102 protein-coding genes and 1 tRNA gene (1 of these 103 only partly in view) are annotated in these 113,376 nt (G+C 70.2%); 52 read left to right on the top strand and 51 right to left on the bottom strand.

The features are described 5' to 3' along the window. Positions 1-56, top strand: partial view of an IS66 family transposase gene (locus IEY70_RS21395; protein WP_373290731.1) — the end only. It extends 292 nt beyond the left edge of the window; 56 of the gene's 348 nt are visible here — the last part of the coding sequence; its start codon lies beyond the left edge, outside the window; its stop codon occupies positions 54-56. 216 nt (positions 57-272) lie between these two features. Then, entirely contained in the window at positions 273-1,064 is a 792-nt protein-coding gene (locus IEY70_RS00505) for a hypothetical protein (RefSeq protein ID WP_145999596.1), read from the top strand. Between the two features lie 185 nt (positions 1,065-1,249). Here IEY70_RS00505 and IEY70_RS00500 read toward each other — a convergent pair whose 3' ends face one another. Beyond that, positions 1,250-1,462, bottom strand: coding sequence for a polymorphic toxin-type HINT domain-containing protein (locus IEY70_RS00500; protein ID WP_189063024.1), 213 nt, complete (start codon positions 1,460-1,462; stop codon positions 1,250-1,252). A gap of 24 nt (positions 1,463-1,486) precedes the next feature. Then, entirely contained in the window at positions 1,487-3,703 is a 2,217-nt protein-coding gene (locus IEY70_RS00495; RefSeq protein WP_229777513.1) for an ATP-dependent helicase, read from the bottom strand. A gap of 128 nt (positions 3,704-3,831) precedes the next feature. Between IEY70_RS00495 and mntE the strand changes: the two genes are divergently transcribed. The 6 genes from mntE to IEY70_RS21225 all read left to right on the top strand — a co-directional run bounded on the left by mntE (position 3,832) and on the right by IEY70_RS21225 (position 11,120). Next, positions 3,832-4,761: a manganese efflux transporter MntE gene (gene mntE / locus IEY70_RS00490; protein ID WP_189063022.1), complete on the top strand. Its 930-nt coding sequence runs from the start codon at positions 3,832-3,834 to the stop codon at positions 4,759-4,761. A gap of 149 nt (positions 4,762-4,910) precedes the next feature. Then, positions 4,911-7,991, top strand: coding sequence for a formate dehydrogenase subunit alpha (gene fdhF / locus IEY70_RS00485; protein ID WP_189063021.1), 3,081 nt, complete (start codon positions 4,911-4,913; stop codon positions 7,989-7,991). A 55-nt stretch (positions 7,992-8,046) separates the two neighbouring features. Continuing rightward, entirely contained in the window at positions 8,047-8,550 is a 504-nt protein-coding gene (locus IEY70_RS00480; protein WP_088247804.1) for a helical membrane plugin domain-containing protein, read from the top strand. Positions 8,551-8,582: 32 nt separating this feature from the next. Then, positions 8,583-9,380 carry a formate dehydrogenase accessory sulfurtransferase FdhD gene (locus tag IEY70_RS00475; protein ID WP_189063020.1) on the top strand — a complete coding sequence of 266 codons (798 nt, stop codon included), beginning with the start codon at positions 8,583-8,585 and terminating at the stop codon, positions 9,378-9,380. Positions 9,381-9,547: 167 nt separating this feature from the next. Next, positions 9,548-10,948 (top strand): L-lactate MFS transporter, encoded by a 1,401-nt coding sequence (locus tag IEY70_RS00470; protein WP_189063019.1) that lies wholly within the window; start codon positions 9,548-9,550, stop codon positions 10,946-10,948. Between the two features lie 40 nt (positions 10,949-10,988). Further along, positions 10,989-11,120, top strand: a complete 132-nt coding sequence (locus IEY70_RS21225) for an MFS transporter small subunit (protein WP_268243805.1) — start codon at positions 10,989-10,991, stop codon at positions 11,118-11,120. Positions 11,121-11,186: 66 nt separating this feature from the next. On the opposite strand, the gene IEY70_RS00465 is transcribed toward IEY70_RS21225, so the two are convergent. The 3 genes from IEY70_RS00465 to IEY70_RS00455 form a co-directional block, all read right to left on the bottom strand. After that, entirely contained in the window at positions 11,187-13,775 is a 2,589-nt protein-coding gene (locus IEY70_RS00465) for an ATP-binding cassette domain-containing protein (RefSeq protein WP_189063018.1), read from the bottom strand. 130 nt (positions 13,776-13,905) lie between these two features. Then, complete coding sequence (locus IEY70_RS00460) at positions 13,906-14,721, bottom strand: alpha/beta hydrolase (RefSeq protein ID WP_229777512.1); 816 nt, start codon at positions 14,719-14,721, stop codon at positions 13,906-13,908. A 49-nt stretch (positions 14,722-14,770) separates the two neighbouring features. Beyond that, positions 14,771-16,126, bottom strand: coding sequence for an acyl-CoA dehydrogenase family protein (locus tag IEY70_RS00455; protein ID WP_189063017.1), 1,356 nt, complete (start codon positions 16,124-16,126; stop codon positions 14,771-14,773). A gap of 141 nt (positions 16,127-16,267) precedes the next feature. On the opposite strand from IEY70_RS00455, the gene IEY70_RS00450 reads away from it, so the two are divergent. After that, positions 16,268-16,783 (top strand): hypothetical protein, encoded by a 516-nt coding sequence (locus tag IEY70_RS00450; protein ID WP_189063016.1) that lies wholly within the window; start codon positions 16,268-16,270, stop codon positions 16,781-16,783. Positions 16,784-16,934: 151 nt separating this feature from the next. Here IEY70_RS00450 and IEY70_RS00445 read toward each other — a convergent pair whose 3' ends face one another. Further along, positions 16,935-17,693: a WecB/TagA/CpsF family glycosyltransferase gene (locus tag IEY70_RS00445; RefSeq protein ID WP_189063015.1), complete on the bottom strand. Its 759-nt coding sequence runs from the start codon at positions 17,691-17,693 to the stop codon at positions 16,935-16,937. Positions 17,694-17,790: 97 nt separating this feature from the next. Between IEY70_RS00445 and IEY70_RS00440 the strand changes: the two genes are divergently transcribed. Together IEY70_RS00440 and bshC are read left to right on the top strand one after the other, a co-directional pair. Then, complete coding sequence (locus tag IEY70_RS00440) at positions 17,791-18,465, top strand: Crp/Fnr family transcriptional regulator (RefSeq protein ID WP_189063014.1); 675 nt, start codon at positions 17,791-17,793, stop codon at positions 18,463-18,465. Between the two features lie 192 nt (positions 18,466-18,657). Next, positions 18,658-20,223 carry a bacillithiol biosynthesis cysteine-adding enzyme BshC gene (gene bshC, locus IEY70_RS00435; protein WP_189063013.1) on the top strand — a complete coding sequence of 522 codons (1,566 nt, stop codon included), beginning with the start codon at positions 18,658-18,660 and terminating at the stop codon, positions 20,221-20,223. A gap of 195 nt (positions 20,224-20,418) precedes the next feature. Here bshC and ftsY read toward each other — a convergent pair whose 3' ends face one another. From ftsY to IEY70_RS00420, 3 genes are all read right to left on the bottom strand, one after another. Beyond that, positions 20,419-21,375 (bottom strand): signal recognition particle-docking protein FtsY, encoded by a 957-nt coding sequence (gene ftsY, locus IEY70_RS00430; RefSeq protein WP_189063012.1) that lies wholly within the window; start codon positions 21,373-21,375, stop codon positions 20,419-20,421. A 160-nt stretch (positions 21,376-21,535) separates the two neighbouring features. Further along, positions 21,536-21,817 (bottom strand): glutaredoxin family protein, encoded by a 282-nt coding sequence (locus IEY70_RS00425; RefSeq protein ID WP_189063011.1) that lies wholly within the window; start codon positions 21,815-21,817, stop codon positions 21,536-21,538. A gap of 4 nt (positions 21,818-21,821) precedes the next feature. Then, the gene (locus IEY70_RS00420; RefSeq protein WP_189063010.1) at positions 21,822-23,903 is read right to left on the bottom strand and encodes a protein kinase domain-containing protein; all 2,082 of its coding nucleotides are present in this window, start codon (positions 23,901-23,903) and stop codon (positions 21,822-21,824) included. A gap of 223 nt (positions 23,904-24,126) precedes the next feature. On the opposite strand from IEY70_RS00420, the gene IEY70_RS00415 reads away from it, so the two are divergent. Beyond that, positions 24,127-25,929 carry a hypothetical protein gene (locus IEY70_RS00415; RefSeq protein ID WP_189063009.1) on the top strand — a complete coding sequence of 601 codons (1,803 nt, stop codon included), beginning with the start codon at positions 24,127-24,129 and terminating at the stop codon, positions 25,927-25,929. 92 nt (positions 25,930-26,021) lie between these two features. Beyond that, the gene (locus IEY70_RS00410; RefSeq protein ID WP_189063008.1) at positions 26,022-26,687 is read left to right on the top strand and encodes a glycosyltransferase family 2 protein; all 666 of its coding nucleotides are present in this window, start codon (positions 26,022-26,024) and stop codon (positions 26,685-26,687) included. Between the two features lie 25 nt (positions 26,688-26,712). On the opposite strand, the gene IEY70_RS00405 is transcribed toward IEY70_RS00410, so the two are convergent. The 8 genes from IEY70_RS00405 to IEY70_RS00370 all read right to left on the bottom strand — a co-directional run bounded on the left by IEY70_RS00405 (position 26,713) and on the right by IEY70_RS00370 (position 37,470). Then, positions 26,713-27,288 (bottom strand): hypothetical protein, encoded by a 576-nt coding sequence (locus tag IEY70_RS00405; RefSeq protein WP_189063007.1) that lies wholly within the window; start codon positions 27,286-27,288, stop codon positions 26,713-26,715. A gap of 174 nt (positions 27,289-27,462) precedes the next feature. Next, positions 27,463-28,854 carry a GH1 family beta-glucosidase gene (locus IEY70_RS00400; RefSeq protein ID WP_189063006.1) on the bottom strand — a complete coding sequence of 464 codons (1,392 nt, stop codon included), beginning with the start codon at positions 28,852-28,854 and terminating at the stop codon, positions 27,463-27,465. Positions 28,855-28,955: 101 nt separating this feature from the next. After that, a complete protein-coding gene (locus IEY70_RS00395; RefSeq protein ID WP_189063005.1) occupies positions 28,956-29,834 on the bottom strand; it encodes a carbohydrate ABC transporter permease in 879 nt (292 codons plus the stop codon). 2 nt (positions 29,835-29,836) lie between these two features. Beyond that, the gene (locus IEY70_RS00390; RefSeq protein ID WP_189063004.1) at positions 29,837-30,808 is read right to left on the bottom strand and encodes a carbohydrate ABC transporter permease; all 972 of its coding nucleotides are present in this window, start codon (positions 30,806-30,808) and stop codon (positions 29,837-29,839) included. Between the two features lie 190 nt (positions 30,809-30,998). Beyond that, a complete protein-coding gene (locus tag IEY70_RS00385) occupies positions 30,999-32,261 on the bottom strand; it encodes an ABC transporter substrate-binding protein (protein WP_189063003.1) in 1,263 nt (420 codons plus the stop codon). A gap of 643 nt (positions 32,262-32,904) precedes the next feature. Further along, positions 32,905-33,918, bottom strand: coding sequence for a LacI family DNA-binding transcriptional regulator (locus IEY70_RS00380; RefSeq protein ID WP_189063002.1), 1,014 nt, complete (start codon positions 33,916-33,918; stop codon positions 32,905-32,907). Between the two features lie 198 nt (positions 33,919-34,116). Beyond that, on the bottom strand, positions 34,117-34,908 hold the full coding sequence (gene proC, locus IEY70_RS00375) for a pyrroline-5-carboxylate reductase (RefSeq protein WP_189063001.1): 792 nt from the start codon (positions 34,906-34,908) through the stop codon (positions 34,117-34,119). Positions 34,909-35,100: 192 nt separating this feature from the next. Beyond that, on the bottom strand, positions 35,101-37,470 hold the full coding sequence (locus IEY70_RS00370; protein WP_229777546.1) for an HD-GYP domain-containing protein: 2,370 nt from the start codon (positions 37,468-37,470) through the stop codon (positions 35,101-35,103). 229 nt (positions 37,471-37,699) lie between these two features. Between IEY70_RS00370 and IEY70_RS00365 the strand changes: the two genes are divergently transcribed. After that, entirely contained in the window at positions 37,700-38,509 is an 810-nt protein-coding gene (locus tag IEY70_RS00365; protein ID WP_189062999.1) for a 50S ribosomal protein L11 methyltransferase, read from the top strand. Then, positions 38,506-39,240 carry a 16S rRNA (uracil(1498)-N(3))-methyltransferase gene (locus IEY70_RS00360; protein WP_189062998.1) on the top strand — a complete coding sequence of 245 codons (735 nt, stop codon included), beginning with the start codon at positions 38,506-38,508 and terminating at the stop codon, positions 39,238-39,240. The genes IEY70_RS00365 and IEY70_RS00360 overlap by 4 nt, the downstream gene beginning before the upstream one ends. 39 nt (positions 39,241-39,279) lie before the next feature. Here the strand turns inward: IEY70_RS00360 and recO are convergent, their stop codons facing one another. Beyond that, complete coding sequence (recO, locus tag IEY70_RS00355; RefSeq protein ID WP_189062997.1) at positions 39,280-40,017, bottom strand: DNA repair protein RecO; 738 nt, start codon at positions 40,015-40,017, stop codon at positions 39,280-39,282. A 131-nt stretch (positions 40,018-40,148) separates the two neighbouring features. Here recO and IEY70_RS00350 point away from each other — a divergent pair, with 131 nt between their 5' ends. Both IEY70_RS00350 and IEY70_RS00345 read left to right on the top strand, forming a co-directional pair. Further along, positions 40,149-40,577 carry a hypothetical protein gene (locus IEY70_RS00350; RefSeq protein WP_189062996.1) on the top strand — a complete coding sequence of 143 codons (429 nt, stop codon included), beginning with the start codon at positions 40,149-40,151 and terminating at the stop codon, positions 40,575-40,577. Positions 40,578-40,706: 129 nt separating this feature from the next. Next, complete coding sequence (locus IEY70_RS00345) at positions 40,707-41,717, top strand: GNAT family N-acetyltransferase (protein ID WP_229777511.1); 1,011 nt, start codon at positions 40,707-40,709, stop codon at positions 41,715-41,717. Positions 41,718-41,739: 22 nt separating this feature from the next. Here IEY70_RS00345 and queA read toward each other — a convergent pair whose 3' ends face one another. Together queA and IEY70_RS00335 are read right to left on the bottom strand one after the other, a co-directional pair. Then, the gene (gene queA, locus IEY70_RS00340) at positions 41,740-42,882 is read right to left on the bottom strand and encodes a tRNA preQ1(34) S-adenosylmethionine ribosyltransferase-isomerase QueA (RefSeq protein WP_189063256.1); all 1,143 of its coding nucleotides are present in this window, start codon (positions 42,880-42,882) and stop codon (positions 41,740-41,742) included. A 31-nt stretch (positions 42,883-42,913) separates the two neighbouring features. Continuing rightward, positions 42,914-43,462 carry a LabA-like NYN domain-containing protein gene (locus IEY70_RS00335; RefSeq protein ID WP_189062995.1) on the bottom strand — a complete coding sequence of 183 codons (549 nt, stop codon included), beginning with the start codon at positions 43,460-43,462 and terminating at the stop codon, positions 42,914-42,916. A gap of 213 nt (positions 43,463-43,675) precedes the next feature. Between IEY70_RS00335 and IEY70_RS00330 the strand changes: the two genes are divergently transcribed. From IEY70_RS00330 to IEY70_RS00320, 3 genes are all read left to right on the top strand, one after another. Beyond that, positions 43,676-44,959 (top strand): aspartate aminotransferase type Ic, encoded by a 1,284-nt coding sequence (locus tag IEY70_RS00330; RefSeq protein WP_189062994.1) that lies wholly within the window; start codon positions 43,676-43,678, stop codon positions 44,957-44,959. A gap of 104 nt (positions 44,960-45,063) precedes the next feature. Next, entirely contained in the window at positions 45,064-45,573 is a 510-nt protein-coding gene (locus tag IEY70_RS00325) for a MarR family winged helix-turn-helix transcriptional regulator (RefSeq protein WP_189062993.1), read from the top strand. A 251-nt stretch (positions 45,574-45,824) separates the two neighbouring features. After that, positions 45,825-47,483, top strand: a complete 1,659-nt coding sequence (locus IEY70_RS00320) for a VOC family protein (protein WP_189062992.1) — start codon at positions 45,825-45,827, stop codon at positions 47,481-47,483. A 63-nt stretch (positions 47,484-47,546) separates the two neighbouring features. On the opposite strand, the gene IEY70_RS00315 is transcribed toward IEY70_RS00320, so the two are convergent. The 3 genes from IEY70_RS00315 to lepB form a co-directional block, all read right to left on the bottom strand. Continuing rightward, on the bottom strand, positions 47,547-48,290 hold the full coding sequence (locus IEY70_RS00315; protein ID WP_189062991.1) for a DUF2259 domain-containing protein: 744 nt from the start codon (positions 48,288-48,290) through the stop codon (positions 47,547-47,549). A gap of 64 nt (positions 48,291-48,354) precedes the next feature. Next, positions 48,355-48,918, bottom strand: coding sequence for a hypothetical protein (locus IEY70_RS00310; protein WP_229777510.1), 564 nt, complete (start codon positions 48,916-48,918; stop codon positions 48,355-48,357). Between the two features lie 69 nt (positions 48,919-48,987). Then, positions 48,988-49,593, bottom strand: a complete 606-nt coding sequence (gene lepB, locus IEY70_RS00305; protein WP_229777509.1) for a signal peptidase I — start codon at positions 49,591-49,593, stop codon at positions 48,988-48,990. Positions 49,594-49,740: 147 nt separating this feature from the next. Here lepB and IEY70_RS00300 point away from each other — a divergent pair, with 147 nt between their 5' ends. The 9 genes from IEY70_RS00300 to galK all read left to right on the top strand — a co-directional run bounded on the left by IEY70_RS00300 (position 49,741) and on the right by galK (position 60,385). Next, positions 49,741-50,085, top strand: coding sequence for an FKBP-type peptidyl-prolyl cis-trans isomerase (locus IEY70_RS00300; RefSeq protein ID WP_229777508.1), 345 nt, complete (start codon positions 49,741-49,743; stop codon positions 50,083-50,085). 330 nt (positions 50,086-50,415) lie between these two features. Beyond that, entirely contained in the window at positions 50,416-51,165 is a 750-nt protein-coding gene (locus IEY70_RS00295; RefSeq protein WP_229777545.1) for a DeoR/GlpR family DNA-binding transcription regulator, read from the top strand. Between the two features lie 117 nt (positions 51,166-51,282). Next, the gene (locus tag IEY70_RS00290; RefSeq protein WP_189062989.1) at positions 51,283-52,551 is read left to right on the top strand and encodes an ABC transporter substrate-binding protein; all 1,269 of its coding nucleotides are present in this window, start codon (positions 51,283-51,285) and stop codon (positions 52,549-52,551) included. Between the two features lie 183 nt (positions 52,552-52,734). After that, complete coding sequence (locus IEY70_RS00285) at positions 52,735-53,652, top strand: carbohydrate ABC transporter permease (RefSeq protein WP_189062988.1); 918 nt, start codon at positions 52,735-52,737, stop codon at positions 53,650-53,652. Beyond that, positions 53,649-54,518 (top strand): carbohydrate ABC transporter permease, encoded by an 870-nt coding sequence (locus IEY70_RS00280; RefSeq protein WP_229777507.1) that lies wholly within the window; start codon positions 53,649-53,651, stop codon positions 54,516-54,518. The genes IEY70_RS00285 and IEY70_RS00280 overlap by 4 nt, the downstream gene beginning before the upstream one ends. 141 nt (positions 54,519-54,659) lie before the next feature. Continuing rightward, positions 54,660-56,702, top strand: coding sequence for a beta-galactosidase (locus IEY70_RS00275; protein ID WP_189062987.1), 2,043 nt, complete (start codon positions 54,660-54,662; stop codon positions 56,700-56,702). After that, positions 56,695-58,194 (top strand): glycoside hydrolase family 36 protein, encoded by a 1,500-nt coding sequence (locus tag IEY70_RS00270; protein ID WP_189062986.1) that lies wholly within the window; start codon positions 56,695-56,697, stop codon positions 58,192-58,194. Before IEY70_RS00275 ends, IEY70_RS00270 begins: the two co-directional genes overlap by 8 nt. Then, positions 58,191-59,312, top strand: coding sequence for a galactose-1-phosphate uridylyltransferase (gene galT / locus IEY70_RS00265; protein WP_189062985.1), 1,122 nt, complete (start codon positions 58,191-58,193; stop codon positions 59,310-59,312). The genes IEY70_RS00270 and galT overlap by 4 nt, the downstream gene beginning before the upstream one ends. Then, the gene (gene galK, locus IEY70_RS00260; protein WP_308425492.1) at positions 59,309-60,385 is read left to right on the top strand and encodes a galactokinase; all 1,077 of its coding nucleotides are present in this window, start codon (positions 59,309-59,311) and stop codon (positions 60,383-60,385) included. The genes galT and galK overlap by 4 nt, the downstream gene beginning before the upstream one ends. A 203-nt stretch (positions 60,386-60,588) precedes the next feature. Here galK and IEY70_RS00255 read toward each other — a convergent pair whose 3' ends face one another. Next, the gene (locus IEY70_RS00255; RefSeq protein ID WP_189062984.1) at positions 60,589-60,798 is read right to left on the bottom strand and encodes a hypothetical protein; all 210 of its coding nucleotides are present in this window, start codon (positions 60,796-60,798) and stop codon (positions 60,589-60,591) included. A 135-nt stretch (positions 60,799-60,933) separates the two neighbouring features. Between IEY70_RS00255 and pulA the strand changes: the two genes are divergently transcribed. The 3 genes from pulA (at position 60,934) to IEY70_RS00240 (ending at position 66,044) form a co-directional block, all read left to right on the top strand. Continuing rightward, positions 60,934-64,635, top strand: a complete 3,702-nt coding sequence (pulA, locus tag IEY70_RS00250) for a pullulanase-type alpha-1,6-glucosidase (protein ID WP_189062983.1) — start codon at positions 60,934-60,936, stop codon at positions 64,633-64,635. A 59-nt stretch (positions 64,636-64,694) separates the two neighbouring features. After that, positions 64,695-64,994 (top strand): hypothetical protein, encoded by a 300-nt coding sequence (locus IEY70_RS00245; protein WP_189062982.1) that lies wholly within the window; start codon positions 64,695-64,697, stop codon positions 64,992-64,994. Positions 64,995-65,075: 81 nt separating this feature from the next. After that, the gene (locus IEY70_RS00240; RefSeq protein ID WP_189062981.1) at positions 65,076-66,044 is read left to right on the top strand and encodes a nucleoside hydrolase; all 969 of its coding nucleotides are present in this window, start codon (positions 65,076-65,078) and stop codon (positions 66,042-66,044) included. Here IEY70_RS00240 and IEY70_RS00235 read toward each other — a convergent pair whose 3' ends face one another. Genes IEY70_RS00235 through IEY70_RS00225 form a run of 3 tightly spaced genes read right to left on the bottom strand, consistent with a single transcriptional unit; the run spans position 66,045 to position 68,623 of the window. Continuing rightward, the gene (locus IEY70_RS00235) at positions 66,045-66,533 is read right to left on the bottom strand and encodes a P-loop nucleotide/nucleoside kinase family protein (RefSeq protein WP_189062980.1); all 489 of its coding nucleotides are present in this window, start codon (positions 66,531-66,533) and stop codon (positions 66,045-66,047) included. 11 nt (positions 66,534-66,544) lie between these two features. Beyond that, positions 66,545-68,137: a hypothetical protein gene (locus IEY70_RS00230; RefSeq protein ID WP_189062979.1), complete on the bottom strand. Its 1,593-nt coding sequence runs from the start codon at positions 68,135-68,137 to the stop codon at positions 66,545-66,547. An 18-nt stretch (positions 68,138-68,155) separates the two neighbouring features. Next, on the bottom strand, positions 68,156-68,623 hold the full coding sequence (locus tag IEY70_RS00225; RefSeq protein ID WP_189063250.1) for a M67 family metallopeptidase: 468 nt from the start codon (positions 68,621-68,623) through the stop codon (positions 68,156-68,158). A gap of 123 nt (positions 68,624-68,746) precedes the next feature. Between IEY70_RS00225 and IEY70_RS00220 the strand changes: the two genes are divergently transcribed. Both IEY70_RS00220 and IEY70_RS00215 read left to right on the top strand, forming a co-directional pair. Then, positions 68,747-72,373 (top strand): DNA translocase FtsK, encoded by a 3,627-nt coding sequence (locus IEY70_RS00220; RefSeq protein WP_229777506.1) that lies wholly within the window; start codon positions 68,747-68,749, stop codon positions 72,371-72,373. Between the two features lie 226 nt (positions 72,374-72,599). Then, positions 72,600-74,285 (top strand): fasciclin domain-containing protein, encoded by a 1,686-nt coding sequence (locus IEY70_RS00215; protein WP_189062978.1) that lies wholly within the window; start codon positions 72,600-72,602, stop codon positions 74,283-74,285. 79 nt (positions 74,286-74,364) lie between these two features. Here the strand turns inward: IEY70_RS00215 and IEY70_RS00210 are convergent, their stop codons facing one another. The 3 genes from IEY70_RS00210 to IEY70_RS00200 all read right to left on the bottom strand — a co-directional run bounded on the left by IEY70_RS00210 (position 74,365) and on the right by IEY70_RS00200 (position 77,558). After that, positions 74,365-75,219 carry a metallophosphoesterase family protein gene (locus tag IEY70_RS00210; protein ID WP_189062977.1) on the bottom strand — a complete coding sequence of 285 codons (855 nt, stop codon included), beginning with the start codon at positions 75,217-75,219 and terminating at the stop codon, positions 74,365-74,367. A 319-nt stretch (positions 75,220-75,538) separates the two neighbouring features. Beyond that, a complete protein-coding gene (locus IEY70_RS00205; RefSeq protein WP_189062976.1) occupies positions 75,539-76,834 on the bottom strand; it encodes an ABC transporter permease in 1,296 nt (431 codons plus the stop codon). Continuing rightward, a complete protein-coding gene (locus IEY70_RS00200; RefSeq protein ID WP_189062975.1) occupies positions 76,827-77,558 on the bottom strand; it encodes an ABC transporter ATP-binding protein in 732 nt (243 codons plus the stop codon). Before IEY70_RS00200 ends, IEY70_RS00205 begins: the two co-directional genes overlap by 8 nt. Positions 77,559-78,161: 603 nt before the next feature. Between IEY70_RS00200 and IEY70_RS00195 the strand changes: the two genes are divergently transcribed. Continuing rightward, the gene (locus IEY70_RS00195; RefSeq protein WP_189062974.1) at positions 78,162-78,668 is read left to right on the top strand and encodes a transcription initiation factor IIE subunit alpha family protein; all 507 of its coding nucleotides are present in this window, start codon (positions 78,162-78,164) and stop codon (positions 78,666-78,668) included. Positions 78,669-78,791: 123 nt separating this feature from the next. After that, positions 78,792-79,121, top strand: coding sequence for a cyclic-di-AMP receptor (locus IEY70_RS00190; RefSeq protein ID WP_189062973.1), 330 nt, complete (start codon positions 78,792-78,794; stop codon positions 79,119-79,121). Positions 79,122-79,227: 106 nt separating this feature from the next. Here the strand turns inward: IEY70_RS00190 and IEY70_RS00185 are convergent, their stop codons facing one another. Both IEY70_RS00185 and IEY70_RS00180 read right to left on the bottom strand, forming a co-directional pair. Then, a complete protein-coding gene (locus tag IEY70_RS00185) occupies positions 79,228-80,826 on the bottom strand; it encodes a peptide chain release factor 3 (RefSeq protein WP_189062972.1) in 1,599 nt (532 codons plus the stop codon). A gap of 321 nt (positions 80,827-81,147) precedes the next feature. Then, the gene (locus IEY70_RS00180; protein ID WP_189062971.1) at positions 81,148-82,080 is read right to left on the bottom strand and encodes a histone deacetylase family protein; all 933 of its coding nucleotides are present in this window, start codon (positions 82,078-82,080) and stop codon (positions 81,148-81,150) included. On the opposite strand from IEY70_RS00180, the gene IEY70_RS00175 reads away from it, so the two are divergent. Then, positions 82,070-82,684, top strand: coding sequence for a GNAT family N-acetyltransferase (locus tag IEY70_RS00175; RefSeq protein WP_229777505.1), 615 nt, complete (start codon positions 82,070-82,072; stop codon positions 82,682-82,684). The genes IEY70_RS00180 and IEY70_RS00175 overlap by 11 nt on opposite strands. Before the next feature lie 92 nt (positions 82,685-82,776). Here IEY70_RS00175 and IEY70_RS00170 read toward each other — a convergent pair whose 3' ends face one another. After that, positions 82,777-83,157 carry an ACT domain-containing protein gene (locus IEY70_RS00170; RefSeq protein WP_189062970.1) on the bottom strand — a complete coding sequence of 127 codons (381 nt, stop codon included), beginning with the start codon at positions 83,155-83,157 and terminating at the stop codon, positions 82,777-82,779. A 117-nt stretch (positions 83,158-83,274) separates the two neighbouring features. Between IEY70_RS00170 and IEY70_RS21220 the strand changes: the two genes are divergently transcribed. Together IEY70_RS21220 and IEY70_RS00160 are read left to right on the top strand one after the other, a co-directional pair. Beyond that, positions 83,275-84,357, top strand: coding sequence for a S1C family serine protease (locus IEY70_RS21220; RefSeq protein WP_189062969.1), 1,083 nt, complete (start codon positions 83,275-83,277; stop codon positions 84,355-84,357). A gap of 26 nt (positions 84,358-84,383) precedes the next feature. Further along, positions 84,384-85,007, top strand: a complete 624-nt coding sequence (locus IEY70_RS00160; protein ID WP_189062968.1) for a helix-turn-helix transcriptional regulator — start codon at positions 84,384-84,386, stop codon at positions 85,005-85,007. Between the two features lie 55 nt (positions 85,008-85,062). On the opposite strand, the gene IEY70_RS00155 is transcribed toward IEY70_RS00160, so the two are convergent. The 6 genes from IEY70_RS00155 to IEY70_RS00130 all read right to left on the bottom strand — a co-directional run bounded on the left by IEY70_RS00155 (position 85,063) and on the right by IEY70_RS00130 (position 88,741). Next, positions 85,063-86,058, bottom strand: a complete 996-nt coding sequence (locus IEY70_RS00155; RefSeq protein WP_189062967.1) for an aldo/keto reductase — start codon at positions 86,056-86,058, stop codon at positions 85,063-85,065. Beyond that, positions 86,055-86,543, bottom strand: coding sequence for a hypothetical protein (locus IEY70_RS00150; protein WP_189062966.1), 489 nt, complete (start codon positions 86,541-86,543; stop codon positions 86,055-86,057). Before IEY70_RS00150 ends, IEY70_RS00155 begins: the two co-directional genes overlap by 4 nt. Next, positions 86,540-86,992, bottom strand: a complete 453-nt coding sequence (locus IEY70_RS00145) for a MerR family transcriptional regulator (RefSeq protein WP_189062965.1) — start codon at positions 86,990-86,992, stop codon at positions 86,540-86,542. Before IEY70_RS00145 ends, IEY70_RS00150 begins: the two co-directional genes overlap by 4 nt. Before the next feature lie 111 nt (positions 86,993-87,103). Further along, entirely contained in the window at positions 87,104-87,808 is a 705-nt protein-coding gene (locus IEY70_RS00140; protein ID WP_189062964.1) for a metallophosphoesterase, read from the bottom strand. Positions 87,809-87,936: 128 nt separating this feature from the next. After that, positions 87,937-88,013 (bottom strand) — tRNA-Pro (locus tag IEY70_RS00135). A gap of 113 nt (positions 88,014-88,126) precedes the next feature. Next, positions 88,127-88,741, bottom strand: coding sequence for a regulatory protein RecX (locus IEY70_RS00130; RefSeq protein ID WP_189062963.1), 615 nt, complete (start codon positions 88,739-88,741; stop codon positions 88,127-88,129). Between the two features lie 208 nt (positions 88,742-88,949). Between IEY70_RS00130 and rpsT the strand changes: the two genes are divergently transcribed. Further along, positions 88,950-89,228 (top strand): 30S ribosomal protein S20, encoded by a 279-nt coding sequence (rpsT, locus tag IEY70_RS00125; protein ID WP_189062962.1) that lies wholly within the window; start codon positions 88,950-88,952, stop codon positions 89,226-89,228. 178 nt (positions 89,229-89,406) lie between these two features. Here rpsT and IEY70_RS00120 read toward each other — a convergent pair whose 3' ends face one another. Both IEY70_RS00120 and glmM read right to left on the bottom strand, forming a co-directional pair. Continuing rightward, positions 89,407-89,916, bottom strand: a complete 510-nt coding sequence (locus tag IEY70_RS00120) for a hypothetical protein (protein WP_189062961.1) — start codon at positions 89,914-89,916, stop codon at positions 89,407-89,409. 150 nt (positions 89,917-90,066) lie between these two features. Then, entirely contained in the window at positions 90,067-91,410 is a 1,344-nt protein-coding gene (gene glmM, locus IEY70_RS00115) for a phosphoglucosamine mutase (protein WP_189062960.1), read from the bottom strand. A gap of 144 nt (positions 91,411-91,554) precedes the next feature. On the opposite strand from glmM, the gene IEY70_RS00110 reads away from it, so the two are divergent. Continuing rightward, on the top strand, positions 91,555-91,794 hold the full coding sequence (locus IEY70_RS00110; RefSeq protein ID WP_088247910.1) for a hypothetical protein: 240 nt from the start codon (positions 91,555-91,557) through the stop codon (positions 91,792-91,794). Next, positions 91,794-92,831, top strand: coding sequence for a phosphotransferase family protein (locus tag IEY70_RS00105; protein ID WP_189062959.1), 1,038 nt, complete (start codon positions 91,794-91,796; stop codon positions 92,829-92,831). The genes IEY70_RS00110 and IEY70_RS00105 overlap by 1 nt, the downstream gene beginning before the upstream one ends. Here the strand turns inward: IEY70_RS00105 and IEY70_RS00100 are convergent. Then, positions 92,800-93,951: a DNA glycosylase AlkZ-like family protein gene (locus IEY70_RS00100; protein WP_229777504.1), complete on the bottom strand. Its 1,152-nt coding sequence runs from the start codon at positions 93,949-93,951 to the stop codon at positions 92,800-92,802. The two genes, IEY70_RS00105 and IEY70_RS00100, sit on opposite strands and share 32 nt — an antisense overlap. Before the next feature lie 235 nt (positions 93,952-94,186). Continuing rightward, positions 94,187-95,122: a ferritin-like domain-containing protein gene (locus tag IEY70_RS00095; protein ID WP_189062958.1), complete on the bottom strand. Its 936-nt coding sequence runs from the start codon at positions 95,120-95,122 to the stop codon at positions 94,187-94,189. A 270-nt stretch (positions 95,123-95,392) separates the two neighbouring features. Between IEY70_RS00095 and IEY70_RS00090 the strand changes: the two genes are divergently transcribed. The 6 genes from IEY70_RS00090 (at position 95,393) to IEY70_RS00065 (ending at position 99,169) form a co-directional block, all read left to right on the top strand. Beyond that, the gene (locus IEY70_RS00090) at positions 95,393-95,743 is read left to right on the top strand and encodes a histidine triad nucleotide-binding protein (RefSeq protein ID WP_055362727.1); all 351 of its coding nucleotides are present in this window, start codon (positions 95,393-95,395) and stop codon (positions 95,741-95,743) included. Then, complete coding sequence (locus tag IEY70_RS00085; RefSeq protein WP_229777503.1) at positions 95,740-96,456, top strand: HAD family hydrolase; 717 nt, start codon at positions 95,740-95,742, stop codon at positions 96,454-96,456. Before IEY70_RS00090 ends, IEY70_RS00085 begins: the two co-directional genes overlap by 4 nt. Positions 96,457-96,539: 83 nt before the next feature. Then, a complete protein-coding gene (cax, locus tag IEY70_RS00080; protein WP_189062957.1) occupies positions 96,540-97,742 on the top strand; it encodes a calcium/proton exchanger in 1,203 nt (400 codons plus the stop codon). A 103-nt stretch (positions 97,743-97,845) separates the two neighbouring features. Beyond that, a complete protein-coding gene (locus IEY70_RS00075) occupies positions 97,846-98,151 on the top strand; it encodes a PadR family transcriptional regulator (RefSeq protein ID WP_189062956.1) in 306 nt (101 codons plus the stop codon). Beyond that, positions 98,148-98,705 carry a hypothetical protein gene (locus tag IEY70_RS00070; protein ID WP_189062955.1) on the top strand — a complete coding sequence of 186 codons (558 nt, stop codon included), beginning with the start codon at positions 98,148-98,150 and terminating at the stop codon, positions 98,703-98,705. Before IEY70_RS00075 ends, IEY70_RS00070 begins: the two co-directional genes overlap by 4 nt. Positions 98,706-98,857: 152 nt before the next feature. Beyond that, the gene (locus tag IEY70_RS00065; protein ID WP_189062954.1) at positions 98,858-99,169 is read left to right on the top strand and encodes a hypothetical protein; all 312 of its coding nucleotides are present in this window, start codon (positions 98,858-98,860) and stop codon (positions 99,167-99,169) included. A 54-nt stretch (positions 99,170-99,223) separates the two neighbouring features. Here the strand turns inward: IEY70_RS00065 and sdaAA are convergent, their stop codons facing one another. After that, positions 99,224-100,117 (bottom strand): L-serine ammonia-lyase, iron-sulfur-dependent, subunit alpha, encoded by an 894-nt coding sequence (sdaAA, locus tag IEY70_RS00060; protein ID WP_189062953.1) that lies wholly within the window; start codon positions 100,115-100,117, stop codon positions 99,224-99,226. Between the two features lie 129 nt (positions 100,118-100,246). Between sdaAA and IEY70_RS00055 the strand changes: the two genes are divergently transcribed. Beyond that, entirely contained in the window at positions 100,247-100,879 is a 633-nt protein-coding gene (locus IEY70_RS00055) for a histidine phosphatase family protein (protein WP_189062952.1), read from the top strand. A gap of 92 nt (positions 100,880-100,971) precedes the next feature. Here IEY70_RS00055 and hutH read toward each other — a convergent pair whose 3' ends face one another. The 6 genes from hutH to hutU are packed head-to-tail and all read right to left on the bottom strand — an operon-like array spanning position 100,972 to position 107,768. Then, on the bottom strand, positions 100,972-102,474 hold the full coding sequence (hutH, locus tag IEY70_RS00050; RefSeq protein WP_189062951.1) for a histidine ammonia-lyase: 1,503 nt from the start codon (positions 102,472-102,474) through the stop codon (positions 100,972-100,974). A gap of 54 nt (positions 102,475-102,528) precedes the next feature. Beyond that, the gene (gene hutI / locus IEY70_RS00045) at positions 102,529-103,728 is read right to left on the bottom strand and encodes an imidazolonepropionase (protein ID WP_189062950.1); all 1,200 of its coding nucleotides are present in this window, start codon (positions 103,726-103,728) and stop codon (positions 102,529-102,531) included. Continuing rightward, positions 103,725-104,552, bottom strand: a complete 828-nt coding sequence (locus IEY70_RS00040; protein WP_189062949.1) for a hypothetical protein — start codon at positions 104,550-104,552, stop codon at positions 103,725-103,727. Before IEY70_RS00040 ends, hutI begins: the two co-directional genes overlap by 4 nt. Beyond that, entirely contained in the window at positions 104,549-105,475 is a 927-nt protein-coding gene (locus IEY70_RS00035; protein ID WP_189062948.1) for an arginase family protein, read from the bottom strand. The genes IEY70_RS00040 and IEY70_RS00035 overlap by 4 nt, the downstream gene beginning before the upstream one ends. Further along, a complete protein-coding gene (locus IEY70_RS00030) occupies positions 105,472-106,086 on the bottom strand; it encodes a hypothetical protein (RefSeq protein ID WP_189062947.1) in 615 nt (204 codons plus the stop codon). Before IEY70_RS00030 ends, IEY70_RS00035 begins: the two co-directional genes overlap by 4 nt. Beyond that, on the bottom strand, positions 106,083-107,768 hold the full coding sequence (hutU, locus tag IEY70_RS00025) for a urocanate hydratase (protein ID WP_189062946.1): 1,686 nt from the start codon (positions 107,766-107,768) through the stop codon (positions 106,083-106,085). The genes IEY70_RS00030 and hutU overlap by 4 nt, the downstream gene beginning before the upstream one ends. Positions 107,769-107,994: 226 nt before the next feature. Between hutU and IEY70_RS00020 the strand changes: the two genes are divergently transcribed. From IEY70_RS00020 to IEY70_RS00010, 3 genes are read left to right on the top strand one after another with little or no spacing between them, the layout of a single operon-like run. Beyond that, the gene (locus tag IEY70_RS00020; RefSeq protein ID WP_189062945.1) at positions 107,995-108,627 is read left to right on the top strand and encodes a TetR/AcrR family transcriptional regulator; all 633 of its coding nucleotides are present in this window, start codon (positions 107,995-107,997) and stop codon (positions 108,625-108,627) included. Then, entirely contained in the window at positions 108,624-109,874 is a 1,251-nt protein-coding gene (locus IEY70_RS00015; protein WP_189062944.1) for a glycosyltransferase, read from the top strand. Before IEY70_RS00020 ends, IEY70_RS00015 begins: the two co-directional genes overlap by 4 nt. Before the next feature lie 50 nt (positions 109,875-109,924). Continuing rightward, a complete protein-coding gene (locus IEY70_RS00010) occupies positions 109,925-110,671 on the top strand; it encodes an IclR family transcriptional regulator (protein WP_189062943.1) in 747 nt (248 codons plus the stop codon). Here the strand turns inward: IEY70_RS00010 and IEY70_RS00005 are convergent. Beyond that, a complete protein-coding gene (locus IEY70_RS00005; RefSeq protein WP_189062942.1) occupies positions 110,640-113,165 on the bottom strand; it encodes an EAL domain-containing protein in 2,526 nt (841 codons plus the stop codon). The two genes, IEY70_RS00010 and IEY70_RS00005, sit on opposite strands and share 32 nt — an antisense overlap. Between the last annotated feature and the right edge of the window lie 211 nt (positions 113,166-113,376).

Raw genomic sequence — 113,376 nt, 5'->3', positions numbered from 1 at the left:
CAAGTCCACCGTGGAGACCGCGCGGTTACGCTGTCAGAACCCCGTCGCGGTCCTGACCGGCCTGATGCGCTGACTGGGCGCTTGCCCTTTCGGCCGACCGCTAATCACAGACGGCGAAAGTTGTGATCAGAGGTGGAAGAAGCTCTACAACCGTCCCGAATGACGCACAGACCAGTAATCTTCCGAGCGAATCTTAGAGTACTCTTCTAAAGGAATTGATTTCTCGGCGTGAAAGACAGTTTCACGCCAGGAAATCTCTACAGGAGGTGTTGATGCCTTTTTTCCCAACCATGTTTGGCCTAATGAACATTGACCGACTGGCACGCGGTTTACTCGATTTACAATCCCTGGAGAAGTATGCCCCTGAGGAAGATACACCCGGTCATCATTCTTACCCGGCCGAGTGGCATAGGCATAAACCCCTGCATGAGCTTGCGAAGAGTCTAGCGGATGACCTTGTCTGGCTGAATGAACGCGGCGTTTCTATGGAGGATGGAACAGAGCTACAAGCGGACGACTTTGAACGCGCTATAAAATTCCTGCTCCGTGGCTCAAGCGATTTGGACGACTACATTGCCGTTGAGATCGCTGAGGAAGACCAGCTCCCCTTAACCTTAGAGCAGCGTAGGCACTGGGCTGTTGCCCGTATGACTTTCCATGGCGACGGTTGGAATTGGAAGTTCAATTTAGGAGATACGCATCCGGCTCACCAGACGATGCAGACATTTCTGACTGCTGTGCAGCCAATGCACTGCTCAGTGATTGCAAACGTTGTTGCTCCATCGAACCCTGACCATATCCCTTACTATTTTCCTAGATACTGGACAAGGGTTTCGCGAAACTGTTTTCTTGGTCCAGAACTCACGCGGCGCCTTCCAGCAGCCCTCCTGACCGTTGAGGCTGGGCTAGCATACGTGGCGCGCCTGGGTGAGGGTGTCTGGATTACCCTGCCAGGTGATGACCGCTCCCGGGACGAAGCCGTAGAGGAGCGCCATCGTCAGGCCGTGGAGCGTCTTAATGCTTTTATGCCGCCCGCTTCGCCTTTTGATCCTTCTCGTTGGTAAAAGACGGCCTGAAAGGCGCCCGAAAAGGGCTTGGGCGGGGATTTTGCCAGTTGACGCAACGTCAAGCGGATCATGACTTATCGAAAACGGCGTAAGTTGACATTGCCCAGCATTACCCTGGGCTGTGAGAACGCCGGCTAGAACGCATTGCGTGCCAACACAGGTGATGCGGATTTACGCCGGTATCAATAATACGTGTGGGCTTCGCTGACGGTGAGGTTGAACATCTCGCGCGTCTGCCCAACGGTGGTGACGTTGGCGACGAGGCCGGTGGTGCCGTCGGTCTGCTTGATCGTATCGCCGACCTTCAGGTGCCCCGCGCCCACCCAATTCCTGCTCAGGTCGCTGTGACCTTCCGGCGCGGGCCTGGGCTGAGCGGATTGGGCGGCCGGCTGCACTGGTTTGGCACCCCGGCGCGGCGTTCAGGCGGGTGAGAGGTTCGCGAATTTCACCAGGAGTTTTTTCGTTCCGGCGGTCGGGAAGTGCACCGTGACTTCCTGCCGGTCGCCAGTGCCCGCGACGGCGAGGACCTGTCCCTCGCCGAATTTGGGGTGGCGGACGCGTTCGCCGCCCCGGTACGCCATGCCGGCGGTGAGGGGGCTGGTGTTCTTGACGGCGCTGGTGGTGGGGACGGTGGGGCGGTACGTTTTCCAGGTTTTGGCGCGGTACTCGACGACCTGTCCGTAGGGGTCGACGGTGTCGAAGCCGCCTTCGATTTCTTCGAGGAAGCGGCTGTCCTCGGCGGCGTTGGTTTTGCCGTACTGCATGCGGTTCTCGGCGGCGGTCAGGAACAGGCGGTCCATGGCGCGGGTGATGCCGACGTAGAACAGGCGGCGTTCTTCCTCGATGCCGCCCGCCTCGGCGATGGCTCCTTTGCTGGGCAGCAGGCCTTCCTCGACGCCCACGATGAACACGACGGGGAATTCCAGGCCTTTGGCGTTGTGCATGGTCATGAGGGTCACGGCGTCTTCGGGCGCGCCTTTGTTCTCCTGTTTGGTGCGCATGTCGTCCACGCTGGAGAGCAGGGCGGCGTCGTCGAGGAAGTCGCCGATGGTGCCCTGGTTGTCCTGGGACCATTCCTCGGCGGCGTTCACGAGTTCGTCGAGGTTCTCGGCGCGGACCTGTCCTTCCGGGCCTTCCTGGCGGAGCAGGTCGAGGTACCCGCTGGTTTCGATGACGTAGCGCAGGAACGGGCCGGGTTCGTAGTTGTCGGCGGCTTCGCTCATGGCGTGCATCAGCGCGGCGAAATCCACGGCTTTCTGCGCGCCACGGTCGAGGATGCCGTCCGTGTCGGCGCGGGCGCAGGCTTCGAGCAGGCTGGTGCGGTGCGCGGCGGCCCAGTCGAGGAGTTTCGTGAGGGCCGTGTCGCCGATGCCGCGCCGTGGCCGCCCGATGATGCGGCGCAGCGCCACGTCGTCACTGGGGTTGATGGACAGGCGGGCGTACGCGAGGATGTCGCGGATTTCCCGGCGGTCGTAGAAGCCCACGCCGCCCACGATCTTCGTGGGAATCTGCACGCGGCGCAGGCTCTCCTCGATCACGCGGGACTGCGCGTTCGTGCGGTACAGCACGGCCATGTCCGTCAGCGGAAGGCCTTCCCGGGCGTGCAGGCGCGTGATCCACTCGGACACGAAGTCCCCCTCGGCGCGGTGGTCGGTGGCGCGGTGGAACACGACGGGCGGCCCGTCCTCCTTGACGGCCTTCAGGGTCTTGTCGAGGCGTTCGGCGTTGTTCTCGATCAGCCGGTTGGCAATGCCGAGCACGCGGGCGCTGGAGCGGTAGTTGTGCTCCAGCATGTATACTTTAGAATCAGGATAATCTTTCTGGAAATCAAGGATATTTTGTATGTCCGCACCCCTAAATTTATAGATCGACTGGTCGGGGTCTCCGACGACGAGCAGGTTGCGGTCCCTGGAGGCGAGCAGGCGGGTCAGTTCGTACTGGGCTTTGTTGGTGTCCTGGTACTCGTCGACGTGAATGAAGCGGGCGCGGTTCTGGACGGCGTTCAGGACGGCGGGGACGTCGCGGAACAGGCGGACGGTTTCGGTGATGAGGTCGCCGAAGTCGATGGCGTTCTGGGCTTTCTTGCGTGTTTCGTAGCGGCGGTAGGCTTCGGCGGCGGCTTCTTTTGGGATGCCGCTGAGGTAGGGTTCGTGGGCGCGGTCGAGGTCGCCGGGAGTCTGGAGGTTGCTCTTGGCGCGGTCGAGGATGCCGCGCAGGACGCGGGGGTTGGTGTCGGGGCCGATGCCGGGGAGGCTGCCCATGATGTCCTTGAGGACGTCGAGCTGGTCGTCGTCGTCGTAGATGACGAAGCCGCGTTTCAGGCCGATGTGTTCGCCGTAGGCGCGCAGGATGCGCACGCCGGCGGAGTGGAAGGTGCTCATCCAGAGTTTGTCGGCGCCGGGGACGAGGTGGCTGGCGCGTTCGCGCATCTCGGCGGCGGCCTTGTTGGTGAAGGTCACGGCGAGGATCTCGCCGGGGGCGACGCCGTAGTGCCCGATCAGGTGGGCGATGCGGTAGATGAGGGTGCGGGTTTTGCCGCTGCCGGCGCCGGCGATGACGAGGGCGGGGCCTTCGTGGTGGTCGGCGGCCTGTGCCTGGGTGGGGTTCAGTTGGGCGAGCAGGTCGGGCGGGTTCACCTGGGAATTGTACCAGCCTGCGTTCTGCCCTGGGCGTAATGGGCGGCGCTGGGTGTGTGGGGCGGGACCGGCCGTGTTCCCGGGCAGGGCACGGTTTTCGGGTTGCCTAACCCTGCTACGCTCCACGGGTGACGGCTTCATCGACCTCCGTGCAGACCTCCTCCCGCGCGTCCAGGCTGGCGCTGGGCAGCATTCTCGTGGCGGTCGTGGTGCTGGCCCTGAAGTACGTGGCGTACCTGATGACGGGCAGCGTGGCGCTGTACTCGGACGCGCTGGAGAGCATCATCAACGTGGCGGCGGCAGTCGCGGCGCTGATCGCGTTGCGGGTCGCGGCGCGCCCGGCGGACGCCAACCACCCGTACGGGCACACGAAGGCCGAGTACTTCAGCGCGGTGGCCGAGGGCGTGCTGATCGTGCTGGCAGCGGCCGCGATCGTGCGCGAGGCGCTCCCGGCGCTGCTGAACCCGGCCACCCTGCCGGAGCAGGAGGGGCTGGGGCTGGCGGGGCTGGGCGTGAACCTGGGGGCGGGCCTGCTGAACGCCGTATGGGCGTCGGTGCTGCTGCGCCAGGGGCGGGCGCTGCGCTCGCCGGCGTTGCTGGCGGACGGGCGGCACATTTTCAGTGACGTGGTGACCAGCGTGGGGGTGCTGCTGGGCGTGCTGGCGGCGCGTCTGACGGGGCTGGCGTGGCTGGACCCGCTGCTGGCGATTCTGGTGGCGCTGAACATCCTCTGGAGCGGGTGGCTGCTGGTGCGGGAGAGCGTGGGCGGCCTGATGGACGCGGCGGTGGATCCGGGAACCGAGGCGCGGATCCGGCAGGCGATGAGTCTGCACGGGCAGGGCGCGCTGGAGATGCATGACCTGCGGACCCGGCATGCAGGGAGCGTGACGTTCATCGAGTTTCACATGGTGGTGCCGGGCGACATGACGGTGCAGGAGGCGCACAGCATCTGCGACCGCCTGGAGGATGCCATCCGGGCCGAGACGCCGCAGTCGTCGATCAGCATTCATGTGGAGCCGCAGGAGAAGGCCAAGCATCACGGCGTGCTGGTGCTGTGACGCGGCCGGGCGGCGCCGCACAGGGGTTCCGTGATGCGGGACGTTCCGGGGGGCCGGCGGGGAATTCATGAAGCACGGCTTCATCTGACAGTTCCTTCATGTCGAACGACCGTGCCTATACTCGCCCTTGAAAGCTTCAGGGAGGAAGTATGGGCGAGATTGACGTGCCGAACGACGTGCACATCCGTTCCACGGTGGGGCCGACCCGGCCGCCGCGTGGCGAGCAGGTTCAGGTGACGGTGGACGGCGCGCCGCAGGTGGCGTGGGTGGGCGAGCCGCTGGTGGACGTGATCAACCGCGCGCAGATCGAACTGGCGCAGGTGTGTTACCACCCGCAACTGGGGCCGATCCAGACCTGCGATACCTGCGCGGTCGAGATCGACGGCTCGGTGGGCCGCGCCTGCGGGACGAAGGTGGCAGCCGGGATGACGGTTCGCACGCAGACGATCGCCGCCCGCGCCGCGCAGCGGGACGCATACGACCGCATCGTGGCAAACCACGACCTGTACTGCACGGTGTGCGACAACAACAACGGGAACTGCACGGTTCACAACACGCTGGGCGTGCTGGGCATCGATCATCAGACCCGTCCGTTCCAGCCCAAGGGCTACGAGAAGGACATGAGCAACCCCTTCTACCGGTACGACCCGGACCAGTGCATCCTGTGCGGGCGCTGCGTGGAGGCCTGCCAGAACGTGCAGGTGAACGAGACCCTGACCATCGGCTGGGAGATGGAGCAGCCGCGAGTGCTGTGGGATGGCGGGAAACCCATCGGCGAGAGCAGTTGCGTCAGCTGCGGGCACTGCATCACGGTGTGCCCCTGCAACGCGCTTCAGGAGAAATCCATGCTGGGGCAGGCGGGCCTGTTCACGGGCATTCCGCTGCCCGTCTGGGACGCCGCCATCGACGTGGTCAAGGGCGTGGAGGCCAGCGCGGGTCTCAAACCGATCATGAACGTGTCAGAGATCGAGTCGGCGGCCCGTGACCGGTACATCAAGAAGACCAAGACGGTCTGCACGTACTGCGGGGTGGGCTGCTCGTTCGACGTGTGGACCGACGAGCGGCACATCCTGAAGGTCGAGCCCGGCCTGGGGCACGCGAACGGCATCAGCACCTGCGTGAAGGGCAAGTTCGGCTGGGATTACGTGAACAGCGAGGACCGCCTGACCGCCCCGCTGATCCGCGACGGGGACCGCTTCCGCGAGGCGACCTGGGACGAGGCGCTGGACCTCGTGGCGCGGCGCTTCATGGAGATCCGCGCCAAGGACGGCCCGGACGCCCTGGCGTTCGTGGCGAGCAGCAAGGCCAGCAACGAGGAAGCGTTCATGGTGCAGAAGTTCGCCCGTCAGGTGATCGGGACGAACAACGTGGACAACTGCTCGCGGTACTGCCAGTCCCCCGCCAGCAAGGGGCTGTCCCTGACGACCGGGATCGGCGCGGACAGCGGCACCATCAAGGACATCGAGAACGCTTCTCTGGTGATCACGGTGGGCAGCAACGCCGCCGAGAGCCACCCGGTCCTGGCGACCCGCGTGAAGCGCGCGCAGAAGCTGGGGAACACGAAGGTCATCGTGTTCGACATCCGCGAGCATGAACTCGCCACCCGCGCCGACCAGTTCATCCGCCCGAAACCCGGCACGGACTTCGTGTGGCTGGCCGCCGTCAGCAAGTTCATCCTGGACAACGGCCTGGAGGACAGGGCGTTCCTGGCGGAGCGCGTGAACGGCCTGGAGGAATTCCGGCAGTCCATCAGCACCTACACCCTGGAGTACGCCGAGCGCGAGACCGGCATCGACGCCGGGACGCTGGAGGCCCTGGCCCGCCAGATTGCCGCCGAGGAGCGCGTGGCGGTCCTGTGGGCGATGGGCGTCACGCAGCAGTGCGGCGGCAGCGATACCAGCGCCGCCATCAGCAACCTGCTGCTGATCACCGGGAACTTCGGCAAGCTGGGCGCCGGGGGCTTCCCGCTGCGCGGTCACAACAACGTGCAGGGCGCCAGCGACATGGGCGCCATGCCCGATCAGGTCAGCGGGTACCAACCGGTCGGTGACCCGCTGGTCGTGCAGCGCCACGAGCGCGAGTGGGGCGTCACGCTGCGCCCGGAACGCGGCCTGGACAACACCCAGATGCTCGACGCGGCCATCGAGGGCAAGTTGAAGGCCATGTGGATCACGGGTGAGGAGATGAGCCTGACCGACGCGAACGCCAACCACCTCGCGCAGGGCTTCGAGGCGCTGGAATTCCTGGTGGTGCAGGACCTGTACTTCACGAACACCGCCCGCTACGCGGACGTGGTGTTCCCGGCCGCCGCGTCACTGGAGAAGGAAGGCACGTTCACGAACACCGAGCGCCGCATGCAGCGCCTGTACGAGGTCATGCCGCCCCTGAAGGGCACGAAACCCGACTGGCAGATCTACCAGGGGGTCGCGCAGCGCATGGGCGCCGACTGGAAGTACAGCCACCCGGGCGAGGTCATGGACGAGATCGCGCGCCTCACGCCGTTCTTCGCGGGCGTCAGTTACGACCGCCTGCAGGGGTACGACACGCTGTGCTGGCCGGTCGCGGAGGACGGCACGGACTCGCCGCTGCTGCACCAGGAGCGCTTCAACTTCCCGGACGGCAAGGCCCGCCTGTACCCGGCGACGTACAAACCCCGCCAGGAAGCCCCGAACGACGAATTCGACCTGCACCTGAACAGCGGGCGCATGCTGGAGCACTTCCACGAGGGCAACATGACCTTCCGCGTGGAGGGCATTGCCGAAAAGACCCCGGACTCGTTCGTGGAGGTCAGCCCGGAACTCGCGGCGGACCGGCAGCTTCAGAGCGGTCAGTGGGTGCGGCTGATCAGCGAGCACGGCGCCGTTCGCCTGCGTGCGCTGGTCACGGCCCGCGTGAGCGGGAACGAGGTGTTCGTGCCCATGAACGCCCGAAAGGCCGAGGACGCCGTGAACTTCCTGACCGGCAGCCGCGGCGACAGCATCACGAACACCCCCGCGTACAAGGACACCCGCGTGCGCATGGAAGTCCTGCACGACGTGGGTGAGAACCCGCTGCCCGCCAAGAACCACCGCTGGGGCCACCCCACCCCGCAGACGGGCGTGGAAGTCGAGCGCAAGTGGTCACGGCCGGACTACGTGTTCCCCGGCGGGCTGCTGCCCATGCACGGCGACAGCCTGAACGCCCGCGCCGACGCACTGGCCGGCCCAGTCATGGGCGGCGCTGACGACTGACATTCAGTGGAAGCGGGGCAGGCAGCCGCCTCTCCGCTTCCGCGCAGGAGACACCATGGCGAAACCACTTGAATTCACGCCCCGCATCCCGACCGCGCAGGAGAAACTGCGTTCCGAGGTCGAGGATTCCACCGACGCGCTGCTGGAGGGCCTGTACCTGCTGCGGCAACTGCATGAGCACGGCGTGCTGGACGTGGCAGGCAAGACCGTGCGGGGCGGCGAGGGCCTGATCGCGTCGCTGCTGCACATCACGGGCGGCGAGAGCGGCACGACCCTGCTGCGCAACGCCACCGAACTGGGCAAGACCCTGGCGGCGCTGGACCCACGCGAGGTCGGCATTCTGGGTAGCGCCATCACGACCGGTGTGAATGAGGGCGCGCGGCACGTCGCGGCCGGGAAGGGCGTGGGCCTGGGTGAACTGATGGGCCTGCTCAAGGACCGGGACGTGCAGGTGGCGCTGGGCGCCCTGTTCGCGGTCCTGAAGGGGGCAGGGCGGGCGCTGCGCGAAGCGAACGGCGACGTGCCGACCACCGCCAATCAGTCCGAGGTGGGCCGCTGAGCACGGCTGGCGGCCGTGACGGGGAGGCGAGTGTGAGCCTCCCCGTCACGCTGTTCCGGGACGGCGAGGGAACAGGGCGCCTGGACGCCGTGGCGGTCGAGGAACCGCTGGAACTGCGCCTGCACGCGCCCGGCGGGCCGCTGCCGCTGGGGGTGCTGATGCGCACGCCGGGGCACGACCGCGACCTGCTGCTGGGCTGGCTGATCTCGGAGGGGCTGCTGCCCGCCGCGTTCACGCTGGACCCGGACCCGGAGAACACGAACGTGTGGCACCTGCGCACGCCGGAGTACGCGCGACTGGCGGCGGGCGCGCGGCTGGCGGTGTCGTCGAGTGCCTGCGGGGTGTGCGGGTCGGGCAGTATCGAGGCACTGGCGGTACGCGCCGCCGCACCAGACTGGAGGGCGGGGCCACTGGACGCCGCGTTCCTGGCGGGCCTGCCCGAGCGGTTGCGGGCGGCCCAGTCGGGCTTTGAGGCGACCGGGGGTCTGCACGGCGCGGCGCTGTTCACGGCAGAAGGCGCGCTGCGCTGCGCCCGTGAGGACGTGGGGCGGCACAACGCCGTGGACAAGGTGGTCGGCTGGGCACACATACAGCAGCCCGGGGCGCTGGGGGATCAGGTGCTGGTGGTCAGCAGCCGCGCGGGCTTCGAGATCGCGCAGAAGGCCGTGACGGCCGGGATCGGCGTGGTGGTGGCCGTGGGCGCGGCGACCAGTCTGGCGGTCGATACGGCGTCCGTGTTCGGTGTGACCCTGTGCGGCTTTACCCGCGAGGGCCGCCTGACGGTGTACGCCGGGGCGGAGCGGGTGAGCGGCGCGGCCCGCCTGCCCTGAGCGGATGGGCCGGGCGCGTGGTGGCTGGCGGAACCGACCGAACCTTCATGAGAAATGTGTCCTGGCCTTCTTGATGAGCGTTCAGAGGCGGAACGATGAAGTGCCCGCCGACTAACGCCCGTTAGACTCCTTGACGTCAAACAAACTGATGGGCCTCAGGAGGGCGTATGGGATTTCTGGATCGTGAGCATTCTGTCGCAGGATCGAACTGGACCCGCTGGCTGGTCCCGCCCGCCGCGCTGGCCGTTCACCTGAGCATCGGGCAGATCTACGGGTACTCGGTGTTCAACAAGCCCCTCTCCCGCCTGATCAGCGGCGACCTGACCGCCGAGACCGGCGCGCCCGGCGACTGGTCCCTGTTCCAGGTGGGCCTGATCTTCAGCGTGGCCCTGTTCTTCCTGGGGGCCAGCAGCGCCATCTTCGGCAAGTGGGTGGAACGCGAAGGGCCACGCAAGACCATGTTCGCCAGCGCCCTGCTGTTCTGCGGCGGGTTCTTCGTGGCGGCGCTGGGCGTGAAACTGCACTCGCTGCCACTCGTGATCTTCGGGAACGGCGTACTGGGCGGCATCGGGCTGGGCCTGGGGTACATCAGCCCGGTCAGCACGCTGATCAAGTGGTTCCCGGACCGCCCCGGACTGGCGACCGGCATGGCCATCATGGGCTTCGGCGGCGGCGCCCTGATCGGCAGTCCGCTGGGCACCGCGCTGATGGCCCGCTTTGCCGGGGACGGCACGCTGGGCGTCGGCTCGACCTTCCTGGTCATGGGGGCCGTGTACCTGCTGTTCATGCTGTTCGGCGCGTTCCTGATCCGCGTGCCCGCCGACGACTGGAAACCCGCCGGGTGGACCCCGAAACCGCAGGCGGCGGGCGGCATGATCAGCACGCACAACGTACTGGTCGATCAGGCGTTCCGCACGCCACAGTTCTGGCTGCTGTTCGCCGTGCTGTTCCTGAACGTCACCGCCGGGATCGGCGTGCTCGGACAGGCCAGCGTCATGATTCAGGAGATGTTCAGTGACCGCGTCCTGGGCGCCGGGAACGGCGTGACGGCCGCCGCCGCCGCCGGCTTCGTGGGCCTGCTGAGCATCTTCAACATGGCCGGGCGGTTCATCTGGTCCTCGACCAGCGACCGCATCGGGCGCAAGCCCACGTACATGATCTTCTTCGCGCTGGGCGCCGTGCTGTACTTCCTGATTCCCATGTTCGGCAACATGGGCAGCCTGGTGCTGTTCGTGGCGGGCTTCTGCGTGATCATGAGCATGTACGGCGGCGGATTCGCCACCATTCCCGCGTACCTGCGGGACATGTTCGGCACCGCGAACGTCGGCGCGATCCACGGCCGCCTGCTGCTCGCCTGGAGTGCCGCCGCCATCGTCGGCCCCAGCCTCGTGAACGGCTTCCGCGACAGTCAGATCAAGGCCGGGATTCCCGCCGCGCAGGCGTACAGCACCACCATGTACATCATGGCCGCGCTGCTGGTCGTGGGGTTTGTGGCCAACCTGATGGTCCGCCCCGTCGCCGAGAAGTTCTGGGCGCAGAACCGCGCGCCCGCCGCCAGCCACGACTGACGCAGTCACGACTGATACGCATTCCAGCCAGGAGGCCCGCATGACCCGTTCCACCCCCGAACCCACCGAACAGCTCTCCCCCGTGATCTACCTGACGTGGCTGGTCCCCGGCATTCCCCTGGTCTGGGGCGTGTGGCAGACGCTGATCAAGGTCGCGCAACTGTTCCAGTAATCCGGCCTGATGGCAGATGGCGGCCTCCCCCACTTTCGGGGGAGGTTTGCTCTTGCGGCCCGCCGTTCAGGTCAGGGCGGGCTGGGCGTGTTCGTCGAGTTCTCGCCGCAGGTACGGTGAGGTGCGGCTGCCGCTCGCCCTGGCGACCTGTTCGGGCGTGCCCTGCGCCACGACCTGCCCGCCGTCCTCGCCCGCGCCGGGGCCGAGGTCCACGACCCAGTCGCTCGCGGCGATCACGCCCAGGTCATGCTCGACGACCATGACGCTGTGCCCGGCGTCCACGAGGCGGCTCAGCTGGGCGTGCAGGCGTTCCACGTCGCTGGGGTGCAGGCCGGTGGTGGGTTCGTCCAGCAGGTACACGGTGTGGCCGCGCACGGCCTTCTGGAGTTCGGCAGCCAGTTTCACGCGCTGGGCCTCGCCGCCCGAGAGTTCCGTGGCGGGCTGCCCGAGACGCAGGTAGCCCAGGCCGACCTCCTGCAAGGTGCTCAGGGCGCGGTGGACGGGGGCCTCGTCTGCGAACACCGGCGCGGCGGCGTCCACGGTCAGGTCCAGCACCTGCGCGATGTTCAGGCCTTTCCAGGTGACCTCCAGCGTGGCGGCATTGAAGCGGGTGCCGTGGCAGACGGGGCAGGGCGCGTACACGGACGGCAGGAACAGCAGTTCCACGGTCACGAAGCCCTCGCCCTGGCAGTGTTCGCAGCGGCCGCCCTTCACGTTGAATGAGAAACGGCCCGCGCTGTAACGGCGCTGCCGGGCCAGTGGTGTCGCGGCGAACAGGCGGCGCACGTGGTCGAACAGACCGGTGTACGTGGCGAGGTTGCTGCGCGGCGTGCGCCCGATGGGTGCCTGCGTGACCTGCACCAGCCGCCGCACGCGCTCCACGTCGCCGCCCAGGGTGCCCTGCGTGGGGGCGGGCGCGTCGTCTGCGGTCAGCAGATCGGCCGGATCGGCGCCAGCTTCGGCAGGCGCGGCTTCCCGGCCCAGGTGGACGCCCAGCAGGTCCGAGAGGGCCTGGGTGAGCAGGCTGGACTTCCCGGACCCGCTGACGCCCGTCACGGCCGTCAGGACGCCCAGCGGCAGGCGCACGTCCACGCCGCGCAGGTTGTTGCGGGTCACGCCGCGCAGGTCCAGCCAGCCGGTCGGGTCGCGGCGCACCTCGGGCAGTGGTGCGGGCGGCCCGAACAGGTGCCGGGCGGTCAGCGAGTCCGGCACGTCCCGCAGGCCCGCCGGGGGGCCGCTGTACAGCACCTGCCCGCCGCGCTGCCCGGCGTGCGGGCCGACATCCACGATCCAGTCGGCGTGGCGGATCACGCCCGGCTCGTGCTCGACCACGAACAGCGAATTCCCCCCGGCTTTCAGGCGGTCCAGGGCGGTCAGCAGCGCCTCGGTGTCGGCGGGGTGCAGCCCGGCAGAGGGTTCGTCCAGCACGTACACCACCCCGAACAGGTTCGAGTACAGCTGCGTGGCCAGCCGCAGGCGTTGCAGTTCGCCGGGCGACAGGGTAGGCGTGCCGCGTTCCAGGGTCAGGTAACCCAGGCCCAGGCGTTCCAGCACATCCACGCGGGCGCACAGGTCGGCGGCCAGCCGGGTCAGGGCCAGCGCCTCCTCGGGCGGGCGGGGAGTGCCGTCCGGGCGGGCCGTCTGCCCGGCGGCGGCGGGGGCGAGCAGTTCGGCAGCGCGGCGCAGCGGCAGGCGCGAGAAATCCATGATGTCCAGCCCGGCAAACGTCACGCCCAGGGCCGCGCGGGTCAGGCGCTTGCCGTGGCAGACCGGGCACTCGCGGATCACCATGAACGACGCCGCCCGCCGCTTCATGCTCTCGCTGCCGCTGTTCGCGAAGGTGTGCAGCACATGCCGCCGCGCGGAGGTGAACGTGCCCAGGTACGACGGCTCGGCGCGGCGTTTCACGGCCCGGCGCGTCTCCTCGGGCGTCAGGCCCGGATACACCGGCACCTGCGGCTGCTCGTCCGTGAACAGGATCCAGTCGCGCGCCTCGCGCGGCAGGTCACGCCAGGGGGTGTCCACGTCGTAGCCCAGCGTGACCAGAATGTCGCGCTGGTTCTGCCCGGCCCACGCGGTCGGCCACGCCGCCACCGCCCGCTCGCGGATGGTCAGGGACGGGTCCGGAACCATGCTCTCCTCGGTCACAGCGAACACGCGGCCCAACCCGTGACATTCCGGGCAGGCTCCCTCGGGCGTGTTCGGCGAGAACCCCTCGGCGTAGATGATGCCCTGACCGGGCGGGTAATCCCCCGCGCGGGAGTACAGCAGGCGCAGCACGTTGTTCAGGGTGGTCAGGCTGCCCACGCTGCTGCGCGCCGACGTGACGCCCCGCCCCTGTTGCAGGGCCACGGCGGGCGGCAGGCCGTCGATGCGGTCCACGTCCGGCGTGCCCAGCTGATTGAACAGCCGCCGCGCGTACGGCGACACGGAATCCAGGTAACGGCGCTGCGCCTCGGCGTACAGCGTCCCGAACGCCAGCGAGGACTTCCCGGACCCCGACACGCCCGTGAACACCACCAGCGCGCCTCTGGGCAGGTCCACGTCCACGTTCTTCAGGTTGTGTTCCCGCGCGCCGCGCACCTGCACGAACCCGTCACGCGGCCGGTCGTCGCGCAGGGAGCTGTCACGGGAGGAGGATGGAAGGTCGTTCATCCCGGCATGATTCCCGCCCGCCCACCGGGATGGGTGCGGGCCGCCTTCAGCGCTTGCCCATGCTCGGGCGCCATACGGACTGCTGCCTGTTTCGCTGACCACCCGGCAAGGCACCGGGTGGTCAGCGAAATCATTTCAGTCCGGTCAGGAAGTCCTGCACGGCGTTCAGAATCTCCTCTTCCGCCTGCGCGTGCGTGACGGTGGGCAGGCCGTCGCCCTTCTGCGGGCCGTACCGTCCGAAGAACGAGTGGACGGCGCCGGGAATGACGGTCAGGGTCGTGCCCTCGGGCAGGCGTTCCAGGCCGCCGCGCACGTCGTCGGGGGCGGCCACCCCGTCCCGTTCGGCCAGCAGCGACAGCACGGGCAGCGTCCGGTCTTTCAGGCTGACGTTCCCGGCGGGGTACGCGGCCATCAGGATCAGGCCCGCCAGGGCGTCGGCGTTGCTGGCGGCGTACTGCGCGGCCATCGCGCCCCCCAGCGAGTGCCCGGCGATCACCACCCGCTTGCCCTGGCCGTACTGCGCGATCAGACCGTCCGCACGCCCTATTCCGGTCACGGCCAGATCCAGCGGGAAGGCAGGGATGACCGTCTGCACGCCACGAGCGGCCAGCGCGCGGCCCAGCCACTCGTACGCCTGGGGGCGCACCAGCCCGCCGGGGTAGAACACCAGCAGTGTGTCCGCCTCGCCCTGCGCGGGCCGGATGTCGATGACGGGGCCACCCACGTTCTCCAGCGTCACGCGCGCCGTGTCCTGACCGGAGGGAGGCACGGCGTCCTGCCCGACCACCAGGGGGGGCCGCACGACCGCCTGCCGCGCCGTCGAGATCAGGTACCCTCCCAGCAGAGAGACGCCCGCGATCACCCACGCACGCACGCGCGGCGAGAGAAGCGGGCGACGACGGGGACGGGCGGGGGCCGGGGTGGTCAGGGCAGGTTCGGTGCTCACGCCCCCAGCATAGGCCCGGCCCTCCCCCACTCCCTACCCCCACCCTGCCTTACACGAAGGCGCTGAGGCCGGTGATGGCCCGCCCGACGACCAGGGTGTTGATCTCGTTGGTGCCCTCATAGGAGTAGATGGCCTCGGTGTCCGCGAAGTGCTTGGCGACCCCGTACTCGAGCAGGATGCCGTTCCCGCCGAAGGTCTCGCGGGCCAGGGCGACCGTCTCGCGGCAGCGGGCGGCGGTGACGACCTTGGCGAGCGCGGCGTGCTCGTCGCGCATGTCGCCCGCGTCGGCCATGTGGCTCAGGCGCAGGCACAGCGCGAACAGGCTGGTGACGTTGCCCAGCATGTGCACGAGGTGATTCTGGATCAGCTGGAATTCCCCGATGCGCTTCCCGAACTGCTCGCGGGTCTGGGCGTACGCGGCGGCCAGTTCGTAGGCACCCATGGCGCACCCGACGCCCTGCCACGCCACACCGGCGCGGGTGAGTTTCAGGACCTCGGCGGTAGTGCGCCAGCCGCGCACGTTCTGCAGGCGGTCGGTGTCGGGCACGCGGCAGTCGCTCAGGGTGATCAGGCCGTTCTCGACGATGCGCAGGGCGGTCTTGCCCTGGATCTTCTCGACGCTGTAACCGGGCGTTCCGGCGCGGACGATGAAGCCGCGCACCTCCTGGGTGTCCACATCGCGGGCCCAGATGACCGTGAAGTCGCTGAAGGGGCTGTTCCCGATCCATTTCTTCTGGCCGCGCAGGGTCCAGCTGTCGCCGTCGCGTTTGCAGGTGGTGCGCATGCCCTGGCTGACCTGCGAGCCGCCCTCGGGTTCGGTCAGGCCGAACGCGCCGATCACGTCCATGTCCAGCATCCTGGGCAGCCACTCGGCCTTCTGCTCGTCGCTGCCGCCCAGCGCGATGGACGCGAAGGCCAGTCCGGCGTGCACGCCGAAGAACACGGCGGTACTGACATCCACCTTGCAGGCTTCCATGGTGAACAGGCCTTCCATGATGGTGGCGTCTGGGGTGCGGCTGCCATCCTCGTTCCAGATACGGCGCATGAAATCATGTTTTTTCAGTTCCGGGATCAGGTGGCGGGGGAACTCGTCACGGTTCCAGTACTCGTTCATGATGGGCGAGACGTGCGTGTGCATGAAGCCGCGCACCTCGCCGGCAAAGTCCCGCTGCGCCTGGGTCAGGGTATCCATCTGCCCGAAGAAGTCGGCATTCGGGGTGGGCAGGTGGGGGGCCTTCTCGGGCGCGGCCCCCAGCATGCTGGTCAGGCTCTTGAGCTGCGAGTCGCTCATGCCGGCGGCGGCCCTGACCAGGGCGCCCAGGTCCAGTCGTTCGTTCAGGCGGGCCAGGGCGTCCATGTCCATTCCGGCCAGGAGCGCCTGCGCGTCCACGGTTGATCTGTTCATGGTTCCGGTTGTACCGCGTTCAGGGAAGTCGGAACTGCGTTGAGTATCGCGCTTTGGCTGCCGGTTCGTTCATGGGTGCTTCATGGTCGGCGCGGCGCGGCTCCCGGCACGCAGGTCCGCGCGGGGCGGTAGCATCCGGGTATGCCTCTCAACACGGACCGCCCGTCGCGGCCCCTGCCGACCCGTCCGGCCGGGTACGCGGAACTGGCCCGCTACTCCAGCCTGGGCCGCCTGTGGGCCATGCTGGGCGGCGCGGCGCGGGCCGGGCGGCAGGTGACGCTGGTGCGCGGCGACGCGCCGGACGTGTGCCGCCGCCGCGTCAGCGGGTACGTGCTGGGCAACGCCAGCATCTTCCTGGACGAGGGACGCACCGCCCGCGACCTGGAGGACGGGTTCGCGCCGCACCCGGCGCTGCTGGCCCTGCTGAGCGGCGACCCGTACCCGCTGCGCGCGGAACTGAACGCGCACTTCGAACTGCGGGTGGATTTCGTGCTGGCCTTCACGGCCCGCCGTGACCTGATCGCCCGGCCGGAACTGCGGTTCGCGCCGCTGGTGCCGGGCCTGAGCAGCCTGCCGGACGACCTGACACTCGACGCCCGCCGCCTGGGCCGCGACGAACTGCACCTGCTGGTGCAGCGCGCCTGCGGCCTCGCCTGATCCGGACTCCGATTGAATGGGCTGCAAGGCCCGCTGGGTCCGAGCGAAGCGAGTAGGGGCTGGGCGGGTTCCGGACATGGAGCCGGCAGGGGCAGTGAAGTCCCGGATTGTTGGCGAAACAAACGGAAATGAGCCGGACTTCGCGGGTGGGTCAGCCGGTGCGGGCAGCGCGGCGTTTCTCGGCGCGGACCATCTGCACGAACTTCGCGAGGCGCGGCGCGCGGTTCCAGCGTTTCCGGTCGCCCGCGACCCGCCAGATCCACTCGACGCCCATGCGGCGCGTCCAGGCCGGGGCGAGGTCGGCGGTGCCGGCCAGCACGTCGATCACGCCGCCGCAGCCGATCATGACGGGCACGTTCATCACCTGCCGCCAGTACTGGTTGAAGGTCTCCTGCCGCCCGGCGCCCATGGCGGTCAGCAGCAGGTCCGCGCCGCTGTCGCGCACGAGTTCCGCCACGCGCTGATCCTCGGGCAGGTCGAAGTACCCGTGGTGGATGCCTGCGACCTGAATGCCGTAGTCGCGCGCGGCGTTCTGCGCGGCGACCTCGGCCACGCCGGGCTTTGCGCCCAGGAAGAACACGCGCAGGTCCGCGCCGTGGCGTTTCATGAGGCCCTGCACGAGGTCGAAGCCCGGCGCGCGCGGTACCTCCTGGTCCCGCAGTTGCCGCGCGGCCCACACGATGCCCACGCCGTCGGCGGTGACGAGGTCGGCGACCTGCATCGCGGTCACGAAGTCCGGCTGGGTGCGTGACTGCACGATGAATTCCGGGTTCAGGGTCACGACGGTGTGCGGGGCGCGGGGCGCGCGGTAGATCCAGTCGCCCAGGCGGTTCAGGGCGCCGTCCAGCGTGATGTTGTCCAGCGGCAGGTCGAACAGGGTCAGTCGCTGGGTCTGGTCTGGGTTGCTCATGCTGTCGCGGATTGTAAAGCAGTCGGGCGGGCCTCCGGCGCTGGCCCCGGTGGGTGTGCTTGCGCGCGGGGCGTGCCGGTGGGGCATACTGCTACGCATGTTGCCCGGTGCTTTCGGTGCTTTACCTGCGGACGCTCAGGCGCAGGTGGTCGCGGCGGGACGGCTGGGACGCTGGACCCGCGCCGAACTGCTGTACCACCCGGAGGACCCCGCAGAGACGCTGTACGTCATCACGCGGGGGTCCGTGCGGCTGTACCGGCTGGGGTCCGGCGCGCGTGAGGTGACGCTGGACGTGCACGGTCCCGGCTCGCTGCTGGGCGTGATGTCCCTGATTCCCGGTGAACGCTGCGGCGTGTACGCCGAGGCGATGGACGACACCGAGGCGCTGATGCTGGGTCAGGACACCCTGCACCGCGTCACGCAGGCGCACCCGGCGGTGGGTGTGGCGCTGACCGAGCAGATCACCCGGCAGACGCGCGGCGTGCAGGAGCGGCTCTCGGGGCTGGTGTTCCTGGAGGTGTCGCAGCGGCTGGCGCTGGCGCTGCTGAACCTCGCCGAGCGTGAGGGGCCGTGGCCGGAGGGCGGGTCGCACGCGCTGCGTGACCGGGTGTCGCATCAGGACCTGGCGCACGTGGTGGGCAGTACGCGCGAGACGATCACGAAGTTGCTGGGGGATTTCCGCACGCGCGGGCTGCTGGACCTCGGGTACCGCCGGATCATCCTGACGGACCGTGAGGGCCTGCAACGCGCGACGCGCGAGCCGCTGCGCTGAGGGCCGCGCACGCCTGGGGTGCCGCGCCGTCCGTCGGCTTTACTTCACAGTGTGCTGTGACAGTCCGTGTAGTGTGAGTCCCGTTGCCTTGTGAACCGGTTCAACCGGAGAGAACGGGCACCGCACGCGCCCCGGCGGACGCCGGGGACGGCCCGCGCCGCGAACACGCGGCGCCGGGCGGAAGGAAGAACAATGGCGCGGAACGCAGGAGCGGAATTCAGGAAGGGTGGCATGCAGGCGTACTTCCGCCTGAGCGCAGGGGCGCTGGCACAGGCGCGCGCAGAGACTCGCGGTGACGTGGACCGCGCCGCGCTGGCAGAGGCGCTGCGCGCGTACCACCGCGACCTGGGCACGCTGGACGCGCACGCGCAGGCAGCCCTGGAACGGCTGGCGCACCCGGCGTCCCGCGTGGTCGTGACCGGGCAGCAGGCGGGCGCCCTGACCGGCCCGGCGTACTCGGTGCACAAGGCCGCCGACGCGGCGCTGCTGGCCCGCCAGGAGGACCGCGAGGACGCCCCGGTGGTCGCCGTGTACTGGATCGCCAGTCAGGATCACGACGCGGCCGAGGTGGCCAGTACCACCCTGCTGGACCTCGCCGGGCGCCTGCACCGCCTGACGCTGGACGTGCCGCAGGGCGTGCCGGTCGGGCGCATGCCGTGGCGCGCGGAGTGGACGGCGCAGGTCCACGCGCTGCTGGACGCCTTCGACGCGCCCGCCGCGCACGTGGCGGCTGTCCGCGCCCGCTTCGACCGGGCCGTGGGTGGGCCAGCGGGCGCGGGCAGTTACGCCGACGTGTTCGCCCGCCTGATTCACGGCCTGCTGGCCCCGGCGGGGCTGCTGGTCCTGGACCCGCTGCACCCCGCCCTGGCCGCGCTGATGGCCCCCACCCTGGCCCGCGAACTGGAACGCCCCCTGGCGTCCAGCGAGGCCATCGAGGCGGCCGCCGCCCGCCTGGAAGCCGACGGGTTCGTGCCGCAACTGCGCCGCCCGGCCGGAGCGACCAACCTGTTCATCGAGGAAGACGACGGGCAGCGCCGCCTGCTGCGCTTCGACGGCCGCACCTTCAGCACCGATCACGCCGCGTACTCGCGCGCGGACCTGCTGGCGGTCCTGGCAGGCGACCCCAGCCGGATCACGCCCGCCGCTGGCCTGCGCCCCGCCGTGCAGGACGCGCTGCTGCCCACCCTGGCCTTCGTGGTCGGGCCGGGCGAGATCGCGTACGGCGCGCAGTTACGGGACGTGTACGCGCTGCACGGGCTGGGGCAGCCGCTCCTGTGGCCGCGCCTGAGCGTCACCTGGATCGAACCGAACGTACGCCGCCTCCTGACGCGCCTGAACGCCACGGCCGCGCAGGTGCAGGCCGACCCGGAAGGCGTGCTGGGCCGCGCGCTGGCCGCCGAGCAGGGCGCCGCCGCCGCCAGCGCCGAGCGACTGGCCGCGCTGGACGCTGACCTGCGCGCCCTGACCGACGAACTGGGCGCGCTGGACCCCACCCTGCACAGCGCGGCGCAGCGCACCCGCACCCGCACCACGGCGCGCGTCGCGCACCTGCAACACCTCGCCACGCGCGCCCTGGCCCGCGCCGAGAACGACCGCAGCGGCCAGCTGACCCGCCTGAAAGCCCACCTGCTCCCGAACGGCGTACCCCAGGAACGCGAGATGAACTTCCTGACCTTCCTGCTCAAGCACGGCGACACGCCCCTGCGCCAGCTGCTGGACCTCCCGGCAGGCTGGCAGGGCGAACTCGACATTCCCTGATACGGACTCCGATTGAATGGCTTATAAAGCCGTTCAATCCGAGCGAAGCGAGTGGGAGCTTGGCGGGTTCCGGACGTGGAGTTGGCAACCCGGTGCCCTCCCGGGTTGTCAACGAAATAAACGGAATCCGCATGAGTCCAGACGCAACGCGGGCGGCCCCATCCAACCGGGCCGCCCGCCTGCCGTTCCAGTTCGCTACTCGCGCGGGATGTTCACGTCGAACAGGGCGCGCACGAATTCCTGGCTGTCGAAGGGTTGCAAGTCGTCGGCCTGTTCGCCCACGCCGATGAACTTGATGGGCACGCCGAGTTCCCGGACGATGGCGACCAGGATGCCGCCCTTGGCGGTGCCGTCGAGTTTCGTGACGATCACGCCGGTCAGGGGGGTGGCCTCGTGGAATTTCTTGGCCTGTTGCAGGCCGTTCTGGCCGGTGACGGCGTCCAGGACCAGCCACGTCTCGGAGGGTTCGGCCGGGTCGGCCTTCTCGACGACGCGGCGGACCTTCTTGAGTTCCTCCATCAGGTTGTGCTTGTTGTGCAGGCGGCCGGCGGTGTCGATGAACAGCAGGTCGGTGCCGCGCGCGGCGCGGGCGCTGGCTCCGTCGAAGGCGACGGCGGCGGGGTCGCCTCCGTCGGTGCCCTGCACGACGGGAATGCCGAGGCGTTCGCCCCACTCGCCGAGTTGCGCGCCGGCGGCGGCGCGGAAGGTGTCCCCGGCGGCGAACATGACGCTCTTGCCGCGGTTCATGTAGTACTGGCCGAGTTTGGCGATGGTGGTGGTCTTGCCGACGCCGTTCACGCCGATGACCATGACCACGTGCCCTTTGGGGTCGACGCTGGTGCGCCGGGCGTCGGGCGCGAAGCCGAGCTTGCGGAATTCGGCGCGGCGGGCGTCGGGTTCGAGTTGCAGGGTCAGGGCGTCCATCAGGGCCTGCTGGAGGTTCTTGCCCTCGGCGCGGCGGATGTCCTCGAGGATGTCCTCGGTGGCGGCGCGGCCCACGTCGGCGGCGATCAGGGCGTACTCGAGGTCCTCGATGGTGTCGAGTCGGTTGGTGACGACGTCCCGGACGTCCTGTCCGAGGAACCCGGCGGTGGAGTTGATCTGCTGGCGGGTCTTGCTGAGCCCGTCGCGCAGGCGTTCGAGCCAGCTCACGCGCGCGCTCCGGCGGGGGGGGTGACGTTCATGCGTTTACCATAGCGTCCCGGACCCGCGCTGAACCGTTCGGATCGCTGCCATCCGACGCTGCCATTCGACTGGGCCAGCGAAAACCCCTCCGGGCGGGAGGGGTCTGCGGGCAGGGCGGTCAGGCGGGTCAGCCGGACAGGGCCTCGCGGATCAGGGCGAGTTTCAGGGTGCTCAGGCGCGCGCGGCTGAACGCGCCGCGCCCCAGAATGCGCTCCCCGAGGGCCAGGACCGGCACGTGGTCGCCGTGCCGTTCGCGCAGCTGCGGGTCGAGGTCCACGTTCACGGTCTGCACGTTGAATTCCAGCTGGGCGAGGTGCGCGGCGGCCTGTTCGCACAGGTGGCAGCCGGGGCGGGCGTAGAGGGTCAGGGTGGGCAGGGTCAGGCGGGGTGGCCCGTCGGGTCGGGTCATGGGGTCAGGTGGTCTGGAGGACTTTCGGGCGGCCCAGGATACTCATGGCCTGCACCGGGGCGTACATGTCGCTGGAGGTCAGCAGGTCACCCACGGCCGAGAAGGTCCGCAGCACCTGCCCGCCCTGACGCACGGCGAAGATCTGGCCTTCCGGTCCGACCTGGATCAGCCAGGGGGCCTCGGTGGGTTCCCCGACCAGGGTTTCCATGGCGAAGGTCAGGCCCGGCGTGCCGTCCGCCTCGATCTTGCGGACCTTGCGGGCCACGCTGTCCACGATGTACACCGCGCCGAACTGGTCCACGCCCAGGCCTTCCAGGGGGCGCAGGCTGTCGCTGTTGCGGTCCAGGCGGAAGGCGTAGCGGCTGATGTAGTCGCCCTGCGAACTGAAGCGCTGCACCTCATGGTTGCCGGTGTCCAGGACGTAGATGTGCCCGTCGGGCGCGGCGACGATCCCGGTGGGTTTCTCGAAGCGACCCAGGCCCTGGCCGCGCCCGCCGAAACGGCGGATGAAGCGGCCCTGCGAGTCGAACACGACCACGTGGTGCGCCTCGGCGTCCAGCACGAACACCTGTCCCTGCGCGGCGGCAATCCCGACGGGTTGCAGCAGTTCGCCCTCGTTCAGGCCGTACGGGCCGAAGCTCAGGAGTTCGTTGCCTTCCGCGTCGAGTTTGCGGACCAGCGCCCCGGCCTTGCCCTGGCGGTAGTCGAGCAACGTGACGTACAGGTTCCCTTCCGGGTCGCCGGTCATGGCGTTGGGCGTGCCGGGCAGGCCCTGCGCGCCGCCGGTCTGGTCGCGCAGGCTGGCGCGCAGTTTGCCTTTCAGGTCCAGCAGGCGCAGCGTGCCGCGTTTCTCCTGCACGCTCATGGCGAGGGCGATGGGGTCGTTGAAGATCTCGTCGGTCAGCACGCCGGCGTCGATGCGGGCGATCACGTCGTCCAGGGTGGGGCGCTGGGCGGGGTCCTTCTCGATCATGTTCAGGATCAGGTCGTTCAGTTTGCCCGGCACTTCCAGCCTCACCTGCTTGGGCGGTTTGGGCGTCTCGAACACCTGCTGGTGCACCACGGCCTCGTAACTGCCCTTGAAGGCGGTGTGCCCGGTGACCATCTCGTAGGCGAGCAGGCCCAGCGAGTACACGTCGCTGCGGGCGTCCACGCGGTTGCCCTTGGCCTGTTCCGGGGCCATGTAGATGGGCGTCCCGACGCGCGCGCCGGTCATGGTCAGGCGGGTCAGGACCTTCCCGACGGCAATCCCGAAGTCCATGAGTTTCACGCCGCCCTCGCGCAGCACGCCGTCCGTGAAGGCGTTCTTGAGGACCATCACGTTGGCGGGCTTGATGTCGCGGTGCACGACGTTCTGCATGTGAATGTGGCGCAGCGCGTCGGCCAGCGCGCGGATCAGTTGCGCGCCCTCGTGGAAGCTCAGGGTGCGGCTTTCCAGCAGGGCCTCGAGGCTGTCGCCTTCCAGGAATTCCATGGCGATGTAATGTTCGGGGTCCTGCATGCGGTAGTCGTACACGCGCACGATGTTCGGGTGGTTGAAGCGCTTGAGCACTTCCGCCTCGCGGTAGAAGCGTTTGACGAACTTGGCGTCCGCGAGGTACTTGTCCTGCGGGACCTTCAGGGCGACCACGCGGCCGTCCTGGCGGCGGCGGGCGCGGTACACGCTGCCCATCCCGCCGATCCCGACCCGGTCGAGGACCTCGTACTCCTGGAAGCGCAGGTCCGAGACGGTCTGCGTGGTCGTCGGACGGCGCGAGGGTGGCACGGGCGTGGCGGTGCGCTGCACGCGCACGGGTTTCTGCGGTCTGGGCTGACGGCCGGGCCGGTCCAGGCTGGGCATCACGACCCGGCCCAGGCGGAACGCGGCGGTGACCAGCACGAACGCCGCGGCCGTCAGGACGCCCTGGGTGCGGTTCAGGTTCTCCAGTTGCGCGGGGCCGCCACCGGCGGTCAGGGACAGGTAGGCGACCAGCAGGGTCAGCAGGGCGGCGGCGGCGGCGCCCACGAGGCCCAGCACCCGTTCGGGCGCGCGGACGGTCAGCAGGACCCCCACGATGAACAGCGGGACCAGCAGCAGCGCGATCATGCGGGCCTGGCCGGGCGGGAAGAGGGAGGCAACGGCTTCATTACACACAGTTATACAGAGCCGCGCCTTGCGCTGCACTTACAGGTGCCTGCCTGGCCTGCGTGCGGCGGGGCCTGTGCGGCATACTGTGGGCGATGGTCACTGCACAGCTATGTCCGGTCACGCGGCGCCTTCCCGGCGTGCCACGCGCCCTCCCGGCGCGGCCTGAACGGCGGGGCGGCGCGTGAACTACTGGACGGAACTGACCGAACTGTTCGAGTACAAGGTCGCGGACGCCCTGGCGGGCCGGGTGCCGCGCGGCGGGCGGCGGTCGCTGGGGTTGCTGCGTGAGGAACTGCTGCAGGCGTCGCTGGAGCCCACGCTGCTGCGCCGCCTGATCGAGGCGGACCGGCAGTACCGCGCGTACCAGAAAGACAGCCGTCCGCCCGAGGTGGACCCCCGCGCCGCGTTCAGCGGGCCGAGCACCTGGGCGGCCCCCGCCACCACCGAGACGGATGAGTCGCGCGCCTGGGAGGAACTGCAACTGCTGGCGTGGCACCACCAGACCACGCGGCTGGTGCGCGAGCAGGCGCTGCGCTGGCAGCGGGAACCGACGCTGGCGCAACTGCGGGTGCTGTTCACCGTGACCGAGAACGCCGAGCGGGCCGCCACGACCGGGTCGCAACCCGTGGCCGTGCCGCCCGTGAACGATCCCCTGATGGACCTGCACGACCAGGAAGTGGTGCAGAACCTCGCCGGGGCGCTGTCGAACCTGCTGCTGACCGAGCTGGGTCGCGCGCGGGTCCGCACGGCCCTGTCCGGCGCGCAGAGCGAACCGTTCCCGCGCCACCCGGACGAGGACGTACTGGCCGCGCGCATCATGGCCGCCGAGCGTGAACCGCTGGGCGCCGAGGCCCGCGAGCAGCTGATCCGCGCCCTGAAAGCCGAGTACCCGCGCGCACGTGACCCGCGCGAACGGCCCGCGATCCGCGAGGCGGCGCGGCTGGTCGCCAGTTTCCTGGACCCCCTCATGGCGGCCGCGCCCGCCCCGACGCTGGGGGCCGTGCCGCACGGCAGCGTGCTGTACGCCCGGCACCCCGCGACCGCCATGCGCGCCCCGGACGACGGCGCGGACGTGCTGATCGTGAACCTGCGTGGCGGGCAGGCGGCCCGCTGGCGCGGCCTGGACCTGATGTGGCAACCCATCGGGAAGAACTGGCAGATGCAGGTGGCGGGGCAGGTGGCGCTGCTGCGGCCCTCGCGGGACACCGGGGACGGCCCGCAGAGCATCACGCTGCCCGACACGCAACTGCGGGCGTTCGTGAGCGGCGATTACCTGATGCTGCGCCTGGAAAGCCAGGCGGCGCTGGAACTGGGGCGGCGGGCGTCGCTGGGCCGGGCGGTGTCGCTGCTGTTGGATCCGGGCGGCGAGTACCTGTTCCTGCGCATGGCGCGCGCGGCGGCGCAACTGCTGCGCGGCTCGCCGCTGGACCTGCCGTCCCTGCAGGGCGCGTCGGCCCGCAAGTACCGCGAGGCCACCCCGGACGCCCTGATGGCGTTCGCGCGTAAGGGCGTGGAGTCCCTGATGGTCCGGCTGGGCCGCGCGGACACCACGCAGGCCGCGCAGGTGTTCCGCGCGGCGGCCGACGCGCTGGGCGTGCACCCGGTGCTGGGCCGCCGCCTGCACGAGGCGCTGCACGTGGCGCTGCGCAGTCCCGAGACGCTGTCCGAACCGGTGTCCGGCGACAGTTTCGACCTGCCGGACACCGGGGGGTTCCTGAGCGTCCTGCTGAGCGACGACCCGCTGACCCTGCAGGCCGGGACGCGCTCGGTGACGCTGCGACTGGATTACAAGTCGGAGCTGGCCGTCGTGATTCCCGGTCACGCGCCCATGATCCTGCAGGACCTGCTGGTGGTGCGCGTGCCGGACCTGAACGTGATTCTCGTCCGGCACGGGCAGTGGCTGGCCGCCGCCGCCGGGCACGACGAGAGCGGCGACGTGATCAGCCCGGACCTGCTGGACGACCCGCCGCCCGCGCCGCACTGAACGGCCCCCGGACGACACCCCGCAGTTCATGGGTGCGTTAGTTCATGGGTGCATAAGGGCCGCCTGTGTGTGTTTCGCTTACCATGGGCAGCATGTCTGCGGCGATCCGTTCACCTCTGCCTCCGTCGGCCCGTGTGGCGGTCCTGATTCCTGCGTTCAACGAGCAGGACACCGTGGCGGCGGTGGTGGAGGTGGCCCGGCAGTTCACGGACGAGGTGATCGTCGCCTCGGACGGCAGCAGTGACGGGACGGCGCAGGTGGCGCGGCAGGCAGGCGCGGCCGTGGTGGAACTCCCCGAGAACGGCGGGAAGGGCGCGGCCCTGCGCGCGGCGCTGGACGCCACGCAGGCCGAGTTCGTGGTGATGCTGGACGCCGACCTGACCGGCCTGAGCGCCGCGCACCTCCAGACGCTGCTGAACCCGGTGCAGGCCGGCACGCTGGACATGAGTATCGGCGTGTTCGAGGGCGGCGGGTTCGTGACCGACTGGGGGAACAAACTCACGCCGCACCTGAGCGGGCAGCGGGCCTGCCGCCGCGACTGGCTGCTGGGCGTGCCCGGCCTGGGTGAGGAACGCTGGCCGGAACCGGCCATCACGCAGCACCTGAAAGTCACCGGGGCGCGCTGGGCGTACGTGGACCTGCCGAACGTGGCGCAGGTGGTCAAGGAGAAGAAACGTGGCTTCTGGCGCGGCGCGACCGCCCGCACCCGCATGTACGTGTCTCTGCTGACGTACGGCGTGCGCCGCCGCAAATCCTGACGCGCCCCGACCTCCGGCGGGTGCCTCAGCGCAGCAGGTCGATGCGGCTGCCGTCCGCCGTCTCGTAGCGCACGACGCCCACGGTCGGCACGAAGTACGTTTTCTGCACGCTGATCTTCCCGGCGGCGGTCGTCTCGGTCTGGATGGTCAGGGCGTTGAAGGTGCCACCCGCCGTTTTCAGGGGGGTCACGCCGGTCACGGTGGACACGGTGCGCACGCTGCCGTTGCTGCCTTTCCAGGTCATGCCGGGGCTGAGCGGGCCGGGCGGGTACACGTTCAGCGGCGCCGCGTACCAGCTCAGGCGCCCGCCGATGTTCACGCCGCGCAGCCACACGCTGCCGTCCGTGCGGAATTCCAGCAGGTCCTGGGTGTAGGTGGTGCTGCCGTACTGGTGGCTGACCGGCACGACCTGCACGCCCCGGTACGTGACGGGTGCGCCCATGACCTGCGTCTCGCCGCTGGAGTACGTCCAGCGGGTTCCGGCCTTGCGGGGGTAGTAGTTGCTGTCCAGCGCCTGGACGTTCAGGAGCGCCGAGCCGAGCAGGCCCAGCAGCGGGAGCAGAAGGGCGCGGCGGACGGTGGGGCGGGCAGGGGCGGGCATCGCCTCCCAGCTTAGTGCCTGCCTCTCACGCGCGCCTGACAGGATGCCCGGCCCTCCCCCACCCGGCCGCCCGGACCACAGCCGTGCGGGCCGCGCGGCACCCCGGATGGGAGCACCTGCGCGGCCCGCCGTTCACCGCTACCGGGTTACTGTCGCCGGGTTACTGTCGCCGGGTTACTTCACGAGCGCCTGGTACCACAGGGCGCTGTCTTTCAGGATGCGTTCCTGGGTGTCGTAGTCCACGTACACCAGCCCGAAGCGTTTCTCGTACCCGAAGGCCCACTCGAAGTTGTCCATCAGGGACCACGCGAAGTACCCGCGCACGTCCACTCCGGCGCGGCTGGCGTCCAGCAGGGCGTTCAGGTGGGTGCTGAGGAACTCGGTGCGGCGCGGGTCGTGCACGCGGTCGCCGCTGCGTTCGTCGGGGAACGCGGCGCCGTTCTCGGTGATGTAGATGGGCGGCAGGCCGGGGTAGTCGGTGTTCAGGCGCAGCAGGAGGTCGGTCAGGCCCTGCGGGTGGATTTCCCAGCCCATGTCGGTGACGCTGGCCCCGTCGGGCAGCACGCCGCCCTGCGCGCCGATCACGCCGCGCGTGTAGTAGTTGACACCCAGGAAGTCGTTGGGGGCGCTGATGAGCTTCAGGTCGCCGGGCTGCACGGGGGGCGTGTCGGGGCCGACTTCTGCCCAGGTGTCGGCGGGGTACTCGCCGCGCAGGATGGGGTCCAGGAACCAGCGGTTGAAGCGGCCGTCGGCGTGCCGGGCGGCGCTGATGTCCTCGGGGCGGTCGCTGGCGCTTTCCTGCGGGCCGAGGTTCAGGACGATGCCCGCCTGGGACTGCGGCGCGTGGCGGCGGATTTCGGGCAGGGCGAGGCCGTGACCCAGCATCAGGTGGTGCGCGGCGCTCAGGGCGGCGGCGCGGTCGCGGGTGCCGGGCGCGTGCTCCCCGAGTTCGTAACTGAGGATCGACGAGCACCACGGTTCGTTCAGGGTGGCGTAACTCGCCACGCGGTTCCCGAGGCGCTGCGCGACGGCCGCCGAGTACTCGGCGAAGGCGTGGGCGGTGTCGCGGTTGGTCCAGCCGCCCTGGTCCTGCAACACGGCGGGCAGGTCCCAGTGGTACAGCGTGACGTGGGGCTGCACGCCGCGCGCGAGCAGGCCGTCGGTCAGGCGTTCGTAGAAGTCCAGTCCGGCGGCGTTCACGGCGCCCCGTCCGGTGGGGATCACGCGGGGCCACGCGACGCTGAAGCGGTAGGCGTCGACGCCCAGCGCGGCGATCAGGTCGAGGTCCTGCTCCCAGCGGTGGTAGTGGTCGCAGGCGACGGCGCCGCTGCTGCCGTCGCTGATGCGGCCGGGTTTGGCGCAGAACACGTCCCAGATGCTGGGGCTGCGGCCGTCTTCCTGCGCGGCGCCCTCAATCTGGTACGAGCTGGTGGCGACCCCGAACAGGAAACCGGCCGGGAAGTCCTGGCGGGTCAGGCTGGCGGCGCGGGCCTGGGGAGTGGGCGCGGCCGTTTCGGATGGGGCAGTGTCGGATACGGCAGTGTCGGTGGTGATGGTGTTCGTCATGGGGCGGCTCCTGCGGGAACAGTGGGGCGGCGGTGTGGTGGCGGTGTGGCGGCAGTGTGGCGGCGGTGTGGCGGCGGGGGGCGGGAGCGGGCGGGGCGGGTTCAGCCCTTGGTCGCGCCGGCGGTCAGGCCCTCGATCAGCTGGCGGGATGCCAGGGCGAACAGGATCAGCAGCGGCACGACGGTCAGGGCGACGCCGCACATCAGGGCGCCCCAGTCGGTGTTCGCGATGCCCTGCATGGACCGCAGCGCCAGGGGCGCCGTGAAGGTCTCGGCGGTGCGGAAGATGATCAGCGGCCCCAGGAAGCCGTTCCAGGACTGCACGAACGTCACGAGCCCCAGGGTCGCCATGGCCGGGCCGGTCAGGGGGACGATCACGCGGCGGAAGATGCCGAACTCGCTGGCGCCGTCGATGCGGGCCGCCTCGACCAGTTCGCGCGGGATGGAACTGCCGATGTACTGCCGCATCAGGAAGATTCCGAAGGCACTCGCCATGCCCGGCACCCACAGCGCGCGCGGCTGGTCGATCCAGCCGAGGGCCTGCATGATCAGGGCGTACGGGACGATGTTCAGGGTGCCGGGGATCAGCATGGTGGCCAGCAGCAGTCCGAACAGGACCTCGCGGCCCTTGAACGAGAACATGGCGAAGGCGTACCCGGCGAGCGTGCAGAAGAACAGCGTGAAGCCGGTGGTCAGGACCGCGAGGTACAGGCTGTTCCAGAGGTTCCGCCAGAACGGCACGCGTTCCACGAGGTTGCGGTAGTTCTCGTCGAGGTTGCTGCCGAACCACGCGGGGGGCGGCAGGTGGAAGATGTCGCTGCGGGTGTGCGTGGCGAACACGAACATGAAGTAGAAGGGCGCGATGGTCAGCAGGGCGCCCAGGGCGATCAGCAGGTACGCGCCGATGCGTTTGCCGTCCAGGGTGGGGGCGCGGCGGGCGGGGCGGCTGGCGGGGCGGTCGGGGATGGGGGCGGTGGTCATGGTCAGTCCCTTCCGGCCAGGCCGCTGCGGCCGAAGGCACGGTTGTTCACGAGGGTCAGCACGCCGATCACGATGAACAGCAGCCAGGACATGGCGGCCGCCACACCGGCGTCCGAGTACGAGGCGTACGTGCGGTACATGTACATCACGGTGGTCAGTCCGGCCTGTCCGGCGCCGCCGCTGCCGTTGGTCAGGATGAACGGCTCCTCGAACAGTTGCAGGCCGCCGATCAGGCTGAGGGTCACGGCGATGAACATGATCGGGCGCAGCAGCGGCAGCGTGATGTACCGGAACTGCTGGGCGCGGGTGGCGCCGTCCACGCTGGCCGCCTCGTACAGTTCGCGCGGGATGGCCTGCAGGCCGCTGAGGTACAGCAGCATGTTCCAGCCGGTGTAGCGCCACACGACGACCATGGCGACCGCGCTCTGCACGTACTCTTTCTCGCCCAGCCAGTTGATCTTCTCGGCGGGGAACAGCGCGCCGATCAGGGGCAGGCCGTGCAGGGCGTTCAGGACCGAGTTGATCACGCCGTACTGCCAGGAGAACAGCGTGAAGAAGATCACCGAGATCGCCACGATGGACGTGATGTACGGCAGGAAGTACACGGCGGTCACGAGGTTCTGCATGCGGCGCAGGCCACCCTGGATAGCGAACGCCAGCGGAATGGCGATCAGGTGCTGCGGCAGGCCCGACATGAGTGCCAGGATGGCAGTGTTCTTCAGGGACAGCCAGAAGGTCGGGTCGGTCAGGTTGTCGGTGTAGTTGCGCAGGCCCACGAATTTCATGTCGCCCAGCCCGGTGCCCGGCTGCCACTGGTGGAAGCTCAGGAAGGCGTTGAACAGGATCGGGAACAGGCCGAACGCGAAGAACAGGATGAAGAACGGACTGATGAAGATGTACGGCGCGTACCGCCGCTGGAAGTCGCTCCAGCTGGGTTTGCGTCGGGGTTTGGCTGATTTCAGGGTTGCTTGCATGCCTGTGATCTCCAGTGCGGCGGGGCCCGGCGGGCGGGAAAGCGGGAGCGGGGGCAGGTCCGGCCCCGGTGAGCGGCGCGGACCTGCCCCCGTTGATCGGGTGTCGGGTGAATTCCGTCTGGTGCGCCGGGCGTCCCGGCGGGTGCCGGCCCTGCCCGTGGCCTGAACGTGCGTTCAGGCGGGCCGGGGGTCAGCGGGCGCGGCGGGCGATCAGGTTCTTGGCGTCGGTCAGCGCGGTCGTGATGTCCTTGCTGCCGTCAAGGACGCTGGACAGGGCGTCGTTCACGATCTGTTCGGCGATGGGGTCGAGTTTGTTCACGTCCAGCGGCTGGATTTTCAGGGCAGCCTGACGCCACAGCACGCGGGCCTTCTGGCCGTTCAGGTACGGGACGCCCTCGTTGAAGACGGGGTCGTTCCCGGCGGCGCGCAGCGCGGGGAACGCGCCGGTGGTCTTGAACGCCAGAACCTGCTGGTCCTTGTTGGTGGTCAGGTACTTGATGAGCGCCCAGGCTTCGGTCTTGTGCTGGCTCTGCTGCGGAATGGCGTAGAACGAGCCGCCCCAGCTGGCGTAGGTGTTGCCGGGCAGTTGCTGCGAGGCCCACTTGCCGCTGAAGTCCTTGGCGAGCCAGTTCTGCATGTGACCGACCAGCCACGCGCCGCTGAACTCGGTGGCGAGGTTGCCTTTCTGGAAGGCGGTGGTCCATTCGGGGCTGAAGGCGCTGCCGGCGCGGGCGTCGAGTTTCGCGTCGCGGATCTGCTTGGCGATGGTGAAGGCGCGCACGTAGCGGGGGTTGGCGGGGTCGACCAGGACGTTGTTGTTCTTGTCGAAGTACAGGCCCTCGCCGCTCTTGAGGCCGGTGCGGATGATGATCTGGGCGGCCTCGCCGGCGTCGGGGATCAGGAAGGTGCCGGGGTTGGCGGCCAGGACTTTCTTGCCGTTGCTGATGTAGCTTTCCCAGCTGGCGTTCATGGCGGCGGGGCTCACGCCGGCCTTCTTGAGCATGTCCGAGCGGTAGAACATGGCGCCGGGGCCGATGTCAGTGGGCATGCCGACCATGCGGCCGTCCTGGGTCATGGCCTGCGGGTAGGTGTAGGCAATGAACTGGCTGCGGAACTGCCCGGCGTTGTAGGGGGCCTTGCTGATGTCGACCAGGCCGTTGCCTTCCGCGAAGCGGGCGACGTACCCGAAGTCCACGGCGACCACGTCGCTGGCGCCCTTGCCGGTGGAGAGCGCGGTGGTCAGGGCGGTGTGGTGGTCAGCGTAGGCCAGCGAGTTGATCTTGACGGTGATGTTCGGGTAGAGCTTGTTGAAACCGGGCAGCGCGGCCTTCACGACGCTGTCGAGGTCGGGGAACACGCCGACGGTGATGGTGGTCTTCTGGGCGCTGGCGCTGCCGAGGGCGGCGGTCAGGGCGATGCTCAGGGCCAGGGTCAGTCGGGGCAGGTTACGCATGATGGTTCCTCCGGGTGGGGGTGTGCGTGCTTGGGGTGAGGGGGCGGCGCAACAGGGTTCAGCAGTTCCGGTGGTCGCTTGCGGGGCGGCCACAGGTGGGTGAAGGTCCGGGCCGTCGGTGGCCGGAATTCTGGTTGGAACAGGTCTGCTTGACCCGTACTGTAGTCGCCCCATGAAAGCGCTGTCAAGAGGCGATTCATGCGTTCGTTCCGCCGCCCCGATACCAGAGTGGAAAAATCGCGTTCTGGACTTCTCTGTATCGTTATACGCCCGACACACAAAAAAGATTGCGCTTTCAGCGAAGCACAATCCAGCCCGGTCCGTGTTCCCCGCCACAGCCCTCACACGGACTCCGTCTGTTTCGCCGACAACCCGGAACCCGCTCCGGCTCCGCTCGGGTTGAACGGTTCTGGCAGACCTTTCAACCCGAGTCATACGGATTCCGTTTGTTTCGCCAACAATCCGGAACTCCACCGGATTGTTGGCTCCACGTCCGGAATCCGTTTCTCTGCTACTCGCATCCGCTCGGATTGAACGGGCTTCGCAGCCCATTCAATCGGAGTCCGTATCATGAGTAACCCGCACAGGCCGGTACGGGCAGGTGCGGGCGGATCGGTCTGGATCGGTCGGTACGGTCAGCGCTCTACAGGCCGCGCCGACTGGCGACGGATTCACGCATCATCAGTTCCTGGCGCGGCTCGAAGGGTTCGGTGGTCTCGCCGCGCAGGCGTGCCAGGATGAAGTGCGCCAGCCAGCGGCCCATCTCGGCCATGGGTTGCCGCACGGACGACAGGGGCGGCGTGGCGTACGTGGAGCCGGGCAGGTCGTCGAAGCCGACCAGGGACATGTCCTCGGGCACGCGCAGGCCCAGGCGGTACAGCGCCAGGCGTGCGCCGTAGGCCATCTGGTCGTTGGCGCTGAACACGGCCGTCAGGTCGGAATGCTGTTGCAGCAGGCGCTGCATGCCGATCAATCCGCTGGGTTCCTGAAAGTCGCCCTGCACGACCAGGGTGGGGTCGTACTTCAGGCCGCGTTCCTCGAGGGCCTCGCGGTACCCGGTCAGGCGTTCGCGGGCGTCGGCGTGGTCGGGCGGGCCGCTGATGTGCCCGATCACGCGGTGGCCGCGCCCGATCAGGTAGTTGGTCAGGTCGCGGGCGCTCTGGCGGTTGTCCATGTTCAGGGACACGCCCCCGTGGCGGCTCAGGTCGATGTTGCGGCCCAGCACGCCGACAGGCAGGCGGGCGGACAGGGCGTGCAGGTCGTGGTCCGGCAGTTGCCCGCCCAGGATGATCATGCCCTCGACGCGGCGGTTGAGCAGCAGTTCCACGGCGTGTTCTTCCTCGGCGGTGCGCCAGTGGCCGCTGATGATGATGGGTGAGTACCCGCTGCCCATCAGGCCCTGCTCGATGCCGCTCAGGGCGTCGTTGTAGAAGGGGCTGGCGATGTCGGGGGTCAGGACGCCCACGCTGCCGGACGCGCCGGTGGCGAGGCTGCGGGCGAAGGTATTGGGCGTGTACCCGAGTTTCTCGATGGCCTGCCGGACCTGGCTGGCCTTCTCGTCGCGGACACGGGCGGTGCCGTTCAGGATGCGGGAGACGGTGCTGGGTGAGACGCCGGCCTCGCGGGCAACCTCGGTGAGGGTGACGGCGCGGGTCATGAGGGGCGCTCCGCCGTGGGCCGGGGGCAGAAGGGACGCAGAGGGTGAAACATGCCCGGAAGTATACTTGAAAGCGCTTTCAGAATTGCAAGAGTCTGACCCGCCTCACCTGCTCTTCCCTGCCCGTGCGGCGACCTGCCAGCCTGCTTCACCGGTCGAACGGAACGTGCCGCCCACTCGACCGGCGTTCCCACCGACCTACTCCTGATCCTTGCCCAGCTCGTTGCCGCGCCGGGTGGCCTGCACCACCGCTTCCATCAGGGCGCCGCGCACCCCGGCCTTCTCCAGCGCCGCCAGTCCCGCGATGGTCGTGCCGCCGGGACTGGCGACCTCGTCTTTCAGCAGGCCCGGATGCGCCCGCAGTTGCAGCAGCTCGCCGGTCGAGACGAGCAGCTTGGCGGCCAGTTCGTTCGCCAGGGGGCGCGGCAGGCCCATGCGCACGCCGCCGTCGGCCAGCGCCTCGGCGACCACGGCCACGTACGCCGGGCCGCTGGCACTCATGCCGGTAAAGGCGTTGAACAGGTGCTCGGGCAGCTCGTAGGCGTCCCCGACCGCCGCGAACAGCGTGCGCGCGAACGCCAGGTCGCCCGCGTCGGTCGCCTCGCGCGGGCCGGTGATGGCCGTCTGACTACGCCCGATGGTCGCCGCGAGGTTCGGCATGACCCGCACCACCCGGCGCGTGCCCAGGCGGCGGGTCAGGGCCGCCACGCTGACCCCGGCCATGGTGCTGATGTACCCGGTGTTCTCCTGCGCCAGCCAGTCGGCGGCCTCCAGGAACACGCGCGGTTGCAGGCTCACCAGGATGCGGTCGGTGCCCGGCAGGTCGGCGGGCGTGACGACCTGCGCGCCGGTGCGTTCGGCGATCTCGGTCACGCGGGCCGTGTTCAGGTCCAGCAGCCCGATCTCGGACGGGGGAATCACGCCGCGCGAGGTCACGCCCTCCAGCAGGGCCAGTCCGAGTTTCCCAACGCCAACGATCACGAGCTTCATGCGGGTCAGTATAGGTGCGCGCCTGCCGACGCCCGCCCGCCGGACGCGCATTTGTGCAGACGGCCCGCGCCTGCGCAGGCACCGGATTGCCCGCTCCATGTCCGGAGGGGCGCCTTGCTCCCACTCGCATCCGCTCGGACCCAGCGGTCTTTGCGGCCCACTTGACCGGAGTCCGTATTCCAGCGGCGAGCGTTACAGCAGCGCGTCGTCGAACGGTTCAGGCAGGACCGGCAGCGCCGCGCGGCTGGCCATCAGGTCCATGAACGCCTGCACCAGCGCCGGGTCCAGGTGCGTTCCGGCCATGCGCCGCAACTCCTGCAGGCTGTCGTGCGGGGACCAGGGCGCTTTGTAGGACCGCTCGCTGGTCAGGGCGTCGAAGATGTCCACCACCGCGAACAGGCGGGCCAGCAGCGGAATGCGGTGTCCGCTCAGGCCGTCCGGGTACCCCTGGCCGTCCCAGCGTTCATGGTGATGCCGGACCACCTGAAGGACCTCGGGCGGCACGAGGCCCTGCTCGCGCAGCAGCGTCTCGCCGATGGTCACGTGCTGACGCATCCACTGCCGCTCGGCGCTGCTCAGCAGGCCCTGCTTGTGCAGCACGTCGTCCGGAATGGCGATCTTGCCCAGGTCGTGCAGGTACGCGCCCCAGCGCAGGTGCGCCAGTTGCGTGCTGGTCAGGTCCAGCGCCTGCCCGAGTTGCAGCGCCAGTTCGGTCACGCGGTCGGTGTGGCCCTTGGTCTCGTAACTGCGGTACTCCAGCACGCGCCCCAGCACCCGGAAGGTCTTCTCGCGCACGTGCGCGAGGTCACGCAGGGACCGCTGCCGCTCGCTGGCCCGGCCGACCTCGGTCGCCAGGACGTTCAGCAGCGGCGCCACCTGCGGCGCGGGCGGTTCGGGGCGGTGCAGTAGCGCCAGAACGCCGCTGACGTGCCCGGCGTACACGACCGGCGTGACGCTCAGGAACACCGGGCCGTCCTGGGCGGGGTCCGGCAGGTCCAGCGCCTGCTGGCGCGGCTCGGCGGCCCGCGCGGCGCCCAGCATCACCTCCTGCGCCTGCGGCGTCCAGAGGTCGTCCACCGCTCCGGCCGAGGCGGTCAGGTCCGAGGCGCTGAACGCCGTCCCAGCGGGCATCCCGGCGGGCGGCAGGCCGAGCGGCGGCAGGGTCAGCAGCGCCCCGGCGTGCGCGCCGCTGGTCTCCAGCAGGTGGTGCAGGCCACGCCCGGCGATCTGCGACGGCACCTGACTGTCACCGACACTGTCGAGCACGCTGATCAGGGTGGGTGACAGGGTGGCCTGATGGGCGCGGCGTTCCAGGCCGCGCGGACCGGCCGCGTGGATCGGGTCGCGGGCGGCGGCGCGCAGCACGTCCCAGGTCAGTTCGGCCGTGTCCGACAGCCACGGTTGCGGGCAGCGGTGCATCTGGAACACCCACGCCACCTGCGGCAGCGAACCGCTGTTCAGTGGCAGCATCAGCGTGCGGGTCAGGCCGTCCGGGTCGAGGTCCAGCAGCAGCGGCGAGCAGTGGTCGACCGGGCTGCCGCTCGCGGCGCTGGTCACGCCCGACGGGCCGCTCAGCAGCGGCGGTCGCAGGTAGCGTTGCGCGGCGTGCAGGCCGGACCAGTCGAGGTTCCCGGCGCTCAGCAGCGGCCCGCCCCGCAGCGAGATCAGGGCCGCGCCGTCGGCCCGCACGAGGCGCATGGCGGCCTGCAGGGTCGCCTCGGGCAGCGCGTGACCGTCGCGCAGCAGTTGCGTGGCGCGTTGCAGGTCCGCGCCCAGCCGCGCCGAACGGGTCTGGCGCAGCGCGGCCGTGTGGGTGTTCGCGGCGTGCGCCGCCACGAACAGCGCCTGCGCCGCCGCGTGCGCGTCGGGTCCCGGCGCGGCGCGCAGCCACAGGCGGCCCAGGGTGGCCTGCGGCGGCCCGATCAGCAGGGCGTGCCCGCCACCCACCGACGGGTCCGGGGCTGTCAGGCCTGGCCTGGACTGGGCCGGGTCGGGTCGGGCCGGGGCGGGGTGGATAGGGTCGGGCAGGGTCAGGTCGAACAGTTCGTGCCCGTCGCTCAGTTGCGCGCGTTGCACCCCCGCGCGTGCCAGGAACGACCGGGCGCGGGTCAGCGCCTGCCCCGGCGTCAAGGTCAGGCAGGGCAGCAGGTCGCCCGGCAGGTCGGCCGGTTGCATCAGGTGCAGGTGCGGGTCGGCCGGGCGCGTCAGGGGCGGGTCGGGCCGGTCGGACCAGTCCAGCCGCAGGACCTGCGTGGGGCCGCCGCCGGGCGTGGCGGGCCGCAGGGTGGCGCGCGTCCCGGCCCGCCGGATGCCGGGCAGCCGCACCGGCAGTTCCGGCGGGCGGCGCAGGGTCACGGTTTCACCCCACGAGGCCCGGTGCAGGTCCAGCACCCCGGCGGCCAGCAGCCACACCTGCGCGGCGTGGCGCGCGGCGGCGGGGGCGGCCGGGTCGACTTGCAGGGTCGTGTCGCCCCGCAGGGTCAGGCGCAGCGAGGTGACCGGCGCGCACCCTGGCTGCTGGCCGGGTTGCGGCACCGTGTTGTGCTGCGCCGTGTTCTGCACCGTTCCCAAGCCTCCCGGACCGATCCACCCGCCGGGGGTGCGTCGTGCAGGCAGTCTAAGCCGCGCACCCGTGGATGTGAAGGACTTCATATTGATGCCGCCGGGGGTGGGGGGGTGGGTCCCACCCGGCCCGCGCGGGTCAGGCCGGGTTGCCTGCCGGGCTGTTTGACGTGCTGAGCGAAGAAAACAGGCGTTCCCGGCGGCGGCGCGGCGGGGTACACTTCAGGGCATGCTGGTCTACCACCTTCCCGGAACGTTCGAAACGCGCGAGGCTCACCTCGACCTGCTGTGGGAGGCCGGCGCGACCGGCCTGGAGGAACGCGCCGGCCTGATCCGCGCGTACTTCGACGAGCAGACCGACCTGCCGGCCGACATCCGCGACGGCGAGTGGCGCGACGAGGCCGATCAGGACTGGCAGGCGGAATTCAAGGCGAACCTGCGGCCCGTTCAGGCCGGGCGCGTGACCATCGTGCCGCCGTGGCTGCGCGCCGAGGTGCCGTCCACCCAGGTGCCGCTGATCATCGAGCCGGGCATGGCCTTCGGGACCGGGCACCACGCGACGACCCGCATGGCCGTCGAGGCACTCTCGGCGCTGAACCTGGACGGGCAGACGGTGCTGGACGTGGGCACCGGCAGCGGCGTGCTGGCCATCGCGGCGGCGCTGCTGGACGCCCGTTACGCGCTGGGCGTGGATATCGACCCGGTCACCATCCCGATTGCCACGGAGAACGCGGAGCAGAACGGCGTTCCGGCGGGCCGCGCGGCGTTCATGGTGGGCACGCTGGGCGACGACCTGCCGGGCGACGTGGTCACGGACGGCGTGTTCGACGTGCTGGTCGCCAACCTGTACGCGGAACTGCATGACCTGCTCTCCGGTTCGTACGTGGGCCACCTGCGCGCGGGCGGGCCGCTGATCCTGACCGGCATCCTGGTCAGCAAACTGCCGCTGGTTCACGAGGCGCTGGACCGCGAGGGCTTCACGGACGTGCAGGTGCGAACCGACGGCGACTGGGCGCTCGTGACCGCCCGCAACGCATGAGCCCCGACCAACCCCATGCCGACCAGTCCCGTGCCGACCTGCCCCGCCACCGGGTGCGGGTCCCGTCCCTGTCGGCAGTCATGACGCTGGGGCCGGGCGAGGCGCGGCACCTGCACGTCCTGCGCCTGCGGGCCGGGGACGCCCTGCGCGTGTTCGACGGTCAGGGCGCCGAGGCGCTGGCCACCCTGACCGAACTGGAGGAAGCCCGCGCCACGCTGCACCTGGGCGAGGCCATCGAGACGCACCTGGAAACGCCGCACCCGGTCACGCTGGCCGTGGCCCTGCTGAAGGGCGACAAGCTGAGCGACGTGGTGCGCGCCGCCACGGAACTCGGCGTGAGTGCCGTGCAACTGACCGTCACGGCCCGCGCGGACGCCCGCGAGATCGGCGCGCAGAAACTCGAACGCCTGAACCGCGTGGCGCAGGAGGCCGCCAAGCAGTCGCGCCGCAACGTGATTCCGCCCGTGCTGGCCCCCGTTCCGCTGGGGAACGTGCCGCTGACCGGGCAGGTGTTCGTCGCGCAGCCCGGCTCGAACACCCGCCTGACCGACGTGCTCGACTGGTCGGCGCCCGTGACCCTGATCACCGGCCCGGAAGGCGGCCTGACCGACGCCGAGGTCGCGCGGCTGGTGGCGGGCGGCGCGCACGCGGTCACGCTGGGGCCGCGCATCCTGCGGGCCGAGACGGCGCCGGTCGCGCTGCTGGGTGCCATCGCCGCACTGGGGTTGTAGAACTGGGGTTGTAGAGATGGGGGCTGGGCCTGTAGGCCGTTACGGCGTGGGCGCCGCCTGCACGTGCGGCACGAGTTGTCGCCAGGACTGCACGTTCCCGATCTGCACGGTCACGAAGCGTTCCAGCGCCCGCCACAGCGCGGGCCGCTGCGAGGCGGGCAGCGGGGCGTCCATGCTGGCGCGCACGGTACGGCGAACAGCGCCGCGCAGGAAGTCCAGCGAGTCCGGCGGGTAGGCGGGCAGCGCGGCGCAGTCACGGCACAGCAGTTGCCCGCCCAGCGGGTCCGGGTGCGCCGGTTCGGGCGCGCGGCAGCGGGCGCAGTGGGCGGTCTGCGGAACGAATCCGGCCAGGGCCAGCAGTTTGTAACTCATGACCAGCGCCACCCATTCCGGGTCCGGCTGGTGCGCCACGCCGCGCAGCGCGCCCGCGAACAGCTCGAAGGCCTGCTCGCTGAACTCGCCTTCCTGGAACAGCGCGTCGGCGAATTCGGCCATCAGGTGCGCGAAGGCGTAGCGTTCCGGCTGCGCCAGGGTGGGCAGCGCGCCCTCCAGCACGGCCTGCTGCACGCTGGCAAGGTCGTTCTGCGGTCCCTGGTACACCTGCACGTGCACGTGGTGGAACAGGTTCAGGCGGCTGGCCAGCGGGCCGCGCACCCCGCCGCGCGCCACGGCCTTCAGTTTGCCCTGCGGGGTCAGCAGCGACAGCAGGATATCCCCGGCGGGCGTCACGCGGCGGCGGATGACGATGCCGCTGCGGTTGGCGGTGCGGGACCTCAAGGGCGCTGCCTGCGTGGTGGGGTGATGCGGGGCAGGAGGCAGGTCACAGCGTGCAGTTTACTGCGCCTGCGCAGGCGGCCCTGTGCCCGTTTCCACTTTGCTGCGCGGCGTTCCCCCCTACACTGGGCAGGATGAACGACCCGCACCACAAGGGCGCGCCCGCGCGGGCGCACGACGTCAGGGACCTGCTGCGGGAACTGTTCCCCGAAACGCACCGTGAGCTGTTCGGCGAGCAGGACGCCGCCCGGCCCGCCGCGCCCACGCTGGGCCTGTACCCGGTCGCGGACGGCCGACTGGCGCTGGTGCACGGCGAGCAACTGGCCGAGTTCACGCCGCTGGACCCGAAGACGCGCGGCGCACTGCACTGCGACCTGTGCCATTACACCCGCAGTCGCAGCGAGGCGGCGCTGTACCGCGTGAACGTCGCGGCGCGGCGCACGCGGTACGTGACGCTGTGCACCGCCACCGAGGGATGTCAGAAACGGGCGGGCACGCGCGGGCTGGAGTCCCTGGCGGACCGCATCTTCCCCATCGAGCCGATCGGTCCCGGCGATCACTGATGGCAGTGACCGGCCCAGTGGCCGGACCGCTACCCTGCTGAACGCGCCCTGCTGAACGTCCTGTGCTACTGAATACACTGCGCTGAATTGCGGTTGCGCGGGGCGCGGGCGTGTGATCTGCTGCACCCCATGAGCGAGAACACCCCGCTGCCTTCCACGCAGGAAACCCCCGCCGACCTGTCGTTTCGTGACCTGGGAACCGCCGGGTACGCGGCCCTGCTGACGCTGGCGCACCCGGAGAAACCCACGGACGCCGTGAACCTGGAGCGGCTGGCGGCGGGGCGACTGCCGGGCGAGCATCACTCGCAGCGCGGGGCGTTCCTGGGCGGCGCACTGGTCGGGGCGGTGCAGACGGGCGTGCCGGGCATGGACAACCATGGCGGGTGGCTGGACCTGACGGTCACGCTGCACCCGGAGTACCGGCGCGGCGCGCTGGCCGACGCGCTGGTCGAATACGGCCTGGAGGTGCTGCGCGCGGCGGGCGCGCGGGTGGCCGTCACGCGCCTGCGGGAGGGCTGGTGGGAGACCGGGCACCTGCTACGGCGCGGCTGGGCCGAGCATGACCGCATGTGGATGAACACCCTGGACCTGCGTACCCTGGATTTCGCGGCGTTCGCCGCCGAGGAGGCCCGCGCACTGGCGAGCGGCGTGCGGATCGTGTCGCTGGCCGACCTGACCGCCCCCGGCGCGGACCCCTGGGACACGCAGCCCCGCGAGCATTACGACCTGATCCGCGCCCTGCTGACCGACGTGCCCAGCGCGACGCCCGTGCAGGTCTGGCCGTTCGAGGTCTGGCGGATGCGGATGCCGCAGCGCGAACTGGACCCGCGCGGCCTGATGATCGCCGTCGCCCCGGACGGCAGGTGGGTGGGCACCAGTCAGCTGGCGCAGACGCTGCCGGCGCAGCCGGGCCACCTGCACAACGGCCTGACCGGCGTGCGCCGCGAGTGGCGCGGCCACGGGCTGGGCCTCGCCCTGAAACTCGCGGCGGCCCGCGCGGCCCTGGCACGCGGCTTCACGCACTCGCACACCGGGAATCACACCGGGAACGCGCCCATGCTGGCCATCAACGACCGCCTGGGCTTCACGCGCGAGGCGGCCATGGTCACCCTGAGGCGGGCCGTGGAGGGTGGTCAGTAGGAAGGCGAGGCGGCGCCCGCCTTCAGCGCGTCCCGCCGCCTGCCGCCTGCATTCCGCGCACGTTCGTCAGCAGCATGGCGTCGCCCAGCGAGTAGAAGCGGTACTCGCCGTGCAGGGCGGCGTCGTAGGCGGCCCGGATGCGGTCCTCTCCGGCGAAGGCCGCCACGAGCAGCAGCAGGGTGCTGCCGGGCAGGTGCAGGTTGGTGATCAGCAGGTCCGGGACGTTCACGGGCGTGCCGGGCGTGATGAAGATGCGGGTGTCGCCCTCGCCCGCGCGGACCTGCGTGCCGTCCCAGGCGCTTTCCAGGGTGCGGACGGTGGTGGTGCCGACCGCGATCACGCGCCGTCCGTCGGCGCGGGCGCGGTTGATGGCCTGCGCCGCCTCGGGTGTCACGGAGTAGCGTTCGGCGTGCATGGTGTGCTCGGCGACGGGTCCGGTGACGGGTTTGAAGGTCCCGGCCCCGACGTGCAGGGTGACGGTGGTGCGTTCCACCCCGGCGGCGTCCAGTGCCGCGAGCAGGTCCGGCGTGAAGTGCAGTCCGGCGGTGGGGGCGGCCACGCTGCCGGGCGCGCGGGCGTACACGGTCTGGTAGCGTTCCCGCCACGTGTCGTCACTGCTGCCGGGGTCGATGTACGGCGGGAGCGGCAGGCGGCCGATATTGTCCAGGTGGGGTTTGATGTCCCGGTCGAACGCCAGGATGCGGGCGCCGTCTTCCAGTTGTCCGACCACGCGGGCGCGCTGTCGGTGCTCGCCGTCACCCAGCCACAGTTCGTTCCCGGCGCGGCGGGCGGGTTTCAGGTACGCGCTCCACAGGTGCGGGCCGTGTTCGGCGCTCAGGTCCGGGAGGTCCTCCTCGCGCAGCAGCAGGACCTCGACCTGTCCGCCTCCGTGCCCAGCGGCGTCCACGGGTTTGCGGGCCATGACGCGCGCCGGGATGACGCGGCTCTCGTTGAACACCAGCAGGTCGCCGGGGCGCAGCAGGCCCGGCAGGTCCCGGAACACGTGGTGCGTGACGGCCTGCCCCACGACCATCAGGCGGGAGGCGTCGCGGGGTTCCGCGCCGGTCTGCGCGATGCGTTCGGGCGGCAGGTCGAAGTTCAGGCGGGCCAGCGTCGCGTCGGCGTGCGCGGCCTGCTCGGCGCTCAGGGTGGTGACGGGCGACATGCTGCCGGGCTGCGGTGCGTCTGGCACGGCCTTACTCCTCGGTCTTGCTGGCCTTGGGCGTACGCGCAGGCATCAGGCCACCCTCGATGTCGGGCAGGTGCGTGAAGCGGTCGGCGGCGTCGATGAGTTTCTGCGCGGTGTGCTCGCGGAACGCGATGACCTCCACCCGCTTGCCGCGCTCCTGAAGCACCTCGACGATGTCGGTGTAATCGCCGTCGCCGCTGCCCAGCACGATGATGTCCATGGAGTCCATCATGCGGACCATGTCGGCCACGATGCCCATGTCCCAGTTGCCCTCGTAGATGGCCTTGCCGCCGTCGGTGACGTGGTGCAGCGTGAGGTTCATGCGCCGCACCTTGAAGCCCAGCGTGGACAGCTTGTAGATGAACGGGCGGGCGGTCGCCTCGTTCTCGCGCTCCACGGTGTAACTGATGGCGTGCACGAGTTCGCGTTCGTGCGTGGCGACGTTCAGGATCGTCTCGAAGTTCACGGTGCGTTCCAGCAGGTCACGGGCCGAGTGGTAGAGGTTCTGGGTGTCGATGAACACCCCGACGCGCGGACGGTGGACGATGTACTGCATTGGGTCTCTCCTGTTGGGCAGAACTGAAAATGGGTGAGGATGCAAAAGGGAACGCTCCGGGCCGCGATGGTCGGGTCGTGACGGGTGGGCCGTGACGGTCCGGGCGCCAGAAGTGTAACACCCGGCCGCGCCGCAGACCTCTCCCGCCCCCATACCGGAAGCTGACCGCACAAGCGGGGCACCCTGGCCCGCGCGGGCCGTTACCCTGGGGGCATGACGAGCGACACGGTGGGAACAGGAGCGGGAACGGGACTGGAACGGGCGCGCGCGGCCTACGAGGCGGTGCGGGCGCAGGGCCTGAAACTGAACATGCAGCGCGGGCAGCCCGCCGACGCGGACTTCGACCTGAGCAACGCCCTGCTGGGCGCGCTGGGCGAGAACGACACGCACATGGACGGCCTGGACCTGCGCAACTACCCCGGCGGCGTGGCGGGCCTGCCGTCCGCGCGGGCGCTGTTCGGCGCGTACCTGGACCTGAAACCCGAGAACATGATCGTGTGGAACAACGCCAGCCTGGAACTGCAGGGCTACGTGCTGACGTTCGCGCTGCTGCACGGCCTGCGCGGCGGGAAGCCCTGGGCGGGTCAGTCGCCGAAGATGATCGTCACGACGCCCGGCTACGACCGACACTTCCTGCTGCTGGAAACGCTGGGCTTCGAGCTGCTGACCGTGGACATGCAGCCCGACGGGCCGGACGTGGACGCCATCGAACGGCTCGCGGCGGCCGACCCGTCCGTGAAGGGCGTGCTGTTCGTGCCGACGTACTCGAACCCCGGCGGCGAGACCATCAGCGCCGAGAAGGCCCGCCGCCTGACCTCGCTGAAGGCGGCCGCGCCGGACTTCACGGTCTTCGCGGACGACGCGTACCGCGTGCATCACCTGTCGCCGGACCCGGCGGCGCAGGACAAGCCGGTGAACCTCGTGACGCTCTCCCGTGACGGGGGCTTCCCGGACCGGGCGTTCGTGTTCGCCAGCACCAGCAAGGTCACGTTCGCCGGGGCGGGCCTGGGCTTCCTGGGCAGCAGCGAGGACAACGTGAAGTGGCTCTCGAAGTACCTGAACGCGCAGAGCATCGGCCCGAACAAGGTCGAGCAGGCGCGGCACGTGAAGTTCCTGCGTGATTACCCGGGCGGGCTGGAGGGCCTGATGGCGGCGCACGCGGCGCTGATCGAACCGAAGTTCCGCGCGGTGAACGAGGTCCTGAGCGAGGAACTCGGCACGGACGGCACGTTCGCCACCTGGAAGAATCCGCGCGGCGGGTACTTCATCAGCCTCGATACGGCCGAGCCGGTCGCGGACCGCGTGGTCGCCCTGGCCGACGCGGCGGGCGTGAGCCTGACCCCGGCGGGCGCCACGTACCCCGGCGGGAAGGACCCGCACAACAGCAACATCCGCCTCGCGCCGACCCGCCCGCCGGTCGAGGAAGTCTACGTGGCGATGCGCGCCGTGGCCGCCTGCATCCGCCTGGCGACCGAGGAGTACCGCGCGCGCAGCTGACGTGAACGCCGACCCTGCGCGACCCTGAACGCGCCGCCCCCGGTCCACACGCGACCGGGGGCGTTTACTTGACTTCATGAGGACTCGCGGCGAGCATGTGCGTCATGCCTAACCGTTACGCTGGCTCACCCGAGGACCGAGCGGCGTTGGACGCCTACGTGAAACTGTGGCGCGCGTCTCACGCCGTGGAGGTCGCCTCGAACCGGCACCTGGCCGCGCACAACCTGACCATCAGCCAGTTCGGTGTGATCGAGGCGCTGTACCACCTGGGGCCGCTGAGCCAGCGGGAACTGGCCGAGAAGATCCTGCGGTCCAGCGGGAACCTGACCATGGTGATCGACAACCTGGAACGCGACGGACTGGTGCGCCGCGACCGGGACGAGGTGGACCGCCGGATCATGCGGGTCTCCCTGACCCCGGACGGCGAGGCGCTGATCGGGCGGGTCCTGCCGGCCCACGTGGCGGGCATCCGCGAGGTGTTCTCGGTCCTGACGGGCGAGGAACGCGATCAACTGACCAGCCTGTCGAAGAAGCTGGGACTGGCGCTGAGGGAGCGTGAGCAGGCTGAGCCGGTCGGGGCAGGCAGGCGCCGCAACGCACGCGGCAGCGCCTGATACGAACTCGTACGGATTCGCAGAGCTGCGCGGCAGAACGAATGAAAGCAGAGCGGGTTCCGGGTGTGCAGCTGGCAACCCGGAGTCCGGATGACAGGGCAGGACAGGCAGGGTGGGGAGGGGCCGGGAACGGCGGGCGGGTACCTCTCCGCCCGTGCTGTTTGATGGTGCGTGGACGCTGGAGGATCTGCACAGGCACCCCATGTGATCCACATCACTTTTAATAGTTCAATGTTAAGTAATATGGCCCCATGACCTCCTTTTCCCCCGCTCCCGGCACCAGCCCCGTCCAGGGCCTGCACCACCTGACCGTCATGGCCAGCGACCCCCAGCGCAACGTGGACTTCTACACGCAGGTGCTCGGGCAGCGGCTGGTGAAGGTCACCGTGAACTTCGACGACCCCGGCACGTACCACTTCTATTACGGCGACCGGACCGGGCAGCCCGGCACGATCATGACCCACTTCCCCTGGCCCGGCGCGCGGCGCGGCGTGCGCGGCAACGGCGAGGTCGTCGCCCTGGCGTACTCGGTCCCGGCCGCCAGCCACGCCTACTGGCAGGACCGCCTCGCGGGGCACGGCCTGAACCCCACGGCCAGCACCCGCTTCGGGCAGCCGGTCCTGACCTTCGAGGACCCGGACGGCACCTGGATCGAACTGGCCTTCGACGACGGCGTGCCGGTGCAGCCCTGGCCCGCCTCGCCCGTCCCGGCCGACCATGACCTGCGCGGCTTTCACTCCGTGACCGCCTGGGTGCGCGACACGGACGCCGTGCGTCAGCTGCTGGTCGGGCAACTGGGCTTCACGGAGGTCGGCAGCGAACCCGACCCGGAAGGCACCCGCACGCGCTTCCGGGGCAGCGGCGACGGCGTGGGCCTGTTCGTGGACGTCGTGGAACGGCCGGGCCAGCCGCGCGGCACCTTCGGCGCGGGCAGCGTGCACCACGTGGCCCTGCGCACCCGCGACGACGCCGAGCAGGAAGCGTACATGGCATCCCTGAGCGAGGCCGGGTACCGCCCCACCACGGTGCAGGACCGCCAGTACTTCCATTCCATCTACTTCCGCGAACCGAACGGCGTGCTGTTCGAGATCGCCACCGACGCCCCCGGCTTCCCGGACGACGAGGCGGTCGAGGAACTCGGGCGGCACCTGAAACTCCCGGCGTGGTTCGAGCCGCAGCGCGCACAGATCGAGGCGCACGTGCCCCGCATCCTGAACCGCGAGTACGGCGTGACCATCGGCGGACGCGACCTGAACAGCCAGACTGCGCCGGCCGAACCCGAAGCGGACGGGCAGGGCGTGCAGGTCCTGACGGCCGGTCGCCCACTGGCCGACGCGCGGGTGGCGATGGTCCTGCTGCACGGGCGCGGCGGCACGGCGGCCGACATCCTGAGCCTGGAACGCGAATTCAACCTGAGTGCGTTCACGTACCTCGCGCCGCAGGCGGACGGGAACACCTGGTACCCGCAGTCGTTCCTGGCCCCGCTGGCGCAGAACCAGCCGCATTTGGACCGCGCCCTGGCCACCATTGACGCCGTGATGGGCGAACTGGCCGCGCAGGGCATCCCGGCCAGCCGGGTGGTGCTGGGCGGCTTCAGCCAGGGCGCGTGCCTGGCGCTGGAGTACGCCAGCCGCACGTCCGAGCGTCTGGGCGGCGTGGTCGCCTTCAGCGGCGGCCTGATCACCCTCGACCGGACCGGCGACCTGAGCGGCACGCCCGTGTTCATGGGCGTGGACCCCCGCGACGGTCACATTCCCCTGGCCCGTTTCGAGGAGACGGCCGCGAACCTCCGCGCGCGCGGCGCGGACGTGGACGCCCGCGTGATTCCCGGCCTGGGCCACACCATCAACGCGGACGAACTGAACGCCGCCCGCGCCGTCATGCAGGGGATCGCTGGCGCGATGGGTTGATGGTCAAAAGGTGATGGTTGATGGAGGACACCTCTTCTCCATCAACCATCAGCCTTCCACTTTCTACCTGAGGAGCGCAGCGACGAACATCGGCACGGCGTCCGGTCCCTCGAAGCCCGGGATCAGGGCGCGCAGGGTGACCAGCACGCGGTTGCCCTGCACGTCCACGCGTTCGACGGTGTACCCGGCGGCGCAGTTCAGCGGGTGCGTGGCGGGCCCGGCGGGCGTGAGGGGATCGGTATGAACGACCTGTCCGTTCACGCGGAGGCTGAACCCGGCGGGGCGGATGCCGGGCGGCAGCATGTCCGGGTACGAGCAGGGGGCGTTCACGGCGTACACGTTCAGGCGCACGGGGACCGGCACGGTCCAGAGACGCACGGGCGTGATCTGGGTGCGCCCGGCGGTCACGGCGTCCTCCCAGCGGGGGTACGGGACCGGGTACGTGCGGCGGTAGCGGGGCACGCTGGCCGGGCGACCGGTCAGGCCCGCGCTGCGCAGCGTGGCCGGGGTGGAGGGTGTGTTCAGCACGGCGCGCACGGCCTGCGCCTCGCCGCCGTCCGTCACGGTGCCGGCGCGGCCCAGCAGCGTCTGCCCGGTGCGGGTGTTCAGCACGTCCAGCCGGGCGGTGCCGACGCCGCTGCCATCACTCTGCCCGCTCAGGAACGCCATGACCCGCTCGCCACTGGCGCTGAAGCGGACCTCGGTGACGGGCAGGCGTTCGTTGGCGTGCGCGCCGCCGCTCAGGGCGGCCCACAGCGTGAGGGGGACCAGCAGACTGGAACGCGGGCCGGCAGGCAGTCGTCGCATGGGCGTACCGTACACCGCCCGCACTCCACAGTGGGGGTGCGGGCGGCGCGAGGGTGCCTGGCGGTCAGCGGAACTTGACGGAGGCCAGGACCTTGCTGAAGGTCGCGCTGGCGGCCGTGAAGCGCTCGGGCGTGTCGGTCAGCTGGAACGAGTACAGGTTCCTGGCGCCCACCCCGTACCAGACGCGCATGTTCAGTTTGCCCTTGGGGTGCGTGAGGGTGTAGTTGCGTTCCACGCCACTCACGCCGCCGTACCCGACGGTGCGGCTGCTGGTCTGCTTGATGGTCGCCCCGGTGGATTTCACGCCCTGCTCGAACTTGCTGAATTCACTGGCGGGCGTGGGTTTCTCGTTGCCTTTGGGGGTGTACAGCAGGCGCATCAGCGTGGCGGGCGGCGTCTTGGCGGACACGACGCTGACTCCGGCCGCGCCGTCGTTGAAGTTCACGCCCAGCCAGGATTTGGGCAGGCTGACCGTGAACGGCAGGTTCGGTTCGTTGACCGTGACCAGCGTCTGCGCGCCGGCCGGGGCCGCGCCGAGCGTCAGGGCCAGCAGGGCGGAGGCGAGGGCAGAGTGGCCCGCGCGGAACGTGGCCTGCGCGGCGGGGTGGGAGGAACGGGGAACCTTCATGAGGGGCACCGTACCAGCGGAGTATGAGTGCCCCGCGCGGCCCGCGTGAACCGCTGCCCGGCGTACAGGTCAGCGGGGAATCAGGCCGGGGCGGGGCCACAGGCGCAGGTCGGCGGGACCGGCGGCGCCTTGCAGGTCGACCGGGCCGTACGCGCGGCTGTCGAGGCTGCTGCCCAGGCGGCGGTTATCGCCCATGACCCAGACCTTGCCGGGCGGGACGGTCAGTTCCGGCTGGTCGGCCACGAAGCCCTCGCTGGCGTACGATTCCGCCAGCGGGCGGCCGTTCAGGATCAGTTGCCCGTCCCGGATGGCCACGCGGTCCCCGGCGACGGCCAGCACGCGCTTGACGTTGTATGGCCGGTAGCGCAGGCCGTACAGGGTTTCGAAGGCGTAGGGGCTGCTGGCCGGGGCCTTGAAGATCAGCAGGTCGCCCCGGCGCGGGTACGGGGTGGGCAGGCCCCAGGCGCGCAGCCAGCGTGGGTACTTGAGCAGCAGCAGCACGTCCCCGGAATGCAGGGTGTCCAGCATGGAGTCGCCGTCCACGCGGGCCAGGGTGCCGCCGAAGGTGCTCAGCAGGTACACCGGGAGCAGGCCGCCCAGAATCCAGCGGCGCCACGCACCCGCGCCGGGCGGCGGGGCCACTGGGCTGGTCGGGGCGGGGTCGCGTGGGCTCACAGCGAAAGAGGCTAGCACTCCCCCCGGTACGGAGCGTGGGGGGCGGGTGTGAACGGGAGGTCCGGGCGCCGGAGCCGGGCCGACTGTCTTCATGGTCACTTCAGGTGGGGTGGCGGGCGGGGGCGCGGAACCGTTACCCTGTCGCCCATGACTGCTGACGGCATGACGGACGGTTTGAAAGTCGAGAAGTACTTCGAGGGCGGCGGCGCGCCGGCCCAGGCGGGCAAGATGGTGCGCGTGCACTACACCGGCACGCTGGAGAACGGACAGAAGTTCGATTCCAGCCGTGACCGCGGCGAGCCGATCGAGTTCCCGCTGGGCGTGGGCTACGTCATCCAGGGCTGGGATCAGGGCATCGCGCAACTGAACGTGGGCGACAAGGCCAAGCTGACCATTCCGGCCAACCTGGGCTACGGCGCGGCGGGCGTTCCCGGCGTGATTCCCGGCGGCGCGACCCTGATCTTCGACGTGGAGTTGGTGGACGTCCGCTGAGGCGCCCCTGCGTCTGATCTCCCCTGCCTGGCCCCCTGGTTCGTGTGAACCGGGGGGTTTTTCTGTGGCCTGCCTGTGTGTGGGCGGCGCGGATCGTCGGGCGGTGCAGACAGGGCGCCGTGGGCCGGGCGGCGCCGGATTGGGCTGCCCAATTGTGCGGCTGCGGCGTAGAATGTGGGTATTCGGCAACTTGGCGGCAGGTCAGCTCACCCGGCGGGGGTGATCAGGGCCGGGTCATTCTCCTCTGACAGACTCTTGACGGACGCATGAGAAGACCGTAAACTCCGAAAGTATCGAAATCCAGTACATCAGGGGGCCGCCTTGATCGACGTGCGTAGGAGCGAGATTGTCTCGCTCGTGAAACAACATGGCGAACTGCCAGTTACGGAACTTTCGAAACTTCTGGGTGTCTCGGAAGTGACGGTTCGCAGTGACCTGAAAGTTCTGGCCGACGCCGGACAGGTGCGCCGCACCCGTGGCAGCGTCCGCCTGCCCATGGACGTGCGCCGCGAGTCGCCCCTGGAAGAAACCCGGCTGGAACACAGCGCCGCCAAACGCCGCATCGGCCGGGCCGCCGCCGCCCTGATCCGCGACGGCGAGACCGTGTTCATCGACGTGGGCAGCACCACCACCGAGGTCGCCCGCGCCCTCTCCCCCACCCTGCAGGGCGTGACGGTCGTCACCAACGGCCTGAACATCGCGCTGGAACTCGAGCGGCTGCCCGGTGTGCGCGTCATCGTGACCGGCGGCACCCTGCGGCCCCTGCAACACTCGCTGGTCAGCCCCTACGCGCTGGACGTGCTGCGCCACATTCACGCCGACCGCCTGTTCCTGGGCTGCAACGGCGTGCACGCCGAGCACGGCGTCACCAACGCCAACCACGAGGAAGCCGAGATCAAACGCGTGATGGTCGCGCAGTCCCGCGAGATCGTGGTCGTCGCCGACCACAGCAAACTCGGGAAGACCAGCCGCGCCCTGATCGCCCCGACCGACCGCATCAGCACGCTCGTCAGTGACCGCAGCGGCCCCGCGCCGCCCCCCGAGTTACGCCGCGCCATCCCGGAGCTTCATCTCGTGTAGCGCCCCACCCCGACTGCACCACCCCGACTGCACCACCCACTGCGGCCCCCGCGCCGCCTGCCCAACGTCCGCCCCCCGACCCCACGCCACTTCACCCCCCCTTTCCGGAGGATGCACATGAAGAAATTTGCACTGATGACCGCCCTCGCCCTCGCCTCCGCCGCCTCGGCCCAGAGCCTGTCCGGCACCGTCACCGTCTGGTCCTGGGACGCCGCCGCCAAGGCGCTGCAGAGCACCGTCCCCAGCTTCAACAAGAAGTACCCCAACGTGAAGGTCAACGTGGTCGACCTGGGCAACCAGAACGTGTACGACCGCGGCCTGGCCGGCTGCGCCGCCGGTGGCGTGGACATGCCCGACGTGTACTCCATCGAGAACAACGAGGCCGAAGTCTTCTGGGCGCGCTTCCCCAACTGCTTCGTGGACCTGAACACCCTGGGCGCCGACAAGGTCGCCAAGAACTTCCCCGCGTTCAAGTGGACCGAACTGATGGCCGGCAACAAACGCTACGCCATGCCCTGGGATTCCGGCCCCGTCGTGATCTTCTACCGCCGCGACCTGTACCAGCAGGCCGGTGTGAACCCCACCGCCATCAAGACCTGGGACGACTTCATTGCCGCCGGTAAGAAGGTCAACGCCAAGTTCGACGGCAAGGTCAAGATGGGCATCGTCGGCAACGGTCAGGACGACGAGTGGTTCCGCATGCTCGCCAACCAGAACAACTGCTTCTACTTCGACAACGCCGGCACCAGCGTCACCGTCAACAAGCCCGGCTGCGTGGACGCCCTGAACACCGTCAAGAAGCTGTACGACGCGCAGGTCGTGGCGACCGGCGACTGGGGCGGTCAGATCACGTCCTTCAAGTCCGGTAAGAGCGCCAGCGCCATGTTCGGCGCGTGGTACGAGGGCACCATCCGCACGAACGCCCCGGACCAGAAAGGCAAGTGGGGCGTGTACCCCATGCCCGCCAGCAAGCCCGGCGGCGTGCGCGCCGCGAACCTGGGCGGCAGCGCCCTGGCCCTGCCCAGCAGCAGCAAGAACAAGGCCGCCGCGTACGCCTTCATGGAAAACGCCCTGGCCACCACCGGCGGTCAGGTCGCCATGCTCAAGAGCCAGGGTCTGGTTCCCAGCCTGCTCTCGGCCACCAAGGACCCCTACGTGAAGGTTGCCCAGCCGTACTGGGGCAACCAGAAAGTCTGGCAGACCATCCTCGACACGCTGGGCGACGTGCCCCAGGCGCGCGGCACCCAGTACTTCCAGGATGCCCGTCAGGTCATGATCGTGGTGCAGGCCGACTACATTAAGGGCAAGTACAAGACCGCCAAGGAAGCGCTGGATGACGCTGCCAAGAAGATCTCCAGCGCCACCGGCCTGCCTGTCGCCAAGTAAGTAAGTTCAGCGGTCAGGGTGCACGGCGCCTGACCCCGTGATTCCGGGCGAGGAGTGACGCGAACGAGTGCGTCTCCCCTCGCCCGCGGTCTCGTCGCCCGCCGGCCCGCCCGGCGGTGCCGGGTCCGCGCCCGCCCCCCGCAGCTCCTTTCCACGCGACGCTTCACAGTTCAAGAGGTACCCATGACCACTGCGCCACAGTTCAAACCTGCCGAGCCCCGGCCGCCGGCCCGGAAAAGCCGCTGGGCGCGTACGCCCAAGGCACCGTACCTGTTCATCCTGCCCTACCTGCTGATCTTCCTGACCTTCTGGGCGTGGCCGATCATCAGTTCTTTCATGATGAGCTTCAAGGATTCACGCCTGGGCGAGACCGCGCCGTTCGGTCTGTCCAACTGGTCGCGGCTGGTGCAGGACGAGTTCTTCCGCACCGCGCTGCGCAACACGCTGGTCATCATGATCATCCAGGTGCCGCTGATGCTGTCCCTGGCCACCGTGCTGGCCGTGGCCCTGAACAGCAAACTCCTGAAGGCCGCCGGATGGTTCCGCTTCGCGTTCTTCGCGCCGCTGGTCGTGGGGACCGTGGCGTACTCGGCGGTGTTCCGACTGCTGTTCAACACTGATTTCGGCATGGTGAACCGGGGCCTGACCAGCATCGGGCTGCCTGCCGTGGACTGGCTGAACCAGTCCGGCCCGGCCATGACCGTGCTGATCCTCGCCATGACGTGGCGCTGGACCGGCTACAACGCCATTATTCTGCTCGCAGGCCTGCAAGGCATCAGTGAGGACGTGTACGAGGCGGCCAGTATCGACGGCGCGACCCCCACCCAGCAGTTCTGGAAGATCACGCTGCCACTGCTGCGCCCCAGCCTGCTGTTCTGCCTGGTGCTCAGTGTGATCGGCACGCTGCAACTGTTCACGGAACCGGCCCTGATCACCAACAGCGGCCCCGGGAACGCCACCATGACGCTCGGCACGTACCTGTACCAGCAGGGCTTCCGCTCCTTCAACTTCGGCTACGCCAGCGCGATTGCGTACACGGTCGCGGCCATCGCGGCGATCTTCAGCGTGGTGCAACTGCGCCTGTTCGGGAGGGACGAATGACCACGGCCATGCAGGCACCCAAGGACAAGACGGGCGTGAAGGCCCGTAACCGCGTCAAGGCGTTCTGGCTGCACCTGGCCCTGATTCCGCTGGCGGCGCTGTTCCTGGCCCCGCTGTGGATGATGGCGGTGTTCAGCACGCACCCGGAAAGCGCGATCTTCAGCGCGAACCCGCCCCTGTGGTTCGGCGGGTCGTTCGGGGAGAACTTCCGCGGCTTGCAGGCCGACACGAACTTCCTGCGGGCGCTGCTGAACTCGGTGGTGATCGCCTCGCTGTACACGGTGTTCAGCATGCTGCTGACCTCCATGGGCGGGTACGCGTTCGCGAAGTTCGATTTCCCCGGCAAGAACTGGCTGTTCGGGCTGATCCTGGCGACCCTGACCATCCCGACGTTCGTGACGATCATTCCGCAGTTCATCATGATCGCGCGCGACATGCAGATCTCGAACACGTACTGGGCGGTGATCCTGCCGACCCTGGCGAACACCATCGGGATCTTCTACATGCGTCAGGCGTTCCAGACGGTCCCGACGGACCTGCTGAACGCGGCGCGCATCGACGGGGCCAGCGAGTGGCGCACCTTCTGGCAGATTGCGCTGCCGGTCGTGCGGCCCGCCATGGCGGCGCTGGCGATCCTGCTGTTCCTGGCTTCCTGGAACGATTACCTGTGGCCGCTGCTGGTGCTGACCCAGAAGGACAGTTACACCATGCCGGTGGCGCTGGGCACGTTGATCGGCCTGACGCGCGTGTCGTGGGGCGGGATCATGGTCGGCACGGCGATTGCGACCATTCCGTTCCTGGCGTTGTTCCTGGCGTTGCAGCGGCACTTCGTGGCGGGCATCGCGGGCGGCGCGGTCAAGGACTGACCCCCGGAGGGTGGCGGCCGGGTCGTGGTGCCCGGCCTCGCCCCTGGCGCCCCCCCTGCCCCCGCGTTCCCCGTCTGTTCATCCGGCTTTCCCGTTTCCACAGGCCCCCGCACCCCGGAGCCTGCCCGTAAGGACGAGTTCATGACCCAAGCTGACGCACATCCCTTCCATCTTCTTCTCGGCACCTGCGATTACCCGGAGCACGTTCCGCAGGACCGCCCCCCGGTGTACGCGCGGATGCAGCGCGACCTGGGCCTGAGTTTCGTGCGACTGGCCGAGTTCGCCTGGAGCCGTCTGGAACCGCTTCCCGGCACCTTCGAGTGGGGCTGGCTGGACGACGCCGTCGAGGCGTACCACGCCGAGGGCCTGCGGGTGGTGCTGTGCACGCCCACGCCCACCCCGCCCGCGTGGCTGATCCGCGCGCACCCGGAGATCCTGGCGTTCGACGATCAGGGTCGCGTGCGCGAGTTCGGGTCGCGGCGGCACTACGATTTCGCGTCGCCGGTCTTCCGTGAGCACTCGCGGCGCATCACGCGCGCCATCGCGGAGCGGTACGGGCAGCACCCGGCCGTGGCGGGCTGGCAGACCGACAACGAGTTCGGGTGCCACGCCACCAGCCGCAGTTACGGCGGGGCCAGCGCCGCGCGGTTCCCGGAGTGGCTGCGCGCGAAGTACGGCACGCTGGACGCCCTGAACGCCGCGTGGGGCAACGTGTTCTGGAGCATGGAGTACACCGACTGGGAGCAGGTCAGGCCCCCGATCCTGACCGTGACGGAGGTGAACCCGTCGCACGTGCTGGACTACAACCGCTTCGCGTCGGACATGATCCGCGAATTCCAGGCCGAGCAGGTCGAGCTGCTGCGCGAGCTGTCGCCGGGGCGCTTCGTCACGCACAACTTCATGATCTTCGAGTCGGGCTTCGATCACTACGACGTGGCGCGCGGCCTGGATTTCGTGACCTGGGACAACTACCCGACCGGGATGCTGGAACTGTTCGCGCCGCCCGGCATCGGCGAGGACCTCCGGACCCGTTACGCGCGGACCGGGCACCCGGACCTCGTGGGCTTCAACCACGACCTGTACCGGGGCCTGCTGAGCGGTGGGGAGCGTCTGGGCCGCGACGGGGCGGGCACCCCGAACGGCCCGTGGGTCATGGAGCAGCAGTGCGGGCAGGTGAACTGGGCGCCGTACAACCCCATGCCCGCGAGCGGCGCGGTGGCGCTGTGGACGGCGCAGGCGTGGGCGCACGGCGCGGACGTCGTGAGTTACTTCCGCTGGCGCGCGGCGACCATGGCGCAGGAGGTCATGCACTCGGGCCTGCTGCGCCACGACGAGACCCCGGACCGGGGCTTCGCGGAGGTCGCGGCGCTGGACCAGACCGCCTTCCCGGTGGGGCCGGTCCCGGCGCGCGTGGCGCTGCTGCACGACTACGAGAGCCTGTGGATCTACGATCAGCAGCCGCACGCGCAGGGTCTGAACTACTGGACGCAGACCGTCACGTACTACATGGCGCTGCGCCGCCTGGGCATCGACGTGGACGTGATTCACGCCGACGCGGACCTGAGCGGCTACGCGGTCGTGGTCGCGCCGGCCATCACGCTGGTCAGCGCCGGGCGCGCGGCGCGCTGGACGGAAGCCGTGAACGCGGGCGCGCAGCTGGTGTGCGGGCCGCGCACGGCGTTCCGCACGCCGGGCGGGGAAACCTGGCCGGACGGGCAGTTCGGGCCGCTGTCGGAACTGGTGGGGGCGCGCCTGTTGCAATACGACAGCCTGCGGCCCACGCTGCGCCAGACCGTGAGCGGCGCGGATGACCTGAGCGGCACCTTCGGGGCGTCCACCTGGGCGGAAAGTTACCGCCTGAATGGCGCGCAGGCGCTGGCGCACTACCAGGGCGGCCCGCTGGACGGTCAGGCGGCCGTGATCCGGCGCGGGAACGTGACCGTGATCGGCGCGCACAGCGACACCCTGATCGGGGCGGTGCTGGAGGGCGTGCTGGGCGCGGCGGGCGTGCCGGTGCTGCCGGTGCCCGAGGGCGTGCGCGTGTCACGCCGGGCCGGGCAGTTGCTGGTGCAGAACTGGAATCCGGAGGCCGTGGACTGGAACGGGACCACGCTGCCGCCGGTGAGTTTCGTGGTGCGGCCGGACGACGCAGGCCAGCCGCTGGAAGGAGAGCAGGATGCATAAGTGGACGGTGAACGAGGCCCCGGAGGGCCTGAAAGTGCTGATCAGCGGGTTCCAGTCGTGGAGTGAGGCGGAGTTGCAGCCCCTGACGGCGCGGCAGGTGGCCCCGTCGTACCACTGGCAGGTCGAGCAGGGGCACGATCCGGGCTTCGCGCCGAGTGGCGAGGCCGGCGTGTGGCGCAGCCATACCGTGCTGGCCCTGGCCCGCGAGGACGGGAGCGGCTGGGTCGGCGGGGCGCTGGACGCGGCGCGTACCTTCGTGCAGTGGGAGGCCCGCGCGCAGGGCGACCACGTGACCGTCACCTGCACCCTGGAAGGCCCGGAGGTCGGGGTGCTGTGGGAGGAGACGCCGGACGTGATCGCCACGCTGGAGGCGCACGCGGCGCAGCTGGGTTCGGCCATGCACGCCCGGACGCCCACGCCGCTGCGGGTGTGGTGCTCGTGGTACTCGTACTACCGCGCCGTGACGCTGGACGCCATGCTGGACAACGCCCGACTGGCCCGCGAGCAGGGCCTGGACTTCGACGTGTTCCAGCTGGACGACGGCTTCCAGGCGGACCTGGGCGACTGGGAACTGCCGTCGGCGCACTTCGGCGGGCACGCCCGTGACCTGCCGGAGCGGTTGCGGGCGCTGGGGTTCACGCCGGGCATCTGGCTCGCGCCGTTCCTGGCGTCCCCGACCTCGCAGCTGTTCGCGCAGCACCCGGACTGGATGCTGCGCGGCGAGGACGGCCAGCCGCTCCCGGTCGGGCAGAACTGGGGCGGGCCGTACTACGCGCTGGACACTACCCACCCGGAGGTGCTGGCGTGGCTGCGGAACCTGGGCGCGACCGTGCGCGGCTGGGGGTACACGTACCTGAAGATCGACTTCCTGTACGGCGCGTCGCTGCCCGGCGTGCGGCACGACCCCAGCGTGGGCCGCGCGCAGGCTTACCGCATGGGCATCGAGGCCTTCCGCGAGGGGGCCGGGCCGGACGCGTTCATCCTGGGGTGCGGCGCGCCGCTCGCGCAGAGTATTGGTGTGGTGGACGCCATGCGCACCGGGCCGGACGTGGCGCCCATCTGGGACGAGGAGTCCCGGCGGGTGTGGCTGGGAGACGCGACCGGCCCCAGCGCCCGCAACGCGCTGCACACCGCCCTGAGCCGCTGGTATCAGAGCGCGTGGTACCAGCCGGACCCGGACGTGGCGATCTGCCGCCGCGAACTGAGCATGCTCAGCACGCCCGAACGCGAGGCGATTGCCGGGATGCTGGACGTGATCGGCGGTCTGCGCGCCAGCAGCGACCCCATCGCGCTGCTGAACGACGAGGGCCTGGAGTTGCTGCGCCGCTGCCTGCAGGTCAGCACGCCGGACCGTCCGGTCAGCCTGAGCCTGCGCGGCGGGGCGGCCGTGACGCACTTCTCGCGCGGGGAGTTCAACCTGACGGACCGGGCGACCGTGACCGCGCAGGGCGCCCCCCTGCCCGCCCACTCGTACCGTGAGGCCCAGAAATGACCATCCACACCGAGACACCCGCCGCGCTGCACGCGCAGGACTTCACGAAACCCGACGGGCGCGGCATGACCCTGTACGGCCTGGAGCCGGTCACCGTGACCAGCGAGATTCCCAGCCCCAGCCCGGACCCCGTGGACGCCCGCCCGCTGATGCGCTGGCACCCGTTGCGCGGCGAGTGGGTCATGTACGCCGCGCACCGCATGGGGCGCACGTTCCTGCCGCCGCCCGAGTACAACCCGCTGGCCCCCACCAGCGACCCCGCGCACCCCACGGAACTGCCGCAGGGCCGGTACGACATCGCGGTGTTCGATAACCGCTTTCCCAGCCTGACCCTGAACGCACCCACCCCGCCGGACGGCCCGGCCGGAACGCGCGCGGGCGTGGGCAAGTGCGAGGTCGTGGTGTTCAGCCAGAGTGCCCAGGGTCGCCTGAGTGACCTGACGGACGCGCAGGTGGACCTGCTGCTGGGCGTGTGGGCCGACCGCACCACCCGGCTGGCAGGCACGGGGCAGATTCACAGCGTCCTGGCGTTCGAGAACCGGGGCGTGGAGGTCGGCGTGACGCTGCACCACCCGCACGGGCAGATCTACGCCTACGATCACGTGCCGCCCGTGCAGGCCCGCATGACCGCGCAGATGGAGGCGTATCACGCGCAGAACGGCCGCCCGTGGCTGTCGGACTTCGTGGAGGGCGAGCGGGAGAGCGGCGAGCGGATCGTCCACGACGACGGCGAGTCCCTGAGTGTCGTGCCGCCGTTCGCGCGCTACACCTTCGAGACGTGGGTCATGCCCACCCGCCCGGTCAGCCTGCTGTCCGAACTGGGCGCCAGTGAACGCGCCAGCCTCGCCCGCACCCTGAAAGACGCCCTGCTGCGCCTGGACGGGCTGTTCGGCGTGCGGATGCCGTACCTGCTGACGGTGCATCAGGCGCCGCTGGACGGGCCGCACCCGGCGTTCCCGCTGCACATCGAGATCTACCCGTACCTGCGCGCGCCGGGCCGCATGAAGTACCTCGCCGGGACCGAGCAGGGCGCCGGGGAGTTCGCGAACGACAAATTCCCGGAGGCGGCCGCCGCCGAACTGCGCGCCGTCTCCCCCACCGCCGGAGAGAACCTGTGAGCACCCCAGCCACCCCTGCCGCCAGCATTCCCACCTTCGAGCAGCACTTCGGCCGCGCGCCGCAGGTCACGGCGTCCGCGCCGGGCCGCGTGAACCTGCTGGGCGAGCACACCGACTACCAGGGCGGGTTCGTGCTGCCCACCGCCATCCCGCAGGTGACGACCGTGGCCCTGGGTGCCAACGGCACGCGCGAGCACCGCGTGTTCGCCGCCGACCTGAACGAACAGAGCACCTTCCCGGTCGGCGGGAACGCCGAAGGCGGATTTGCGCGTTACGTGGCGGGCGCCCTGGCGCTGGGCGGCGCGCCGGACGGGCTGGACGTGCACGTCACGTCGAACGTGCCGATGGGCGCGGGCCTGAGCAGCAGCGCCGCGCTGGAAGTCGCGGTCCTGCGTGGCCTACGCGACCTGGGCATCCTGGACGCCAGCGACGAACGCGTCGCCCTGATCGCGCAGCGCGTCGAGCACGAGTTCGTGGGCGTGCAGTGCGGCATCATGGACCAGATGGCCAGCTCGGTGGCGAACAGCACGACCATGCTGCTGCTCGACACCCGCAGCCTGGAACGCCACCTGCTGCCCCTGCCCGCCGCGTCCGAGGTGCTGGTCATCGACAGCGGCGTGCCCCGCAAACTCGCCGAGAGCGGCTACAACGAACGCCGCGCGCAGGTCGAGGAGGCCGCCCGCCTGCTGGGCGTGACCGAACTGCGCGACGTGCAGGACCCCCAGAGCGTGGAGGCGCTGCCCAAACCGCTGCGCGAACGGGCGCGGCACGTGGTCAGCGAGAACGCCCGCGTGCAGGCCGCCCTGGCCGAGGGAGGCGTGGACGCCGCCCGCTTCGGCGTGCTGATGAACGCCAGTCACGCCAGCCTGCGCGACGACTACGCCGTCAGCCACCCGCAGGTGGACGCACTCGTGGCACTGCTGCAGGCGCACCCGGACGTGTTCGGGGCGCGCATGACCGGCGCGGGCTTCGGCGGCGCGGTCGTGGCACTCGTGCGGGCCGGGCAGGCGGGGGCGGTCGCGCAGGCCGTGCTCTCGCAGTACGGCCCCGAGGGACGGCAGGTCGTTCCCTGAACTGATACGGATTCCGTTTATTTCGTTAACAGATCGGAACTTCACCGATCTGTTAACTCCACGTCCGGAATCCGTTTTTCTCCCACTCGCTTCGCTCGGATTGAATGGCTTTATAAGCCATTCAATCGGAGTCCGTATGACCGGCAGCAAAACAGGAGGCCCCATCAGGTGCGGATGCGGGCCTCACTGTGTTGGTTGGCGGATTACACGCCGTCGTTGGCGTTATCGTTCTCAGGGTCTTTCTGGCGGTTGGGTTCGTCGTGCTCGACGCCGATGTCGGGGTTGCCGGGGCTGTCCTGCACGACGCCGCGCTCGTCGTAGCTGGGGGGAATGTGGCGCAGGCTCTCGGCGTCGCTGTGCTCGTGCTGTTCGTCGGGGGTGCCCACCACTTCGTCGCTGGTATGTCCGGTCATGCCGCCCACTGTAGGGTCGGGGCGCGGCGCGGCAGGTGTGCCGGGCCTCAAGGAACGTTGGGGTCTGCTGGTCTGCGGGTGGAACCGGTTCATGGAAGCACTCCCACGCGCGGCGGAGTACACTTCGAGGCACACATGAAACGACTGGCGACCCTTCTGACGGTCGCGCTTTCTGCTGCGGCAGGAGCGCAAACATCCCTTCCCACCGGCGTGGCGCGCGTGCATTACCAGCGCGCGGACGGCGCGTATGCGGGCTGGGGCCTGCACGTCTGGGAGGACACGGCAGCCCAGGTGATGTGGGAGAAACCGCTGGCCCAGAGCGGCCGGGACGATTTCGGCACTTACTTCGACATTCCCCTGAAACCCGGCGCGCAGAAACTGGGCCTGATCGTCCATAGGGGCGACACCAAGGACGCGGAGAGGGATCTGTGGTTCGACCTGAGCCGGGGCCGGGAACTGTTCCTGAAGTCCGGCAGCACGAACGTGGCGTACGCGAAGGGTGGGCCGTTCAACGTGGACGCCAGCCGGGCGCCGGTCGCGCAGGCGGCGCCCACCACGACTGCACCCGCCGCGGCTCCTGCGGCCAGCAGCGGCGCGCAGCCCATCCCGAAGAACGTGCTGCGCGTGCGTTACGTACGCCCGGACGGCAAGTACGACGGCTGGGGCCTGCACGTCTGGGAGGACACCACCGCCACGGTCGAGTGGAGCAGGCCTCTGGCGCAGACGGGCGTGGACGCGGGCGGCGCGTACTGGGACGTGCCGCTGAAGGCGGGCGCGGCGAAGGTGGGGTTCATCGTGCACAGGGGCGACGAGAAGGACCCCGGCGCCGACATGTTCGCCGACCCCGGCAAGGGGAACGAGGTGACGGTCACCAGTGGTAAGACCGAGTTCGCGTACGGGGCGCCCGCCGCGCTAAGTGATCCGCCCGTTCCGGCTGGCGTGGCGCGCATCAACTACTCCCGCCCGGACGGCAAGTACGACGGCTGGGGCCTGCACGCCTGGGAGGACACGACCGCGCAGGTCGAGTGGAGCAGGCCTCTGCCCCAGACCGGCACGAGCAGCTTCGGCGTGTACTGGGACGTGCCCATGAAGACAGACTGGAAGAAACTGGGGTTCATCGTGCATAACGGCGACAACAAGGATCCGGGTGCGGATCAGGTGCTGACCCGCGAGATGGGGAATCAGGCGTGGATCGTGAGTGGAAACGCCGCCGTGAACACCACCCGCCCGGATACCAGCGTCCGCACGGTGGGCGACCTGACGCGCGCACAGGCGGTGATGCTGTCGCGGGACCTGATCGCCGTGAAGCCGGAGCTGGCGCAGCCCGGCGCGTTCCTGACGCTGCACGCCGCGCGGACCGGGGGCCTGAAACTGAGCGGGGCGGGCGTGGACGGCGGCGACAGCCTGACGCTGGAGGAGGTCGAGGGGGGCCTGACGCCCGCGCTGCTGTCCAAGGCGCCGTACCTGAAGGGCTACGCGCTGCTGCGGGTGCGCCCGGAGGACCGCGCCCGCATTCCGGCTGCCTTGCAGGGGCAGGTGGCGGTGAGCAGCGTCCTGCCGGACGGCACGGTGCTGGACGCGACCGGCGTGCAGACCGCCTGGGCGCTGGATGACCTGTTCGCGTACGACGGGCCGCTGGGAGCCGCGTGGCAGGGGAACATCCCGACCCTGCGCCTGTGGGCACCGACCGCGCAGGACGTCAAATTACGCCTGACCGTCCCCGGTGGTCAGGAGACGGTCGTGCCGATGACCCGTGACGCCAGGGGCGTGTGGACGGTCAGGGGCGCGCAGACCTGGCGCGGCGCCGCGTACCGTTTCGAGGTGAAGGTGTACGCGCCGGGTACCGGGCGGGTCGAGACGAACCTCGTGACGGACCCGTACTCGGTGGCGCTGACGCGGGGCAGCGCCCGCTCGGTGCTGCTGGACCTGAACGATCCGGCCACCAGACCGCAGGGCTGGGACGCGCTGAAAAAACCGGCGCTGCGCTCGGCCAGCGACCTGAGTTTCTACGAGCTGCACCTGCGGGACTTCAGCGCGGCGGACAGCACCGTTCCGGCGGCGCAGCGCGGCACGTACCTCGCGTTCACGCAGGCGGGCAGTGACGGCGTGAAACACCTGAAAGCCCTGGCCGACGCGGGCCTGAAGGCCGTGCACCTGCTGCCCACCTTCGACATCGCCACCATCGAGGAGGACCGCGCGAAATGGAAGTCGCCGGGCGACCTCTCTAAGTTCGCGCCGGACAGCGAGGAGCAGCAGAAGGCCGTCACGGCCGTCAAGGACGCCGACCCCTACAACTGGGGTTACGACCCGTACCACTACATGGTCCCGGAAGGCAGTTACGCCGTGAACCCCGATCAGCGCACCCTGGAGTACCGCCGCATGGTGGCCGCGCTGAACGGCCTGGGCCTGCGGGTCGTGCAGGACGTGGTGTTCAACCACACCGCCGCCAGTGGTCAGGCCGAGCGAAGCGTGCTGGACCGCGTCGTGCCCGGCTACTACCACCGCCTGAACGCCAACGGGGGCGTCGAGAACTCCACCTGCTGCTCGAACACCGCCACCGAGCACGTCATGATGCGCAAGCTGATGGTGGATACGCTGGTGCTGATGGCCCGCGCGTACCGGGTGGACGGCTTCCGCTTCGACCTGATGGGCCACCACATGGTCGAGGACCTGAAAGCCGCCCGCGCCGCGCTGGACGCCCTGACCCTTCAACGCGACGGCGTGGACGGCCGCAGCATCTACCTGTACGGCGAGGGCTGGGACTTCGGAGAGGTGCAGGGCGGCGCGCGTGGCAGGAACGCCACGCAGCTGAACCTGTTCGGGCAGGGCATCGGGACCTTCAACGACCGCCTGCGCGACGCGGTGCGCGGCGGCAACCCCTTCGGCGGCCTGCAGGACCAGGGCTTCGCGACCGGGCTGTTCACGCTCCCGAACGGGCAACCGCAGAACACGGACCGCAACCGCGCGCTGCGACTGGCGGATCAGGTGCGGGTCGGCCTGACCGGGAACCTGCGCGACTACCGTTTCACGAACGGACTGGGCAAGGAAACCACGGGCGGAAACGTGGACTACAACGGCGCGCCCGCCGGGTACGCCGCCAGCCCCCGCGAGGCGATCTCGTACGTCAGCGCGCACGACAACCAGACGCTGTTCGACGCCATCGCCCTGAAAGCCCCGGCCAGCGCCACGCCCGCCCAGCGGACCCGCATGCAGAACCTCGCCAACAGCGTGGTGCTGCTGGGCCAGGGCCTGCCGTTCAGTTACGCCGGGGACGAGATGCTGCGCTCCAAGAGCTTCGACACCGACAGTTACAACAGCGGCGACTGGTTCAACACCCTGGACTTCACGTTCGCCGGGAACGGCTTCGGGAAGGGCCTGCCGCCCGCCGAGAAGAACGCAGGCAACTGGGACCTGTACCGCCCGCTGCTGGGCAACCCCGCCCTGAAACCCGCCCCGGCCGAGATGCGGCGCGCCTTCGACCACTACCGCGAGATGCTGCGCGTGCGGTACTCCAGCAGCCTCTTCCGCCTGGAGACGGCCGCGCAGGTGCAGGCGGGCCTGAGCTTCCTGAACGTCGGCCCCACGCAGGTGCCGGGCGTGATCGCCATGAAACTCAGCGGCGCGGTCAGCGCCACCAACCCCTACCTCAGCGTGGTCGTGGTGTTCAACGGCAGCGGCCAGAACGTCACCCTGACCGACCCGGCCCTGACCGGACTGAACCTGAGCCTGCACCCGGTCCTGGCCGCCAGCAGCGACGCGACCGTGAAAGGCAGCCGCGCGGCGGGCAGCAGCGTGACCGTGCCGGGCCTGACCACGGCCGTGTTCGTCGGGAAGTAAACCGCGCGCCGCAGGCGGGGGGCGCCCCTGTCTGCGGCGCGCTATGCTGGCCGCCTATCATGCAGACGATCGAGAATCAGACGTTCACCGGCAAACGCATCCCCCTGGACGGCACGCAGTTCGTGAACTGCACCTTCGAGCGGTGCGTGCTGGTCTTCGGCGGCACCGACGGCACCGCCATGCAGGGCTGCCACATGACCGACACCGGCTTCGTGTTCGAGGGCGCCGCCGCCAAGACCATCGAACTGATGACCGCCATGCACCGGGGCGGTTTCCAGGAGATGGTCGAGGCCACCATCGCCACCATTCGCGGCGAGGTGCCGGTCGGCCCGCAGGACGGCGGCGCGGCCCAGGCCTGATTCCGGGCAGGGAACAGAAGTGACGACGGGGCCTGCGCGGTCCCGTTCTCGCGTTTTCGGGGGGGCGCTATGCTGCCCGGCATGACTTCCCGGACCCCCGCCCACCCCGCGCCCCTGCCCGTGATCTTCGACGGTGACCCCGGCCTGGACGACGCGGTGGGCTGGCTGCTGGCGCTGGGCAGCCCGGAGGACGTGCAGGTGCTGGGCTTCACGGCCGTGCACGGGAACGTGCCGCTGGACCTGACGACCCGGAACGCGGGCGTGGTGCTGGCCCTGGCGGGCGAGGCGGGGCGGAACGTGCCGTACTTCGCGGGCGCGGACCGGCCCCTGCTGCGCGAGGGCGTCACGGCGGCCAGCGTGCACGGCGCGACCGGCCTCCCGGCGGCGGGCCTGCCGGAGCCGCTGCGGGGGCCGGAGGCAGGGCACGCGGTGGACTTCATCATCCGGACGGTGCGGGCGCGTCCGGGCGAGGTGACGCTGGTGCCGACGGGCCCGCTCACGAACGTGGCACTGGCGCTGAGGATGGCACCGGATATCGCCCCGCTGATCCGCGAGATCGTGTGGATGGGCGGCAGTACCGGGCACGGGAACCGCACCCCGGCCGCCGAGTTCAACGCGCTGGTGGACCCGCACGCCGCGCAGATCGTGTTCGCTTCGGGCGTGCCGCTGCGGATGGTGGGCCTGAACGTGACCATGCAGGCGGTCGCCACGCCCGGGCGGGTGGACGCCCTGCGCGCCCTGGGAAACCGCGCGGGCGCCGCGTGCGCCGAGCTGCTGACCTTCTACGCGGGCGTGTACCGCGACCGCTACGGCCTGAGCGGCGGCGCGCTGCACGACCCACTGGCGGTCGCGGCGGCCCTGCATCCGGACCTGCTGGACTGGCAGGCCATGAACGTGCAGGTCGAGACGCAGGAGGGGCTCAACCTGGGCCGCACCGTCTGCGACCTGTACGGCGTGACCGGGCAGCCCGCGAACGCGCAGGTGGCGGTCGGCGTGCGCGACGGCGCGTTCTTCGACCTGCTGCTGGAACGGATCGCGCGCCTGCCCTGATCAGTACCGGATGACCTGCTGCAAGGCCTCCTCGTCCGGGGTGAGCGGCTCGAAGCGATCGCGGAACAGGTCGAAGGTGTCGTCGGCGATCAGCAGCGCGCCCGGCTGGAGGTTGCGGGCCTGCACCCGGCGGTGCGCCTCGGCGTCCGGGACGGCCAGGACGTGCAGGGTCAGCGGTGCGCCCAGTGCGGAGGCCTGCGCGCGCACTTCGTCGCGGGTCGCGCGGGTCCAGAATCCGTGATCCAGAATGACCGGCACGCCCAGCGTGACGGCGCGGGTCCACTGGGCCTCCATGACGGTCATCACGCGCCGGAACAGGACCGGGAATTCGTCGGCGGGCGGGTCCTGGCCGTACAGGGCGGTCATCCACTCGTCGGACGTGAAGCGCAGCGCGCCCAGCTGCGTTTCCAGCGTGCGGGCCAGGGTGGTCTTGCCGCTGCCGATGAAGCCGTGCAGCGCGTGGATGCGCCCCGGCATCCGGTCCGGCATCAGGCCCATTCTCAGGCGAGGTCGATGCTGAACGGCGTGGGGCGCGGCAGCACCCGTACATGCGGCGACAGCACCGTCGGCCGGTCCTCCATGCCGGTCGCCGGGGTGGCGGACGGAACTTCGAGATTCAGGTCGAAGGCGGGAATGGGGTCGGGCACCCCGGCACGCCGTAGCAGCGTGAGCGTCCCGCTGTGCCCGTTCAGGCGGACGAGTGCGCCGTCCAGCAGCCAGTCCGTGTCGTGCGCGGTCAGGGGCAGCGTGACGGCGGGCTGCCCGACCCGGCGGGCGTGCGCGGCGACCGGCGAGTGCAGGCCGCTGCGGGGCACGATCAGCGCGGCGGCGTCGGCCAGGGCGGGCAGGTGGTGCGGGGCGGGCGGGCCGGGCAGCAGGGCCACCGTGCCGGGCGGGACGTGCTCGCCGGGTGTCCAGCGGTGCAGGCGGCCGTCGCGCACGCCGGGTGACAGGGCCGCGCCCGTCAGGGTGTCCGGGGCGGCCCCGTATGGAACGGTGGCGGGCGGGCGGGGTTGCGTGTGGGCGGCGTGGCGGCGGGCCTGCCCGAGGGCGCGCAGCGTGGCGGGGTCCAGGGTGCCGTCCAGCGCGGCGATCAGTTCGGCGGGGGTCAGCCAGCGGGCGTCGGCCGTGCGGTTCAGGATGCCGCGGGCGCGCAGCGTGGCGGCGGCCTGCACGGCGGCGCGCAGGGCGGCGCGGCGGGCGGCGTGCAACCCTGCCTGCTGGGTGCGGAGTGCGTGGTGCTGGGCGCGGGCGACCCGCAGGGTCAGCAGCGCGGCGGCGCGGCGCGGGCCGGTCAGGGTGGTGCGCAGCTGGTTCAGGGCGTGCTGGGGGGCGCCTGCATGTTCCTTTTCGGCCAGCAGTTCAAGGTGCAGGGTGCCGGTGTCGTTCAGCCAGTGACGGGTCACGCGGGACAGCAGGTGCGTACACAGCGGCGCGGTCAGCGGGGCCGGGTGCGCCGCGTGGCGGGCCAGGGCGCTCAGCGTGCCGGTCAGGGTGCGGGCCGGGTCCGGGGGCGTGGGCACAGGGTCTGGGGAAGCAGGGTCTGGGGAAGCAGGGTCTGGGGAAGCAGGGTCCGGGGGAACAGGGGCCGTGTGGACCGGGCGGGTGGCCTGCCACAGCAGGCGCGGCAGGCGCAGGGTGCTGCGCGGGCCGCGGTCCGGCAGTTCCTGAACGGACGTTTCTGGTGCTTCCAGTGCGTCCGGTAGCTCTGGCGGGGCGCCCAGGGCGTCGCGCAGGGCGCGGGCCAGCGCGGCGGGGTGCGGCGCGGTCAGGGCGTGCAGGTGCGCGCGGTGCAGGTGCGGCCCGGCGGTCCCGTGCAGGTCGCCTGCGGGGCCGGGTTCCACGCGCAGCAGGCGGGCGCTCAGGCCGTGCGGGTCGCTCCCGCCCAGGGCGACGTTCAGGGCGTGGGCGCGCGCCTCGTACTCCAGGCGTAGCAGGTCGGCGAACAGCGTGCCGGGTGGCAGGGGCGGCTGGTCAAGCAGGGGCAGCCACGCGGCCGGGTCGTGCCTGCCCGTGAGCGGCGCGGCAGGCTGTCCTTCCCCGGCCGGGCGGGGGTCGGCGGGCGTGCGGGCAGCGCGGGCGGGGTCGGGCATGGGCTGGGCTCATTGTGTTCACATCCGCTGTTCAGGTGCAAGGGCCGCGAGGACCGGGACTTCCTGCCCGGCGGGTAGCAGGTAGGCGCGCAGCGTGCCGCCGCTGAGGTCCGCGATCAGGTACGGCACGTCGTAGGTCGCCAGCCGGGTGTCGGTGGGGCTGGGCCGGTCCGGGCCGCGCGGGTGGCTGTGGTACAGGCCCACCAGTTCCAGGCCCTCGGCGCGCATGGCTTTCAGGGCGCGCAGCAGGTGCAGCGGGTCGGCCAGGTACTCGCGCTGCGGGTCGCGGGCGGTGTTCGGCAGCGGGTACAGCGTCCGCACCTGCCAGGTGGGCAGCGCGCCCGCTGCGGGGGGCACGGTCAGGCCGCCCAGCGCGCCCGCTGCGGGGGGCACGGTCAGGCCGCCCAGCGCGCCCACGCACTCGCGCGGAGCGTCCCGGCGGGCGTGGGCCCACAGTCCGGCCCGCAGTGAATCGGGAAGCAGCAGCACCCGGTCATTATGGGGCGCGGCGCGCCCGGCAGGTCACGCCCTCCCCTGACGGGTGAAATGCCGTGCTGGCCGCAGCCTTCCGGGTGCGGCGCGGCGGGGCGATGGGGTACACTGCGGCCCATGGCGAAGGCTCGTTCAAGGGGTGCTCCTCCGGTAGGAAGATTTGACGGAGAGGCGCTGGGCCTGGTGCTGTTCGCGCTGGGTATTTTTCTGGGGGTCACGGTGCTGCTGCCGCCGGCGGGGGCCGCTGTCGGGGCCGGGGTGGGCAGCGAGGGCATCATGGAGCGCGCCCGGTCGCTGCTGACCTCCTGGCTGGGGTGGGGCGCGTGGCTGCTGCCGGTCGTGCCGGTCGCGTACGGGGTGCTGGTGTTCCTGGGCCGCGACCTGGGCAACCTGTCTCGCCGGGTGGCGGGCGGCGTGATCGTGGCGCTGTCCATGCTGGCGCTGCACGAGGTGGCGCAGCCGGACGCGGCGGGCCTGCTGGCCCGTGAAGCGATGGGGCCGCTGCTGGCCGCCGTGGGGTACCTCGCGGCGCTCGTTCCGCTGGTCACGTTGACGCTGGGCGCCGAGGTCATGCTGCGCCTGCGGCCCCTGACCGTCCTGAAGGGCTTCTTCCTGATGATCAGCGTGCTGCTGGGCGGCGGGGCGGCGCAGGTGCAGGGCGTCATCGAGGCCCGCCAGGAGGGCCGCGAGGCTGCCCGCGTGCGCGCCTCGGCCCGGCAGGGCGTGGCCGCCACCGCCCGTGACGTGGACCTGCTGCGCCGCCTGTACCCGCAGGCGGACGCGCCCCGCACCCTGCAGACCGAACTGCGCGACGCGCAGCGCGAGATCCGCACGCTGGACGAGGCAGGCCTGAAGAACCTGGACCGCGACCTCGCCGCGTGGCGCGAAACCCTGCGGACCTTCGTCGGGGACGCCGCCCGCGACCTGCGTGAACAGGTGGCCGCCGAGGCCCCGGACGCCGGAGCGAACGTCGAGGCGGCCGCCAACGAACTGCGCGCCGGACGGCACGAGCTGAGCATCGAGCTGCCCAGCACCCTCGCCAGCGGCGCGCTGGAGCGGCTACGCCGCGCGATGGTCATGGACATCCAGCGGCTCGCGCAGCGTGCCGGGAGGCTGGAACGCGACCGCAAGGCCGCCGAGAAGACCCTGGCGAAACCGGACGCGGGCCTGCTGACCCGCGAACTGCCGGCCCATCAGGAACGCGCGCAGGAGTGGCTGGAACTCGTCGCGGACTTCACGGCGTGGCGGGGCCGCCTGCACGCGTACGCGGGCTGGCCGGACCTGACGGCCGCGTTCGACCGCGCGCCGACCGAGGCGGCCGCGCAACTGGCCGAGGCGCTGGCCGCCGATCCGGACGGCACGCTGGCCGACCCGGCCGAGTGGCGGGCGCATCTGGCGCGCGTGCAGGAGGAAGCCCGCCGCCGCGCCGAGGCCATGAGCACGCCCGCCGTGGCCGCGCTGCCCACCCTGGACTTCGATTTCAGCGCCGCGCCTGCCGCGCAGCCCGGCCCGCTCCCCGTTCAGGCGTCCGTTCAGGAGGCCGCGCCCGCGCCGGGCCTGTGGACCCGCCCCGGCGAGACGCTGATGCCCCACGTGCCCGTACCGACGCCCGTGCCTGTACCGACGCCTGCGCCCGTATCCACTGCTGCGCCCGCGCCGGGTCCCGTGACGGCGCCGCCCCTGCCTGCCGTCCAGCCTGCAGTTCCGGCGGCAGTGTCGGCGGCAGTGTCAGTGTCGGCGGCGGTGCCTGTGGGGGCCGGACTGCCGCCCGCCGCGACCCGCACGCCGGTCACGTTGCCGCCCGCCGAGCCGCCCGACCCGGCGTTCGACGACCCCGCATTCGACGACCCGGCATTCGACACCTTCGACAACCTGGACCTCGGCCCGGACGGGGCGCAGGCGTCGGCCGACTTCCAGGGGTCCGGCGACACCGTGGACCATGACGGGGGCGCCTTCCTGCCGCCGCCCCCGGCTGCGCAGACCGGAGCGGCGCTGGATCCCTTCAGCGACTGGGACGACGACGACCTGCCGTTCGGCCCGGCGACCAGCGGCGCGGGCGCGGACGCTCAGGATTCCGTCGCCGCCCGCGCGTCCGCGCCGTGGGAGGCGGCGGCCGTCTCCCCTGCCCCGCCCGCACCAGTCCCGCCCGCACTGGTCCCGCCCGCACTGGTCCCGCCCGCACCGGTCCCTCCTGCACCGGCACCAGTTGCGCCCGCGCCGGTGGCGGCCCTGCCGCACGAGAAGCTGGCGGCCCTGGCGGCGCTGGAGCGGCCGCCCGTGCAGGGGGCGCTGCCGCTGGCGCTGCCCACGTACGCGCTGCTGGACGCCATTCCGGCGGCGGCGCTGAACACCGAGGCGCTGGACATCTCGGCGCGGCAGCGGGCGGGCCTGATCGACGAGACGCTGCGGCACTTCAACCTGCAGGCGCGAGTGGTGGATTACGCGCGCGGGCCGACCGTCACCCGTTACGAGATCGAACCGGCGCCGGGTGAGAAGATCAGCCGCATCGCGGGCCTCGCGAACGATCTGGCGCGCGCGCTGGCGGTGGGGGGCGTGCGTATCGAGGCGCCGGTGCCGGGCAAGAGCGTGATCGGTCTGGAAGTCCCGAACGCCGAGCGTGAACCCGTCACGTTCCATCAGGCGGCGGACGCACCGAGTTTCCGGGCGACCCGCGCGAAACTGCCGATCATTCTGGGCAAGAGCATCGACGGTGAACTGATGGTCGGGGACCTCGCCAAGATGCCGCACCTGCTGGTGGCGGGCAGTACGGGCAGCGGGAAGTCGGTGTGTGTGAACACGCTGATCACCAGTCTGCTGTTCCGGTACCTGCCGACCGAACTGCGGTTCCTGATGATCGACCCGAAGATGGTGGAACTCACGCCGTACGACGGGATTCCGCACCTGGTGCGCAACGTGGTCACCAACCCGGTGGACGCGGCGGGCGTGCTGCTGGGCGCCGTGGCGCACATGGAGCGGCGGTACAAGATGATGTCGCAGGTGGGCGCCAAGAACCTCGAGCAGTTCAACGCGAAGATGCGGCAGATCGGCGAGACGGAACTGCCGCACCTGGTGATCATCATCGACGAGCTGGCGGACCTGATGATCACCAGCCCCAAGGAGGTCGAGGGCGCGATCATGCGGCTGGCGCAGATGGCCCGCGCGACCGGCATGCACCTGGTGCTGGCGACGCAGCGGCCCAGCGTGGACATCCTGACCAGCCTGATCAAGGTGAACGTCCCGGCCAGGATCGCGTTCGCGGTGAGCAGCAGTCACGATTCCCGCACGATTCTGGACGCCATGGGTGCCGAGCGCCTGACCGGCATGGGCGACATGCTGTTCTACCAGCCGGGGCTGATCAAGCCGCTGCGGTTGCAGGGGCCGTACATCAGCGAGGTCGAGTCGGCCCGCATTGCCGACGAACTGCGCCGTCAGGTGTTCGAGGACGCCTTCGTGGAAGCCTACGGTTCGGATTTCGAGGGGGGCGTGGAGGCCAGCGGGCCGGGCGGGGACCGCTCGAACATGGACTTCAGTGACCCGCTGCTGCGGCAGGCGGCGCAGATCTGCATCGAGGAGGGTCAGGGGAGCGTGTCGAGGTTGCAGCGTCGCCTGTCGGTAGGGCACGCCCGCGCCGGGAAGCTGATGGACATGCTCGAGGCGATGGGGATCGTCAGCAAGCACCAGGGCAGCAAGCCGCGCGACGTGCTGGTCAGTGAGGCGGACCTCGCCGAGCATTTCGGACGCTGAGGCGCCCGGCAATTCAGTGGGTGGCAATTGAATGGGCGGCGGTCAACTGGCTGGCCGCCCTGCAACCCGGCTGCAAGATGAGTTAAGAATGAGAACGGCCCTAATTTGGTGCCCCATTCCGTTTAACAGATTTGTTGGAAAGCTTCCTGAAGTTGCATTTTTATGCCGCGTAGTGAAGATTAAGTGCCGGACTACAGCACAACCCATTTTCATAAGAGGTGATTTCATGAAGAAGCAAACCAGCTTTATCACGCTCAGCCTGATGCTCGCCACGCCTGCCCTGGCCGGCGGCGCAGGTGCGCCCGCAGCCCGCCCCGCCCCCGCCGCCTGCATGACCATCGCGCAGATCGTCGCGAAGGACCCCAACTTCAGCACCCTGGCGACCGCCCTGGAAGCCGCCGGACTGACCAACACCCTCAAGAGCGGCAGCTACACGGTGTTCGCCCCCACCAACGCCGCCTTCGCCAAACTGCCCAGCGACACCCTCGCCATGGCCCTGAATGACACCGACCTGCTGCGCAGCATCCTGCTGTACCACGTGGTGCCCGGCAAGGTCAGCGCCAAGCAGGTCATGGGCATGACCTCCGGCATGACCGCCCAGGGCGGCAGCTTCCTGGTCACCATGAACGGCGGCAAGGTCATGATCGACAACGCCACCGTCACCAAGGCCGACATGATCGCCTGTAACGGCATCGTGCACGTGATCGACACCGTCCTGATGCCCGCCATGGACACCTCCATGCAGGGCGCAGCCGACACCGCCGAGCCCGTGATGGCCGAGCCCGTGGCGGCTGAACCCGTCATGGCCGAGCCCGTGGCCACCGCGCCCGCCAGCGTGGACCTGATGAGCATCCCCGCCACGCCCATGGGCATGACCACCACCACCGACACCACCGTGGCCGCCCCCGAGGGCGACATGGCGATGGGCGACATGATGACCGAAGGCACCACCCTGTACGACATGATCGTCGCAGACGAGCGCTTCAGCACCCTGCGCGACCTGATCAGCGACGCCGAACTGACCGAAGTGCTGATGACCACGGACTACACCGTGTTCGCCCCCACCAACGAAGCCTTCGAGAACGTGAACGCCGAGCAGCTGGCCCTGATCGCCAGCAACCCCGACGTGCTCAAGCAGGTGCTGCTGTACCACGTCGTGAGCGGCAAACTGAACAACGAAGACCTCTCCGCTGCCACCCAGCTGCGCAGCGCCGAGGGCGAAAGCCTCAACCTGAGCGTGGACGGCACCGTGCAGATGGTGAACACCGCCATGGTCGACGGCCCCGCCATCGAGGCCAGCAACGGCAACATCTACGCCATCAACGAACTGCTGCTGCCCCCCGAACTGGTCATCCCGGAAATGCCCGCCGATGACGCCATGGAAATGACCGACGCCACCATGGCCGACACGACCGTCGCCACCACCGACACCACCACCGCCACGGTCAGCACCACCACGACCACCGAGATGGCCCCCGCCATGACCGGCAACGCCCTGGTGGACGCCCTGAGCCAGCCCCAGTTCAGCACCCTGCTGAGCCTGGTGCAGAAAGCCGATCTGGTCGGCGCGCTGACCGCGTCCGACGTGACGGTCTTCGCCCCCACCAACGACGCCTTCGCCAAGGTGCCCGCCGCGACGCTGGACGCCCTGATGGCCAGCCCCGACGCCCTGAAACAGGTCCTGCTGTTCCACGTCGTCTCGGGCCGCGTGGTCGACGACGGCCTGAAGGTCAGCCAGCTGCGCTCACTGGAAGGCAGCTCCATCGACCTGAAGATGGAAGGCACCACCATGATGGCCGGCGTCCTTAACGGCAACGACCTGATGGGCGGCACCTACAGCACCCGCATCGACGCCGGCAACAGCGTCATCTACCCCATCGACAGCGTCCTGCTGCCCCCCACCCTGAAGTAACCGCTCACCACGACCGACGAGCGGGCCGTTTCACCCCAGGGTGAGCGGCCCGCTTTCTGTGTGGTCCCTTCCCGTACGGTCAACCGGCCGCGCGGGCGTTCAGGGTGCCCAGGAAGGCGTCCCAGGTGGCCTGCGTGCGTGGCAGGCCTTCCTGTTCCGTCCAGGCCCAGTAGGGCGTGTACAGGCTGCGGGCCGTGACGACCTCCTGCCGGAAGATCTCGGCGCTCAGGCCCATGCCCAGCAGGCCGCTGCTTGCAAAGCGTGCCAGCACGCCGCTGCGGTCGTACGGCACGGCGCGCGGCGTGACCTGCCACCCCTGCGGCGTGGCGTCCAGCAGCAGGTACTGGGCGCGCGGATCACCCGTGGCAGGCGATCCGACCGACCCGGTATTCAGTACCCAGGTGCCGTCGATCACGGCGTCCACGGGCCGGTGAATGTGCGAGGCGATCAGCACGCCGTACTGTTCGCCGTCCGGGGCGCGGCGCAGCGCCTGCACCCGCTCTGCGGGCGTGCGGTCGCTGAGGCTCTCGCGGTAGTGGTCGGCGGTGCCGTGCGCCACCTGCACCAGCGGCAACCCCGGCTCGCGCAACGTCAGGGTCATCGGCCACGCGGCCGGAACGTCCAGCAGGCCCGCCCCGTCCAGCTGATCGGCACTCCAGGCGGTCGCCCCCCAGAACGGGTCCGGGAACCACTCGGGCGGCAGGACGTCGCTGCGGGCGTGCCACAGGCGCAGCAGGTCGTCGTGGTTGCCCAGCGTGAACGTCACATCGTCCCGGTCCAGCAGCGTCTGCAACACCTGCACGGAATCCGGCCCGCGGTTGACCACGTCGCCGTTCACGATCAGCCGCCCGGCCCCCTGTTGCCGGGCGTCGCGCAACACGGCGTTCAGGGCGTCCGCGTTCCCGTGAATGTCTGCCAGGATCGCCAGTCTCATCTCGCGCGGCATTCTAGAGCCGCGCCGCCATCCGGACGGGAAGCCAGGCAGGAATCGGCAGGCCAGCGCGGCCCGCCCTTTCCTGTCGGACCCAGCAGAGTTGTAAGCCATTCAATCGGAGTCCATCAGCAATGGTGTGGACAGGTTCACAACTTCAGGGCAGACCAGCGATTACCCCTCCCCCTTGAGGGGGGAGGCTGGGAGGGGGTGAGCAGGAATGGCGTTACAGAAGATGTTTTCCATGCTTTTCTCCTTTGGCGTCTGAAAAGTGTCCGCACCATTGGAATGGTCTTCATAGCCCAGTCAATCGGAGTCCGTATCAGTTCCGGAAGATGACCTCTTCACGCCCGAAGGACCGCAGGGCCAGCAGGCTCAGCAGCAGCGCGGCGAGCAGGTTCGCGCCGATGGCGATCAGGGCGTGTGACGGGACGGCCGCGCCGCGCACGGTTTCCAGGATGGCGATCATGCCGCCGATGACCGGCACGGCGTACACGCCCAGCCCGAAGGTCAGGAAGTCCGCGAATTGCAGCATGACGGCCGGCAGGACCACGAGCATGGTGATGGGCGCGATGTACGTCTGCGCTTCCTTGAAGGTGCGGGCGTAGATGCCGACCGCGATCAGCAGGGCGCTGATGATCAGTGCGGCGCTCGCGGCGATGCCGAGCAGGGCCAGCAGGCTGCCGGGGCTCAGCGTGAGCTGGCCGCCCATGCTGCCGGTCAGGGCGGCGGTCGCGCCGGGTTGCCGTTGCAGGTACAGGCGCATGGCGAGCCCGCTGAGCAGGAATCCGGCGACGCTGAAGGCCGCGCTGGTCAGGGCGGTGATGGTGGTGGCCAGCAGTTTCCCGGCGACGACCTCGGCGCGGCGTACCGGGGAGACCAGCAGGCTTTCCAGGGTGCCGCGTTCCTTCTCGCCGGCGGTGGCGTCCACGGCGGTTGCCACCGCGCCGGACAGGATGAACTGCAGCATCAGCATGGGGATCAGGAAGGCCAGTTGCCCGCTGCGCTGCTCCTGGGCGGTGCTGGCGTCCACGGGTGTCACGGTGACGGTCCGCAGGACGTTCTCGTTCAGGCCCTGTTCGCTCAGGCGCTGCACGGCCAGGGTGCGGTTGTACCCGTCTATGACATCCGTGACCTTGGAGTACGCGCCGGTCTGGGCGCGCAGGTTGCCCAGCTTGGCGTGCAGTTCCAGGGTGCCCTGCCCGGCCCCGGCGCGGTCCGGGAGGTCGGCGGGGACGCGCAGGGCGGCGTCCACGTCGCCGTTCTGCACGGCGGCCTGTGGGTCGCTGACGGGTACCAGGGTCACGCCGGCGCGCACGACCGTGCCGTCCGGGAGGGTCTCGTCGCGTTCCAGGGCGGCGCGCAGCGTGGCGGGCAGGGTGCCGGTCACGCCGACCGTCTGGCGTTCCTGCTGCTGCCCGCCGATGAAGCTGCCCAGCATGAGCGGCAGGCCCAGCGTGAACAGCGGAATCAGGATCAGCGGCATCAGGACGGTGGCGTTCAGGGTGCGGCGGTCCCGCAGCGTCGACAGGAGGTCGCGGGCGGCGACGTGCCAGACCGTGCGGGGCCGCAGGGTGCGGGCGGAGCGGGCCGGGCCGGGCGTGGGCAGGTCAGGCATGGGCGGCCTCCCCGCGCAGCAGCGCGAAGAACGCGCGTTCCAGGTTGCGTTCCCCGGTGCGTTCCAGGATGTCCGGGACGCTGCCGGTCGTGACGAGCGCGCCCTCGTGCAGGATCGCGACCCGGTCGCAGAGTTCCTCGGCCTCGCTCATGACGTGCGTGGAGTACACGGTCAGGCGGCCCGGCGCGCGGGTGGCCTGCACGAAGTCCAGCAGGGTGCGCCGCGCGAAGATGTCCAGTCCGCTGGCGGCCTCGTCGAGAATCAGGACGGGCGGGTCGTGAATGACGGCGCGGGCGATCACGACCTTCTGTTTCATGCCGGTCGAGTACTCTCCGGCGCGGGTGTCGAGCGTGCGCCCGAGTTCGAGGCGTTCGTCGAGTTCCGCGATGCGGGCGTCGGCCTGCGTGCGGGTCAGGTCGTACAGCGCCGCGAAGGACCGCAGCACCTCGCGGCCGGTCAGGCGGGCGGGCAGGCCCATGCCGCCGTTCACGATGCCGACCACGCGCCGCACCGATTCCGGGTCGCGCAGCGCGTCGTGTCCGGCCAGGGTGACCTGTCCGCTGTCGGGGCGCAGCAGGGTCGCCAGGATGCGCAGCAGGGTGGTCTTGCCCGCGCCGTTCGGGCCGAGCAGTCCGAAGACCTCGCCGCCGCGTGCGTGCAGGTTCACGCCGCGCAGCGCGGTGAATGTTCCGTAGGTTTTGCGTAATTCCTGAATGTCGAGCATCGGGCTCCTGTGCGTGAATGACCGGCCTGAACACCACCGGAATGAGGACGGCGGAAGGGAAAGGGGCTGTCGGCGGGGGGGGCGTGTGGTGAGTGGCCGCCAATGTGTTCTGAGGTGTCATACGTGCCGGACGCACCGTTGGTTTCCGTTCTGGTTTCCGTTCTGGTTTCCGTCGGGCTGGTTTCCGTCAGGTCGCCCGCACGACCCTGACGATTCGCTGACCGGCGCCGGGCAGGGCGTTCCGGGGTACAGGACACCGGTCAAGATCAAGTGACCGTTGACTCATGCAACATGAGAGAAAATCTGTAACAATGGGAAAGTTGCGCTACCAGGCGCACCCTGCCCCGCAAGTTGTACCCGGTCCACCCGGCGACCGGTTCCCCCTGAACGCCAGCTCTTCCCGAAGGTCTGCGCTTTCCCAGCTTCCACCCATGACTGCCGGTCACATCCCGCCCGCTCAGGGCACCCTCATCGGCGCAGGTTCAGATCAGTTCAGCTGCGGCCCCAGCCCACACGGGCACACGCCGTCACCGTGCTCAACCCACCCCATCCCTGCGCGCCGGCCACCGCCCGTGTCCGCCGCCCGCACCACCGGAGGAACGCATGTTCAATCCCCCCACCCTCGAAGACCTGCAGGAAACCCGCCGCGCCAACGAGAAACTCGTCCTGAAGGCACTGGAAAGCAAGCCGGAATGGGTCGAGACTGAACTTGCCAAGACCACCGGCCTGGCCCTGTCGCACCTGCGCGCCGCACTGGCCAGCCTGCTCGACCAGGGCCGCGTGCGCCGCCTGCCCGGCACCGGCACCCGCGCCGTGTACGGTCTCGCGGACCCCGGCCTGGCCGACGTGCCCGCCACGCCCCTGACGGGCGACGCCAAGAAAGTCCGCGATTACCTCGAGGGCCGCGCCGACAGCGCCCTGTACATGAGCGACCAGCTGCGCATGACCCGCGAGGACGTCATGACCGCCCTGAGCCTCCTGAACGCGCACGGCATGATCACCTGCACCTTCGTGGGCAGCCTCGTGATCTTCCGCCTGAAAGAAACCCAGGCGCTCGGCGCCGAGCAGGCCGCGCCCGCCGCGACCGGCAAGAAGAAACAGGTCGCCTGACCCCCCCACCGCAGGGGGCCGGTCTTCCCGTAGGGGGGCCGGCCCCCTGCGCCTTTTCAGGGCCGCGTGGCCGGAGACCGTCGCCTGACGGTCGCGTACGGGCGGTTTGGTATCCTGCGGGACATGAAGCTTGTGCTAGCCGTGATTCAGGACGCCGACGCGACCGCGCTGGTCCGCGTGCTGTCCGAGAATGCCTTTGAAGTCACGAAGCTCGCCAGTACCGGCGGTTTCCTGCGCGAGGGCAACACCACCCTGATGATCGGCGTGGACGACGACCGCCTGGACGAACTCAAACGCCACGTGCAGCGCACCTGCCGCACCCGCACCCGCCTCGTCGCGCCCAGCGTCCCCATGGGCGAACAGAACGAGGGTCTGGTCGGCGACCCGGTCGAGGTGCCGGTCGGCGGGGCTGTGATGTTCGTCATGGGCGTGCAGGAATTCGTCAAGGTCTGAGAGCAGGTTGATATGGCAGGTTGATGGTTGAAAGGAGATGGTTGATGGTCGGTTTTCGCGCCCATCAACCATCTCCCTTTAACTTTCGACTTTCAACCGTTCACCCCTACACGCGGGTGAGGTCTTTCGGCAGGGGCAGGAATTCGATTTCCGGGTGTTGCTCGGCGGTGTATTCCAGGTCGTACTTGCTGCGGAACAGCATGACGGGGCGGCCCTGGTCGTCCTCGACGTGCCGGGCGAAACGGGCGACGTTGCTGGGGTCACCGGCCAGCCAGCGCACCAGCCCGTAGCTGGTGACGTGCATCTCGACGTCCACGCCGTACTCCTCCTGCAACCTCGCCTGGAAGACCTCGAACTGCAGGGGGCCGACCGCGCCCAGGTAGGGGTCGCGGGCGCCGTCGGTGGGGTAGAAGACCTGCACGACGCCTTCCTCGGCGAGCTGCGTGAGGCCCTTCATGAATGCCTTGCGCTTGCCGACGTCTTTCAGGCTGATGGTGGCGAACGTTTCGGGCGTGAAGCGCGGGAAGCCGGGCAGGGTGACCTTGGCGTCGAGGCTGATCACGTCGCCGATCTGGAACACGCCGGGGTTCACGAGGCCCACGATGTCGCCGGGGTACGCTTCCTCGACCTTCTCGCGGTCCTGCGCGAACAGCGTGTGCGCCTGCGACAGCCTCAGCTTGCGGCCGGTGCGGGTGTGCGTGACGTCCATGCCGCGCTCGAAGTGGCCGCTCATGACGCGCATGTACGCGGTGCGGTCGCGGTGCTGCTTGCTCATGTTCGCCTGCAACTTGAAGATGAAGCCCGCAAAGGGCGCCTCGGGGCCGCGTTCGCCGAGGTTCGTCTCGACGGCCCCCGGGGGCGGCGCGAGGTCCACGAAGTTGCTCAGGAAGTGCTCGACGCCGAAGTTGTTCATGGCGGACCCGAAGAACACCGGGGTGAGTTCGCCGGTCAGGAATTTCGCCGGGTCGAACTCCGGCATGGCTCCCTGGATCAGTTCGACGTCCTCGCGGAGTTTCGCGGCGAGGTCCGCGCCGACCAGGGCGTCCAGTTTCGGGTCGTCCAGGCCGCTGGTCTGCATGGGCGCGCGGTGCTTCCCGCCGGACGTGCGCTCGAAGGCCAGCACCTGCTGCGTCTGCAGGTCGTACACGCCCTTGAAGTCCGGGCCGTCCCCGATGGGCCACGTGAGCGGCACCGCCGTGATCTTCAGGATGCCCTCCAGCTGCTCCAGCAGTTCGAAGGGGTCCTGGGCGGGGCGGTCCATCTTGTTCACGAACGTCAGGATCGGAATGCCACGGTTGCGGCACACCGCGAACAGCTTCTCGGTCTGCGCCTGCACGCCACGCGCGGCGTCGAGGACCATCAGGGCGCTGTCGGCGGCGGTCAGGGTGCGGTAGGTGTCCTCACTGAAATCCTGGTGTCCGGGCGTGTCGAGCAGGTTCACGTGCCGCCCGGCGTACTCGAAGGTCAGCGCGCTTGAGCTGATCGAGATGCCGCGCTGCTGCTCGATGCTCATCCAGTCGCTCTTGGTGTGGCTGCGGCCTTCCTTGGCGGTCACGCTGCCCGCCTCCTGGATGGCGCCTCCGTACAGCAGGAGTTTTTCCGTGATGGTCGTCTTCCCGGCGTCCGGGTGACTGATGATGGCGAAGGTGCGGCGGCGGGCGATCTCGCTGCTCAGCGCGGCGGGGTTGGTCTCGGGGCTGGTCATGGAAACTCCTGCGGGCCTGAACTGCGCGCGGCCCGAAGCGGGAAAAACGGCGTGAACGTCACTGTGAAGAAAAGAGCCTGAAGGGAACGCGAACCTGAAAGCGGCGGAAACACGGGCGCCGACTCTGGCCGGCGCGTCCCTGCGGATTCCGGCGTCCGGCCGTGGCGAACTGCGCCGCTCGCGGGGTTCCGGCGGCTCCGTACAACTCACTCACTGCGCCGGGTGGGCAGCCCCTTCTGACGCTGCCCACCCGGCACGACTGACTAGGGTGGCGTGAGGAGAACGGTCATTCCCGCATGATACCGCCCCGCGCGCGCCGCGTCACCCGCCCGCTGCGGGCGGCGCGAAGGCGCTCAGCGCGGCGTCCAGGGTGCCCAGGCGCGCGGCGATCAGGGCGTGCGGGTCGCGGTTGTACCCGCCGGCCATGACGGTCACGGTCGGCAGGCGGGCGCGCGCGGCCCAGCGCAGCACCCGGTCGTCGCGGCGGCGCACCCCGGCCGGACTGAGCGCCAGTTTGCCCAGCTGATCCCCGCCCAGCACGTCCGCCCCGGCCAGGTAGAACACGAAGTCCGGCGCGAAGGCCGCCACGACCGGCGCCACCTCGCGGTCCAGCGCGCCCAGGTACGCGGCGTCCCCGGTGCCGTCGGGCAGCGGTACGTCCAGGTCGCTGGCCTCCTTGCGGAAGGGGTAGTTGTTCTGCGCGTGCACGCTGACGGTCAGCACGCGCCCCTCGTGGGCAAAGATGGCGGCCGTACCGTTCCCCTGGTGCACGTCCAGGTCCAGGATCAGGATGTGCCGCGCCTGCCCGGTGTCCAGCAACCAGCGGGCGCTGATCGCCACGTCGTTCAGGAACGAAAAGCCCTCGGCGTGACCGGCGTACGCATGGTGGGTGCCGCCGCCCAGGTTCACGCCCAGGCCCAGCGTCAGGGCGTCGCGGGTGGCGGCCAGGGTCGCGCCGCAACTGCCCAGGCCCCGCTCGACGACCGCCGGACTCCACGGGAAGCCCAGCGCCCGCTCCTCGGCGCGGGTGACCTGCCCCTCGCGCCAGCGGGCCAGGAACGCCGGATCATGCACCGCCTCCGCCAGGGGCCACGGCAGGTCCGGCGCGTCCAGCAGCGGCAATCGGGCGGCCGCGCCGTCCAGCAGCGGCGCAATGAACTCACGCGGCAGGAACTGACGGCGCGGCGCGGGCGCCCCCACGTACGCCGCGCGGCGAAACGGCGTGAACGCCCGGAACGGATGCGTGAACCCCACCCCCGCAGGCTACGCTGGGCAGCATGAACGCACTGCGGTCCCGGCCGGAATTTCACGCTGCCCCCACGTCACCGCGCCCCACGCCATGACCGTCACGCTGCGCTCCCTGCGTCCCGGGGATGAGGAGGCGGCGGTGCGGTGGGCGGCGGACCCGGTGTTCTGCCGCGCGGTGGACTGGACGCCGGGCCTGTCGGCGCGGGTGGTGCGGCGGCACTGGCAGGGGATCATCGCGGCGCGTGACCCGCACTTCTACCGGTGGGGCGTGACGGTGGACAGTGAGACGGTGGACGGTGAGCTGATCGGGTACGCGGACCTGGGGCGTATCGGTCTGGACGGTGCGGAGCTGGGGATCGCCATCGGGGACCGGGCGTGGTGGGGGCGCGGGGTAGCGTTCGCGGCGTGCCGGGAGTTGCTGGCGCTGGCGTGGGAGGCGGGTCTGCCGAGGGTGACGGCGCTGGTGCACGCCCCGAACGCACGTTCGCACGCGTTGATGCGCCGCCTGGGCATGCGCGAGGACGGCCACGCGGACCCGGAGGCGTACGGGGGTGAGGTCGTGGCGGTCACGCGGTACGTGATCCTGAACCCGGAACGAGCCGGACCGTAGGCGCGCCGGGCAGGAGCAGAGCGGGCTGCCGGGCGTGCAGTTGGCAACCCGGTGAGGTTCCGGATTGTCAGCGAAACAGACGGCAGTCCGTATCAGTCCAGCAGCGTGTGCCCGGCGGCCCGGAGGGCCTGGGCGGCGCGGTGCAGGTCCGCCTGCGCCACGAGGACGTAGTCGGTGTTGAAGGTGGACAGCGCGAAGATGCCGACCTCCGCATCGCGCAGGGGGTCCAGGACGCTGGCGAGGATGCCGCTGAGGGTGAATTCAAACGGACCGTGGAGTTTCAGGGCGGCCCAGCCGGGCTGGGTGGTCACGCCGGGCGGGACGTTCGCGGTGGGGCACACGACGGACAGTTCGTCGCTGACGCTCATGACGCACCACAGTTCACCGGTGAAGGCCCAGGTGGGAGCGCCGCTGCCAGCGGGCAGCTGTGAGACGGCGTACTCGCCGGGCACCACGGAAAGGGTCTGGGGCATGGCGGCAGGATAGCAATCCCCTGCCGGTGCGGGCCGGGCGGCCCCTCCATCCGGCCAGGGTGGGTCCCTGTCCGTTTGCCGGGCGTGCTGGCGGGACGCGGGGTTCACCATGTGGGCATGACGAATTTTTCTGAACTTTCAAGAGCAATGGCGGACGTGGTCGAGGCCGCGTCGGAGAGTGTGGTGCAGGTGCGGGCGGCGCGGCCCGTGAGTGGCACGGTGATCGGCGAGGGGCTGATCCTGACGGCGGCGCACGTGCTGCCCACCGATGAGGTGACGGTCGTGACGGCCGGCGGGGTGCGCTGGGGCGCGGTGGTGGCGGGGCGTGATCCGGCGACGGATCTGGCGTTGCTGCGCGTGCCGGGCCTGGGTGTTCCGGCGTTGGCGCCGGGCGAGGAGGCGCGTGTGGGCGAGTTGCTGCTGGCGGTGGGTCGCCCGCCGCATGGGGTGCAGGCGGCGCTGGGCCTGTACGGGCTCGGGGCGCCTGCGCGGGGGCCGGGGCATGGTTGGCTGCCCAGCGGGGCGGCGCCGTTCCCGGCGTCCAGTGGGGGCGCGCTGGTCGGCGCGGACGGCACGCTGGTGGGCGTGCTGAATGCGGGTGTGCGGCGTGGCGAGTTGCTGGCCGTTCCGGCCGGGCGGGCGCTGCGGGTGGCGGCGCTGCTGGACGCGCAGGGCCGCGTGCCGCGCGGGTACCTGGGGCTGTCCGCGCAGCCCGTTCACTTCCCGGACACGCAGCCCATGTCCGGAGCGGCCGAGTCCGGGGTGGCTGGGAACGAGGCGGCTGGGAACGAGGCGGCGCGCGGGCCGCGTGGTCCGTGGGAGCGTGGTCCGTGGGGTCGTGGCCCCTGGGAGCGCGGGCACCGGGGTGGGCCGGGGCGGGAAGGCGGTCATGAGGGCGGTCGTGGGCGTGGAGGCCCCAGGGGACCGCGTGGCCCGTGGGGACCGGGTGGGTGGCAACCGGGCGGATGGACCCAGGGTGGCCGCATGGGCCTGACGGTCGTGCAGGTGGACGCGGACGGCCCGGCGGCGCAGGCGGGCGTGCTGGTCGGGGACGTGCTGCTGGCGCTGGACGGCGCTCCGGTCCGGCATCCACGTGAACTGCTGGAGCGGGTGCGGGATCAGGCCGGGCAGACCGTGACGCTGCGCGTCCTGCGCGGCGGGCAGGAGCAGGAGCTGCCGGTGCCGGTCGGGGAACGCTGAGCGGCGCCGTGCGGGTAGGATCAGGCATGACCGTCCCGCCTGCCGCGCCGGGCCTGCCGACCGTGCAGGTGGCGGTCGCCTCGGCGGTGCTGGCGGCGGGCGTGCAGGCGATCCTGGCCGCGCACGGCATTCGCAGCGCGCCGGACCATGACCGGCCGGAGGCGGACGTGCTGATCGTGGATGACGCGTGGCTGGCCGACCCGGACGCCCTGGGCGGCCACCCGGCGCTGGTGGCGCTCGGGTCGGGCGTGTGGGCCACGCTGCTGCCGGACCTGAGCGGGGGCGGCTGGGCGGCGCTGGGGGCCGACGCCACCCCGGCCGAGCTGCTGGCCGGGGTGCTGGGGGCCGCTGCGGGGCTGGCGGTGCTGCCGCCCGCGCTGCTGCCCTCCCCCACTCCGGAAGCACCCACGGACCTTCAGGATGACGATGCGGCGGGCGTGCCTCCGGGTGACGTGAGCCTCACGCCCCGCGAGCGTGACGTGCTGGCCCTGCTGGCCGAGGGCCTGAGCAACAAACGCGCCGCCCGTGACCTGGGCGTGTCAGAGAGCACCGTCAAGTTTCACGTGCAGGCGCTGTACTCCAAGCTGGGCGTGCAGAGTCGCGCCGGGGCGGTCGCGCGCGGTATCTCCCTGGGGCTGGTCAGCGTGTAGGAAAAGTGTGTGGGGGTGTGGGGGTGTTCATGCACCCCACAGCCCACGCCTCCCGTCAGCGGTTGACGGCGCTCATGTCGGGGTAACGGTCCCCGGCGGCAGCGCCCTGCGGGAACGCCCCGTCAATGCGGGTCAGGTCTTCGGGGGTCAGGGTGACGTTCAGCGCGCCGAGGTTCTCCTCGAGGTACTTCACGCGTTTGGTGCCGGGGATGGGGGCCACGTCGCGGCCCTGCGCGAGCACCCAGGCGAGGGCCAGCTGGCCGGGCGTGCAGCCCTTCTCGGCGGCGATGGCCTGAACCTGCGTGACCAGGTCGAGGTTCTGCTGGAACGCCTCGCCCTGGAAGCGGGGGTTGTGGCGGCGGAAGTCGTCGGGCGCGAAATCGTCCGGGGTTCTGATCTGGCCGGTCAGGAACCCGCGTCCCAGCGGGCTGTACGGCACGAAACCCACGCCCAGTTCGCGGCAGGCGGCCAGCACGCCGTTCTCGGGGTCGCGGGTCCACAGGGAGTACTCGCTCTGGAGGGCGGTGATGGGGTGCACGGCGTTCGCTCGGCGCAGCGTGTCGGCGCTGACCTCGCTCAGGCCGATGGCGCGCACGAGGCCCGCCTGCACGAGTTCCTGCATGGCGCCCACGGTGTCCTCGATGGGCGTGGCGGGGTCCACGCGGTGCAGGTAGTACAGGTCCACGTGGTCGGTGTTCAGGCGCCGGAGGCTGCCCTCGATGGCCTGCCGGACGTACTCTGGGCGGCCGTTGATGCGCCGCCCGCCGGGCGCGTCCGGGTCGGTCTGAATGCCGAACTTGGTGGCCAGGATCACGCGGTCGCGTTTGCCGCGCAGCCAGCCGCCCAGCAGTTCCTCGTTGGTGTGCGGGCCGTACATGTCGGCGGTGTCGTAGAAGGTCACGCCCAGGTCCAGCGCGCGGTCCAGGGTGCGCAGGTTCTCGTCCTGGTCGCGGGGGCCGTAGAAGGCGCTCATGCCCATGCAGCCCAGGCCCAGCGCGGAAACGGTCAGGTCGCGGAGCCCACGGGTGGGCAGGTCGGTGGTGGGGGTCATGCGGTTCTCCTTGGGGTGGAACCCTGAATCCAGGGTCGGGCGAGGGGCAGGACGCGCGGCAGCAGCACCAGCGACTGCACGGGCACGGCGATCAGCGTGACGATCAGCGTCAGGACCGGAATGGGAACGCGTCCGGCCAGCAGGGGCAGCATGATCAGCAGCACCAGCGTGATCAGCGGGTACGTGACGGCCCACACGACCAGCGCCGTGCGGTGCCGGGCGGGTCCGTGCAGGACCGGGAAGCGGACCCGCCCGGCGCTCAGGCGTTCGATCAGCGGGAACACCACGTACTGCGTGAGCGGCACGAGAAGCGCGGTCAGCAGCAGCGAGATCAGCGGCGTGGGCAGGTGCCCGATCAGGGCCGGGCCGAGCAGCAGGAGCAGCGCCGTGATGGTCGGGTAGATGCCCGCCCAGCGGGCCACGGTCAGGCGGCGCAGCGAGGAAGGCACGGCCGGACCCGGCACTGAGGTGGGGAGGGCCGTCACGCGTACTCTCCCGGCGCGCGGGTCCCGGCAGGCGGGACGGCGGGCGTGCCGTCGCAGGCGCGGTGGGCGTCGTACCGTTCGATCTTGGCGCGGATGGCGCGCAGGTCGCCCTGCAGGGCCAGCAGCCGGGCCTGCACCGCCTCCTCATGCCGGACCAGCAGGGCGCGCCGCTCGGGGGCCGTATGGTCACCCGCCCGGACGAGCGTCATGTACTCGCGCAGGCCCGCCATGCCCATGCCCGTGCCGCGCAGGTGCAGCAGGAACCGCAGCAGGCTCAGCTCCCGCGCGGAGTACCGGCGCTCGCCGCTGCTGGCGCGCGGCACGTCCAGCAGGCCTTCACGGTCGTAATAGCGCAGGGTATGCACGCTGACACCCAGCAGCAGCGCCGCGTCGCGGATGGCGTACGTCGGCGCGCCCTGCTGGTCGGTGGGGGGGTCGGTGACCGTCATGCCCGTACGGTAGACCTTCGAGCGCACGCGAGGTCAAGCACCCGGCCACCCATGAAGACCCGGTGAACGTGCGGCGCGGCGGTCAACCGGACCGGCCAGTGTCCCGGCGCGTCAGTCGCCGGTGTCGAGCAGCAGTTTGGGCCTGAATTTCAGCCCGTCGGCGGCCACGAGGTGCGCGGGCACCCCACTGACGTGCTGCATGCTGCGCTGGACGGGCACGCCGTGCAGGTGCCCGTACACGATCATGTCGGGGCGGGCGTCGTCGATGACGCGGGTGATGGGGTTGGCGGGGTACGGGGGCGTGGCGGGCGGGTAGTGCAGCATCAGGATCAGGTGATCGCCGGGTTGCCGCAGGTCGCGGGCGGCTTTCACGCTCAGGCTCAGGCGTTCGGCCTCGCGGGTCAGGAGGCGGGTGTCGTCGTCGCCCAGGGGGTCGTGGCCGGGCGTGAGCCAGCCGCGCGAGCCGCACACGACGACATTCCCCACGCGCACGGCGTCGTTCACGACGGCCAGCATGCCGGGTGGCAGCGCCGCGCGGAGTTTCCCGGCGGTGGGCCACCAGTAGTCGTGGTTGCCGCGCAGCAGGACCTTGGTGCCGGGCAGCGCCGCGACGGGCGCGAGGTCGGTCATGGCGTCCGGCAGGCGCATGGCCCAGGACAGGTCGCCCGGCAGCAGCACGAGGTCCTGCGGGCGCACGAGGTCCTGCCACTGGTCGAAGATGGCCTGCGGGTGCCCGGCCCAGTTCGGCCCGAAGACCGTCATGGGTTTCGGGGTGACAGTGGCGAGGTGCAGGTCGGCGATGGCGTACACGCGCATTTCTCGGTCGTCTCCAGGCTCGGGCGGGGCGAAGGGGCGGCAGGCAGGGCAGGCGGAACAGGGCAGCGGGGAGGGCCGGGCAGCAGAAAGGCCCCCCCGCAGGATACGGGAGGGCCCTCGTCTGATGATGGTCGGGGCGAGAGGATTCGAACCTCCGACCCCGTCGTCCCGAACGACGTGCGCTACCAGGCTGCGCTACGCCCCGAACCCGACCATCACCCCGCTCTCGCAGGGCAGGGGGTAGTCTACGCGGCACCCTGCGGGGTGTCAAGCGGCGCGGGGCGCGTCGTTCCGCAGGGTCATTCCCAGTCTTCCGGGTCATTCCCAGTCTTCTGGCCTGCCTTCCGGGTCGTCCGGCAACGCCCCGCCGGGCCCCTCCCCTTCCGGCAGGCTGGCGACGTGCTCGCGGATGGCGGGCCAGATGACGTTCCCGGTAAAGCCGCGCCGCGCAAGGAACGAGAACGCGCTGGCCTGCGGATCGCGTTTGCGGGCAAACGAGGACCAGCGGCGTGCCAGCAGTTCCCGCACGACCTGCGCCTCGCCTTCGGGGTCGCGCGCTTCGACAGTCTCGCGGATCAGGTCGTCGGTCAGGCCCCGGCGTTTGAGGGTCTGCCGGACGCGCAGGCTGCCCACGCCGCGCCGCGACCCCTCGGCCCGCGCGACCTGCGCGTCGTCCTGGTAGCCGAGTTCCTGCACGCGGGCCAGGACGGCCGCGATCAGGTCCGGGTCGTCGCTGCGTTTCTCCAGTTTGGCGCGCAGTTCCGCTTCCGTCAGCGCCCGCTGCCCGAGGGCGCGGAACGCGTACCCGATCAGGGCGTCGCGCTGCTCCTGCGGGGTGCGTTCCCGCGCGGGCCGGGCGGGCGGCGGTGTGGCGTCCGGGTCTGCGCCGGGCGTGCGGGCCGCGCGGCGGCCGGGTCTGTAGCGTCCGGTCATGCCTGCCAGTATGCCGCTTGCCACGGGCGGCAAAGGCGGGTATAGTCACGAGGTTGCCCACCCCGCGCGGGTGGCAGCCCGGACCAGCCGCCCAGCGTGGCGTGCAGGTCCGGCGCGCCGGTAAGCACCGCGTCCGGACGCTCGCGTTCCCCAGCGTGGGAACCGCCCCGCACCGCCAGACCGGCGGCGGGAGAAAAGGAGAAATCACATGGCCCTTCGTCACAAGTCCGCCCAGAAACGCCACCGCCAGAGCCTCAAGCGCCGCATGACCAACCGCAGCCGCAAGAGCACCATCAAGACCTTCACCAAGAAGGCCGTGGTGGCTGCCCAGACCGGCGCCGAGGACATCGCCACGCTGCAGGCCCGCGCCGAGAGCCTGATCGACAAGGCCGCCAAGGGCAGCACCCTGCACAAGAACGCCGCGGCCCGCAAGAAGAGCCGCCTCGCCAAGGCCATCAACAAGGCCAAGGCCGCGCAGCAGGGCTGAGCCCACAGGCACACGAAACCCCGTCCCACCCCAGCGGTGAGGCGGGGTTTCGTGTTGCCTGTCGCAGCGGGACGGCGAAAAAGGCAGCGACTCCCGAGGGTGGGAGTCGCCGACCAAGTGACACTCTTCTGGCTGACTTCTGGCTGAGGCGACCTGCTTGCCGAGCTGACCTGACCGCTTACTTGACGGTGGCGCGGATGGCGCAGGTGCCCTGCTGCCCGGCATTCAGGCGGGCGATGTTCCAGCGGACAGCGGTGTACTCGCTGGGTTTGACCTCGACCTTCTTCTGCACGGTCTTGCCGTTCTCGGTGACGGTCACGGTCTTCATGAGGGGCGCGGCGGCGAAGGTCTTGCCGTCGGTGCTGTACTGCGTGGTGACGCCGCCGACCGTGCAGGACGCCTGCTGGAAGGTGGTGGCCGGGTCGACTTTCATGTTCAGGACGATGCCGCTCAGGGCGCCCTTACTGACGTTCTTGAAGGTCTGCGTGAGGGACAGCACGCTGCCCGGAATGACCTGGGTCTTGCTGGCGTCGGTCAGGACCTCGACTTTCTTGCCGTCGCGGGTTTCCTGCGTGACGACCAGGGTCGCGGCCGTCAGGGTCAGGGGGCTGGGGGTGGTGGCGGCGGCACCGGCGAGCGTGCCGAGGGCAGCGGCGCCGAGCAGGGCGGTACGGATCAGGGTGGGCATGGTGGAACCTCCGGAAGAGAAGTGCGGGGTGGGGGGCGACGTCCGGTCAGGGGCCGCACGTGCCTTCCATGATTACTGCGGGCGTTCATGAGCTGCGTGGGTGCGGCGGGGGATGCACACCCCCCGCCGGTCACGTGCTGCACGTCAGATTCAGGTCAGTGCGGGGTGGGCGGCGCCGCGCGTTTCGACCACGCCGGCCAGCACGCGCGCGATCTCGTGGATCTCCGCGGCGTCCTGACCCTCGACCATCACGCGGATCAGGTTCTCGGTGCCGCTGGGGCGCAGGTTCACGCGGCCCTTCCCGGCCAGGCGGGTTTCCGCTTCGGCCAGGGCGGCCTGCACGGCCTCGTCCACGGCGATGGCTTTCTTGTCGGCCACGCGCACGTTCACCAGGGTCTGCGGGTACATGACGAGGTCGTCGTGCAGGGCGTCCAGGGTGGTGTTCGTGGCGCGCATGCTGCCCAGCGTGAGCAGCGCCGTCAGCACGCCGTCCCCGGTGGGTGATACGTCCAGGAACAGGATGTGCCCGCTCTGCTCGCCGCCCAGTTGCAGGTGCTGGTCGTGCAGGCGTTCGTGCACGTAGCGGTCCCCGACGGCAGTGCGTTCCAGGGGAATGCCCGCCTCGTTCAGTTTCACCTCGAGGGCCATGTTCGCCATGATGGTCGTCACGACCGCCTTCTCGCCGCGCGCGCGGGCGTTCAGGAGCAGCATGTGGTCGCCGTGCACGACGTTCCCGCGGCTGTCCACGAACAGGGCGCGGTCGGCGTCACCGTCGAAGGCGACGCCCAGGTCGTACTTCCCTTCGCGCACGATGCGTTGCAGGTGGTCCAGGTGCGTGCTGCCGCACTCGCGGTTGATGTTGCGGCCGTCCGGGGTGGTGTACACGGCGAACACGTCCGCGCCCGCCGCCTGGAACACCTTGGGGCCCACGCGGTACGCCGCGCCGTTCGCGCAGTCCATGGCGATCCGCAGGCCGCTCAGGTCCGGGGCGTGCTCCCGCAGGTAATTCACGTACAGCCGCTCGGCCTCGGTGTAGTTGGTGACGCTGCCCAGCGCCACGCCGGTCACGGGCGGCAGACTGTCCACGCGGTCGATGGCGGCCTCGATCTGCAGTTCGGTGGCGTCCCGGAGTTTCTGGCCGTCCGCGCCGAAGAACTTGATGCCGTTGTCCTCGTAGGGGTTGTGTGAGGCGCTGATGACCACGCCCGCGTCGGCCTTCAGGTAGCGGGTCAGGTAGCTGACGCCGGGGGTGGGCAGAACGCCCACGTGAATGACGTTCACGCCCCGGCTGGTCAGTCCGGCGGCCAGCGCCGCTTCCAGCATGTCGCCGCTCTGGCGGGTGTCCTTACCGATCACGACGCTGGCCCGCTCGTTCTGGCCCCGCAGGACCTCACCGGCCGCCGCGCCGAGCGCCATGACCCAGGCGGCCGTCAGGGGAAACGCCCCCGCCACGGCGCGCACGCCGTCCGTTCCGAAGTACTTCCGTTCACTCATGATGGCCCATCATACGCGTGGGAGTGCCGTGAGTACCTGACTCATGACTGACCAGCGGGCACCGTCTTCCTGTACCGGGTTCAGTCCTTCTTGCACCGGGTTCAGTCCCGGCAACCCGGCGGGGCGCAGCCGCGTACCGGAGGCATGAGTGGATTCTCTGGCGGATCGTTTTCGTTCAGTCGCAGCGGACGCGGGGGCGGTCTGGGTGGCCTGCTCGGCGGGCGCCACAGCCGCAGCAGTTTCAGCGGGGGCCGCGCCCATTACGGACGGCGCGGGCACTACCGGCAGCGGCGCGGCGGGTGCCTGGGTTGCCTGGGCATGGTCGCGCTGGTCACCGTCACCGTGGCGGGCGGCGCGGCAGGCCTGCTGACGCTGCTGGGCTGATGCGCGCAGGGCCGGCCGCCGCGCTGGCCGACACCCTGAGCGCACTGCGCGGCGACGGGCCGGTGATCCTGCACGCCCGCCGCTGGCCGCACGACCTGCACGCCCTGTTTCCGGGTGTGGGCCGCCCGCTGGAACGCTGGGTGGGTGAGGGCGCGGCCTTCGCGCGCTTCGACGCAGGCGGGGAGCCGCTGTTCCTGAAGTTCATCCCAGTCGGCTGGCGGGACCGCCGCGCCTGGGAACGCCTGACGCGCGAGGCGGCGTACCTGCGGGACCTCGCGCCGCTGTCGCCGGTGCCGCACGCCCCGTTCCGGCACGCGGCGCACTCGGAACGCACGTTGCACGCGCACCTGCTGACCCGCGACCTGACCGAGGAGACCACCGGCTGGGGGGTATTTGCGGACGACGCGGCGCGCGGCGCGGCCATGCTGGAGATCGCGCGGCTGCTGGCGCGGCACCACGCGTTCTGGGCGGGTCCGGGGCAGGCGGCGTTACGCGGCCCCTGGGCATGGCAGCCCGAGCGGGTGCTGGAGCGCGCCGCCCGGATGCACGCCCAGCTAATGGCAGGCGGTCTGAGCGGCCCGACTGGACGGCCCGCGCCGCTGCCGGAGCCGGTGGTGCGGGCGGCACGCGAGGCGGCCGGGCAATTGCCCTCGCTGCTGGCGGCAGCTCCCGTGACGACCCTGGTGCACGGCGACATTCACGCCGGGCAGGTGCTGTGGCGCGGGCCGCAGCCGGTCCTGATCGATTACGGGCAGGTGCATCCCAGCGTGCCGGGCGAGGACCTCGCGCATCTGCTGGCGCTGCGTCTGGACGCCGCCGACCGCGCCCGACTGGGACCGGACCTGCGCAGCACGTACCGGGATGAACTGGCGCGCGGCGGCCTGTCCCTGACAGATACGGAACTGACGGCGCAGGAGCGGGCGGGACTGGCCCTGAACCTGCTGTCGGTGGTGCGGCAGGCCGCGCGCACGCCGGAGCGGGGCACGGCCGGGGCGGCGCTGAAGGTCACGGCCGCGTGGGAGGAGCTGGCTGGCTAGAGGCCGTACGGGCCGCGTCGCCCAGACCCTCCAGCCCCAGGAAGGCCCGCCAGCGGTCGAGTTCGCGGTCCAGGGCGCGGGTGAACGGCCCGGTCTGCCGCACGCCGGGCGCGAGGCCCAGGTCGGTGATCAGTTCGCCGCCCTGCACGCTCAGGTTCGCCCAGCCGACGGCCCGCCCGGCGTGCAGGACCGGCAGGGCGTAGTACCCGAACTGGCGTTTCGGGGCGGGCGTGTACGCCTCGAAACGGTACGTCCAGCCGTGCAGGTGCGCGAAGCGGCGGCGGTCCCAGACCAGCGGATCGAAGGGATTCACGATCCGCACGCCGCGCGGCGCGGGAGCCTGCGCGGGGTCCTGTTCGGGCAGCCACACGTACTTCAGGCCGTCCACGCGCGCCGAGCGCAGGTCCTCCCGCACCGCCTGCCGGAACGCGGCGCGCAGTTGGGGCAGCAGGTGCGGAAAGCCGTAGTGCGACAGGCCGATCAGGTACCCCAGGCTCGCCTCGGGCAGCGGGCCGTACAGCCGCGCGAGCAGATGCACCGCGCCGCGCAGCCGCTCGGGTTCCGGCAGCGGCGACTCGCGCAGCGCCCGCAGGTGCGGGGCCGGACCGTACAACCGCACGCCCCCCACGCGCCGCGTGACGCGCAACTCACCCCGGCGGTGCAGCACGTCCAGCGCGCGGGTCGTGGCACTCGACTGCCCACCCCAGGCGTTCACGGTGCGGCCCTGTCCCAGCAGCGCCGCCACCTCGCGCGGGTGCACCTCCTCGCGGCCCTGCACGGCGGCGCGCACCTCGGGCAGCAGCTCGGGGTGCGCGGCCTCCAGACGGGTGGGCGGCACCTCACGCGGATGCAGCAGCGCCTGCACCGCCCGCGGCATGAAGCCGTAGTTGGGCAGCATGTCCTCCTCGGCGTCCAGGACCGGGTACAACCGCTCCAGGTCCCCGGCGCGGTAAGCGGACACGCGGGCCATCAGGGTCAGGTCCTGCGCACGGGCAGGCGCGCGGATCGGGTCGGCCTGCAAGAAACCCATGGCGTTCAGGGCGGCCTGCACGCCGGACTGCGGCGCCAGCGTGCGTATCGCCGCCGCGCGCAGGGCCGCCAGGGTGGGATCGGGAGTCACACAGCCAGGGTAACGTGCCAGACAACGCAGGAAAGGGAGGTGGACCAAGTGGCCCAGCCTCCCTCTCCCGGCTAACTCTTATGCGGATTCCGTCTGTTTCGTTGACAGATCGGAACACCACCGATCTGCCAACTCCACGCCCGGAACCCGTTTTGCTCCTACTCTGCGGGGCAGCTCTACGAGTCGCATCCGCTCGGATTGAACGACTTTGTAAGCCATTCAATCGGAGTCCGCCTTACTTGATGCTGCCGTTCAGGCCGTTGGGGTAGAAGCCGCCCTTGCTGGCGTTGGGGGCCAGGTAGACGATGTTCAGCACTTCGCGGGTGCTGCGGCCGTACGCCACGCCGTTCTTGTCGGCAGGCGCGACGATCATGTTGCCGGCGTTGTCGGTCAGGCCCTGGTCTTTCATGCCGCCGACCGAGCCACGCAGGTTGCTGATGGCCTGCACGACCTGACCGACGTACAGTCCGGCGGCGGCGCTCACCTGACGCTGCTGGAACAGCATGGAGCGGATGGCGCCGCCGTGGTACGCCTCGACGGCCAGGATGCCGGCGGCGGCCTGCAGGTACGCGGGGTTGGTGATCAGGGTCGCGGCGCCGTTGTAGGCGGTGACGCCCACGTCCTCGAAGATGAACGCGCCGTGCAGGAAGAACAGGTCGTTGGCGTACGGGTTGAAGCCGTCGATCTTCCCGCCGGACGCGGCCTTCCCGGCGGCGCGGAACGCTCCGTTCAGGTCGATGACGGGGCGGGGGGCGGCGGCCTTGCCGAGCGCGCCGTGCAGGAATTTCACGTGTGAGAGTTCGTCCTCGGCGATGTCGCGGGCCAGGGCCTCGACGTTGCTGTCCTTGAACTGCATGCCGCGGCTCTGGACCAGTCCGGCGGGCAGGCGGATCTCGGCGTTCCCGCCGATCCGGCGCAGTTCGTCCACGCGGCCCACGGCGGCGAGGTAGAAGGCGGCTTCCAGGTACTCGAGGTTCAGGGCGAAGTTCAGGACGGCCCCGTCGATGTCCTTGGCGGGCGCGGCGGCGGCGGTTCCGGCGGTCGCGGCGAGGCTCATGGCGGCGGCGCCCATGCCGATCTTGCCGAGGAAGCCCATGGCGGCGCGGCGGTTCATGGTGTCGGCGTTGCTGGCGGCGGCGATGATCTGTTCGGTGCTGGTGCGGTTATCCATGATGGGTGCTCCTGTATGGGGCGCAGTGAGCCTCCTGGACATCACGGGTGTGAGGTCCGGCGGGGCGCTGCGAGAGAGGGATGAGGGGTGGGCGGAACCGGGCGCTGGCCCTGTAGGGGGAACAGCGCTCGCGGCTCCTTCCTGACAACCGGGTATATGCCGGGGTGCCGGAATCGGATCACGCGCCCGGCCCAACATGAACGCGCCCTAAAGAACGCGGGCTGATCCGGGTGGCCGGACCACGCGGGCGGGGCGGCTAGAGTGGGGCGCATGACAGCCTCTCCCACCCTGTTCGAGCGGATCATTGCCCGCGAGATTCCCAGCCAGATCGTGTTCGAGGACGAGCACTACATCGCCATCCGCGACATTGCGCCCAAGGCGCCCATTCACCTGCTGGTCATCCCGAAGAAGGTCTCGGCGCGGGTGGACGAGATCACGGACGCCGCCGAGATGGGCGAGTTGTGGCTGACCGCCACACGGGTCGCGCGGCAGCACGCGCAGGACTACCGGCTGGTCGTGAACTGCGGCCCCGGCGGCGGGCAGATGGTGTTCCACACGCACGTGCACATCCTGGCCGGGTGGGAGAACGGCCCGGACAACGACACGGGCCTGGGCCAGTGACCGCCCCCACGCACAGCCCGACCCTGGCCGGAACCTTCGACGCGGTCCTGTTCGACCTGGACGGCGTGCTGGTGGACAGCGAGGCGCTGGCGGCGGACGTGTGGGTCCGCACGCTGGCCGAGCACGGCCTGCCGCTGGCCCTGAACGACTTCGCGCACCTGGCGGTCGGGCAGACATTCCCGAACGTGCTGGTCCGCCTGAGCGACCTGCACGGCTGGACGCCCACAGACGCGTTCCTGCCCACCCTGGAAACCCGGTTCAACGCGGCCTTCGATTCCCTGGACGCCATCGAGGGCGCGCGCGACACCCTGCGCGGCCTGCAAGACCGGGGCGTGCCGTTCGCGGTGGGCAGCAACAGCGAACGCGGGCGGCTGCACATGAAACTCGCGTCGGCCGGACTGGCGGAACTGGTGGGCGCGCACGCCTACGACCCATCGTGGGTGGGCGGGCGCGGCAAGCCCGAACCGGACCTGTACGCCTTCGCGGCGGCGCAGCTCGGCGTGGACATCACGCGCTGCGTGGTCGTCGAGGACAGCGTTCCCGGCGCCACAGCGGGCGTGCGGGCCGGGGCGACCGTGATCGGCCTGCTCGCCACCGGGCACGCCCACCCGGACGACACCGCGCACCTGCTGGCCGCCGGAGTCAACCGCGTGGTGACCTCGCACGCGCAGTTGCAACAGGTCCTGGGGCTCCCGGTCGCCGCTGCCACCTGACCCGCGCACCTGACCCGCGCACCTGAACTTTCGCTCTGCATGCAGGCCACGCTTCATGAGAATGCCGGGCCTACACTGCCGGCATGTGGATGAACCTCCTGCTCGCCTTCATTCCGGTCAGCCTGCTGCTGGAATACGTTCTGCACGCGCCTCCGCTGTGGGTCTTTCTCACGTCCGTCATTGCGATCATTCCGCTGGCGGACCTGCTGCGGCAGGCGACCGAGCAGGTCGCGGCGCGCGCCGGGCAGACCATCGGCGGCCTGCTGAACGTGACGTTCGGGAACCTCGCGGAGCTGATCATCGCCATCTTCGTGCTGCTGGCCGGGAACATCACGGTCGTGAAGGCGCAGATCACGGGCAGCATCATCGGGAACGCGCTGCTGGGCCTGGGTCTGGCCATCCTGATCGGCAGTTTCGGGCGGACCACGCAGAAGTTCAGCCGCTCGAACGCCGGGCAGCTGAACTCCATGCTGTTTCTGGTGGTGATCGCCCTGCTGATCCCGGCACTGTTCGACTACACCGAGCGCCTCCCGGACTTCCTGGCGGGCAGCGACACGGCCCGCGCGAACCTCGACGAGTACCTGAGCCTGGGCGTGGCCGTCGTGCTGATCGCCGTGTACGCCCTGAACCTCGTGTACACGCTGGTCACGCACAAGGACGCCTTCGCCATGGAGCAAGAGGAAGGCGGGCACGGGCACGGTGAGCACGGGCAGGGTGACCTGTGGCCGGTGTGGCGGGCCGCCGCGACCATGATCGGCGCGACCGCCCTGATCGCCCTGGAATCCGAGATGCTGTCCGGCGCGCTGGAAGCCACGAGCAGCACGCTGGGCCTCAGCCCGTTCTTCCTGGGGATCATCGTGCTGGCTGTCGTGGGGAACTTCGCGGAGTACATCGCCGGGAGTTACTTTGCGCGCAAGGGGCAGATCGGGCTGGCCATCAACATCGCGGTCGGCGCGACCATTCAGGTGGCGCTGTTCACGGCGCCCGTGCTGGTGATCATCTCGTACCTGATCGGCAAACCCATGAACCTCGTGTTCTCCAGTCCGCTGGAACTGGTCGCCATCGTGGCGGTCGCGCTCATCGTCACGACCGTCACCAAGGACGGCGAGGCCACGTGGTTCGAGGGTGTGCTGCTGATCGCCGTGTACCTGCTGCTGGGCCTGTCGTTCTACTTCGTCACGCCGCGCGTGCAGGGTGAGGGGGCCAGTCTGCCCGTGCCTGCCGGGGTCATCGAGGCAGGTGGGCAGGCGTACACGCACACGCCAGGAATGCCCGCCGCCGCCTGAGCCTGGGTGCCGGGAACCGCTGCCCCATCCAGTACGGGGCAGCGGTTTTTTGCCTGCCGCATGTCCGCTTGACGGGAAACTCTACATATGTTGTTAATAGGTCATGCCCCGCTCCCCCAACTCCAGCCCCCATACCAGAGCCGTCCTGCACGCCCTCCAGCAGACCTACCCCGCGCACACCTACGGCTACGACCTGTCCAAGAGCACCAGCCTGAAAAGCGGGACCCTCTACCCCATCCTCCAGCGCCTGCACGAACAGGGCCACCTGGACGCCCAGTGGGAACAGTCCCCGCACCCCGGCAAACCCCCCCGCCACATCTACCGCCTGACCCACAGCGGCCTCGGGCTGGCCCGCGAACGCCACGAACCCACCCCCACCGCACCACGCACCAAGGGAGCCCTGACATGACCCACGAAGAATGGAACACCGGCATCCAGAACGAAGCGGACAGCGTCACCGACCCGCAGTGGACCCACGACATCCACGCGTACCTGCGCCACCAGACCCTGGCCCGCACCACGCTGACCGCGCTGCTCGCTACCACGGGCACCGTGACCGCCACCGCCGCCCTGACCCTGACCACCCAGTGGAGCGTCATGACCCGCGAGGCCGCCCGCAACGGCGTGGACAGCCTGACCTTCCTGAAATGGAACCTGCTGGGCAACCCCCAGCCCGTTACCACCATCACTAGCAGCCACGACCCGCAACTGCCGATCCTGGGCCTCCTCCTGACCGTCTTCATGCTCGCAGCCGTCGCCACTCGCCTGCGCGTCCCCCACTGGATCACGCTGCTCTGCGCCGCGCTGGGCACCATCACCATCTCCAGCCTCGGCAACCTGATCCTCAGTGACTTCGCCGGCTTCCCCGCCTACCCTCTGAGCGTCGCACTGGGCGTCGCCGCCCTCGGCATCGTCCTCGGCCTCCCCTTCCGCCGCCAGAAGCTCCCCCAGAGCCTCGCGTGACCCCCGACGAGTGGAGGTCCGCCATGCACAATGAGGCAGACAGCGTGAACGACAGGGAGTGGGCGAGGGGGACCAGACTGGCGGCGAGACGGTTCGGGTGGTGCGCTGCGGGTCTGGCAGCGGCAGTGTTCACACTGCTGGGGGCCGCACACGTGCTCTTCAATCAGTTCTGCTGGAGGCTCGACACGGCAGAGCTGTGGCCGGGCATCATGATCCTGACCAGCGTGGTGGGCGCACTGCTGAGCCTGCGCCGCGTGGGACCACTGGAGGCCGGAGCGGGCGCGCTGGCGTTCCTGCCGGGCGCGTGGCTGACCGTGGTGGCGTTACAGGCGGTGCTGGGCGACGCGGCCCCGCGTGATCCGGGGGTGGCCGATCAGGGGGCAGCGGTGCTGGCCGTCATCGCGGCGTGCGCGGCGGGGAGTGTGCAGCACTGGGCCACTTCGCGTCGCTCGCCCATCACCTGAACCCGCAACGACGCCGGGCCGACCCGCGTTTCAGGTCGGCCCGCTTCTGTTCGCCTACGCCAGCGGCAGTTCGATCATGCCCCCCGGCCCCTCACCGTCCTTCTTGCCTTCCATGCGGGCGGTGACGGCCAGCCCGGTGGGCGTCTGGGCGAGGCCACCGTCGGCGGTTTCGCGCAGCGCGGCGGGCATCATGCGGCCCACGCTGGCCATGGCGCCCAGAACCTCGTCGGGTGGGATGAAGGATTCCAGTTGCGCCAGGGCAAGCTGGGCGGCGCTGACGGCGTGCACGGCGTAGAAGGCGTTGCGGCTGACGCAGGGGACTTCCACGTACCCGCCGACCGGGTCGCACACGAGGCCGATGGTGTTCATCAGGGCCATGCTGGCGGCGTGCACGGCGGCGCGGGGCGTGCCGCCCATCAGTTCGACGATGGCGGCGGCAGCCATGGCAGCGCTGCTGCCGATCTCGGCCTGACAGCCGCCCGCCGCGCCGCTGATGAACATGCGCTTGGAAATGGCCTTGCCGATCCCGGCGGCGAGGATCATGGGATTCACCAGTTGCTCGTCGGGAATGCCGAGGTGGTCGGCCACACCGATCAGCGCGCCAGGAATCGTTCCGGCACTGCCTGCGGTGGGCGCGGCGACGATGCGGCCCATGCGGGCGTTCTCCTCGTTCACGGCCATCGCGTACGCCTGCACGCGCTTCAGGACGGGCGCGCCCAGCACGTCCGGGGCGTCCCAGAGGCCCTTGGCGTTCCAGCCGACCATTCCGGTGATACTCTTCGCGTCACTGCTCAGGCCGCGCTGGATGCTGTCGCGCATCTCGCGGATGCGGCGCAGCATCTCGGCGCGGATGTCGTCTGGGTGCAGGCCAGTCTCGGCGCAGTCCTGCGCGAGAATCCATTCGGAGGCGGGGGCGGGGGCGTTCAGGATGTCGTCGAGGGTGGTCATGGGTTCCTTCGGTCAGGCGTGAGGAGCGGAGGCGGCTGGAAGTGGACCCCATCCTAAGGCCGGACCTGTCTAGCCGAATCAGCCCCGCATGAGGTCGTCCGTGCCGCCCGGACAATGTACGGTGCACCCGTGAAGCTCCTGCTGATCCGCCACGCGCAGTCCGAGAACAACGTCATCGAGGACCGCCCGGACTACGCGCAGGCGCGGCAACCCGACCCGCCCCTGACCGCCCACGGACACCACAGCGTCCGGCAGTTCGCGCAGAACGCCGACCTGCACGGCACAACGTGTCTGTACACCAGCCTGATGCTCCGCGCCGTGCAGACCGCCGCCCCCATCGCTGCCCGCCTGAACCTCCCCGCGCATGGCATCGAACAGGCCTACGAGTACGGCGGCCTGACCACCGGCCCCGCCGGAGGCTTCACGCCCGTCACGGGCGGCGACCACGCCAGCCTCCGCGCGCACTGCCCCACGCTGATCTGGCCCGCGCACCTGACCGGGCAACCCTGGGACGGCGGCGCCGAGGCGTGGGAGGAACCCCTCTTCCACGCCCGCGCTGTGCACGTCCTGACCGACCTCCGCGCCCGGCACCCCGGCCCGGACCGGGTGGCGCTGATCACGCACCACGACTTCGCCGGAGCCCTGATCCGCGCGGCGCTCGGCTGGCCCATCACGGACACGCCACCGACCTTCCACCTCGCGCACCTCGGCACCGCCCAACTCGACCTGCCCGCAGACGGCCGCGTGGGCGAACTGGAGTGACTGAACAGAGGGTCTACAGGTCGAAGAGTCTAAGTGTCCAAGCCAGATGCACGTCGACCCTCAGACTCTTCGACGCTCCGACCTGTAGACCCTCAAACTTCCCGTGCCACGCGGAGCAGTTCACCGCTGCGGACCATCTCCACGATCCTCAGGAGGTCGGGACGGTAGTAGCGGTCGCGGGTCATGTTGGGGATGTGCGCGCGGATGTGCTCCCACGCGGACTGCGCGCCCCGTCCGGCGTGGAGGGTCTGGAAGTCGAGGGCCTGCGCGGCGCACAGCAGTTCGATCCCGATGACGTTCTGGACGTTCTCCAGGATGGCCCGCAGCTGCCGCGCGCCGTGTGCGCCCATGCTGACGTGGTCTTCCTGGTTGGCACTGGTGGGGATGGTGTCCACGCTGGCGGGGTGCGCGAGGACCTTGTTCTCGCTGACGAGCGCTGCGGCCGTGTACTGCGCGATCATGAAGCCGCTGTTCAGGCCGCCCTGCGGTGTCAGGAAGCCCGGCAGGCCCGACAGTGAGGGGTTCAGGAGCTGCTCGCAGCGGCGCTCGCTGATGCTGCCGAGTTCCGCCACGGCGACCTTGAGCGCGTCGATGGTCACGGCGAGCGGCTGCCCGTGGAAGTTCCCGCCGCTGACGACGTCGCCGGTGTCGGGGAAGATCAGGGGGTTGTCCGTCACGGACGCGAACTCGACCGCCAGCACCCGCTCGGCGTGCGCCAGGGCGTCCAGGCTGGCGCCGTGCACCTGTGGCGCGGCGCGCAGCGAGTACGCGTCCTGCACCTTCCCGTCCCCGACCAGATGCGACGGGGCAATCTGCGAGTCCCGCAGGAAGAACCGCAGTTCCTCGGCCACCGCGACCGCGCCGGGGTGGGGGCGCAGGCCCACCACGTCCGGCTGGAAGGGCCGGTGCGAGCCGTACATCGCCTCGACCGTCATGGCCGCCGCGAGGTTCGCCGTGCCCAGCAGGGTGCGGGCGTCCGCGACCGCCAGCGCCAGCAGGCTGCCCATCAGCTGCGTGCCGTTGATGAGCGCCAGCCCCTCCTTCGCCTGCAACGTCAGCGGGGTCAGGCCCAGCTCGGCCAGCACGTCCGCACTGGCGCGTACCTCGCCCAGGTACTCGATCTCACCGTGCCCGATCAGCGCCAGCGCCAGGTGCGCCAGCGGCGCCAGATCCCCCGACGCGCCCACGCTCCCCTGCGCCGGAATGACCGGGTGCGCCCCCGCATTCAGCAGGGCCAGCAGCAACTCCACCACCTCGGGCCGCACCCCCGAATGCCCCAGCGCCAGCGACTGCGCCCGCAACAGCAGCATGCCGCGCACCACCTCGCCCGGCAGGTTCTCCCCCACCCCGATCGCATGCGACAGGATCAGGTTCAGCTGCAACTCCTCCAGCCCCTCACGCGGCACCTGCACCGACGCGAACTTCCCGAAACCCGTGTTCACGCCGTACACCGCCGCCTGCCCGTCCACGATCCGCTCGATCACCGCCCGCGCCCGCAGGACGCGCCCACGCGCCGCCTCGGACAGCTGAACGGGCTCGCCGCCACGCACGACAGACAGAAAATCAGACAGGGACAGGTGTTGATCGAGAATCACAGAGGGCTCCTTCGGAGGGTTGATGGGTGATGGTGGATGGGTGATGGAAACGACTCAGAGCCGCGTGCCGCCGACGAACACGTTCCGGATGGGGTTCGCGCCGAGGGTGTAGGGCAGGTCGCGCCAGTCGGGGCTGTGCAGGGCAAGGAAGTCGGCGCGCTGGCCGGGCGCGAGAGCTCCCCGGTCGCTCAGGCCCAGGGCGGCGGCGGCGTTCACGGTGCTGGAGGTCAGCGCCTCGGCGGGCGTGAGGCGGCACAGACGCACTGCCAGCGCCAGCGCGAGTTGCGTGCTGAACACGGGGGACGAGCCGGGGTTCAGGTCGGTGCCCACGGCGACCGCCGCGCCCGCGTCGATCAGGGCGCGGCCCGGCGCGGCAGGCAGACCCAGGTGCAGGGTCACGCCGGGCAGGATGGTCGCCACGGTGTTCGACGCGGCCAGCGCGGCGATCTGTGCGGGGCCGCTCGCTTCCAGGTGATCCACGCTCAGGGCACCCAGTTCGCACGCGAGTTCCGTGCCGCCGATGGCGTGGAACTGATCGGCGTGCAGCTTCGTCTGAAGGCCATGTGTTTTCGCAGCCTGAAGGATCGCGCGGGTTTCGTCCACCGTGAACGCCTCGCGCTCGGTGAAGACGTCCACCGCCGTCGCCATCCCGTCGCGCGCAACAGTAGGGATGAGGTCGTGGCAGACAGCCTGCACGTACTCCGCGCGGCCCTCGGTGGGCGGCACGTGAATCAGCAGGGTCGGCACGAGCTGAAATTCCGCCTGGAGGGCGCGGATAGCCTGGAGCATCCGCAGTTCGGCGTCGAAGTCCATTCCGTACCCGCTCTTGACCTCCACCGTCGTCGCGCCGGATGAACGCAGCGCCTCCAGTCGGGGCCGGGCGAGGGCCACGAGTTCGTCTACACTGGCCGCCCCTGTCGCCCGCATGGAGGAGCGGATGCCGCCGCCGCGCGCCAGAATCTCCTCGTACGGGACGCCCTGCACGCGAGCCTCGAAGTCCGCGAGGCGATCCCCGGCCCACACGGCGTGTGTGTGCGGGTCGGTCAGGCCGGGCACGACGGCCACACCGCCCAGGTCATGCTCCTGCGCGGTGCCGGGAGCCTCGGCGCGTGGGCCGACCCAGCGGATCACGCCGCCCGACACCAGTATTGCCGCATCGGGAATCACGGTCAGGTCGCGCATGGCCGCGCCGCGCTGCACACCAGGGGCAGGCGTCACGAGCTGGCTGATGTTCGTGAACAGGGTTTGGGTCACCACACGTATTCCTTCTCACTGCCTGGATGCTCGAAGTACCCGCAGCAGGGATCACGTGGGGAGTTGGAGAGGGGCGCGATCATCCACGAGTCCCCACCCTCGCGCGGGTGGACCTTGCGTGAGTGGGTTCGGGCGTGTTTCGCGCAGAACTTGGCGTACCCGTCGTCCCAGCATTCGCCCATGATGCACAGTTTGGTGGCGGCCTCGCCGCACTCGCGGCATACCCAGTCGGGGCGGGCATTGCGGGCCAGGAGCCGCACGGTCCTGCCTTCCGGCCAGGGCAGGGTCAGTTCCGCCTCGACCTTCAGCACGCAGCGGGTGGTGGTGCCCATGTCGTACTCGTACCGCAGGTCCGGCACGCCGTCCATGGCCTCCCGGACGGTCACGGTCAGGGGTTTCTGAAGGGGCGCATTGGCCCTCACCTGCACGTTCATCTTCAGCCACTCTTCATCGGTCATGTCCGGGAAATACGCATCCCGCAACTCGAATTCATCCTCTTCCTCTTCCGGGTCTGCGAGGTACAGGACGGACCGTTCGTTCTTCTGACGGAACTCGAACAGGCTCAGGTGCCCGCAGCATTCCATCCAGACTTCCCGCAGGAAGGCGTCCACGTCTTCGAGGGTGGTGTCGTCGCGCACGGCGACGTGCAGCACGAACGGCGCGGCGGTGACCGACAGCCAGAGGCTCGGTCGCATGGCGGCGGTGTCGGGGGCCGTGAGTGTCGCCAGTTCCTTCTTCAGCTGGCGTTTGAGCTGGTTGCGCGGGTGCGCTGCTCCGGTCAGGCGCGATTCGACGGGTGGCAGTACGGTACGGGGTCTGGTCATGACCTGAAGATTCCAGATTCCTGCGCCCCGCACAGCGTCTCCATGATCAGTCGCGCCGTCAGGAGTTCGCTGCGGCTGGTGGGGTCGAGGTTCGGGGCGAGTTCCACCACGTCCAGGCCCACGATGGTGTTGTGCCGGGCGGCTTCCGCCAGGATGCTCATGCCCTGCGCGTAGGTCAGGCCGTCCGGTTCGGGGCTGCTCGTGCCGGGAATGACGCTGGGGTCGAAGCCGTCCACGTCCACGCTGAGGTACACGTTCTTCCCGCGCGGCAGCCGCTCCAGCACGCGCGTCAGGTCGCCCATCACGTCCGTCATGGGGATCAGGGCGTGCCCACGGGCTCGGGCGGCTGCCACTGCTTCCGGGTCGAAACGCAGGCCGCGCAGGCCGACCGTCGTGATGTGCACGAGGTTGGGCAGGTCCTCGCACGCGCGGCGGAAGGGGCTGCTGTTGCTGTAGCGGGTGTCGTTCCGCGTGTGCGTGAAGTCCAGGTGCGCGTCCAGCTGCACCACGTGCAGGTCGGGCACGCCCGCAAACGCCCGCAGGATCGGGTACGTGACGCTGTGATCGCCGCCCAGGAACACGGGCACGCTGCACCGATCCCGCACGAGTTCCGCCGCCTCCGTGATCCGCTGCCGCGCCAGTTCCGGCTCCAGGCTGGGCAGCACCACGTCCCCCGCGTCCGCGAAGGTCACGCCCGCCAGCCTCGTCACGCCGTCCAGTCCCGTGAAGGGCGGCACGCTCCGCAGGCTGGCCTCCCGCAGGGCACGGGGAGCGAAGCGTGCGCCGGGGCGGAATCCCAGTGCGATGTCGAAGGGAATGCCCAGCACCGCCACGTCCGCCGTCCAGTCCCCCTCGGGCTGAACCATCGGCGCGCGGGCGAAGGTGGCAATCCCGCCGTAGGGCAGGTGGGTGGGCTGGGTCATCGGCAGAACCTCCGGTTGGTCGGAACACCCGTGATGGTGTACTCACCGAGGGGGCGGAGCGACGGAACGTGGAACCGCTGCACGATCAGTCCCACCGTGTTCCCGGCGGGAAGGGTCGCGACGCATACCACGCCCGGTTTCACGTCCAGCGCCTCCATGCCCGGTAGGACGCGGGTCCGCAGGCCGCCGCTGGTGTTCCACAGGCGCAGGGTATTGTTGCCGCGTCCCAGCAGGTACTGCCCGTCGGGCATCCAGGTCACGTCGAACACGTCACCGTTCTTGAGCGGCAGAACACGTCCGTCCGGTTTCACGAGATGGACGGTGATGGGGTCGTGTTTGGGGTTGTTGGAGGACTGCCGGAACAGCAGCGCGTGAAACCGGCCGTCCAGGCTGGGCTGGCGTTGATCGAGTTTCCATTCCATCCACCCGCCGTCCGGGTGAGGGTCAGGGGCCGGGGCGCTGACGGAGACTACCCGGCCGCCGATCAGTGTCACCGGGTAGGCGGGAGGGGTGGGGGGCGTGTCGGTCTGCGCGTGGGCCAGCACGCCGAGGGTCAGGGTCGTGGCAATGGCTTGCCGGAGCAGGCCTGAGCGGGGGGCAGGAGTGTTCATTCCCTGGACTGTATGCCGAGGCTGGGGAGGTCGAGGCCGCGTTCGCGGGCGACGTTCAGGGCGTGGTCGTAGCCAGCGTCGGCGTGGCGGATGACGCCCATGCCGGGGTCGTTGGTCAGGGCGCGGGACAGTTTCTGCGCGGCCTGCTCGGTGCCGTCGGCGACGATGACGAGGCCGCTGTGCTGCGAAAAGCCCAGGCCGACGCCGCCGCCGTGGTGGAAGCTCATCCAGCTGGCCCCACTGGCGATGCCGAGGCCGAAGTTCAGGAGGGGCCAGTCGCTGACGGCGTCGCTGCCGTCGAGCATGGCTTCCGTTTCGCGGTAGGGGCTGGCGACACTTCCGGCGTCGAGGTGGTCGCGGCCGATGACGATGGGGGCTTTCAGGCGGCCGTCGGCGACCATCTCGTTGAAGAGTTTCGCGGCCTGGTCGCGTTCCCGGTACCCGAGCCAGCAGATGCGGGCGGGGAGGCCCTGGAAGGCGATCTGGTCGGCGGCGTACGTCAGCCAGGATTGCAGGCGTTCGTCGTTGGGGAAGAGGTCCAGCAGCGCGCGGTCGGTGGCGCGGATGTCCTCGGGGTCGCCGGACAGGGCCACCCAGCGGAAGGGGCCGCGCCCCTCGCAGAAGGAGTCGCGGATGAACGCGGGCACGAAACCGGGGTAGTCGAAGGCGTTCTCCACGCCCGCTTCCTGCGCGCGGTGGCGGAGGTTGTTGCCGTAGTCGAACGCGACCGCGCCGCGTTTCTGGAGTTCGAGGATCGCGCGGACGTGCGCGGCCATCGCCTCGTAGGCGCGGCGTTTGTACTCTTCGGGGTGGTCGGCGCGCAGGCGGCTGGCGTCCTCGTCGGCGCTGACCGGCGGGAGGTAGCCCCACATCGGGTCGTGTGCGCTCGTCTGATCGGTGATGAGGTCCGGGGTCCAGTTCATCGTCACGAGCTGCGGGACGAGGTTAGCGGCGTTGCCCTGCACGCCGATGGACCGGGCGACCCCCTCGGCCTTGTACTTCTCAGCTCGGGTGATGGCGTCCTCCAGGCTGGTGGCGACCTCGTCGAGGTAGCGGGTGTCGAGGCGTTTCTGGATGCGCGTGGGGTCGATCTCGATGTTGATGCTGACGCCCCCGGCGAGTTTCACGGCCAGCGGTTGCGCGCCGCCCATGCCGCCCAGCCCGGCGGTGACGGTGATGGTTCCCGTCAGGCTGCCGCCGAAGTGCTTACGGGCCGCTCCGGCGAAGGTCTCGTAGGTGCCCTGGAGGATGCCCTGCGTGCCGATGTAGATCCAGCTGCCGGCGGTCATCTGGCCGTACATCATCAGGCCCGCCTGATCGAGCCGGTCGAAGGTCTCCCAGTTCGCCCAGTGCGGCACGAGGTTGCTGTTGGCGAGCAGCACGCGCGGCGCCCACTCGTGGGTGCGCAGGACCGCGACGGGCTTGCCGGACTGGATCAGCAACGTCTCGTCGTCCTCCAGCCGGTCGAGCGTCTCCACGATCCGATGGAAGGCCTCCCAGTTGCGCGCCGCCTTGCCGCGCCCGCCGTACACGACCAGGGTGTCGGGGTGCTCGGCGACCTCCGGGTCGAGGTTGTTCATCAGCATGCGCTTGGCCGCCTCCTGCACCCACCCTTTGGCGGTCTTCTGGGGGCCGCATGGGGCGCGGATGACGGGGGCGGGTTCGGTGGTGGGCTGGGTCATGGGAAGTCCTCCGAGGGGCGGTGGGGGCTGTGAGCTGTGAGGCGTGCAGGGGCAGTCGCCTCCGCTCCGGCAGATTTCCTCAGAGCCCGTAGCTCAGAATTCGTAGCCCGTGTCTGTGCCGCCATCTTCCATCTGCCTTCTGCCATCCGCAATCGAGTTTTCCGGCCTGACCGGAAAGTGATCCTCCCCTCTTGCCGCCGAGGGGCGCATACGACATCATGAATGAGTGAGCACTCATTCAGATAGGAATGAACGGACGAAGCGGACCTCGCCCCGTCCGGCGGACGATCCCCAGCGGCGGGCGATCATCCTCGGCGCGGCGCAGGTCTGCTTCGCGCAGGACGGCTTCCACCGCACGACCATGCGCGCCGTCGCGCGGCAGGCGGGACTGGCCGAGGGCACCCTCTACCACCACTTCCGGGGCAAGGATGACCTGCTGCTGGGCCTGTTCGGCGCCCTGGGGGAGCAGGCGCGCGCGTCGCTCGATCCGGCGGCGCTGGCGGCCCTGAACCTGCGGGATTTCCTGCGGGCGTTCCTGGCCGCGCCCCTGGCGGCGCTGGCGCAGGACGAGGCGGGGCTGCTGCGCGTGATCCTGTCCGAGGGCCTGATCCGCCGCGACCTGGGCCGCGCGTTCGCCGACGGTCTGACCGGGACGGCGGACCTGGGCGCGCAGGCACTCGCCGCGCGGCCCGAACTGCGCGGCGTGGACACCGGCGAGCTGCTGCGTACCGGCCTGACGCTGGTGCTGGGCCACAGCGTGCAGGGCGCGCTGTCGGGCGACCCTCTCCCCGACCCGCAGGTGACGGCGGCACGCGTGGCGGACGTGCTGCTGGCGCTGGTGGCGGCGGGACGCGCGTGAGGGTCACGCTGATCGCGCTGGGGTCGCGCGGGGACGTGCAGCCGTACGTGGCGCTGGGGCTGGGACTGCGCCGGGCGGGGCACGCGGTTCGCCTCGCCTCGCACGAGGCGTTCCGCACGCTCGTGACGGGTGCGGGGCTGGAGTTCGCCCCGATGCGCGGGGACGTGCAGGAGGTCGTAAACAGCCCCGAGATGCGCGCCGCGCTGGCGGGCGGGAACATGCTGGCGATCAACCGGGTGTCCGCGCGCGCCACGCAGCAGGGGGCGCTGCTGTGGGCCGAGGACGGCCTCGTGGCCGCGCGGGACGCCGATCTGCTCGTGGCGGGCATCGGCGGGATGAACGTCGCGCAGGCCCTCTCGGAGAAGCTGGGCATGCCGCTCGTGGAGGCGCACGTGGTGCCGTTCCATCCCACGCGGGCGTTTCCGGGCGCGATCTTCCCGCCGGCCACCGCGCGGCTGGGCGGCTGGGCGAACCTCCTGTCGCACGTCCTGACGCGGCAGGTGATGTGGCAGATGTTCCGCTCGGCGGATTCACGCGCGCGGCGCGAGGTGCTGGGCCTCTCCCCCGCCCCGCTGCTCGGCCCGCGCCCGCTGCGGCCCCTGCCGACCCTGCACGGCATCAGCCCGGCGGTCCTGCCCCGCCCCGCCGACTGGGACGCCGCGCAGCACCTGACCGGCTACTGGTTCCTCCCGCAGGAGGCCTGGACGCCGCCACCCGCGCTGGAGGCGTTCCTGGCCGCCGGGCCGCCGCCAGTGTCCATCGGCTTCGGGAGCATGACCACGCCGGACCCGCAGGCGACCACCCGCGCGGTCGTGGCGGCCCTGGAGCGCAGCGGGCAGCGGGCGGTCCTCCTGAGCGGCTGGGGTGGACTGAGCGCCGCCGACGTGCCGGACTCGGTGTTCGTGACGGACAGCGTCCCGCACGACTGGCTGTTCCCGCGCATGGCGGCGACCGTGCATCACGGTGGGGCGGGCACGACGGCGGCGGGCCTCGCGGCGGGCGTGCCGAACGTGATCGTGCCGTTCTTCGGGGATCAGCCGTTCTGGGGGGACCGCGTGCAGCGGCTGGGCGTGGGACCCGCCCCGGTGCCGCGCCGCGCCCTGAACGAGCGCACGCTGGCGGAGGCCCTGACGCGCGCCGTGACCGATCCCGGCATGAAGGAACGGGCGGCGACCCTGGGCGCCCGCATCCGCGCGGAGGACGGTGTGACGCGCGTGGCGGAGGTGATCTCGGGACTGAAGCTGTAGCTCCCCGCGATAACTTTCCGGTCCTGCCGGAATCGTGCCATCCTGCGCCCGTGGCCTCCTCCCCTTCCCTGCTGTCCGGCGCGGTGGATGTCCTGACGGCGTTCGACGCGGATCACGCCGAGTGGCGACTGTCGGACCTGTCGCGGCAGCTGGGCGTGCCGACGAGCACCCTGCACGAGCAGCTGACCGCGCTGTGCGAGACGGGCCTGCTGATGCGGGTGGGTCGGGGCCGGTACCGGCTGGGGTGGCGGCTGCTGAAACTCTCCAGTGCGCTGTACGGCAGCCTGCCGTGGTACGGCCCGGCGCACGCGGCAATGGAGCGGGTGGCGCGGGCCACGCACCGTCTGGCGTTCCTGTGCGTGCTGGACGCCGGGTCCGGGCGGGTGTTGTGCATTGCGCGCAGCGTGCAGGGCCGGGACGGGCCGCCGGTGGCGGGCGAACTGGATTTCGAGCTGCCGGCGCACGCGACTGCCAGCGGGAAGCTGCTGCTGGCGCTGGCGGGGCGGGCCCTGCCGGGGCGGGCGGCGGTGTTCATGCCGGGAACCGTCGCGGACGCGGGCACCTGGGACGCGCAGGCCGCCGCGATCCGCGCGCAGGGGTACGCGGTCACGGCGGACGAGTGGGCGGCCGGAACGGCCGGGCTGGCCGTGCCGGTGCGCGGGGCGGACGGCGCGGTGCTGGCGGCGCTGGGGGTCAGTCTGCCCACGGCCGGGTTGCGTCAGCGGGACCCGGCGCTGCGTTCACTGCGGGACGCGGCCGACGGGGTCAGCTGGGAGTTGGGCTGGCGTCCGGGGTAACCGGCCCTGGACTGGCCTGCCCTGGACTGGCCTGCCCTGGACTGGCCTGCTCTGGGCTGGTCTGCCCTGGACTGGTCTGGTCGCTGCCGTGCACGAGGGCGCCTGCCTGCTCGCCGGGCAGCGGGCGGGCCAGCAGGAATCCCTGCGCGTGGTCGCAGCCCAGGCCGGTCAGGACCTGCCGCTGCTCCTCGGTTTCGATGCCCTCGACGGTCACGGTCATGTCGAGCGTCTGCGCCAGCTGAATCATGGCGGTCATCAGGGCCGTGACCCGGGGGGCGCGTGGGCCGGTCAGGGCGTTCGTGAACGACCGGTCAATCTTCAACTGGTCGAACGGCAGCGCCTGCAGCATGCTCAGGCTGCTGTACCCGGTGCCGAAATCGTCGATGGCGATCTGCACGCCCAGCGCCTTGAGGTCCCGCACGTGCGTCTGCGCGCGTTCCAGGTCGTGCATGACCAGACTTTCCGTGACTTCCAGGATCAGGTGCCGGGCGTTCAGGCCGGTGTGTTCCAGCACGCTGCGGACGGTCTGCACGAAGTCCGGCAGTTCGAATTGCAGGGGGCTGACGTTCACGGACATGAACTGCCCGCGCCGTTCGAATTCCCACTGGACGGCCTGCGTGCACGCCTCGCGCAGCACCCATTCGCCGATGCTCAGGATGGCGCGGCTGTCCTCGGCCAGCGGAATGAACTGACCGGGCGGAATCTGACCGCGGGTGGGGTGCTCCCAGCGGACCAGCGCCTCGAAGCCCGCCAGTCTCAGGCCGCACAGGTCGTAGCGGCCCTGGTAGTGCAGGCGCATCTCGCCGCGTTCGCAGGCGCCGCGCAGATCCCGTTCCAGTTGCTGCCGGTCGCCGGGTTCGCCCATCCCGGCCTCGAAGTGCAGCACCTGGTTGCCGCCGCTGCGCTTGACGCGGTACATGGCGAGGTCGGCGTGCTGTTGCAGCGCCCCGGCGTCCGTGCCGTCGGTGGGGGCCACGGCGCACCCGACGGACGCCGTGATGTTCACGCGCTGCCCGCCCAGCGTGAACGGGCGGGCCAGGGCGTCCGCGAGTTTCTGCGCGACCAGCGTCACGTCGTCGCGGGCGGCCACGCGGCGCAGCAGGACCGTGAACTCGTCGCCGCCCATGCGACCCACGAGGTCGGTGCTGCGCACGGCCTCCCCGAGGCGGCGGGCCACCTGTTGCAGCAGGTTGTCCCCGGCGGGGTGCCCGAGCGTGTCGTTCACCTGCTTGAAGCGGTCCAGGTCGATGAAGATCAGCGCGGCGTGCTGCCCGGCTTCCAGGCTGGCCAGCGTGTCGTGCGTCACCTGATGAAAGTGCGCGCGGTTCGCCACGCCGGTCAGGGGGTCGTGCGTGGCGCGGTGCAGCAGCACCTGCTGCGTCTCCTGGAGGGCCTGGTTGGCCTGCGCGAGTTCCACGTTGCGTAACCGCTCGATTTCCGCTTCGCGGTTCAGGAGTTCCAGGCGGATCTCGGCGGTCAGGAGTTGCGAGCGGGCGTCGACCTCGCGGGCGTGCATCTGGCGTTCCAGGTCGAAGTGCTCGCGGGCGGTGCTCAGGGCCTGCGCGTGGCGGCCCTGCTGTTCGAACAGGTCGGTCAGGGTCTGGAGGGCCAGCGCCTCCTGGGGTCTGGTACCGGCCTCGCGGCTGATGCGAAGGCTCTCGAGCAGCAGCGGTTCGGCCTCCTGGAGGCGGTTCAGGCGCAGCAGGGCGTGCGCGGCCATGATGCCCTGGCGGCAGGTGGCCTCCTGGTCCTGCCGGGCGCGGACGGCGCGCAGGTCCTCAAGGGCCACGCGCAGCGCCTCCTCGGGCTGGTCCTGGCGGAGCAGGGCGCGGCTCACGCATTCCTGCACGGTGGACGTCCAGCGGGGCGGGCCGACCTCGCGGATCAGGGACAGGTGCGTCCCGGCAAGGGTCAGGACCTCGGCGCTGCGGTGCATCTGGTCGTGAATGGCGATCAGGTGCGTCATGGAGGACGCCCGCATGATCGGGGCGCTCAGCGCCTCTGCGATGTCCAGCGCCTGCTGGTGGAAGGCCAGGGCCTGCGTGACGTTCCCGGTGTCGTTGTACAGGCTGGCGAGGTTGTTCAGCGCCCGGAAGCTGCCCGTGCGGTCCCCGATGTCCTGCGTGATGCGCAGGCTGTGCAGGTACGCCTCGAGCGCGCGGTCGTACTGCCCGAGGCGGTCGTGGCCCAGGCCCAGGCCGTTCAGGGCGCGGGCCTCGGTCTGACGGTCGCCCAGTTCACGGGCCAGCGGCAGGCAGTGGCCGACCTGCACCAGCACTTCCGGCAGGTCCCCGGTGTACAGCGCGCACCCGGCCAGCAGCAGGTGCGCCTGCGCGCGCGCCGCCCGGTCGCCCTGCGCCTCGGCCTGGCGCAGGAGGGCCGTGATCTGGTCGTGCGAGCGTTCCGGGGTGTGGTACATCCCGGCTTCCAGCGCCTGCAACTGCTCCAGCAGCGGGGCGGTGGAATGGTGGGATGGTGGGCCTGGGTGCGTCAAGGGGGGAACCTCCTGCCAGCGTGAATGCTTCCTTCACACTAGGGGGCGCTTCACCACAGAAACGTCACACGCGCGCAACCTTCAGACCGGCCGGGCAGACGGGCCGGGGGCTGCGGGTCCGGCGCTAAGTACACTGCGTTTATCTTTTAAGTACAGCGCATTTAAGATTCAGATAAATCGAGTTCCGAGAATCTTGAGACCCGTCAGCAGA

Origin of the sequence: Deinococcus seoulensis, assembly GCF_014648115.1 — a bacterium.
In the GTDB taxonomy this organism is placed as follows: domain Bacteria; phylum Deinococcota; class Deinococci; order Deinococcales; family Deinococcaceae; genus Deinococcus; species Deinococcus seoulensis.
The sequence above is the reverse complement of the archived record's forward strand: the minus strand, read 5'-3'. Positions and strand labels throughout refer to the sequence as shown.

Coding starts and splice junctions, on each gene's coding strand:
- IEY70_RS00280 (WP_229777507.1), top strand. CDS start 53,649: ATGACCACGGCCATGCAGGCACCCAAGGACAAGACGGGCGTGAAGGCC.
- proC (WP_189063001.1), bottom strand. CDS start 34,908: ATGAAGCTCGTGATCGTTGGCGTTGGGAAACTCGGACTGGCCCTGCTG.
- IEY70_RS00140 (WP_189062964.1), bottom strand. CDS start 87,808: ATGCGCGTGTACGCCATCGCCGACCTGCACCTCGCCACTGTCACCCCG.
- IEY70_RS00320 (WP_189062992.1), top strand. CDS start 45,825: ATGACCTCCTTTTCCCCCGCTCCCGGCACCAGCCCCGTCCAGGGCCTG.
- IEY70_RS00420 (WP_189063010.1), bottom strand. CDS start 23,903: ATGATCGCGCTGCTGCTGGTCCCGCTGTTCATCGTGGGGGTCCTGCTG.
- IEY70_RS00120 (WP_189062961.1), bottom strand. CDS start 89,916: ATGCCCACCCTGATCCGTACCGCCCTGCTCGGCGCCGCTGCCCTCGGC.
- IEY70_RS00040 (WP_189062949.1), bottom strand. CDS start 104,552: ATGACCAGACCCCGTACCGTACTGCCACCCGTCGAATCGCGCCTGACC.
- IEY70_RS00315 (WP_189062991.1), bottom strand. CDS start 48,290: ATGCGACGACTGCCTGCCGGCCCGCGTTCCAGTCTGCTGGTCCCCCTC.
- IEY70_RS00275 (WP_189062987.1), top strand. CDS start 54,660: ATGACCCAAGCTGACGCACATCCCTTCCATCTTCTTCTCGGCACCTGC.
- IEY70_RS00350 (WP_189062996.1), top strand. CDS start 40,149: ATGAACGACCCGCACCACAAGGGCGCGCCCGCGCGGGCGCACGACGTC.
- IEY70_RS00130 (WP_189062963.1), bottom strand. CDS start 88,741: ATGACCGGACGCTACAGACCCGGCCGCCGCGCGGCCCGCACGCCCGGC.
- IEY70_RS00285 (WP_189062988.1), top strand. CDS start 52,735: ATGACCACTGCGCCACAGTTCAAACCTGCCGAGCCCCGGCCGCCGGCC.
- IEY70_RS00365 (WP_189062999.1), top strand. CDS start 37,700: ATGCTGGTCTACCACCTTCCCGGAACGTTCGAAACGCGCGAGGCTCAC.
- IEY70_RS00105 (WP_189062959.1), top strand. CDS start 91,794: ATGCGCGCAGGGCCGGCCGCCGCGCTGGCCGACACCCTGAGCGCACTG.
- IEY70_RS00205 (WP_189062976.1), bottom strand. CDS start 76,834: ATGCCTGACCTGCCCACGCCCGGCCCGGCCCGCTCCGCCCGCACCCTG.
- IEY70_RS00405 (WP_189063007.1), bottom strand. CDS start 27,288: ATGCCCGCCCCTGCCCGCCCCACCGTCCGCCGCGCCCTTCTGCTCCCG.
- IEY70_RS00200 (WP_189062975.1), bottom strand. CDS start 77,558: ATGCTCGACATTCAGGAATTACGCAAAACCTACGGAACATTCACCGCG.
- IEY70_RS00360 (WP_189062998.1), top strand. CDS start 38,506: ATGAGCCCCGACCAACCCCATGCCGACCAGTCCCGTGCCGACCTGCCC.
- IEY70_RS00110 (WP_088247910.1), top strand. CDS start 91,555: ATGAGTGGATTCTCTGGCGGATCGTTTTCGTTCAGTCGCAGCGGACGC.
- IEY70_RS21220 (WP_189062969.1), top strand. CDS start 83,275: ATGACGAATTTTTCTGAACTTTCAAGAGCAATGGCGGACGTGGTCGAG.
- IEY70_RS00330 (WP_189062994.1), top strand. CDS start 43,676: ATGACGAGCGACACGGTGGGAACAGGAGCGGGAACGGGACTGGAACGG.
- IEY70_RS00170 (WP_189062970.1), bottom strand. CDS start 83,157: ATGCCCCAGACCCTTTCCGTGGTGCCCGGCGAGTACGCCGTCTCACAG.
- IEY70_RS00210 (WP_189062977.1), bottom strand. CDS start 75,219: ATGAGACTGGCGATCCTGGCAGACATTCACGGGAACGCGGACGCCCTG.
- IEY70_RS00095 (WP_189062958.1), bottom strand. CDS start 95,122: ATGGATAACCGCACCAGCACCGAACAGATCATCGCCGCCGCCAGCAAC.
- IEY70_RS00410 (WP_189063008.1), top strand. CDS start 26,022: ATGTCTGCGGCGATCCGTTCACCTCTGCCTCCGTCGGCCCGTGTGGCG.
- glmM (WP_189062960.1), bottom strand. CDS start 91,410: ATGAGTGAACGGAAGTACTTCGGAACGGACGGCGTGCGCGCCGTGGCG.
- IEY70_RS00075 (WP_189062956.1), top strand. CDS start 97,846: ATGCCCCGCTCCCCCAACTCCAGCCCCCATACCAGAGCCGTCCTGCAC.
- IEY70_RS00245 (WP_189062982.1), top strand. CDS start 64,695: ATGCAGACGATCGAGAATCAGACGTTCACCGGCAAACGCATCCCCCTG.
- IEY70_RS00220 (WP_229777506.1), top strand. CDS start 68,747: ATGGCGAAGGCTCGTTCAAGGGGTGCTCCTCCGGTAGGAAGATTTGAC.
- rpsT (WP_189062962.1), top strand. CDS start 88,950: ATGGCCCTTCGTCACAAGTCCGCCCAGAAACGCCACCGCCAGAGCCTC.
- IEY70_RS00030 (WP_189062947.1), bottom strand. CDS start 106,086: ATGAACACTCCTGCCCCCCGCTCAGGCCTGCTCCGGCAAGCCATTGCC.
- IEY70_RS00300 (WP_229777508.1), top strand. CDS start 49,741: ATGACTGCTGACGGCATGACGGACGGTTTGAAAGTCGAGAAGTACTTC.
- fdhF (WP_189063021.1), top strand. CDS start 4,911: ATGGGCGAGATTGACGTGCCGAACGACGTGCACATCCGTTCCACGGTG.
- IEY70_RS00465 (WP_189063018.1), bottom strand. CDS start 13,775: ATGAACGACCTTCCATCCTCCTCCCGTGACAGCTCCCTGCGCGACGAC.
- IEY70_RS00450 (WP_189063016.1), top strand. CDS start 16,268: ATGCCTCTCAACACGGACCGCCCGTCGCGGCCCCTGCCGACCCGTCCG.
- IEY70_RS00345 (WP_229777511.1), top strand. CDS start 40,707: ATGAGCGAGAACACCCCGCTGCCTTCCACGCAGGAAACCCCCGCCGAC.
- IEY70_RS00380 (WP_189063002.1), bottom strand. CDS start 33,918: ATGACCCGCGCCGTCACCCTCACCGAGGTTGCCCGCGAGGCCGGCGTC.
- IEY70_RS00145 (WP_189062965.1), bottom strand. CDS start 86,992: ATGACGGTCACCGACCCCCCCACCGACCAGCAGGGCGCGCCGACGTAC.
- IEY70_RS00195 (WP_189062974.1), top strand. CDS start 78,162: ATGTTCAATCCCCCCACCCTCGAAGACCTGCAGGAAACCCGCCGCGCC.
- IEY70_RS00400 (WP_189063006.1), bottom strand. CDS start 28,854: ATGACGAACACCATCACCACCGACACTGCCGTATCCGACACTGCCCCA.
- IEY70_RS00425 (WP_189063011.1), bottom strand. CDS start 21,817: ATGACCCGACCCGACGGGCCACCCCGCCTGACCCTGCCCACCCTGACC.
- IEY70_RS00470 (WP_189063019.1), top strand. CDS start 9,548: ATGGGATTTCTGGATCGTGAGCATTCTGTCGCAGGATCGAACTGGACC.
- IEY70_RS00390 (WP_189063004.1), bottom strand. CDS start 30,808: ATGCAAGCAACCCTGAAATCAGCCAAACCCCGACGCAAACCCAGCTGG.
- IEY70_RS00190 (WP_189062973.1), top strand. CDS start 78,792: ATGAAGCTTGTGCTAGCCGTGATTCAGGACGCCGACGCGACCGCGCTG.
- IEY70_RS00185 (WP_189062972.1), bottom strand. CDS start 80,826: ATGACCAGCCCCGAGACCAACCCCGCCGCGCTGAGCAGCGAGATCGCC.
- IEY70_RS00155 (WP_189062967.1), bottom strand. CDS start 86,058: ATGACCCCCACCACCGACCTGCCCACCCGTGGGCTCCGCGACCTGACC.
- IEY70_RS00310 (WP_229777510.1), bottom strand. CDS start 48,918: ATGAAGGTTCCCCGTTCCTCCCACCCCGCCGCGCAGGCCACGTTCCGC.
- bshC (WP_189063013.1), top strand. CDS start 18,658: ATGGCGCGGAACGCAGGAGCGGAATTCAGGAAGGGTGGCATGCAGGCG.
- IEY70_RS00215 (WP_189062978.1), top strand. CDS start 72,600: ATGAAGAAGCAAACCAGCTTTATCACGCTCAGCCTGATGCTCGCCACG.
- IEY70_RS00335 (WP_189062995.1), bottom strand. CDS start 43,462: ATGCAGTACATCGTCCACCGTCCGCGCGTCGGGGTGTTCATCGACACC.
- IEY70_RS00445 (WP_189063015.1), bottom strand. CDS start 17,693: ATGAGCAACCCAGACCAGACCCAGCGACTGACCCTGTTCGACCTGCCG.
- IEY70_RS00325 (WP_189062993.1), top strand. CDS start 45,064: ATGCCTAACCGTTACGCTGGCTCACCCGAGGACCGAGCGGCGTTGGAC.
- IEY70_RS00440 (WP_189063014.1), top strand. CDS start 17,791: ATGTTGCCCGGTGCTTTCGGTGCTTTACCTGCGGACGCTCAGGCGCAG.
- IEY70_RS00255 (WP_189062984.1), bottom strand. CDS start 60,798: ATGACCGGACATACCAGCGACGAAGTGGTGGGCACCCCCGACGAACAG.
- IEY70_RS00235 (WP_189062980.1), bottom strand. CDS start 66,533: ATGCCGGACCGGATGCCGGGGCGCATCCACGCGCTGCACGGCTTCATC.
- hutU (WP_189062946.1), bottom strand. CDS start 107,768: ATGACCCAGCCCACCACCGAACCCGCCCCCGTCATCCGCGCCCCATGC.
- IEY70_RS00290 (WP_189062989.1), top strand. CDS start 51,283: ATGAAGAAATTTGCACTGATGACCGCCCTCGCCCTCGCCTCCGCCGCC.
- IEY70_RS00385 (WP_189063003.1), bottom strand. CDS start 32,261: ATGCGTAACCTGCCCCGACTGACCCTGGCCCTGAGCATCGCCCTGACC.
- cax (WP_189062957.1), top strand. CDS start 96,540: ATGTGGATGAACCTCCTGCTCGCCTTCATTCCGGTCAGCCTGCTGCTG.
- IEY70_RS21225 (WP_268243805.1), top strand. CDS start 10,989: ATGACCCGTTCCACCCCCGAACCCACCGAACAGCTCTCCCCCGTGATC.
- IEY70_RS00395 (WP_189063005.1), bottom strand. CDS start 29,834: ATGACCACCGCCCCCATCCCCGACCGCCCCGCCAGCCGCCCCGCCCGC.
- pulA (WP_189062983.1), top strand. CDS start 60,934: ATGAAACGACTGGCGACCCTTCTGACGGTCGCGCTTTCTGCTGCGGCA.
- queA (WP_189063256.1), bottom strand. CDS start 42,882: ATGTCGCCCGTCACCACCCTGAGCGCCGAGCAGGCCGCGCACGCCGAC.
- IEY70_RS00455 (WP_189063017.1), bottom strand. CDS start 16,126: ATGAACAGATCAACCGTGGACGCGCAGGCGCTCCTGGCCGGAATGGAC.
- IEY70_RS00230 (WP_189062979.1), bottom strand. CDS start 68,137: ATGCCCGACCCCGCCCGCGCTGCCCGCACGCCCGCCGACCCCCGCCCG.
- IEY70_RS00480 (WP_088247804.1), top strand. CDS start 8,047: ATGGCGAAACCACTTGAATTCACGCCCCGCATCCCGACCGCGCAGGAG.
- IEY70_RS00035 (WP_189062948.1), bottom strand. CDS start 105,475: ATGACCCAGCCCACCCACCTGCCCTACGGCGGGATTGCCACCTTCGCC.
- IEY70_RS00505 (WP_145999596.1), top strand. CDS start 273: ATGCCTTTTTTCCCAACCATGTTTGGCCTAATGAACATTGACCGACTG.
- IEY70_RS00240 (WP_189062981.1), top strand. CDS start 65,076: ATGACTTCCCGGACCCCCGCCCACCCCGCGCCCCTGCCCGTGATCTTC.
- galT (WP_189062985.1), top strand. CDS start 58,191: ATGACCATCCACACCGAGACACCCGCCGCGCTGCACGCGCAGGACTTC.
- IEY70_RS00090 (WP_055362727.1), top strand. CDS start 95,393: ATGACAGCCTCTCCCACCCTGTTCGAGCGGATCATTGCCCGCGAGATT.
- sdaAA (WP_189062953.1), bottom strand. CDS start 100,117: ATGACCACCCTCGACGACATCCTGAACGCCCCCGCCCCCGCCTCCGAA.
- IEY70_RS00270 (WP_189062986.1), top strand. CDS start 56,695: ATGCATAAGTGGACGGTGAACGAGGCCCCGGAGGGCCTGAAAGTGCTG.
- IEY70_RS00070 (WP_189062955.1), top strand. CDS start 98,148: ATGACCCACGAAGAATGGAACACCGGCATCCAGAACGAAGCGGACAGC.
- IEY70_RS00160 (WP_189062968.1), top strand. CDS start 84,384: ATGACCGTCCCGCCTGCCGCGCCGGGCCTGCCGACCGTGCAGGTGGCG.